Below are 115,343 nucleotides of genomic sequence, written 5' to 3'. Positions count from 1 at the left end.
ATTCGATACGGCGGAAAACCATTTCGAGAAAAATAGTCTGCGGGCATATCCAGCCACAAAATATTCTTCCGAAAACAACAGTAAATAATATTATAAATACAACGCCGACAAGCATTGAAATTACGAAGAGGTAAAAATCCTGAGGCCAAAAAGGGAATCCAAAAATATTAAAACGACGTTCCAAGATATTGAACATCATAAACTGATTCCCATTAACCTTAATAAAAGGATTTATGAATAAAATTGCCAGCAAAACATAGCTGACAATTTTCCTATAATCATAAAATTTACCAGACGGTTTTTTAGGAAATATAAATTTTCGTTTACCACCTTCATCTATCGTTCCAATGGTATCTCTAAAAGCTTCGTCTGGTAAATTTGACATGATATTCTAATTATTTTTTAACTTCTGTGGTATCTTTTGTTGTTGCTGCAGCGGCATCGGTTTTAGGAGCACTATCGTCTACCCAAACTTCTCCTTCTGCTTCTTTTGGATCTTTTGGATTACTTCCTTGTAAAGACAGAATGTAACTAGCAACTTTTTGTATTTCTTTTGGTTTAAGAGTTCCTTTCCAAGCAATCATCCCTTTTCCATCTCTACCTCCATTTGTAATGGTGTGGAATAAATTTTTGATTCCTCCTCCTAAAATCCATCTATCGTCTGTAAGGTTTGGTCCAATCTGTCCTCCAGCATCGGCACGGTGACATGCCGCACAATTGGTTGTAAAGATTTCTTTTCCTGCCGCTAAACTTGGTGCATCAGTTAATAAAACAACTGTTTTTTCGTCCATCAAATCTGGGGCAGTTTTCATATATTCTTCAACATCTATTTTTGCCTGCGCCATTTCTTTTTTCAATTCCATTTCCTGATCATCAGCTCCTAAAACATCGTAACGAACCACATAAATTACTCCAAAAATGATGCAGATGTAGAATAAATATACCCACCATGGCGGTAAATTATTATCTAGCTCTTTGATTCCGTCATAATCATGATCCATTAATAAATCAGCTTCTTTTTCAATTGGCTCTGTTTTGGTCAATTTATGCATTAGGTTTTTAAACCAAGCACTTTCTTTGAAGCTTAAACTTTCTTCAAGTTCTTTTTGTGCTTTTTCTTCAGGCGATAATAATTGATACATTACTCGATTAACAGCACTAAGTGTAATCTCGATGGCAATCAGAATAAACAAAAAGACAAATAAAAAGAGTGATACCATTGGATATTTTACAAAAGCCGGCTTATCGCCTGAATCTATAAAATATTCCATCAAAGCAAATACGATGAAGAAAATCAACGGTACTCTAACATATACTGGGAAAAACTTTTTCATTTTTATCTATCTTTTGTAATTACACTAAGTCCTTCATCTAAAGGTATATTACTCATTTCTTGAATTTTTTCTTTTTTATAAGAGAACACCCAAACGCCTAATCCTACAAAGAAGAAGAAGAAAATCAAGAGGGAAATAATCGGGTATAATTCAACACCCGATATTGTTTCCATATTGTGTTTTATTTGTTCAAACATAATGCTGTTATTTAGTTTCTTTTACTTTAATATCAGTACCAAGTCTTTGAATATAAGCGATTAAAGCGACGATTTCTCTTTCGTTCATCGGAGTGAATTTCTCGCCTTTTGCTTCAGCTTTTTTACGGCTATCTTCGTAACTCTTAACGAAATCAGGATCGCTTTCTAAGTTTTTCTCTATCTTAACAGCCTGCTCTCTTAAAGTTTTCTGTGCATTTGCAACTTCTTCTGGAGTATATGGCACTCCTAAAGAAATCATTGCTTGCATTTTCTTCTGTGTCAATGAAATGTCCATTGGTTTGTTATCGAACAACCATTTGTAACCTGGCATAATTGATCCAGCAGATGTACTTTGCGGATTCCACATGTGGTTAAAGTGCCAGTTGTCATTGTACTTACCACCTACTCTCAATAAATCTGGTCCTGTACGTTTAGATCCCCATAAGAATGGATGGTCGTAAACAAACTCACCTGCTTTTGACTGAACTCCGTAACGTTCCACCTCGCTTCTGAAAGGACGAACTGATTGTGAGTGACATCCAACGCAACCTTCTCTGATGTATAAGTCACGTCCTTCAAGTTCTAACGGTGTATATGGTTTTACGCTTGAAATTGTCGGAATATTTGATTTTACCATAATTGTTGGCACAATCTGAATAATACCTCCAATTAAAATTGCGATTGTAGCCAGAATAGTTAACTGAATTGGTTTTCTTTCTAACCATGAGTGGAATTTCTCTCCGCTCAATCTGCTGCTTTTTATTGTTTGCAAAGCTGGAGCCTGAGCCAATTCATCTTCAATTGTATTACCAGCTTTTACTGTCATAATGATATTATAAACCAATGTCAGCATCCCCACTAGATATAAAGTACCACCAATAGCTCTCATCCAATACATTGGCATAATAGCAGTTACCGTTTCAAGGAAGTTTCCATAAGTTAAAGTACCATCTGGATTAAATTGTTTCCACATTGATGCTTGTTGGAAACCTGCCACATATAATGGAATTGTGTATACAATAATACCTAAAGTACCAATCCAGAAATGGAAGTTTGCTAATTTCTTAGAGAATAACTCCGATTTTGTCATTCTTGGAATCAACCAATAGATAATACCAAACGACATAAAACCATTCCAAGCTAAAGCTCCTACGTGTACGTGTGCGACGATCCAATCAGTATAGTGCGCAATAGCATTTACATTTTTTAAAGACAACATCGGACCTTCGAAAGTTGCCATACCATAACCAGTAATGGCTACGACGAAGAATTTTAAAACCGGTTCTTCACGAACTTTATCCCAAGCTCCTCGCAATGTAAGAAGACCATTGATCATACCTCCCCAAGATGGAGCGATTAACATAACTGAGAATGCAACTCCTAAATTCTGAGCCCAGTTTGGCAGTGCAGAATATAATAAGTGATGTGGTCCAGCCCAGATATAGATAAATATTAAAGACCAAAAGTGAATAATAGATAATCTATATGAGTAAACTGGTCTATTTGCAATTTTTGGAACGAAGTAATACATTAATCCCAAGAACGGAGTAGTAAGGAAAAATGCCACCGCATTGTGCCCATACCACCATTGTACAAGCGCATCCTGAACACCAGCATACACAGAGTAGCTTTTTAAACCTGAAACCGGAATTTCAATGTTGTTAAATATATGCAGTACAGCTACCGTCACAAATGTTGCGATATAGAACCAAATAGCTACATATAAGTGACGCTCCCTGCGTTTTATCATTGTACCAATCATGTTAATTCCCATTACAACCCAAATCAAAGCGATTGCAATATCAATTGGCCACTCTAACTCCGCATATTCTTTAGAAGAAGTATAACCTAGAGGAAGTGTAATTGCGGCAGCTACAATAATTAACTGCCATCCCCAGAAGTGAAGATTACTAAGAAAATCACTAAACATTCTGGCTTTTAGCAATCTTTGCAGCGAGTAATACATACCGGCAAAAAAGGCATTACCCACAAAGGCAAAAATAACTGCATTGGTGTGTAACGGTCTTAATCGGCCGTAACTCAGCCACGAAATCCCATCTGTCATGTTGGGAAAAAGGTACATTACCGCCAAGGTAAGTCCCACTAACATACCCACAACACCAAAGAGTATTGTGGCGTAAATGAATTTTTTTACAATTTTGTTGTCGTAATAAAACTGTTCCATTTCCATAATTATACTTGTTTTTCTTCGATTGGTGAATTATTATTTTGGGAATTAATTTTGGTTTCGTCATCAAAAAGAATTCTGACTGAAGGCGTATAATCATCATCATACTGTCCAGATTTAACAGCTACGATAAAGGCAATGAAGAAACAGATTGCCACAAAAATACTTACTGAAATTAATAGATAAATAACACTCATACCTTAGATTTATATTAACAAAATTACTTCGTTAAGGGCGCATAAAATATGATAATTATCATAAACAAAAAGATATGTTAAATTTATAAAAAATATCTTATAATATAATTTATAATGATTATAAATTTCTGTTACTGAAATAGTTAGACATCAACGTAACAAAACTTACAATTGTAATCGTGCTCAATGGCATAATGATAGCCGCAACTAGCGGAAGCAGATTTCCCGTAACTGCAAAAGCAAGCCCAACAACGTTGTACAGCAATGATAGCCCAAAACTCATTTTTATGATTAAAATAGCTTTATGAGAAAGCTTTAAAAAGTAATTGAGATGTGAAAATTCTGATGCATCTAAAATTGCATCGCAGGCAGGCGAAAAGACATTTACGTTTTCTGAAATTGAAATCCCTACATTACTTTGAGCCAATGCTCCAGCATCATTCAATCCATCGCCAACCATCATTACATTTTGCCCTTTTTCCTGAAGTTTCTTTATGTACTCAAGTTTTTGCTCAGGTTTTTGATTGAATATCAATTCACTACCTTTTGGCAGAATGGCTTCCAGATTTGATCTTTCGCCATCATTGTCACCAGAAAGCACTTTTATTTTGTAATCTTTGCTCAGGTTTGCAAAAAGCTTTTCTAAACCTTCACGATATTGGTTTTGGAAAGTATATTTTCCGAAATATATCTCCCCTATTTTAATGTGTAATGCTGTTTTTTCTATTTCCGAACCATCTGCAACTATATCATTTACAAATTGCCCTGAACCAATTTTTATTTCCTTTCCGCCAATTATTGCTAGAATTCCTTTTCCTGTAATTTCTTGAAACTCTTCTACAACAATGCGTTTAGCTTCTGGCAGAAAATCGTAAAGCATTCGGCTTAATGGATGGTTTGAACCTCGCAATACATTTTTAATCAATACAATATCTGAATCTGAAATAGAATTTCCTTCATACATTATATTCGACTTTTTGTTAGTTGTAATAGTTCCTGTTTTATCAAAAACTATTGTATCAACTTTGGCAAGCTGTTCGATTACAACAGCATTTTTCAAATAAAATTTCTTTTTACCTAAAATTCGCAATATGTTTCCAAAAGTAAACGGGGCGGTGAGAGCCAGTGCACACGGGCAAGCTACGATCAATACCGCTGTAAAAACATTAAAAGCAGTATTAGCATCTTTAAAAATCCAATAACCAAAACCAGCAAATGCAATGAGCAATAATATGGGGGTAAAATATCGACTTATTGCATCTGTTATGGTCTTATGCTTCTGGTCTACTTTTTTCTGAAAAATCTCGTTGCTCCATAATTGGGTTAAATAACTTTGAGAAACAGAGTGCAAAACTTCCATTTCGATTACTTTACCAATCTGTTTTCCTCCCGCAAAGACTTTATCTCCAGATTTTTTAGTAATTGGGACTGCTTCTCCTGTAACAAAGCTATAGTCAATTTCGGCGCTTTCGCTAATTAAAATTCCGTCAACAGGAATAAGTTCTTGATTTCTTATTAATAATCGGTCTCCTTTTAGAACATCATAAATCGCTACATTATCTTCAGAAGCATCTTTACTTATTTTGGTAACCGCAATTGGGAAATAGGATTTAAAATCTCTTTCGAAACTTAAAAAACTATAGGTTTTAATTTGAAACATTTTGCCAAGAAGCATAAAAAATATCAAACTGGCCAAACTGTCAAAAAAACCTGGACCGTGATCCATCAGCATATCATAAGTACTGCGAATAAACATCACGATGATTCCTAAAGCAATCGGAATATCAATATTGAGCATTCTTGTTTTAATACTGTGATAGGCAGAAACATAATATCCGCTTGCCGAGTATAAAAAAGTTGGCAGTGCTAGAAGAAAAATCAGTAATCTGAAAAATGGTTTGTAACTATCGAGCCAGAACTCTTTCATTTCGAAATATTCTGGAAATGAAAGCAGCATGATATTTCCGAAACAGAAAAATGCAACACCCAATTTATAGGTTAAACTTCTGTCGATTTTTGCTTTTGCTGATCCATAATTTTCTAAACTAATATAAGGTTCATAACCTATAGAACTTAGGAGATAAACTATTTCTTTTAACGAAACTACATCTGAATTAAAGGTAATTCTAACTTTCTTTTCGTGAAAATTAACTTGAGAAGTGCTAATTCCTTGCTGAAGACGATTTAGGTTTTCTAAAATCCAGATGCAAGAACTGCAATGGATATGCGGAATATTTAACGAAACAATCGAAGTGTTGCCTTCTTGAAACTCTAAAACTTTTGCTAGAATAGTTTCATTTTCTAAAAAATCATATTTTCCTTTGATGTCTTGCGGTGTGGCTCCTGGAGACTTTTCAAAATCGTAATACGATGTTAGGTCGTTGATGCTGAAAATTTCGTAAACTGTTTTACAGCCAGTGCAACAAAACTTTTTATCATCAAAATCAATTTCTTCATTTTGTTCAATAGTTAAACCACAATGAAAACAACTTTGCTCCCTCATAAACTTGTTTTTATTTGCCACAAATTTCCAATTAAAGCACAATTATTAAGATGATAATTGTCATGTTATTTTGAAATTGGATTCCTAAATTTATAAAATAAAAAGCTCAAAAAAGAACTAACCCTAATTTATAATAAATTTACCTTCTAAAGGTGGTTAAAACCCTCAAATATCCTTATTTTTGCAGCAAACAAATATTGTCATGAATAAATGTGATCAATGCATTGTACGCCAGTTAAGCTCATTAAAAGCCCTTAACAAAGAAGAAGTTATTAAGTTAGCTAGCAGCAAAACGACTTACAAAATTAAAAAAGGTGAAGCTCTTTTTGAAGAAGGTGAAGTAACAAATGGTGTTTTCTGCGTAAAAGACGGTGTTGGAAAACTTTCAAAACTGAGCGCAAACGGAAAAGACCAAATTGTTAAATTGGTAAAATCTGGTGAACTTCTTGGACAGCGTTCTATGATTAGCAATGAGCCTGCAAATTTGACTGCAAAAGCGATTGCCGACATGGAAGTTTGTTTTATTCCTAAAGCTGAAATCATCAATTTCTTTAATAATAACAATCAGTTTTCTTTAAATATGATGCAATCTGTCTGCGAAGATTTAAAGGAATCTGAAAACGAAAAAATTGCCTTAGTTCAAAAAACAGTTAAACAGAGACTTGCCGAAACTTTACTGCACCTACATGATGAATTTGGCGAAGATACCGACAAAACACTAAGAGTGCAGCTAACAAGAGAAGAACTTGCGGGTATCATTGGTACTGCAACAGAAAGCTGTATTCGTTTATTATCTGATTTTAATAAATTAGGATTAATAGAGTTAGTTGGTAAAAAAATTATGCTTAAAGATGTTCGTGCTTTAAAGAAATTGGCCGACAACTAAAGTTTTTTAGCCTCGTTCCAAAAGACATCCATTTCTGTTAGTGTCATATCCATTAATGGTTTCCCTAATTCGTTTGCTTTACTTTCTAGGTATTGAAAACGTTTAATGAATTTTTTATTGGTTCTTTCTAAAGCATCTTCTGGGTTTACATTTAAGAATCTTGCGTAATTAATCATAGAAAACAAAACGTCTCCAAACTCGTCTTCAATTTTATCTTGATTTCCAGTTTTTACTTCGTCTTGCAATTCCTGCAATTCTTCTTGCACTTTATCCCAAACCTGATGAGGTTCTTCCCAGTCAAACCCTACTCCTTTCACTTTATCCTGAATTCGGCTTGCTTTGACCATTGCTGGAAGACTTCTTGGAACGCCTTCTAAAACAGATTTCTTACCTTCTTTAAGCTTTAGCTTTTCCCAATTTTGTTTTACTTCTTCCTCATTTTCCACCTTTACATCTCCATAAATATGAGGATGGCGATGAATCAATTTATCACAGATTTCATTACAAACATCAGCAATGTCAAAATCATTGGTTTCACTGCCTATTTTGGCATAGAAAACAATATGAAGCAACAAATCACCCAATTCTTTTTTAACTTCATTTAAATCATTATCCAAAATAGCATCTCCTAACTCATACGTTTCTTCGATTGTTAAATGTCTTAATGTCTGAAGAGTTTGTTTTTTATCCCACGGACATTGCTCACGAAGTTCATCCATGATATTCAATAGTCTCTCAAATGCTTTTAACTGATTTTCTCTGCTCATTTTGAACTTTCTTTTGATTTAAACTCGATTCTGTAAAATTAAAAAATCCTGTCAAGAAAACATCTTAACAGGATTATATATGTTTAAAGAAAAACGACTATTCTTCTTTTTTAGCTTTTGCTTTTTTAGCCGCCGGAGCTTTCTTAGGTTTCTCAGCAGCAACTGGAGCTTCTTCTTTTGGTTCTTCAGCTGCAGGAGCTAAATCTGTAACTAGTCCTTTTGCTTGAAGTGTATTATACCAGCTTAATACTTTTTTAATGTCTGATGGATAAACTCTTTCTTCGTCATAATCAGGAAGAATTTGTTTAAAATAAGCAGACAAAGTAGCATTATCTTCCTTATGAGAGATAGCTTGTCCTTTGTTTTCTTTAACGGCAATCTGCTGCATTACTTCAGTTAACGGTTTTTCGCCTTCATAAGTATAAATCGAAATTTCAGACAATAAACTTACATTGCTTTTTAGATTTACAGTAATCTTCTTCCCATCAATTAATGATTCCGCCACAAAACCTGTACGAGTTTGTACTTTTAATTCGTATAAACCTGGTTTTCCTGAAATGGCTAAAATTTTCGTTAAATTCATTTTTATTAAAATTAGTATTAAGAATTTTATTTATTTTTTGCTTCTAAGTATTTAGAAAACTTATCTTGCTTTTTTAGCTGCGTAAAATTTCATTCTATATTCCTGAGACGTTTTTCCCTCAGTAATATTTTTCAATTTCTTTTGGATTAAACGTTTTTTTAGAGATGAGATTTTATCTGTAAACAAGATTCCTTCAATATGGTCGTATTCATGCTGGATAACTCTTGCAATTAACCCGTCAAACACTTCCGTTTTCATTACAAAATCTTCTTCACAATATTCGATTGTAACAGTTGGTTTTCTGTAAACGTCTTCACGCACATCAGGAATACTCAAACAGCCTTCATTAAACCCCCACTCTTCTCCTTCTTCTTTAACGATTTTAGCATTGATAAAAGTCTTCTTGAAACCTTTTAAATCTTTTTGTTCCTCTGAAGGAAGATCCTCATCATCACTAAAAGGCGTTGTATCTATCACAAACAAACGAATTGGCAGTCCAACCTGCGGTGCCGCAAGTCCAACTCCATACGCATTATACATCGTCTCGTACATATTTGCGATCGTCTCTTTTAGGTTTGGATATTCTGGTGTAATATCCTGCCCTACTTTTCTTAAAACAGGATCACCGTATCCTACAATTGGTAAAATCATTTGTTTTTATTTATGTTTTAATGTGCTGCAAAAACAGAATTAAAGTTCTGATATTTCAGCTGGCAAAAATAGTAAAAAATAGTCAATGAATAATTCTAATACTGCATTATATCATATTTTTTGCAAGCCATTAAAAATCTCATCTATAATTATGCCAAAATCACTCCTACAATTCTTACCTTTGTTAGTAAACCTCTTTTTATGATTGACCGAATTTCGAAATTTACTAACAGCACTTCCTTTCTAAATGCCTCTAAAGTAACTATTGCTTCTGTTGTTCCTGTTTTAGTTTTAAATTTTCTTGGTCATTTTGAAATCGGATTTACAATTGCGCTTGGTGCATTTTACACTTATCCCAGCGACATTCCGAGTTCTCTCAGCCATAAAATAAAAGGGTTAATTGCCGCTTCTTTTATTGTTTCTGGAGTTAATCTTTTGGTAAATCTCGTTTATCCGTTTCCTTTACTTTTTTATATCTTTTTAGGATTTCTGCTTTTTTTATGTTCCATGATTTCGGTTTACGGACAGCGAGCTACCTTAATTTCTTTCTCAGCTTTATTATCGATTTCCTTATCTTTTGGACATTTGCACGAAGGTTGGGAAGCTTTTGAATATTCAGGCTTTATCTTTATTGGAGGAATACTGTATTTAATAGTATCTCTTGTTTTTCATTTTGTACAGCCTTATAAATATGTAGAATTACAAATTGCCGAAGGAATAAAACTCACAGCCAAATATCTTAAATTAAGAGGCGATTTATGGAGTCCAGAAGCCAACAGGAAAGCAATTATAGAAAAGCAGCTGGCTGTACAGGTAGAGTTAAATCTTATTCACGAAGATTTAAGGAAAATGCTCATCGGAAACCAGAATACCTCTGGAACTACGAGCCAGAATAGAAAAATGCTTTTGGTTTTTATTACTTTGGTCGAGATTCAAGAATTAGCGTTATATACGTCTTTCGACCACAGTAAACTTCATGAAAAATTTGCCAAACATCCAGATGTTTTAAGAACCTATCAAAATGTAGCATATAAATTAGCTTCTACCTTAAAAAAGCTTTCAAAAAATGTGAACCATATTAGTACTTATGTTGACAAACATGATTTGAAAAATGAATTGGATGCTCTTGAATTTGCCATTTTTGATTACGAAAAGACATTAGGAAAAGAAGAAGCGGCAGAAGGCGTTTTAATGCTGACCAATATGCTGAAATATGCAAAAAATCAGGTTGGAAAAATTAAAACGATCCAGCGTGCGCTTTCTTTGGCAATGCAGTCATATAAATTGAAAGACAAAGACAAAGAGCTTGAAAAGTTTTTAACTCCTCAGTATTACCCGCTTCGAACTTTAATTGAAAACTTAAGTTATTCTTCGTCAATTTTCAGACATTCTATACGATTGACCATTACGATTTTGATCGGTTTTTTTCTTGGACAAGCGCTGCCGTTTCAAAACGTATATTGGATTCTCCTTACCATTGTAGTCATCATGCGTCCTGGTTATGGTTTGACTAAAGAGCGATCTTACAACAGAATGTTCGGTACTGTTTTAGGAGGTATTATAGCTTTCGGAATTGTATCTGTCATTCAGAATCATGTTGCGTTGAGTATTTTCTCTATTGTATGTATGCTACTCGGAATTTCATTTACCCAAATCAATTACAAGATTAGTGCAACATTTGTTACAATGTACGTCGTATTTATCTACGGAATTCTAACTCCAGACATTAATGAAGTAATTCAATACAGAATATTAGATACGCTAGCAGGAGCAACTTTAGCTTTTATTGCCAATCATTTTTTGTGGCCAGCATGGGAATTTATCAATACACCTATTCATATAGAAAATACGATTCGTGCCAACAGGAATTATTTAAAAGAAATTGCAGATTTTTACAATAAAAAAGGAGAGGTTCCAACTTCATACAAATTAGCCAGAAAAAATGCATTTGTCGAAATAGGAAATTTAATGACTTCCTTTCAGCGTATGATGCAAGAACCTAAATCGAAGCAAAAAACAATGCCTTTGGTAAATAAATTGGTGGTTTTAAATCACTCTCTATTATCTGCTTTGGCGTCACTTTCAACTTATATTCAGTCACATCAAACTACTTCAGCATCTGATTCTTTCAATTATATTATTAAAACAATTCTAGCCAATTTAGATCACTCTATTTCTGTTTTAAGAAACGAAGTTGTGGTACAAGATACTTTTTTCGAAAAAGAAGATGTGACTTTGCAATTTGAAGAATTAAAACGCAGACATTTTACACGTTTGGCAGAAGATGACGATTTGGATAAAGAAACGCGTCAAGCCAAAATGCAGGAAGCACAAATGGTAATTGAGCAATTAATCTGGATGAGCAATCTTGCAGAAAAAATTCTAAAAAACACAACTGACTTAAAAGCAACAAATCCAGATTAATTCATCTGGATTTGTTTTTTTTTATTGAAATATGAAAAGCTTAATTTAATTTTAAAACTTCTGCTGTTTGTTTTCTAAGCTGTTCTAAAAGTTCTGGCTTGTCGTTTAAAGTCTGTCCATAAGATGGAATCATTGTTTTCAATTTCACTTGCCATTCTGGTGTTTTAATTTGGTGAGTAAAACATCTGCTTATCAAATCAATCATGATTGCTACAGCTGTAGAAGCTCCTGGAGAAGCTCCTAATAAAACTGCTAAAGTTCCATCGTGTGTATTAATAACTTCTGTACCAAATTCTAAAACCCCACCTTCTTTTTCATCTTTTTTGATTACCTGAACACGCTGACCAGCTTTTTCTAATTTCCAGTCTTTTGAGCGTGCTGTTGGAAGATATTCGCGTAAAGCTTTCATTCTGTCTTTTGGGGACTGACGAACCTGCTCTATCAAATATTTCGTTAATGGAATATTATGATATCCTGCAGCTAACATCGGAATTAAGTTGTTACGTTTAATAGATAGAGGCAAATCTAAATAAGAACCATTTTTAAGGAAACGAGTTGAGAATCCTGCGAATGGCCCAAAAAGAAGCGCTTTTTCACCATCAATTACACGAGTATCGATGTGAGGAACAGACATTGGAGGAGCTCCAACACTTGCTTTTCCATATACTTTTGCTTGGTGTTTCGCAATTACTTCTGGGTTTGTACATTTTAGCCATTGGCCGCTTACAGGAAAACCTCCATATCCATATCCTTCTGGAACATTTGCCTTTTCCAATAAAGGAAGAGAACCTCCTCCTGCACCAATAAATACAAATTTAGTATACGCTTTACGAGTATTTCCCGTTGACAAATCTTTAATTTTAATTCTCCAAGATTTGTCTTCACGCTGTTTTAGTTTTTTAACTTCATGATTGAAGAATAAAGAAACACCGTCTAGTTTCTCTAAGTAATTGAACATACTTCTTGTTAAAGCACCAAAATTAACATCGGTACCAATTTCCATATGTGTTGCTGCTAATTTTTCGTCAGCACTTCTGCCTTCCATTACCAATGGCATCCATTTTTGAAGCTGTTCAAAATCGGTACTAAAAGTCATGTCTGCAAAGATTGGATTGCTCTGAAGCGCTTCGAATCTCTTTTTTAAATAATTTACGTTTTTATCTCCCCACACAAAACTCATATGAGGCACGCTTTTAATAAAATTATCCGGAGACGGCACTTTGTTTTGTTGTACCAAGTAAGACCAAAACTGGCGAGAAATCTCGAATGATTCTGCAATGCTTATTGCTTTTTTAGGATCTATGCTTCCGTCTGCCTTTTCTGGAGTATAATTTAGTTCACAAAAAGCAGAGTGTCCCGTTCCTGCATTATTCCAAGCATCAGAGCTTTCTGCTGCAGCAACATCTAATCTTTCGTAAATTTCAATTTTTATATCTGGTTGTAATTCTTTCAAAATTACTCCAAGAGTGGCACTCATTATTCCAGCGCCAATGAGTACTACATCACTATTTGAACGTATGGTTTCGTCAGGCATAACAGTATTTTTATTTAAAGTGCAAAGGTACTTTTTTAATTGCAAAAAAAAACTAATTTTTAGATGATAAAAGTTAGGATTTTCTAAAAACCATTAAATTATAAATAAAAAATACGACGAACAGCGCTATTTTTTTGCGGAAAGATAATCTTGAAGCAGAATTGTGGCAGAAATTTCGTCTATTAAACCTTTGTTCTGACGCTGCTTTTTACTTAAACCGCTGTCGATCATGGTTTGAAATGCCATTTTTGAAGTAAAACGCTCATCAACACGAATCACTTTCATGTCTGGAAATATGTTCGAAAAATGAGTCACAAAACCATTAATTACAGAAGCGCTTTCAGATGGCTCTCCGTTCATTTGTTTGGGTTCGCCAATCAAAACCGCTTCGACTTTTTCTTTAGCAAAATAATCTTTTAAAAAGTCAACTAAAGTGTGTGTAGGAATTGTTGTTAAGCCCGAAGCAATAATCTGCATTTCGTCTGTAACTGCAATTCCTGTGCGTTTTTGTCCGTAATCTATTGAAAGGATTCTTGGCATGTTTTAAACTTTTTAGCAAATTTAGTCTAAAATATTTTTCTAATTTTCCATTTCACTCAAAATAAACTTCTTCAAGACTATTTTCAATAAAAAAATCCGTCCTGAAAACTCAAGACGGACTTTTATCCAAATATTCAAACCTAAAAAATAACTCAATTTATCTTCCGAACAAACGGCTGAAAAAACCTCTGTGTTCTTCTTCCTCTCCTGCATCCTCTTCTTCAGAATAATTAGCAAACTTAGATTGTGACTTTTCATGTTCGTAAATCAGCTCCTTAATATATTCAACGTAAGTTCTCTTTTTCTCTTCTAAGAATCCGATCAAATACTTTTCGCTAAATTCTACTCCGCTTGCTGCTTCGATCTGCAATAACTTTTTATACAAAGGTTCAATATGCATCGCAATTACTTCTTGCGGTACAGCTTGTCTTCTTCCGAAATAATTTACAATAACGTCGTTTTCGTCGCGGGCAATTTCAAAATCTGTAATTACCCAATAGTATCTTCCAGACTTTGCAAGGTTTTTTACAATAGCATGAAAGTTTTTCCCGTTTTTAAGATTTTCCCAAAGCACTTTAAAAATTACTTTTGGCATATCTGGGTGACGTATGATATTATGAGGCTGTCCCATTAACTCATAGTCTTCGTAACCGCAAACATCTACAAATACTTCGTTGGCATATTCAATAATACCGTATGCATTTGTTTTACTCATAATAACCTGAGTTTTATCCCAGCTTACTTCTTTGTCTATAATTACTCTGTTTTGAAGGTGATTTTCTTGATTCATATTTTACTGCTTATATGATTATTTATGGAATGGAATGTTGATCAACACTGCGAAATTAAAGCGAAGAAAAAGTACAAATCCTGACTTTTGTCATATTTTGATATAAAAAAAACTTTTAGTGGTTATAGTATTAGTCAAAAACACATATAGCTTTTAGCGTTTCTACAAATAAGAAACAAAAAGTTAAATTTGTAACACTTTCAGGCGGTTTTGCTTTTTTGCATTTCTACAAATACGTTATCTTTGCCAAAAAATTAAACGTATGAATTCTTTACAGACTATAATCGAACAAGCTTGGGAAAATAGAGCTTTATTGCAAGAAACTACAACTACAGATGCCATTAGAGAAGTGATCGAATTGGTAGACGCAGGAAAATTACGTGTTGCTGAACCAGTTGGTGACAAATGGCAGGTAAACGAATGGGTTAAGAAAGCAGTTGTAATGTATTTCCCGATTCAGAAAATGGAAACATGGGAATCTGGTATATTCGAGTACCACGATAAAATGTTGCTGAAAAGAAATTATGCTGAAAAAGGAATCCGCGTGGTACCAAATGCTGTTGCTCGTTATGGTGCTTACATCTCTAGCGGTGTAATCTTAATGCCAAGTTACGTAAACATTGGTGCTTATGTTGACGAAGGAACGATGGTTGATACTTGGGCAACTGTAGGAAGCTGTGCTCAAATTGGTAAAAATGTTCACTTAAGTGGTGGTGTTGGTATTGGTGGTGTTCTAGAGCCGTTGCAAGCTGCTCCGGTTATTATCGAAGACGGTGCTTTTATCGGATCTCGTTGTATTGTTGTTGAAGGTGTTCATGTTGGTAAAGAAGCAGTTCTTGGAGCTAACGTATGCTTAACAGCGTCTACTAAAATTATTGATGTTACGGGTGATGAGCCAGTTGAAATGAAAGGTTTCGTTCCTGCTCGTTCTGTGGTTATTCCTGGAAGTTATACTAAGAAATTTGCTGCAGGAGAATACCAAGTTCCTTGTGCGTTAATTATTGGAACTCGTAAACCTTCTACAGATTTGAAAACTTCTTTAAACAATGCGCTTCGTGAGTACGATGTTGCTGTTTAATTAATATAAAAAATCTTGATATAAGGGCGGTATTTACTGCCCTTTTTTTATATACACTCGGAAACAACAAAACAAAAATTAAACAAAATTTTAACAATTATTTAAAAATAAGAAAATTATTCTAGATTTGCATTTTTTTTTAAACCAACCAAAAACAAGAAGACGATTTATTTAAATGCTTTTTAATGAAAAATTACACATCCAGTTTAAAACTATTTCTTTATAGATATTTCATAATTTTTTTAATCTACCAAATTTGTAATATCCTCTTTTATATATTAAATTCTAAATACTTTGATCAAATAACCTTTCAAAATGTTTTAGGAAGCATTTTGTTTGATCTCTCAGCTATTTCATACATAACTTTTATTTTCTTAATAGCGCATGCAATTCCTGGAAACTTTAAGTATCGCCAGAACTATCAAACAACATTAAAAATTTCATTCTTTTTAGTCAATCTTCTGTTCATTGCAGCGAATCTAATTGATATTATATATTTCCGATTTACAGGAAGAAGAAGCACTTATAGCATGATTACTGCTAAAGGAATGGAAAAAGAAGCTTTAGGCTTACTCTTTTCTTTTATCAAAGAATTTTGGTATATCCCATTATTATTTATTATTCTTAGTATTCTTTTTTGGAAATCAATACCAAATTTTAAAAGCAAAAACGAAATCAAAAGTTTTACCAAAGAAAAGTTCCTAAAAGAATCTTTTTGTTTTCTAACCTCAGTTTTTCTATTACTAATTGTTGGTCGTGGAGGATTTCAGAAAAAACCTCTCAGAATTGTGGATGCTGCTAATTATAGTTCTCTCAATAATGCCCCGCTCATTTTAAATACTCCTTTTTGCATATTAAAAACAATTTCACAAAAGGAAGACATCGAAAAGGTTAATTATTTTGATAAAAAAAATCTTGATTCTATCTACAAACCCATTTTGTCTTTCAAAAATACGGGAACTGTAAATAAAAAAAATGTCGTAATAATCATCCTCGAAAGTTTTGGAAATGAAAATGTTAGCAAAAAACAAACTCCCTTTTTAGATTCTTTGATTACAAAATCTTATTATTTTAAAAATGGATTTGCAAACGGAAAAGTTTCTATTGATGCCGTTCCATCAATTATTTCGAGCATACCTAGTTTGATGAACAACTCTTTTATTATTTCTAGTTATTCTTTAAACAAAACGAATAGTTTACCTAAAATTCTTAAAAAAGAAGGATATACAACTTCATTTTTTCATGGCGCTTTTAACGGAAGCCAGAATTTTGATCAATATGCAAAAGCTGCAGGATTTGAAAAATATTATGGAAAAGATGAATATGTGGGACCTGAAGCTTTTGATGGAAAATGGGGAATTTATGATGAAGAATTTTTACAGTTTTTTGCTGGAAAATTATCTAGTTTTAAAGAACCTTTCTTTAGTACTATTTTCACTATTTCTTCTCATAATCCGTATAAGATACCAGAACGATACAAAAATAAATTCCCTAAAGGAACAACAGTCATTCAGGAAAGTATTGCATACACTGATTACTCTCTGAAACTATTTTTCAAAAATGCTAAAAAACAAAAATGGTATAACAATACATTGTTTGTAATTTCTGCTGATCATACTTCTTCTAGCGGAGAGTCAGAAATAGACAAAACCTCAATTGGAAAATTTCATATTCCAATTTTATTCTTTGATCCAGGCAATCCACAGTTTTCTGGTGTCAACAATCGAAACTTCCAACAGATAGATATTATGCCTAGCATAATAGAATATTTAGGCATAAACACTGATTTGATTTGTTTTGGAAAAAGCTTCAAGAGCAGTCAGAATTTTGCTGTATTCTATTTACAAGGAATTTACCATTGTGTTCAAGACGACTATTATATAGCCTTTGCAAACAACCAAGTTATTGGATTGTATAATTGGAAAAAAGATCCTTTATTAAAAAACAATTTACAATCTCAAAATACTTTTAAAGCATTAGAAATTTCAAATTTCTTAAAAGCTTACATTCAAAACTTTAATGAAAGAGTAGTTGAAAATAAACTTAGCCTCTAATTATCTTTTTGCTTTTTGAAGTTTTATAAGTTTAGCATATTTCATATAAGAGAAAAAAGCCTGAATCATTGCGATTGATAATCCGTCAAGACCATTGAAGATTCCTCTTTTAAAGAAATAACAACGAATAAAAGCTACAGTACCATTAAGAACAGGTTTGAAAGCATTAATTCTTTTCCCCTGATCAAATAATTGCTGTGCATGCCAACCAGAATATTGATTCTTTTTAGCAATAATCTGATCAAAAGAATCCCATCCGTAGTGGAGAATATGTACAGCAACTTTTTTCTCATTTTGAGCAACAATCTTCTGATGTACTTTAGAATCGGAAGGATGAGCTGTTTGTTTATTAAAAAAACGAACTTTATGATCTGGGTACCATCCAGAGAAATCAATTAGTTTATCTGCTAAAAAGTTTTTTACCCTAAAACTCAATGCATCATAATTTCCTTCTAGATACTTTTTATTTAGAATAAATTCCTCAGCATCCTTATCCAAAAATTCATCTGCATCAAGATTTAAAATCCAGTCATTTTTACAAAAAGGAAGTCCGTGAGTACGCTGTGGACCATCTCCTAAAAATATCTGCTGAATAACCTGTGCTCCCTTTTCTTTAGCTATTTCTACCGTACGATCTTTACTGAAAGAGTCTACAATAATAACTTCGTCGCAAACTTTAAATAAGGCATCTATACATTTTCCAATGTTTTTTTCTTCATTGAAAGTAATAACCAAACCGCTAATTCCCATTGTTCATTTTAATTTGTTGAGCACAAAAATATAACTTTTTAATTTAGTTTAATCTTATTAATACCATCACTTGTACACTTCATAAAATAGTTTGTACTTTAGCCTTCTAATTGAACAAAAAAAATAAATGAGAATATTAGTCATTCAACAAAAAAGAATTGGAGACGTCTTAACGAGCACAATTATCTGTAACAACCTTAAAGCCAAGTTTCCAGATTCTACAATTGACTACATGTGTTATCCTAATTCGATCGATGTTCTTTTAGAAAATCCGAATATCGATAACATTATTCCGATGACTAATAAAATTCGAAAATCAACTTTTGAGTTCATTAAATTCATTTTTGAAATTCGAAGAAAAAAATATGATGCTGTAATAGACGTATACAGTAAATTAGGTACAAGCTTAATCACATTTTTCTCTGGCGCAAAATATAAAGTTTCTTATCATAAATGGTATTCTAAGATTTTTTACAATTACAGCTATGAGCGTTTCGATGCCATAAAATCAGAATTTGGTTTGGCAATTGAAAACAGATTATTGTTGCTTAAACCTTTCTTTTCTGAAAAAATAACAAATGTAAAACCAAAGATCTTTTTAAAAGAATCTGAGATTATTGAAGCAAAAAATCTTCTAAAAAGCTACAATATAGATTCTGATAAGCCATTGATCATGTTTGGTATTTTAGGAAGTGAACATTACAAAACCTATCCGCTTGACGGAATGGCAAAAATTATTGATTTTACAGTAGCCAAAACAAATGCAACTATTCTCTTTAATTATATTCCAAACCAAAAAGAGCAGGCTTTAGAAGTATATAATCATTGTTCTGAAGAAACAAAAAAGCATATCATTTTTGATTTGTATGCTACCGATTTACGCCTTTTTTTAGCAATCCTTTCTCAATGCGAAATGCTGATAGGAAATGAAGGGGGTGCTGTAAATATGGCAAAAGCACTTGAGATTCCAACCTTCTCCATCTTCACTCCGTCTGTCAGAAAAGAAACTTGGCAGCTGTTTGAAAACGAAGCAAAAAATGCTTCTATTCATTTGAAAGACTTAAAACCCGAGATCTACGAAAAGCATACTGAGCAATACATCAAAGAACATACTTTTGAATATTATGCTGAATATCCGTTGGAATTAATGCTTCAAAAACTTGATACTTATTTTCAAGAATATAAAAATTGAGAAAAGTAAAAGAAATCTCCAATGAATAGTGAAAAGCAAAAATTATCTATCCTGATTATTACGCTTAATGAAGAACAGCATATAAAATCGCTTCTTGAAGATCTTGATTTTGCTGATGAAATAATTGTTGTAGATTCCTATAGCACCGACAAAACAATCGGCATAATTGAGTCTTTTACGAATGTAAAATTAATCCAGAATCATTTTGTAAATTATACATCTCAGCGAAATTTTGCCTTAGACCAAGCCAAAAATCAATGGGTTTTATTTATTGATGCTGATGAAAGGCTAACACCAGAATTGAAATCTGAAATTATTGCTACATTTAATTCTAAAAAAAAAGCAAGCGCCTATTTTATCTACCGAATTTTTATGTTCGAAGATAGTAGACTGAATTTCAGCGGTTGGCAGACCGATAAAATTTTCAGACTTTTTGACAAATCAAAATGCAGATATAATGAGGAAAGGACCGTTCATGAGAAATTAATTGTAAAGGGACCAATTGCTTCCTTAAAAAACAAAATCATACATTTTTCTTACTCTTCTTATGAAGATTACAAAGCAAAAATGCGTAATTATGGAATTCTTAAAGCCAATGAAAAATTCTCAAAAGGAATAAGACCTTACTTTTCAATGCTTTTCCTCCATCCTTTGTACACTTTTTTATATCAATTTATAATGCGTTTTGGTTTTTTGGATGGCAGAAAGGGTATAATTGTATGTTATCTGAATGCTTACAGCGTTTACATTCGGTACAAGGAATTAAGAAGAATTACTTCTTCCAGAATTTAAGTTTCTTTTTCAAGCGCTTTTTTCGGTAGAACTTCTCTTGAAAATCTGAGGTATATTTCCATAAAGTAACGAAAATCTTTTCTTCAGGTTGGTTATAATACTTAGCATATTCATTGCTCATTGTTGCAACCATTTCTTCTAAAGGTGTCAAACGGCAAAGGTTTTTCATACGCATTTCAAAAGACATCGAATTATGAAACTCCATTCTATTTAAATCTACTAGAAAGAAATCATAATTCCCGCTAGCATTCTTTTTTATTAAAGTATTTCCTGGAGAGTGATCTAAAAATTCAATTCCTTTTTCGTGAAGATCAAAACTAAATTTAGTAAACTGTCTCAAGATGTTTTCGCGGTCTGGGAAATCAGGAATTTCTACAAGTTCTCTATAAGTTAAATCAACATTGAGGTGCTCACTTACGTAATAACTGTCTTTTAACCCTAAAATACTAAAATTTTCAAGAAAAGCAATTGGCTCAGGAGTTCCTATTCCTTTTTGTAATAATATAGTAGCATACTCAAACGATCTCATTGCTTTCGATTTCCTAAAATACCGATAGGCAACCTTATTAATTAAATTTGGAACTTTAAATGATTTTATATTGATTGCCTTTCCATTTAAGTCAAACAATTTTATTTTGTTACGATCTCCATTTCCAAAAAGTTCACCTTTAACATTAAACATTTTGATTGTCTTAAGTATTGACTCAGTACTATTTTCGAAAATTGGATTTACTTTAAAATTCATCAGCTTCTTTTTATAAACAACAAAAATACATATACGATCTAAGACTTCAAATTATTATTGTATTTTCGTAAAAAAAAGAAAAAAATGTCATTTAAGATTTTCCTGGAAACACATAACATAATTAATAGAGCAGCTGGCTTAGGAACATTCAATTATGAATTAGTAAAAGGTTTATCTACTTTAGATTTTAAAAACTGTGAATTGACTCTAAACTCGTCAAATCCTGATATCTTGAGAAAAGAATTTAAAGACAAATTTAAATATCATAAATACAACAGTCTTTCTAGACATTCTTTGTTTAGAATTCGAAAAAAATATGATTTATGGCATTCTGTAAATCAAAACACCAAAGTTGAGCCTTTTTATTGCAACAAATATCTATTAACTGTACATGATGTCCACTTTGTAGACGAAATTTCTGCAGACCCTAATCATAGAGTAAACAAATTATTTAAGGCTAAGCTAGAAAAATCGACGGCAATAACTTATATATCAGAATTTGCAAAAGCTGAAACTCACAGACACTTCAATGTTCCAAATATTCCTGAGTATGTAATTTATAATGGAAATCCAATTTCTACAATATTAGATACTTCAAAATATATTACAGACATACCTCTTGACAAACCTTTTTTCTACACTATTGGAGACTTTATAGAAAGAAAAAATTATGAGTCAATTATAAATATGATGAAACTAATAAAAGACTTTAATTTGATTATTTCTGGAAACAACAATAAAAAATATGGAGAAGAAATAAAAAAATTGATTGCAGATAATGGCTTAACAAAGCAGGTATTTTTAACTGGGAAAATAAGTGATGAAGGAAAACAATTTTTCATGAAAAATTGTACTGCATTTCTTTTTCCATCTATCAGAGAAGGTTTTGGACTTCCATCAATTGAAGCAATGACTTTTGGAAAACCTACATTTTTATCAAACAAAACTTCTCTTCCAGAGATTGGAGGTAATGCTTCTATCTATTGGGATAACTTTGATCCTGAGTATATGAAAACTATTTTATTTGATGGACTTCATGAGTATGAAACCAATAAAGTTGAAAGAGAAGCTATCATAAAAAAACGAGCAGCCGACTTTGATTGGAAAAGAACAGCTGCCGATTATTTTGATGTATATACTAAAATTTTATATTAGTCTCTTTTAAAATAAAAATTTAAACCACTGCCCAAAATTCTTCATCGAAATAAATAATTTAGAGAGTGTAAGTTTTTTTTCTTCCTGAATAAATTTTTTGATTTCGATAATATTTTTAGTTGGAAAAAAATCTAGCCTTTTCCATCGTTCTGGTTCTATATAATAGAAATTTCTAAACTCTTTAAAGTTGTTTTCATTTACTTTAATCCATTTGTTTAAGAAATCTTTATTTGTTTCTTTATTGTGTCCCCAATTTTCAAATTTAAATCTCAATTCTTCTTCGGTTCTCGATAATGATTCGTGCAAAACAAGATTATTAGTATAAATAACCTGTCCTTTTATCCTTCTACCATTAACGTACTCAGGATTATTTGTCGCAAAAATGGCTTTAGTAGGTTTATCAACATACAAAATGCCATTTGGAGTATATTTATATAAAATAACCCAAAATGCTGCAATTTGAATTGGCTTTTTTAATGGTTCTTTAATGTAAGAATCATACTTTCTAAGATCAGATATAAACTTCTTAAAATCTACAAAATACTCGTCGCAATCAATTTGGATAAGCCAGTTACCTATACCCATTTTTTGAGAAAGAAGTTTTCGCTCCCTGATCTCACACTGCATTGTTGTGAATCCAGGAACATAAAAATCATCTTCATATATAACTATTTTTTTATTGACATCAAAAACCTGAAGCCAATCAAAAAAGGAATCATCAATATTAAAATATTCACCATTCCACGTTCTTCTTTTTTTATCAATTGCCAAAAAAATTGTATCAGCATCATTATATGTTGTTGGCAAAGAATTTTTTAGTAATTCATAATCATATGAAACTAAATAACCTACTTGTATTTTACCTATCATCAAAGTCAATATAAAACTTGTTGCAAGTTACTATTTAATATCTATTTTTGTCAAAAATTGACAAGAATAATATGATTCAAAAATCATACCTGTATTTTTTTTAATTTGGATTCGCTTCTGATTTAAAAACTAGATATTTATCAAAAAATTATCCTAAAAAACGCCTTATCATGAAAATTTGTTTAATCAGTTTTGATTTCTTTAATTTTGACCACAATATTATTCTTGAATTAAAAAAAAGAAATATAGAAGCTGAACATATCGATATTTCTAAATTTAAATACAAATACACTTCAATTTTCGATAGAATATCAAATTTTTTTAATAAAAAAGTTCTTAAAAAAAACAAGAAAATAATTGAAATGGAAAAAGACGCACTTAGCCGTCTTCATAACTTAGGGCATCAGGATATCATTTTAGCAATACGTCCTGATTGCTTATCAAAAGAAACTCATTTAGAAATAAAAAAATATACCGATAAATACATTGCATATATATATGACAGCTGTCAAAGATTCCCAGTTGATCACTTGCTAGATGGTATATTTGATAAAATCTTTTCGTTTGATTTTACAGATGTTAAAAAATATAATTTCACGTTTATATCAAATTATATTTATAACGAAAAAAAAGAACTGAATGCACCAAACATCAATGAAAACATTTTTATAATTGTATCTATTGATGAACGTTTTGATTTTTTGAATAATCTTGCCAATTATTTATCAATGAACAACATTAAATTTAAATTTATTGCAATAGGAAAAAGGGCGCCAAAAAATATTAACAGCAATATAATCTTTCAGCGCAAAAAACTTTTTGCAAAAGATCTTAAGGATGATTTAGAAAATTCTAAAATATTTCTTGACCTAATAAGACATAATCATAACGGATTAAGTTTTAGAATATTTGAAGCCTTAGCCATGCAAAGAAAAATTATTACAACTAATCACACTATAAGCCAGTACGATTTTTACAACCCAAACAATATTTTAATTCTCGATGAAAACAAACCTATAGCAATTAACCCAGATTTTTTCAACACTCCTTATGAACCGCTCAATGATGATGTTTATTACAAATACACCATTGAGAATTGGGTAAAAACAGTTTTTAACATTTAGTCTTATTCTATTAAACTAAGAATTTTCTTTTCAATTGAATTGATAGAAAACGGCTCAATTATTTTTTGAGAATCAGCACTAACTTTTTCCCACATTTCTTTATTCGTGTATAACAAGATTATATTATTGACTATTTCCTGACTCGAATTTCCAACTAAAACATTTTTATTTTCCCCAAAGTCGAAGCCTTCTGCTCCAATACTTGTAGTCACGAGCGGTAAGCCAAATTCTAAACTCTGCCCTATTTTACCTTTTATTCCTGCACCATAACGAAGAGGAGCAGCAAATATTCGTGAATTTAAAAAATACGGAGAGACATCTTCAACGTAACCAACAATCTTAAAATTTTCAGAATTTAATTTTAATATTGATTCGGGAGGATTGCTTCCTATAATTGAAATTGAAATTTCTGGATTTACTTTCCATACCAATGGCATTATTTCTTCTGCAAGATAATTTACAGCGTCTACATTTGGCTTATGGTCAAAACCTCCAATAAACAATAGATCTTTACGGTTTTCAAAAGAAATAGGATTTTCATTTTCAAAATATTGATGAATATTTCCAATGCTTATTACTTTAGAATCTTCATCATAAAATTCTTTTAAAGCATCTTTTTCAGTATCTGAAATCACGATTATCTTATCTGCATTTTTACAATTTTCAAGCTCTATCTTCAAAAACTTATCTGCTTTTTTTATCGCATCTAAATCACCAGTAAGTTCAAATTCTCTCTTAAATCTGAGATAGTGAAAATCCACCATATCAAAAAACACTTTTGCAGCAGGTTTGTTCTTTTTAATAATTGAATAATATTTCGCAAAAATCTCTGGTCTATGCAGCCACACAGAATCAGTAAAAGGAAGAACCTGTTTTATAAATTCACTCTTTGTAATTAATTTCCCATTTTTATCAACTGCAGGTTCATAAACCACCACACCCAAATTTCTAAAATATTCTACATAATCGCTTGTAAAACGATATTCTTTAAAATCTCCAAGCAAAAAAACACCAATGTTATTTTTAAGAAGTAGCTTTATAATTTCAGTTAATCTACGTGAGCCTGAATCCTTATTATATTCAGGTATTTTGGTATCAATTATAATAACGTTCTTGTTATATTCTAAATTATTGGCAAAGTCGATTACCTTTTTTTGTTTTTTAAGCTTTTTAGCCAACGATTTTAATCTAAAAAATAACTTAATTGATTTAAACATTTTCTGTGAATTGTGTTTTGAATTTAATATTACTGTTGGAAAAAAATAGTATCAAGAACTTCGTATGTTCTTTTAGTATCAAAATTATTTTCGAAAAACCTTTTGGCTTCTAAATGGTGTTTATTGTAAAACTCAGAATCATTTAACAACCTTTGAATATAAGCTGAAAATAACAATGGATCATTTGAAGTAAGACATCCATTATTTGTTTTATTGATCAAACCATCAACACCTCTTTCTGTACAAACCACGGGTAATCCATGAGATAAGGATTCTATTACTTTTATTTTTACCCCTGTTCCTGACAACATCGGACAAATAGTAATGCGTGTTTTTTTATAAACTTCGTTTAAATCTTTTACCAAAAGTAAATTTTCGACATTTTGTAATTTAGGAATGTGTTTATTAATCTTACCAACGACAGTGATTCTAATGTCTAATGGCAAAAGAGGATAAACTTTCTTAAAAAACCAGTCTGCCGATTTTACATTATGAAAATTTTCGCTAGCTACATATACTATATCAATAGTCTTTTCTGTATTTAATGAAATTTCAGTCTTTGGCAAACTATGAGCCACCAAGTGCACAGGTATTTTTAGGAACTGCGAAAAAAGATATTTTTCCTCATTCGAAATTACCCAGACACAATCGAATTTTTTCATCAAATCAATTTCTTTTTTAAAATATCTATCAAGAGAAAATTTTTTATTATCCTGAAATTGAGACGTTAAAAAGTCGTGAGTATCTACAATCCATTTTGTTTTATTTCCGTTTAATTCCATATTAAAAAGTGATGACCAATAGACATATGAAATTATAACAATATCATAGTCTCCATCATTAATTATCTTTAAGAACTGATCTTTATGTCCGAATTTCGTACGATCAAAATCCTTAAATCTACTGTTTAATTTCTTAGGGAAAGAATAATCCAAATAATAGCGAATAATATTTTCGCTCTTTTTTTTCTTTTTCAAAAGATAACCATTTTGAATTAATTTTTCTTTTTTCAACTCTTTAATAGAATCTTCTGTAAAGACATCTGAATGCTCTCCCACAAAATCAAGATGAATACTTCGGTCTTTAAAATAATTTAGAAGAGATAAAGCCCTTGAATTATTTCCCTGACTATAAGAGAGAGGATTTTCAGGGTAGAAATATAAAATTTTCATTTGAAGGTCTTATTTTAAAACCCAAAAATAGTTTATTTTTGACATTTTAAAACAGCAGTTTAAGGACAATATGACAGATATAGTTATTTTAATAAAAACATATAAAAAAGATTACAAAGCTTACACCAAACTAATACGCTCTATATCCGAATTTAATATTGATGATATTCCTGTTTATGTAGCAATCAATGATGAGGATTATGATTTTTTTAAAGCTGAAAATCAAAACAGTAGTTTGAATCTTTTAAAGGATTCTGATATATATAACTGCCCGATAAAAGATGCTTGGAGATATCAACAGGTCATAAAAAGTAAGTTTTATCTCTTAAATGTCTGCAAAAATTATCTTTGTATTGATTCTGACAGCGAGTTTATAACCCCTTTTCGAAAAAGTGATTTTCTTTTTGATGAAAACACACCTTATACAATTATTCACGAATCGAAGTCATTTTTGGAAATGATTAATAATATAGAATTAGATTCTGATACTGTCTTCTTTAAGAGCGCCCTACAGACCACTAGAAAGTTAATTGGTAACAAACATACCAAAATTTGGGATTATGGCCCATCTCCTTATTTATGGTCCTGTTTGGTATGGAAAGATTTTAATGAAAATTTTCTTTCTTCAAAAAATATGACGTTTGAAGATTTTATGAATCAAATTGACTTGGAAACACCACCATCTGAAACAGTCATTTACGGAGAATATCTTTTAAAAACTAATCTGATTCCAATTTATCCAATTGAGGGTTTCTTTAAAGTATATCACTTTAAAAAACAATTTTCTATTGAAAGACGATTCCATAATATCGAAAAACTAAAAAAAGTATACTTAGGCGTCATTTTCCAAAGTAATTGGGACAACAAAAGTATAGTAATCAAATATTTAAAACGAAAAATCAGAAAAGTCAAACTGATATATTCAAAAATTAAAAATCTTTTTGTTTCAGATAAAAACTAAAACAGAATTCAATACAACAAATCATGAACGAAGAAATAATCAATGCTTACGAAGTTATAAAAGAAGGAGGAATCATACTCTACCCTACTGATACCGTTTGGGGAATTGGCTGCGATGCGACAAATGCAGAAGCCGTTGCTAAAATCTATAAATTAAAACAGCGAGCAGAAACTCAAAGCATGATTGTTTTAATGAATAGCGAAAAAATGATGTACAACGTTTTTAAAGACATTCCTGAAGTTGCATGGCAAATTATGGATTTATCTGAAAAACCAACTACTTTAATTTTAGATGACGCTAGAAACGTTGCTCCAAATATCATAGCTGCCGACAAATCTCTTGGAGTTAGATTGGTAAAAGAGCCTTTCTGCTACAAATTGATGGAAAGAATGAAAAAACCTTTGGTTTCTACTTCGGCTAATATTTCAGGACAACCAACACCGCAAAGTTTCAAAGACATTAGTCCTGAAATCATTAATGGCGTAGATTATGTTGTAAAATTAAACCAAGACAAAATCAACGGAAAATCTTCAACCATTATCAAATTAACCAAAGATTCTCAGGTAAAAGTAATTCGCAAATAGTTTTTTTGTTTCAAGTTTCAGGTTTCAGGTTCTTGAAAAACTTTGAGTACAATTTTTATCGAAAAGTTCACAAAGAAAGATTTATTAAGAATTAAAAAAGTTCGCAAAGTTTTATCAAAATAAACTTTGCGAACTTTTTTAATTTTAATGTTCTAAAAAAATCTTCGCGCTCTTTGCGAAATTCTTAGCGCGTTTCGCGGTTAAAAAAAAAACTTAGAATCTCAGAACCTTAGCATCTTAGCAACTTAGACAGTTTTCAAACTCTCAATAAGCCAATCGATATCTTCTTTGGTATTATAATGACTAAATGAAATTCGGAGATTTGGTAATTTTAAATCAGTCTCCGAAAGCATTTCGTTTAAAACATGTGAAGGCTTTATACTTCCAGACTGACAAGCACTTCCTCTAGAAACCGCAATTCCTTTCATATCTAAACTAAAAAGCAACATCGAAGTTTTATCTGACGAAAACGGTAAAATGATATTGATGATGTTATAAAAATCATCCTTTTTTCCGTTGATTCTAAAATCTGGGAAATGAATTTCTAACTGCTCAATCAGATATTTTTTTATACTTGAAATATAAGCTCTTTCTTCATCTAATTTTTCATAAGAAATAGACAAAGCTTTTGCCATTCCAGCTATCTGATGCACGGCTTCAGTTCCGGCACGAAGGCCTTTTTCTTGTTCTCCTCCAAATAGCAATGGCTGCAAACCAGAATTTTTTCGGATAAAAGCAAAACCAATTCCCTTTGGGCCATGAAACTTATGCGCACTAGCCAAAATAAAATCAACAGGAGTCTTTTGCAGATCGATTTCTGTCTTCCCTACTGACTGAACCGTATCTGAATGAAACAATGCATTGTATTGCTTGCAAATCAAGCCAACGCGATCTAAATCTAAAATAGCTCCCGTTTCGTTATTAACATGCATTAAACTGACTATCGTCTTTTTTTCACCAGACAATAAATTTGATAAATGTGTTAGATCTAAACTTCCGTCTGCATTGACATTAACGTAATCTACCTGAATATTATATTCTTCTTGAAGCGCCCAAACGGTATGCAAAACCGCATGGTGTTCTATCTTTGAAGTAATGATTCTTTCTACTTTCAAATCTTCAACAGCAGAACGCAAAATCCAGTTGTCGGCTTCGGTTCCTCCAGAAGTAAAAATGATTTCTTGAGCAGTGCAATTTAAATGCTTCGCAATACTCTTTCTTGAAAGTTCTAATATTGTTTTACCGTTTCGTCCAAAACTATGTGTAGACGATGGATTTCCGTAATCCTCAAGCATTATTTTCGTCATTTCCTGAATTACTTCAGGACGCATTGCTGTTGTTGAGGCATTATCTAGATATACTTTTTTCATTACTGCAAAGTTAACAAATATCAATTGTCAAATCTTAAATATCATTTGGCATTTTTTTCACTATTTTTGACACAAATAAATTTTACGATGAAAAAATATGCCGCCCTCCTATTATTTGCTCTATTCTTAAACGGATGCGATGATGGAGATTTGACCGTAGATGAAATAGACTTTGCTGATATTGAAACATCTCAAGCCTGTGACCCTACAACTAACACCTTGATTTACAAATTAAAACCTCAGGAGGCCCTTTTACTTCAAATGCCAGAAGGAGCAATTATTAACGACAACGGAACTAAAACATACACAATAGATTCACAAGGCAATGGACCATATCGAGTAGTTTATAGAGCATATGATGGGACTGTTGCAAAAGAAAACATTTGCGGTACAATTCCTCCAACCAATCCAAAAGTAACCGAAGAATGGCTTGGAATTGAAGGAGTAATAGAAATAGCAACTAAACAAATAGATCCAGAGAACACTAATGAAGACGGAGGAACCCGAATTACAGGTTATGAACACACGATTATTTTTAGAAATATAACATTTCAAAAACCAGCTGGAAAGCAAACAGAACCTGAGTTTATATTTGGAAAATATATCACTAATGTAACACCAGCCAATCTTACTTTCAAAACCAATCCAAATGGTACGGCGTATGAATGTGATGAAGTCGCCAGAGTTTACAATTACAACAATACTTTTTATCTGTCAATTGATGACATCGATCCTGCATTGTTTGAAAATGCCGTTACCCCAAGTGGTCAGCCTCGTACAAGTTTAATAACATCAACGCAGAACAAAGTGTTTTACAAAACTGCAAAAGAAGGAACTGGGTCTATAACGCCAGCTTTTGTTTGTTCAAAAATACAACCATCAGCGCCTGCAATTGAAGAAACATGGACAGGCCAACTTGGCAAGCCAAATGAAAGCGGAATTATCGAAGTAACCACTACTGTAGTCGGACAGCAAGTTTTTGAACACACAATTGTGCTTAAAAATGTAATTTTACAAAAGGGAAACAGCAGCTTTAAATTGGGAAATAGTTTTGTTCTAGGAAAAATTACAAGATCAGCTACAAACTAAAAAAATAGATTTCTGAAAAGAAATCACCAGAAATAATTCTTACAAAGAAACGTCTGTTTTTTGAGATGATTTTACAACTAAATCGAATCAAAAAACAGACGTTTTTTTATGCTTTAAAACGAAGTATTTTGCGTTTAAAAAGCTCCTTTATTTATTATTTTGCCTAATATAAACTTCTGTCGCTCCAAGACCATATTTTTGATAATTGGCATCTTGAAAATCAATTCCGTCATAACGGCCTAATAAAAAATCAAGTTCCGCTTTCAAAATTCCTTCGCCAACACCATGAATAAAAACGATTTTTGGAATGCGGTTTCTTATTGCAAATTCGATATGCCTTTTTGCCGTTTCGGTCTGTAATGTCAAAATATCATAATTTGACATTCCGCGTTTATTAGGAACCAATTTTTCAATGTGCAAATCAAATTCAGGAACGCCAACATCACGTTTATCTTTCTTTTCTTTTACAAAACTTCTCGGTTTTGGCTCTGTTTTCTCTTTTGAAACTTCATCTAAATTAATTCTTTTAATAGAATTCATTAAATCACTGGTTTCTTGAATTTTAATTAGTTCGTTGACTAAAAATGTCATCAAAAATCCATCTTCGGTTTCAATCAAAACTTCGTTGTTTTTAACCGACACTACCGTTCCGTTTATGGCTTCATCGAGTACTGAAACCTTATCTCCTTTTGCCAGCATCTTACTCCTCTTTATCGTTATTTTTACTTGGCGTTTTTGCACTCAATTGCATCATTCCGAACATGAAAACTACAATCGCAGCAATCATGATATAGATGTTTTTTTCTTCAGAAACCTGCTCGTATAACGCAACCGAAATTGCAAGAATCATTATTATAATTTTAAAAGTTTTCATCCTTTCTTTATTTTAAGATTTCAAAAATATAAAACTTTCAAATAGTACTTCTATACTACTCTAAACGTTTGTCATATTTTTTTAGTAAAATTGCAAAAAAGATATGCCATGAGTTTAGAGAAATATATGATCCCTTGTATGTTCAAAACTGTGTTTGGTTATGACTGTTTGGGGTGTGGATTTCAGAGATCTCTATTCTTACTTTTTCAAGGCGATTTTTTAGCTGCTTTTAAAATGTATCCCGCAATTTATACCTGCCTGTTACTCTTCATTTTTATAGCATTTCATTTTTTAGATAAGTCAAGAAATTACAAAAAACTAATCTGGAAAATGGCAATCATAAATCTATTTTTTATGCTTGGCGGTTATTATCTGAAGCACTTTTATTTTTAGATTTTAGATTTTCTAAAGGTCTCTTTGCTCCTTTTAGAATTTGGGATTTAAAAATTGGAATTTTAACAGCTTTTATTTCTTAATCTGATTCAAAATATCATTCATCATTTCGATTTGCACTTTTTGAATTTCGATTAATTCTTGTTGCTGATGCATAATTAAATGATCAATTTTATCATGAATTAATCTAATCTCCAATTCCGATTTCAGATTGATCATATAATCTTTCTTAGCTCGATTGCGGTCTTTTTCTTCCTGACGATTTTGACTCATCATAATGACAGGCGCCTGCAAAGCTGCCACACATGACAAGATTAAGTTTAAGAGAATAAACGGATACGGATCAAATCCTTTGTTTAAAAAGATAAAAACATTTGCACCAATCCAAACTGAAATAAAAATTACGAACGAAATTATAAAAGTCCAGCTTCCTCCAAAATCAGCTACTTTATCAGCCACCTTCTGCCCTAAGTTTCTGACCTCTTCTTCATCTTCCACAATACTTACAATAGACTTATCTTCTTTCAATGAAGAAATAACATTCTTCTCCATTGCAGAAAGTGCTCCTATTTCAGTCGATAGATAATTTGAAATATATTTTTGACGGTAAACATTTAATTCATTTATAGAAATACAGTCTTCAGTGCTAAAATCAGGATATTCTTTTTTAATTAATCCTAAAATCGGATCGTGAATCGCTCTTCCGTATATTTTCTCATTTTCAGGAAAAGAAATCCCAGAAATGTCACTTTTAAATGTTTGGCTGTTTTTCATTTTTAGTATATTTTAAAAGCTAATTTACGCAATAAACTTCTTAAGAATTGCATAAAAAAGAACAGTTTACAATTGGTTTTTTATCACAAATCAAACTTCACAAACAAAATTTCTTTCGTTAAATCGTGATTTTATTTCCAAAAAACGCCTTACTTTTAACGTTCCAAAATTATTCATTCATTTTTACCATTGTGACAAAAGACAATATCATACAAAATATAAGAGCTTTAAAGAGCCACTCACACATAAATTACGGCATTAAAACCAAGACTGAAGACTTTACAGAAAAGCTTTTTTATACGCTATTTGATTCAAATGCAGCTTTGGACGAAAGTATCGATGAATTAGAGTTTCGCTTTAAGGAAATCGCGGTTTTGGCGTGCAAAAAACCTCAAAATTTATGCGAATCTATTTGGGATCGCTTTTTAGAAAAACTTCCTGGGGTTTTGGAAAAGCTAAATCAAGATGCGGAATATATTCTTGAGAACGATCCCGCTTCAAACAGCATTGACGAAGTATACTTAGGCTATCCTGGATTCTATGCCATCGCTATTTACAGATTAAGCCACGAATTATACCACCTCGATTTATTGCTTTTTTCACGATTAATGAGCGAATATGCACATAGAATTACAGGTACAGATATTCATGCCGGAGCTGATATTGCATCGCCATTTTTTATCGATCACGCGACGGGAATTGTAATCGGCGAAACAACTGTTATTAAAAAACATGTAAAAATCTATCAGGGTGTTACGCTTGGCGCTTTAAGCGTAAGTAAAGAAATGAAAAATGCGAAAAGACATCCAACTGTTGAAGCAAATGTCTGCATTTATGCCAATGCAACAATTCTGGGCGGAGAAACTGTAATTGGAAAAAATAGTATTGTTGGAGGAAATGCTTGGGTTACAAAATCGATTCCTGAAAATTCTATCGTAACCAACACGACTACAACTGAAGTTAAAATAAAAGAGAAAAAATAAAATGAATTCACATAAATTATTAAACCTAATTGGCAATACTCCTCTAATGGAAACAGTCAATCTAGTTAAAAATAAAAATGTAAAGCTTTTGCTAAAACTAGAAGGAAATAATCCGGGAGGAAGCGTAAAAGATAGAGCCGCATACAATATGATTGCTTCAGCATTAGAAAGAGGCGACATCAAAAAGGGAGATAAATTGATTGAAGCAACCAGCGGAAATACTGGAATTGCTTTGGCGATGATTGCACAATTGTTTGGCATCGAAATAGAATTGGTTTTACCAGAAGATTCAACCAAAGAACGCACTCAGACCATGCGTGCGTATGGCGCTACGGTTATTCTTACGCCTGCTAGTGAAGGAATTATAGGTTCTAGAGATTATGCCGATAAAAAAGTGGCACAAGGCGGCTATTTGATGTTGAATCAGTTTGCAAATGATGACAACTGGAAAGCCCATTACAAGACAACAGGTCCCGAAATATGGAATGATACTGACGGAACTGTAACGCATTTTGTTTCGGCTATGGGAACAACTGGAACCATTATTGGAACTTCGACTTATTTGAAAGAAAAGAATCCAAATGTTCAAATTATTGGTGCACAACCTAGCGATGGTTCTCAGATTCCTGGAATCCGTAAATGGCCGCAAGAATATCTTCCAAAAATATTTGATGCTTCTAAAGTAGATACCGTTGTCGATGTAAGTGAAGAAGAAGCACGCGCCATGACCAAAAGATTGGCTCTTGAAGAAGGTGTTTTTGCAGGAATGAGCAGCGGAGGCTCTGTTGCCGTTGCCTTAAAAATAGCCGAACAACTAGAATCTGGAGTCGTAGTTGCCGTAATCTGCGATCGTGGCGATCGTTATTTATCTTCTGATTTATTTGATTAAAAAAAGATGCTAAGTTGCTAAGACTCTAAGCTTCTAAGTCAAAAAACAATAAAAACTTTGTCACTTAAAGCCTTAACAGCTTAGAAACTTAAGAGAAAAAAAACTTAGCATCTCAGCAACTCAGAACCTTAGAATCTAAAAAAAATGAACTACAGAAAACTAGGAAAAACAAACTTTAATATCTCTGAAATTTCGCTTGGAACTTGGCAGGTTGGCGGAAAATGGGGATCGGGTTTTGATGATAAAACTGCCGACGAACTTTTGAATACGGCTATTGACAATGGCGTAAACTTTATTGACACTGCCGATGTATACGAAAACGGATTAAGTGAAACTGCCGTTGGAAGAGTCGCTCGTTCACGTTCTGAACGAATTTTTGTTGCCACAAAATGCGGACGCCAGATAAATCCGCATGTTAATGAAGGATATACTCCAAAAGTGCTTCAAAAATTTATTGAAGACAGTTTAAAAAGAACTGGTTTAGAAACGCTTGATTTAATTCAGTTGCACTGCCCTCCTACAGAAGTTTATTATCGTCCAGAAATATTTGAGCTTTTTGACCGATTAAAAGATCAGGGAAAAATTCTTAATCTTGGAGTAAGTGTTGAAAAAGTTGAAGAAGCTTTAAAAGCAATTGAATATTCTAATGTAACTACGGTTCAGATTATCTTCAATCTGTTTCGCCAACGACCTTCTGAATTATTTTTCTCAGAAGCCAAAAAGAAAGACATTGGAATCATCGCAAGAGTTCCGTTGGCAAGCGGACTTTTAACGGGTAAATTTGATTCAAAAACTACTTTTGAACCTCAGGATCATCGCAATTTTAATCGTAACGGAGAAGCGTTTGATAAAGGCGAAACTTTCTCAGGAATTGATTATGAATTAGGATTAAAGGCTGTTGATGAATTAAAAGCTTTATTTCCTGAATCTAAAAATCTAGCAGCAATTGCCCTTCAATGGATTTTGAGTTTTGACGAAGTAAGCTGCATTATTCCAGGCGCATCAAAAACAGAACATGTTTTATCCAATTTATCGGTTTATGATGCTCCTAAATTAACTTCTGAGCAGATTACAGCGATGAACAAAATTTACAGCGATTTGATCAAACCTTCGGTGCATCAACTTTGGTAGTAAACCCAAAGAAAAATAAAAAAGGGTTATTAAGTTTTCTAAATCTTAATAGCCCTTTCGTATTTTAAACATCAAATTCAATTCTAAACTCAGCGCCTTTATTCTTCCCTTCGCTCGATGCCGTTAATCTTCCTTTATTTCTTTCAATGATCTTTTTGCACAAATAAAGTCCGATTCCTGTAGAACCTTCACTTGCGGTTCCAAGTCGGCTCATTTTGGTGAATTTTTTAAACAATTCTTCAATCTGATTCTTATCAAAGCCAATTCCTCTATCTCTAACCGTGATAATCAATTTTGAATTTTCTAAAAAGATTCTCGCTTTTATTTCACTTTCAAAATAAGAAAACTTGATCGCGTTGCTGATCAGATTCACCAAAACCTGAATCAAAAGCCCTTCATCTATTTTCAGTTTAGCTTCTGGACATTCTATTGCTAAATCTAGCCTTATATTTTTATCCAGTAATCGCTGTTCTACTTGTTCATTAATAAAAGGGCGAATATTAGAAAATGAAATGGTCTTAGCTTCTTGGTTTACTTTTGCAACATCATCTTGTTCTTTTAGCAGATTGATGAAATTTTCGATGTATCTAAATTGAAGATCAGTCGATTCGCAAATCAATTCAGCCATATTTTTAACCGATTCTGAAGGATTTTCGCTTATAATCAATTGAGCCAAACCTTGCGGATTTCCAGCAAAATTTCTCAAATCGTGCGAAAGCATATAAATTAAATCCTGTTTTTCATTAATAAAATTTTCGGCTTCATTAATAGATTCTTGAATGTTGCACAAAAGCAGTCCCGCTTCATCAGTGTATTCTGTTGGCAGAGCAGACAATATCCTTGAACTTCTATAATCATCTAATGCTTTTGATGCTGTTGCGATCGGTTTTATCAGTTTGTTTAAAACCAAAAGCGTTATTGCTGTAGCCAACAATGTCATTATTAAAGAAAAGATAAGAATCGATGCTGGCGAAATAGTATGCTCAAAAAATAGAACAAAAAATAAAATCCCAATCAGTGGAATATGGATACCGATAAAAGCGACAAATAGGAATTTAAAAGCATAACTTTTTTTAAGAAAGCTGATTTGTGAGAGTTTATGATACAACTTCATAACAAAGATGAGGATAAGTGTAGGTTAATTGGGGTTTCTACTGGAATTTTTACTAAAACAAAATTAACTTTTATAGCCAATTAAACTAATATTTTGAAGAATTTCTAAATTTTTTCAAAAATTAAATTTGTAAAAGTTTTCAAAGGCTTATTTTTGCGCTATGGGAAGAAAAAATACAGACAAAGTTGTCTTTCATCAAATTCAAGTTCTTGATGCTGGTGCAAAAGGGGTTTCAGTAGCCAAAGCACCTGACGGAAAAGTAATCTTTATTCCGAATGTGGTACCTGGAGATGTTGTAGACGTACAGACATTAAAAAAAAGAAAGGCTTATTACGAAGGTAAAGCTGTAAAATTTCACGAATTATCTGAATACAGAGTAGATCCAATCTGCGAACATTTTGGAGTATGCGGCGGTTGCAAATGGCAGAATATGAAATACAGCCAACAGCTTGCTTTTAAACAAAATGAAGTTAAAAATCACTTGCAAAGAATAGGAAAAATTGAACTTCCGGAATTTGAAGATATTTTAGGTTCTGAAAAACAGTTTTTCTATAGAAATAAAATGGAATTTTCTTTTTCAAACAGCCGTTGGCTTACAGAAAAAGAAATTGGAAGTACTGAAGATTTAGGAAACAGAAACGCTTTAGGATTTCATATTCCGAAAATGTGGGATAAAATCTTGGACATTAACAAATGTCATCTACAAGAAGATCCTTCAAATGCTATTCGCAACGAAATTAGGGCTTTTGCAAACGAACATAATTTAGCGTTTTTTAATCCGAGAGAACATTCTGGATTATTACGAACTGTCATGATTCGTACGGTTTCAACTGGCGAAATTATGGTTTTAATTCAGTTCTTTGAAGATGACAAAGAAAACAGAGAATTAATCCTAAACCATTTGTACGAGAAGTTTCCACAAATCACTTCATTGCAATATGTCGTAAACGGAAAACAAAACGATACTATTTACGATCAGGATGTCATTCTTTACAAAGGAAGAGATTACATCTTAGAAGAAATGGAAGGTTTAAAATTCAGCATTAATGCTAAATCTTTCTACCAAACCAATTCTGATCAAGCATACGAATTATACAAAATAACAAGAGATTTTGCTGGTCTTACAGGAAACGAAACTGTTTATGACCTATATACTGGAACAGGGACAATTGCCCAATTCGTTTCTAAAAAAGCAAAAAAAGTAATCGGAGTAGAAAGTGTTCCAGAAGCTATTATTGATGCTAAAGCCAATGCAGAACGCAATAATATTACAAATTGTGAGTTTTTTGTTGGTGACATGAAAGTAGTCTTCAATGAAGCTTTTATTGCACAGCACGGTAAACCAGATGTTATTATTACAGATCCGCCTCGAGACGGAATGCATAAAGATGTTGTGGAGCAAATTTTAAAAATTGCACCAAAAAGAGTAGTTTATGTAAGTTGTAATTCTGCAACTCAAGCACGTGACTTAGCTTTAATGGATGAAAAATATAAAGTGACGCGCGTGAGACCTGTAGATATGTTTCCGCAGACACATCATGTTGAAAATGTTGTACTTTTAGAACTTCGATAAAAAATAGATGAAAAAACTAATTTCTCTTTTACTGCTCTTTACTTTTGGCTTATCCAGCTGTGAGAAAGATGATATTTGCGATGCCAATACACCAACTACACCTAGATTGGTGATTACATTTTTTGATATTGCCAATCCGACAAAAACTAGAAATGTGAGTAACTTAAAAGTTATTGGTGACGGAATGGAACAGGGAATTGTTTTTAATGAAAGTCTCGCCGTTGATGATCCGTTGAGATATGTAACCAGCGGAAGTAGTGTCATGATTCCTTTAAAAATAAATGACAACACAACAACCTTCAAGTTTATTTATAACTCTTTAAGTGAAACGCCTACAACGATCAATACTGATGTTATAAAATTCAATTATACGACACAAAATGTGTATGTATCTAGAGCTTGTGGATTTAAAACCATTTTTCAGTTAACAAACGTTGCCCCTTTTGTACATACTGATCCAGACGGAGATACTTTTTGGATGACCGAAGTTGATTTAGAAAACCCTAACATTGAATTTGAAAATGAAACACACATTAAAGTTTATTTTTAGTCTTTCATTATTGTTTTCAATGTTTTTAGGTTTTGCTCAGGATGTGCCTGAAATTTCTAAAAATAAAGACACAATAGTGGCTAAAAAGCCTCAAACAGAAAAAACTGTAAAAACGGTAAAACCAGAAATTCAGGAAGCTCCAAAAGATAGCGTTGTAAAAACTGATCGCTACGGACTTCGTGTTGGTGTTGACTTGTACAAACTAACTCGCGGACTTTACGATAAAGATTACAAAGGAATTGAATTTGTAGGAGACTGGCGTTTGACAAAAAAATATTATATAGCCGCAGAATTAGGATACGAAGACAAAACTACAGAAGACGACCGATTGACTTCTTCTGCTAACGGAACTTATATTAAAGCAGGTTTTGATTATAACTTTTATCAAAACTGGCTGGATATGGAAAACCTGATTACGATAGGAATGCGTGGTGGTTTCAGTACTTTTAGCCAAGAACTAATTAATTACAAAATTTACAATTCGAATCCATATTGGGGTGAACTACCTCCGATAAACGAGGGTCAGAAATACAGCGGACTTATGGCAACTTGGATCGAAGTTGCAATGGGATTAAAAGCACAGGTTTTTAGAAACGTATTTGTTGGTTTTGGTGTTCAGCTGAAACTTCTGGCTACAAACAAAGAACCAAATAATTTTGAAAACCTTTACATTCCAGGATTCAACAGAACTTACGATGGAAGTTTTGGAATCGGTTTCAACTATACCGTTTCTTACTTTATTCCGATTTACAAGAAAAAGATAATGGCTTCTGAAACTGCAAAAAAAGAAGAGCCTAAGAAGAAATAGTTTTTTTTTTAGACGCTAAGATTCTAAGATACTAAGGTTCTAAGATTAAAAAAAAGGGGAAAATTCAAATTGAATTTTCCCCTTTTTTTTATGATGTTTAGAAACTAAGCAACTTAGAACCTTAGTAGCTTAGCAACTCGAAACTATGTTAATTGAAAATTAATTGCTGCTTGTGTGTGTATTAAAGTTGTGTCAAAAATCGGAACATTTAAGTCTCCTTCTTTTATGACTAGCGGAATTTCAGTACACCCTAAAATGATCCCCTCTGCTCCGTTTTTTATCAATTCATTTGCTATTTCTAGATAACGTTTTTTTGTCTCTTCTGTTGCAAGTCCTCTTCCTAATTCTTCAAAAATCGTATAATGAATGAAATCTTTGACTTCTTCGCTTACTGGAATTATTGTTTCAATTCCTTTGTCAGCAAGTTTGTCTTTAAAGAAATCCAATTCCATAGTAAATTTCGTTCCCAAAAGACCTACTTTCTTCAGCTGTTTTTTCTGAATTTCAATTGCTGTTTCTTCAGCAATATGAATAAGAGGAATATCAATAGCATTTTGCAGTCTATCTGCAATTAAATGCATGGTATTGGCACATAAAAGAATAGCTTCTGCCCCGCCCGATTTTAAAACTTCTGCAGCTTTCAAAAGCATACTAAAAGTCGAATCCCAATCGTTGGCATCGTTATTCTTTTTAATATCGGCATAATTAAAAGAGTAAATCAAACACTCAGAGAAATTCAATCCGCCGAGTTTTTCATTAATCCCTTTATTAATTAAAGTATAATAATCTGATGTAGAAACCCAGCTGATTCCGCCGATAAGTCCAATTTTCTTCATATATTTTGATTATTCGATTTCTTTGATTCCTTTTATAAAAAGCCATTTCATAAAAAGCTTTTCGCCGTCTTTGGTTCTCACAGCTTGAAATTTAGGACCAATAATAGTTCCAATTACAAATGCCGTCATCGGAATCCAAATTCCAGTCAGTCCTGTATAAGCAGCAATCAAATATCTAAATGCAAGAAATAGAATTGCAAAAGCTGCTAATTGGTATAAAAAAGCTCGTAGTTGTAGTTTTGACATGTTTTTTTAGAGTTGCTAAGGTTCTGAGATGCTAAGATGCTAAGTTTTTCTTCTTGCAACTTATATTCTTAGAAACTTAAAATTTATTTTAAATTATATTTTTTTCATTTCACTAAAATTCTTAGCATCTCAGAATCTTAGTATCTTAGAAACTTATGACTGAAATTTCGTTCTCTTACTTCCTTCGTACATTTCGTATTTCACCAAACGCGCTTCAAGACTTCCGTTGAAAAGTTTGATTTTTCTTGACGGTTTTAATCCTACAAATTTTAAAGCTTCAAGATTTGCCGTGATAAACCAAGCATTTGTTCCAGGATAATTTTTCTTCAAAGTGTCTCCAATATTAGCATAGAATCTTTCCATATGAATATCTAAACGCTCATCGTAAGGCGGATTGAAAACGATATGAAGTTTTCCTTCTGTTTCTTTTTCCGTCTCAAAGAAATTTTCTTCGTAAACCTTAATATAATCTTCTAAATTGGCATTTCTGATATTGTCTTTGGCTTTGTTTACAGCACTTGGTGCTTTATCAAAACCTTTAATCGTATAATGAAACTCGCGTGTTTTTTTCATCAAACTATCCACAATTGTATCAAACAAATCATTATCCCAATCTTTCCATTTTTCAAAAGCGAACTCTTTTCTGTTGATGTTTGCTGGAATATTGCAGGCAATCATAGCCGCTTCAGCCAAGAAAGTTCCAGAACCGCACATTGGATCAAGGAAATGGCTTTGCCCTTCCCATCCAGACAATAAAAGAATTCCAGCTGCTAAAACCTCATTAATTGGCGCAATATTCGTAGCTGTTCTATAACCACGCTGATGAAGAGAAGCCCCTGACGTATCTAAAGCTACAGAAACCTGATCTTTATCGATATGTATATTAATGCGTAAATCTGGATATTGCTTGTCTATGCTTGGCCTTTGCCCTGTTCTTTCTCTAAACTGGTCTACAATTGCATCTTTACATTTCTGAGAAACAAATTCAGAATGATTGAAATACGTAGAATGCACAGTGGTATCAATCACAAAAGTCTGATTCGCATTTAAATATTTTGACCAGTTTAAACCCGAAATACCTTTGTATAAAGCCTGCTCATTATTTGCTCTAAAAGAATAAATTGGTTTAAGGACTTTAAGAGCCGTACGCAAAGAAAGATTGGCTTTGTACATAAAACCTTTATCTCCTTTAAAGCTCACCATTCTCACTCCTTTTTCAACATCTTGAGCTCCAAGTGTGCGCAATTCTTTTTCTAATATTTCTTCAAAGCCAAAAAAACATTTGGCAATCATTTTAAAATTTTCTTCCATTTCTTTTTCAATTAAAAAAAGCCAATCGCTATAACATTTTATTATACTGGTATAAATACGTATCGAAGCGAAATAGTTATTTTTCGGCAAAAATACACTAAATTTGCCGGACTTTGAATTAATTGAAATAGAATAAATGTCTCAAGAACATAACGCATCAACCCCAAACCAAGAAGACGATAATCAAAACTGGTATTCTTCATGGTTTGATACGCCATATTATCACATTCTATATAAGGATCGTAATTATCGTGAAGCTCAGATTTTCATGGACAATTTAACGCATTACCTTAATTTGCCTGAGAAAGCAAAAGTATTGGATTTAGCGTGCGGAAAAGGCCGTCATTCTATTTATTTAAATCAACTTGGCTATGATGTTTTAGGAGCAGATTTGTCTGAAAACAGTATTGCCGAGGCCAGCAAAAACAGCAACGAAACACTGCATTTTAAAGTGCACGATATGCGCGAGCCGTTTGAAGAAAAGTTCGACGCTATTTTTAACCTTTTCACTAGTTTTGGCTATTTCGAAAGCGACGATGATAATCTAACAACCTTAAAGGCAATTAAGGAAAGTCTGTCTGAATATGGTTTTGCTGTTATCGATTTCATGAACGTGGCAAACGTTATTGAAAATCTTGTGCCTGAAGAAGTAAAAACGGTTGACGAAATTGATTTTCACATCAAAAGATATGTTGAAGACGGACATATTTTCAAAGAAATTGATTTTGAAGACAAAGGCAGAAAATATCATTTTACAGAAAAAGTAAAAGCACTAACTTTGAAAGACTTTCAGGATTTAATGGACGAAGCTGGAATTTTCCTTCTGGACATTTTTGGAGACTATAAACTCAAAAAATTCCATAAAACTGAAAGCGAAAGATTAATCATGATTTTTAAATAAATTGGTTAATCATTTAATTGTTTAACCGTTTAATCGGCAAAGAAAACAATTAAACGATTAAGCGAATCAACGGTTAAACAAATATAAATGAACTATTTATTACCTTTATTTTCTGTACTTTTAGGATATAGCGCGGCTTTGTTTATAAAACCCGAAAACAAAACCAATTTAAAATTGCTGCTGGCTTTTAGCGGTTCTTTTTTATTGTCATTGACCGTAATGCACCTTCTTCCTGAAGTTTACGAATCGCATAATCATAATATCGGAATCTTCATAATGGTCGGAATTTTATTCCAGATCGTACTCGAATTTTTCTCAAAAGGAGCAGAACACGGACACGTTCACGGACATGCAAAAATGTCTCAAATTCCGTGGCTGTTGTTTGCCAGTCTTTGCATTCATGCCTTTTTAGAAGGCTTTCCAGTAAGCCATCACCACGGTTTGGCTGTCGGAATTGCCATTCATCACCTTCCAATCGCTGTAATCTTAACGACATTTTTCATTAATGCCGATTTAAACAAAAAAGCCATTTTTGCGTTCATGCTTACATTTGCTATCATGACACCGCTAGGAACAGTAGCTTCTGAATATTTGCCTTTTTTGAGTAAATATTACACCGAAATAACAGCAATCGTAATTGGTATTTTATTTCACATTTCATCAACGATTATTTTTGAAAGCAGTGAAGGGCATAAATTCAACATTGCCAAAGTTTCGATGATTGTTCTCGGAATTTTATTGGCATTCTTTTTATAATGTGTCAATTAGGAAATGTGTCAATTAGAAAATTATCATTATCTAATTGGCACATTTTTTTAATTATCTAATTTAGTTAGCCCTCTTCTTCTCGTCCTGATTTCCGAAAGCGCGTTCCTTAACATTAATCTTTTTATTTCCAAAATTGTAAATCACAGACAAACGCACAAAATGATTGCTTTCATTTTGGCTATAAACCTGTTTCACACCATTTACAACCGAAGTGAAATCTTTTAAATAAGAAGTATTAAAAATATCATTGGCTAAAAAGGCAATTTGAAGCGTTTTATTCAACAAATCTTGTTTGAAACCAATATCAAAACTTGAAACATAACCAATCTCATACAAACCGCTTTTAAAAGGTGAACTATAATTGAAATCAATTTGAAGTTTCGTGTTTTTTCCTAAAACAAATGTATTATTTGTCGTGAAATCAATCTGTAAACTATTTGATGGCGTTGCATTTAAGCCGTTTATAAACTTCGTTTCAGACCCCAAAAAGTACAATGTATTTTCGCTTTGCCACCAGTCTGCAAAAGTTGCCGAATAAGTTTCGCCAACACCGTAATTCAAGCCATTATAATAATTCTCACGCGTTACGATTTGCGTATTTGTTTCTGGGTTTGAGGTAAAAACAATTCCATATCCGTTTGTAATGGCATTTACAAAAACACTTGTTCTTAAAACTTCTTTATAAGAATGCGACAATTCAAAATTATCACTAAATGAAGGCTTTAAAAACGGATTTCCCTCAGAATAACTGTTACTATTAATATAAACCCTAAAAGGATTCAGCAAATCAAAACGAGGTCTATTGATTCTTTTCCCATAATTCAAACTAAAACTATTATTCTCGTTTTTCTTGTACGAAGCATAAAAAGTTGGAAACAGCTTCAAATAATTATTTGTATTCTCCTGATTCAGCGTTTCAGAAAACCCGTTAGTCTGGGTATTTTCAAGTCGCAAACCCATTTGAAGATTCCACTTTTCGTTTATTTTTTTATCTCCATTAATGTAAACCGCCTGATTATTTTCAGTGTATTTAAATCGATTTGATTGACTCGGATCTAATTCTGGAGTTCCTGTAGCAGTATTGTAAAAAACGACATCGCTTATGCTATTGGTAAAGCTCATTTTTGCTCCATAAGATAAATTAAACGATGGCAAAGGATGCTCCATATCTGCCTTAAAACTCCAATTGTCAATATCCTGATTTGAAATATTTCTCCCTGACTGATTTACATCAATAAATATCATATCCGGCGTATAATTATTAGCAACAAAATTTCGGTCGAAATTAGAACTGAAATCAAAATAATCCACATCAAAAGATAGTTTTCTTTTTGAATCCAATTTTGTAATCAAATGCGCGTTGTAGGTTTGATTTCTTGAAACTTTATCGGTATAACTATCATTTAGCGTCACATTATCCAATTGGTTTTGATGATTATAATTATCAATTCTAATATCCGATTTAAAATCTGGATTATTTCTGTCGTTTAAATATTGAAAACCAATTGTCGTACGCTCTGAAAGATCATAATCTAAAGCTAGTTTTCCCGAAAGATTTTCTGTTTTTACTTTTGTTGTACTGTACATGTGCGATAATCCGTCAGGAAAATACATTTTTAAATCGTCTGTTGCGTTCAAATAACCTGTTTTACCATTAATGCTGGCAGAAAATCTAAACTTATTTTTATTATAGAAAAAGTTGTCTCTCAAAGTCCCAATCCCATATTTATTCTGATCGTAAGAAACCGTCGTAGTATTTTTCCAAGAATCGCGAACTCCTTTTTTCATGATAATATTAATCAAACCTCCAGTTCCTTCTGCATCATATTTAGCAGGCGGATTACTAATGATTTCAATATTTTTAATATCAGCAGACGAAATAGATTTCAAATAATTATTCAATTCCTCTCCTGTCAACTCAATTATTCTGCCATCAATCATAACAGGAGAAGTTCCTTTTCCTAATATCGTAATGGCATCATTTTTTACCACAACTCCCGGTGCAGTATTAATGGCTCCCAAAGCGTCTCCACCAACCGTTGTAACGTTATTTTCCAGATTGTAAATCAGACGATCTGTTTTCTGCTCGACAGTTTTCTTCTTATTCTGAACTACAACTTCTACCAAATGTGTTGCACTTTCTTTTAAAATAATTATTCCTAAATCAGTATCCTTTTCAATAATGGTTTCTTTTTCATATTCTTCAAATCCCAAAAGACTAATCTCTATTTTATAAGTTCCTTTTTTAAGATTTATTTCAAAAGAACCATCTTGTTTGGTTGTAGTTCCATCAATAATTTTTCCTTCTGAATTTGATACTGAAATATCTGCCCATTCCAATGGCATTTTTTCGCTGGCTATTTTTCCTTTTAACTTAAGTGATTGTGCTAAACAAAATAAAGGAAATACTAAAAAGATAAGAAGGTTTACTTTTTTCATGGTTTCTAATTTTAACTTGTTCGATTAATTTGAAGCAAAGTTGCCTTAGAAAATCTGCCTATGCGACCGACAAAAAAAAGTCGAACCAATTTCTATTTCTAAAACTGGTTCGACTTTAATTAGCTTGAAGTACGACTTTTTACAAAGCGCTTATTTTTAACTATTTCTGTATGCTGTAGGCGTCAAATTTGTATATTTTTTGAATGAAGTATTAAAAGAAGATTTCGAATTAAAACCCACTTCATACAATATTTCCAACACTGTAACCTGGTTTTTCGATTGATCTTTCAGAATATGCATCGCTTTTTGAATGCGGTATTCATTCACAAAATCAAAAAAATGCTGGTCCATATGATGATTAATTAAAACAGATAAATCTCTAACAGGCATATTAATTTGATTTGCCAATTCTTGAATCGTAAGCGATGGATCAAGAAACGGCTCTTTATCTACCATGTATTGTTTTAGTGCCGATATCTGAGTATTAATCAGATCGTTTTGCTCACTGCTAGTTTCTGTTTTTTCTTCAACCTCAGGCAGAATATCTTTGGTTAATTTCAGTTTAGAATTTACTCCTCTAAAAAGCTCTGGATGTTTTAAAGCTTTCATTATAAACCAACAAGTTATAAATAAAGCAATAGTTCCAACAAGCACATTTGCCCATAAAAAAACTTCTCTAAAACCGCTATATCGAAGTACATTTTTTAATGCGACAATAGAATGCGCCACTAGAAATACGCAAGTCATTTGAAAAAGCCATTTATAAGTCGAAATACCTGTATTGGCATAATTCTCCAAATAGATTTCTTTATACTTCTTCAAAATCAGAAAAACGCTTACGATATAAAAACCATACTGCAATTCGATTAAAATCTGAATAAAATAGATTTCAGACATTTCATTTAATGTGCCAATGAAACTTCCATTCACAATGCTTAAATATATTCTAGGTATAAAAATTAAATTGACTATTACAAAAGGAAGCAGATGAATTAAATGTTTCCATTTCAATTTAAAATCAGAATAACAAACGGCTAATACATAAAGATAAAACGATGGCATTCCCAACAGACAGAAAGTTGCTCTGAAAATTTCTAAATTTCGGTGATCTTCTGTATACAAGTACATAAAGAAACCGCTAAGATCTATAGCCGAAAAAATAAAAAACAAAGCAAAAATGCGGTTTGACAGTTTATTTTCTGTTTTAACAGTCAGTAAAAAAAAGGCCATTAATAAGGAAACAAAAACAGAAATTCGAGCAATTCCCTGTAATAAATCTAATTTGTCCATTTATCTTTTATGAATATTAAACAAATATAATATTTTAGTTTATGTAACAAAGCCTTATTAAAACCGTCTTTATGCAGAAAACTAGAAGAAAAAAATTGATTTTAAATCTCTGAGACTTTGCAAGATTGATATAAAATATATTAATTTTGACGAGTCTAAATAACGATAAAATGACATTTACGAAAACTACTGAACAAGCCTCAAAATATGAACATTTAGAGAAGATGTCTGTTCATGAACTGTTATCTAATATAAACCAAGAAGACAAAACTGTGCCTTATGCAGTCGAGAAAGCTTTGCCGCAAATAGAAGCTTTGATCCCGCAAATTGTTGCAAAGTTAAAGCTAGGCGGCAGATTGTTTTATATTGGAGCAGGAACTTCTGGTCGACTTGGTGTTGTTGACGCTTCTGAATGTCCGCCCACTTTTGGCGTTCCTTTTGATTTAGTAAATGGCATTATTGCTGGCGGTGATACAGCCATAAGACGTGCTGTAGAAAACGCCGAAGACAGTACAACAAATGCTTGGATCGATCTTCAAAATCACAACATCAATTCAAACGATGTGGTTATTGGAATCGCTGCGTCTGGAACTACTCCTTATGTTATTAGCGGTTTAGAATCATGTAATAAAAACAATATTGTAACGGGATGTATTACTTGTAATGCAGGAAGTCCACTGGCTTTAACAGCACAATTCCCTATTGAAGTTGTTGTTGGCCCGGAATTCGTTACGGGAAGCTCTAGAATGAAAGCTGGAACTGCACAGAAATTGGTTTTAAATATGATTTCTACCGCATCAATGATTCAGCTTGGAAAAGTGAGAGGAAACAAAATGGTTGACATGCAATTAAGCAATATCAAACTTGTTGATCGAGGCGTTAAGATGATTATGGACGAGATTTCGGTTTCGTATGATGAAGCTTCTGAATTATTAAAAAAATACGGCAGCGTGAGAAATGCTGTAGATAATTATAAAAAGTAAAAAGTATTTTGCTTTGCAGTTTATTTTAACCGCAATCCCGATAGCTAACGGGAGCTAAGATTTACGCAAGGTTCGCAAGTTTTTTCAAAGCTTTGCGAACCTTGCATTTTATTAAAGTTTCTAATGTAAAAAAACTTTGCGAACTTTGCGGTTAAACACAAGTCAAACAACTTGAAACTAAAAACATGGCTACAAACAAAGAATTACTAAAAAAAGGAGTGAAATATTTATCAGGCGCTCTGCCTCTTATGTTTCTTGGCCCAACATTGATTTATAATGCTTTTCAGAATCAAAGTAACAATTGGCATTATCTTGTTTTAGGAATCGGAATTGTAGCTTGCCTTTCTTCTATGCTTTTAATCTTTTTAGGGTTGAAAATCATTATGAAAGGTATTTTTAATGACTAAATAAGCAATCAACAAACCTAACAGGTTTTGAAAACCTGTTAGGTTTAATATTTATAAAACATGGAAAGTCTAATTCACATTCAGAAAACATTTGAGAAAGTTGTTTACATCGATAAGAAAATAAATAATCGCGAGTTTGAAGATTGTGTGTTTAAAAATTGTGACTTTTCCAGCAGTAATTTTGGTTCTAATACTTTTTTAGACTGCGAATTTATTGACTGCAATTTATCTATGACCAGTTTAGCAGGAACGAGTTTAAAGAATGTCACTTTTAAAAACTGCAAACTTCTCGGAATCGCTTTTAACGAATGTGATGATTTTTTATTTCAGGTATATTTTGAAGATTGTACTTTAGATTATGCCTTATTTTCTAATAAAAAAATGCCTAAAACCAAATTTATTAATTCTTCTGTACGCGAAGTGACTTTTATCGGAACCAATTTAACCAATTCTGTTTTTGACAATTGCAACCTTGACGGCGCTATTTTTAACGAAACGCAATTGGCGGGAGTTAATTTTAAAACGGCTTACAATTATAAAATTGATCCTGAATTTAATCCAATGAAAAAAGCTCAGTTTTCTACTGAAGGAATTGTTGGATTATTGGATAAATATGACATTAAAATCGTTTGATTATGAATGCAGATCAATCTTACCTAGAAAGTGTCAAAAAGCAATTTTTATATTATAAAATGCTTGGAGAAAAAGCCATTGATCAACTTGAGCCATCACAGCTTTTTGTTTCTTTTAATGACGATACTAATAGCATTGCTACAATCGTAAAACATATTTCTGGCAATATGCTTTCGCGATGGACAGATTTTCTAACTTCTGATGGTGAAAAAGAATGGCGAAACCGTGACTCTGAATTTGAAAACGACTTGCAATCTAAGGAAGAAGTTCTGGAAGTTTGGAACAAAGGCTGGACTTGCTTCGAAAACGCTCTAGAAAGTTTAAACCCCGAACAGCTTTCAGATATCATTTACATCAGAAATGAAGGCCATACTGTTATTGAAGCCATTAATCGCCAATTGGCACATTATCCTTATCATGTCGGACAGATTGTTTTTTATGCCAAACAATTGAAAAACAGCGAATGGAATAGTTTATCAATTCCGAAGAACAAATCGGGAAATTATAATGCTGAAAAGTTTGCCAAAGAAAAAGAAATCAAGAACTTTACCGATGATGAATTAAAGAGATTGAAATAATTTATCTTTCTAAATATGAAATCAAAAGATAACGAAACGCATCAATTTTTACCAAGCGGAGAATGGGAAGGATTTTATTGCTATTCTAATTCGTCTGCGCAACATAAAATGTCTATTGAATTGAGTTTTTCAAATTCAATTATTACGGGTTCTGGAATTGATGATGTTGACTCTTTTCGATGGAATGGTTCTTATAATTTGGAACATTTTAAACTTAAAATGGTAAAAACTTATCCAACACATATTATTAATTATGCTGGAGATATAGACGAAAACGGCATTTGGGGTGTTTGGGATAATCCTGAAGACTTGAGTTTTTTTTCTGATTTTTCGCCAAACGTTCTTCAACAAATTAAAGCTATGACAAAAGGAGGTTTTCATATCTGGCCAAAAGCAAACAAAAGCGAATCTAAAGAGGAAGTCAGAGAAGAAGTCAAAGAATCTAAAAAACTGAAAGAGTTTTATATTCAAAAAGTTTAAATTATATACAAGTGTTTCTTGTTATCCTAATGCCCTAGCCCCGATTGCAATGGAAATCCTTTTTATTTTTTCTTTAAAAATAAAAAGATTGAAATGGAAAGCGGGATTAGCTCCTAAAAAAACAACTTAATTAAAATGAAAAAAATACTATTCTTATTTCCGGTACTTGCTTTAGTATCTTGTTATAATACAGAACACAATTGCAAGGATTTTAAAACTGGAAAATTCAAATTTGAAACAGAAGTCAACGGCGTTAAAAAAACAACTTATTTTGAACGCAAAGACGATATTGAAATCGAAACTTTTGAAGGAAAAACAGATACGGCAACCATTCGCTGGGTAAGTGACTGCGAATATGTGCTACAGAAAAAGCATCCAAAAAATATGGCTGAAGAAAAAGCTATCAGCATGAAGATTTTAACGACTTCTAAAGATTCTTATACTTTTGAGTTTGGTCTGGTTGGTTCTGAAGAAAAACAGCGAGGTACAGTTTATAAAGTAGATTAAAAGAATTAAGCTTTTTTGCCACAAAGGCACAAAGACTCCAAGGATTTATTTCTTTGCGACTTTGTGCCTTTGTGGCAAATTATTATAACGTGTTTCTTTTACATTTCTATTTTAAATAGTACATTAGAACTTTAATCCAACCAAATGAAAAATACCATTTCACAAAGAGTTGCAGACTTTTTAAAAGGATATCCGCCGTTTAATTTTTTGCATCAGAGAGATTTAGAAAAACTGTCTGAGCAGATTTCTATTATATATAAAGAAAAAGATGCTGTAATTTTTGCCGAAAATGACAAAACGCACGACTCATTTTATGTAGTTCATAAAGGTGCTGTCGCTCTGAAAAAAAGCACTAAAAATACGGTTTTGGACATGTGCGATGAAGGCGATATTTTTGGACTTCGTCCGCTTTTAGCGCAGGAAAACTATATTATGGAAGCGGTAGCGCACGAAGAAAGCATTTTGTACGCTATTCCGATTGCCGTTTTTAAACCTTATGCGCTAGAAAATAGAAATGTTGGCAATTTCTTGATTGAGAGTTATGCTTCTAATACGCGAAATCCGTATTCGGATATTCATAAAGATAAATTATATGGTGACGATCAGCTGAATGAAAATCTGCATTCCAGCAATCATTCCTTCGATTTAGCGCCCATCAAATATTCGAAAAAAATAGTTACCTGCAGTCCGTCAACGACAGTTAAGGATGTTGCTAAAATTATGAATAAGAAAAAAGTCGGTGCTATTTTGATTGTTGATGAAATGCTTCCGATTGGCATTTTGACCGATAAAGATCTTCGAAACAAAATAGTTACAGGCGATTTTCCGATAACGACAACTGCCGAAACGATAATGACAAAACCGGTAATTACGTATCCTAAAAAAATGACGGTTACTGAGGCGCAAATGGCAATGATGAAAAGTAATATCAGTCATTTGTGTTTAACAAAAGATGGAACTGTAAATACCAAAGCGGTCGGAATTTTATCGAAACACGACGTGATGGTAGCGCTCGGAAATAATCCAGCGGTTTTGATAAAAGCGTTGAAACGTACCAAAAAGATTAAAGAGATAAAACCAATTCGTAACCGAATTATGCAATTGCTTCAAGGTTATTTGGATCAAAACATTCCAATGACTTTGATTACCAAAATCATTACCGAATTGAATGAAGCCTGCACTACTCGAGTTATCGAAATTTGTTTAGAAAAAATGAGCAGCCCACCACCTGTAAAATTTGCTTGGTTAGCACTTGGAAGTCAAGGACGTGGTGAACAAATGCTTCACACCGATCAGGATAATGCGATTGTGTACGAAAATGTGAATGAAGTTTTTAGAGATGAAACTAAAATCTATTTCTTAAAATTTGCCGGACTTGTAAATAAAGGTCTTTTTGAAATTGGTTACGATTACTGTCCTGCCGATATGATGGCTTCAAGTCCAAAATGGTGCATGAGTTTGGATGAATGGAAAGCTCAAGTGCATCATTGGATTACAAATCCTGGAAAGAATGAAGTTTTACTTTCGTTTATTTTCTTCGATTACAGTAAAACTTATGGAGATGCCGAAACTGTAAATCAATTATCAGATTATATTTTTGAAACCATAAAAGCCAATCCAATTTTTTATATGCATTTGGTGAGTGGTGCTTTGCAAAGCCCTTCTCCTACAGGTTTCTTTAGACAATTTCTGGTTGAACAAGACGGCGCAAACAAAGATAACTTTGACATTAAACGAAGAGCTTTAATGCCTTTAACCGACGCAGCGCGTGTTTTAATTTTATCGCATTCTGTAAAAGGAATCAGTAATACGGCAGAGCGTTTTGAGAAACTGGCTGAACTGGAACCAAATAACAGAGAATTATATTTATCGTGTTCTTATTCGTTTAAAGCTTTACTGAAATTCAGAACCAAACAAGGATTACTGCATCATGATTCTGGTCAGTTTATCGAATTGGAATCTTTAACCAAAATGGAAAAAATTAAACTGAAACGTACTTTTAAAACGATTAAAGAACTTCAGGAACTTATTTCAGTACGTTTTAATATCTCAAATCTGGTATAATAATGAGCTTATTCAATTTTTGGAAGAAAGAAGAAAATAATCCATTCGATGAAAATATTACCATCGAAGAAACTCGTTTTGTAGTTTTAGATACCGAAACTACTGGATTTGATTATGACAATGATCGCATTTTATGCATCGGTGCATTAATTCTTCAAAACGGAATTATTAATGTTCAGGATAGTTTTGAAGTTTATTTGGAACAAGATCATTATGATAAATCGACCGCTCAGATTCATGGTATTTTAAAAGATCTACTTGTCAAACGTCCTACCGAATTAGAAGCTTTACAGCAGTTTTTAGACTTTTTAGGAGATTCTATAATTATTGCGCATCATACCATTTTTGATGTTACGATGATTAATAGAGCTTTAGAACGAAACGGACTTCCGCAATTACAAAACAAAACTTTAGATACAGCTTATTTATACAAAAAGACTTTAATTCAATCACATTTATTTGAGCGAAAAGACCATTATACCTTAGATGATTTAGCCGATAAATTTGACATTTCAAAAAAAGACCGTCATACTGCTTTGGGCGATGCTTATATTACTGCGATAGCTTTTCTTAAGATTGTTAAAAAACTGAAAGAGAAGAAAGCAACCAATCTAAATCAGCTCTTTAAATAATTTTATGATTTTTTTAGGAGTCTTAAATTTACATTCGAAACTTTCAATTTACCATTTCATAATACAAGACTTACATTTATTAGCATTAAGAAAAAATTAACATAACGTGTACTTTGTTTTAGAGAGATAGCTTTGCCTTAATCAAAAAAATAAAAAACACTTTATGAAAGCTAACTTTTTAAAATCAATTACCTTGCTTGGACTTGCTGGTCTTTCTGCAATAAGCTGTCAAAATGATGACAAAGATTCAAAAAACGATGTAAACGCAAGTATCGATTTTACTTCACATTCAAAAGTACCTCCTTTTGTGTATGCTCAAACAGGTTTTGAAAACTTAAAAATCAGTACTTTAATTACAAGTGCGGATGTACTTCCAAATTCACCTTCTTTTGTTTACGGAGCGCAGCCAGACGGAGCTGGATTAATGAAAGATCCAAATGGTGATGGATACATTATGATTACTAATCACGAAATTATTCAATCTGTATCAAGAGTATATTTAGATAAAACTTTCAAACCTGTAAAAGGAGATTATATCGTTGATGGTGTTGGAGGTCTTACTCGTTTATGTTCTGCTACTCTAGCAACTCCAGAAATCCATGGGTTCGGACCAATCTTTTTAACTGCCGGAGAAAGCGGTCAAGAGAGTATGGTTCATGGAATTAATCCTCTTGGATTGTCTACTGATAAAGCAAGAACTGACAGAGTGTTGCCAGCTTTAGGAAAAGCAAGTATGGAAAACGCTGTTCCGCTTCCAAAAGAAGCTTATCCTGGAAAAACAGTTATTCTTATTGGTGAAGATCAATCATATTCAACTTCTCACGTAAGTGCTGGTCAGCTGATTATGTATGTAAGCACAGTTGGGGATTTGTCTAACGGAAAATTATACGCTTTAAAAAGAACTGACGGAAATCAGGTTGAAACTACTATGACTTTAAACAATTCATATCCAGTTGAATTTGTTGAAATTCCGAATGCTAAAAACTTAACTGGTGCTGTAATCAATACAACGGTTAATGACTTAAAAGCAATTCGTTTTTCAAGAGTTGAAGACGTAGATTACAGAAAAGGAAGCGCAAGCAACAACAGAGAAATCTACTTTACTGCAACTGGTCAGGCAACAAATAATGCTCCTGTTGAAGGATATACAATGTGGGGAAGAGTTTATAAAGTAAAATTAGACGCAACAAACCCATTAAAAGGAACTTTAGAATTGGCTGTGGAAGGTGATAGCACTCCTGGAACAGGAATCATTAATCCAGATAACTTATGTGTAACTGAAAACTACGTTTACATTCAGGAAGATGGCGACAGCTATTATGCAGATGCAAAACACGATTCATATATCTGGCAGTACAATATTGCTACAAAACAAAATAAACCGTGGTTAAACATGAACCACAAGAGAACAGATACGGCTTGGAACACACTTTACAACCAAACTGGCGAAATGAGATTTGGAAGCTGGGAATTTGGAGCTATGCAAGACATTTCAGATATAATTGGCGTACCAGATACTTTCACGGTAAATATTCACCCTCATACTTGGCAAAGTGATGCATTTAAAAATGCTGACGGTTCAGGAACTCAAACTAACAAAGAGGGAGGACAAACTGTAATTATTAGAAACGTACAACGCTAATAATTTCTGCCGAAATCTTATTGACAACCCTTATTTTTCGATAAGGGTTGTTTCTATTACAACACCATTATGAAATTAAAACATCTTACTTTTCTATTCCTACTGCTTTCTTTTTTCTTTTCATGCAAAGAAAGCGAAGCATCAAAACCAACGGTTAAACAAGAATTACTCGTCGATTTAAGTAAACTTAGTAATGAAATTACTCAATTTCAAAAGTTTGTAAAAAGTAATTCTTCGCAGAAAGAAATTGTAGAACAATTTAAAAAGTCACGTTTGGCATACAAAAAAGTCGAATGGGCGATTGAATATTTCATTCCTGAAACCGCCAGATTTATGAATGGTCCTGCTCTTGACGAAATGGAACTAGAAGAAAACCGATCTTTTGAACCACATGGTTTTCAGGTTATGGAAGAAATGATTTATCCTGAATACAATCTTGAAAGCAAAGAAGATTTGACGAGAGAATTGAATATTTTTCAATCCAATATCAAACAGCTCAAAAGCACTTTTGAAGTGATTACTACTAGCGATGATTACGTTTTGGATGCTATGCAGCAGAATGTTTTTAGAGTTATTGCTTTAGGAATCACTGGTTTTGATAGTCCGATTTTGCAGTCTTCAATTCCAGAAGCTGGCCAAAGTTTAATTTCAATTCCAGAAACACTTGAAAAGATTGATACTGATAACAAATCGGTATCCGAATTAAGAGAGTTAACAAAAAACGCACAAAAATACTGCTCTGAAAATAATAATTTCAATGCTTTCAATCGTGCCGTTTTTATAACTGAATATTTGAATCCGATTTCGAAAAAACTGAAAACTTTTCAGAAAGAAGAAAACATTAAAAATGTAAAGAAAAGCAGTCCGCTAAAACCAACAATTGAAACTTTATTTGACAAAGACGCTTTTGATGTAAATGCCTTTGTGCTTTCTAAAGAATATAATTTTACTAAAGAAAAAGCGGTTTTAGGCGAAAAATTGTTTTATGATACAAGTCTTTCAAAAAATAATGACCGAAGCTGTGCAACTTGCCATAATCCAAAAAAAGCTTTTACAGATGGTTTAAAAACTAATATTTCATTAACGGGAATGAATTTACCACGAAACACTCCTACTCTAACCTACGCTTCTCTGCAAAATGCTCAATTTTGGGATATGCGTCAGTTGGATTTAGAAAAGCAGAGTGTAGATGTGATTCAGAATAAAGATGAGATGCATGGTTCGATGGAAAATATTCACGCTAAAATTCAACTTGATAAAGAATATGTAAAGCTATTCAAAAAAGCTTATCCAAAAAATTCAAAACCAGAAGCTTGGCAGATTCAAAATGCTATTGCGAGTTATATACGTTCTTTAAATGCTTTTGATTCGAGATTTGATGAATACATGAGAGGAAATAAAAACGTCCTGAACAATGAGGAAATCGAAGGAATGAACCTTTTTATGGGAAAAGCAAAATGTGCAACTTGCCATTTTACTCCTTTATTTAACGGAACAGTTCCACCAAGTTATTCCAAAACTGAACACGAAGTTATCGGAACTCCAAATGAGCCTTCAGGAAAATCTTTAAGCCCAGATAAAGGCCGTTATATATACAATAAAATGCCTCAATTGGTTGGTGCTTTTAAAACGCCTACAGTAAGAAATGCAACTGTAACTGCTCCTTACATGCACAACGGAGTTTTTAAAACGCTAGAAGAAGTGGTTTCTTTCTACAATAAAGGAGGCGGAATTGGTTTAGGGTACGAAGTAGAAAACCAAACGCTTCCTTTTGACAAACTGAATTTAACGGTAAAAGAAGAAAAAGCTCTTGTTGCTTTTATGAAAACGCTTACGGACAAAAAATACCAGTAAAACCAAAATAAAACCTCAATTCAACAAAAACGCCGAAAATTAATTTTTTCGGCGTTTTTTATATTCTTTTAGAACTATTCTTTAGAAAAATCACTTTCGTTTTTATACAAGTATATTCTATAGTTATTTAAATTTCTTTTACTAAATGTTCCTAGAGAATCTGGTTCTCTAACTACTGTTTTAGAAGCATATCCTTCCTTTTTCAAAAATAATGTACAAACTGAATTTGATTCAATATCTAATTCAAAATGCCCTAGATTATCAGTTAAGCTATTAACACCATTAACATTGACTTTCACATCTTGAATTGGTTTATTTGTATCGTAATCGTATACATAACCAGAAAATTGATTGCTTGTACAACTTGATAACAATAATGCTATAAAAAGGAACTTACTTTTCATCTCACCTTCAAATTACCTAAAATTATTATTGTTTTTGTATTTATATGTATACTCCGTTGCTTTTTTATCGCCAGGCAGATTGTACCTCAACAGTATTTCATAATTGCCATAACGCATAAATAAATAATTACTATTTAAAAAACGTTTTGCGATAGATTCTACATTTCTATCTCCATTTATATAAGCATTGATAATCTGATTATTTAAATCTACCCAATCCTGTTTGTAAAGCAAAGGCATATTGTATTTATATGGAAAATTAGTTTTTGTCCATGATTGATTTACATTATTTTCAATGCTGCTTGTATAGTATGCATTTAATGGAATTGCTTTTATTGGAATTACACCGAGTTCATCTGTATCTCTATTGTTTATAGAAAAATGATTATTTAAAGGATAATCTTTATACAAATACGGATAAATATCAATATTATAATACTCATCACTAAGCTTAGATTGAGCAACAATTATTGGCTTATAATCACTATAATTTACGCCTTCTAACTCAACTACATCAAATGCTTCTTGACTTGAAATCGTATTGGTCAAATAGATAACATCTGAATACAAAACTCCAAAATTATAGCTTTGAGTGTTTATAGCATTCATTTTAGAAATAAAGGTTTTATACTTACTTGTATTAAATGAATAGCATAAACGATCTATAACACCATCAGTTTTTGACAGCATATCAGCTTGATTTTCTTTTATTTGAATATCATTACCATCATCGCTGATAGTATTTGTCTTTTCTGTAGCTGTACTGTTTTTAGATAAAGCTTGTTTTAAATTACTTACTATAGAAATGTTGTATTTCTTTTCTTGTTTGATATCTGGCAAATCATAATAAATTTCATTTGAATTAGTATTGTAATTAAAAACCGTAGTTTTTAGGTTAGTGGTACCATCTTCACTAAATTTTACTTTTGTCTCCCAATTAGAATCTTCAAATAAATAATCTTGACCTCGTTTAAGCTGAATATATCCCTTTGGATATTCGTCTTCTAGGAAATATTTCTGATCTACTACAGGATATGAATATTTGATATTATTTAGTGGTATATAATTAGGCGCACCTCCAGTTGTAAATAGCCTTTCCTCATATTCAGTAGCGATTTTACCATCAACTTTTATAGGCTGGAAAACACCGTTTATCATTTTTTGAAAGCTAACCTCTACTTGAACTTTAAGTTCTTTGTTTGGTGGCAAAATATCCGTAGATACAAAATTTACTCTGTCTTTCATTGAGCTCCATTCAAAAGTTCCTGGTATTTCGATAGCTGCATCAAATACTTTAAACTTTTCTAAAATTACCTTATAAGTAACGTCTCCCGTATCTTCAGGAATCACAAAAGCTTCATTTACTTTCATAGAAAATGCAGCCTGCGGTATAGCAAAAACATCAACATCGGATGAATTTTGTTTTGGAGTTACATCAGTTATCAGTTTAATTCCGCCTAAAGGAGATCCATTTTCAAATTGGCATTCTTCGCCAATTTCTAATTTAAATCGGAATTTACCTTTGATTAATCCTCCTAAAACGTTCATGTTACCGCCAACATAACCACGCATCCAAACTGGATTTGGCAGTTTTGCCTGCAATAAAACAGCGGCGCCTCCAGAAATTATAGGCACTTTTAATTTTATAAAAGCTAGTTTTATTCTAACTCCTAATTCTCCTTGCAGATAAGCATAAGATTGTCCATTAGCGTACCATCCATTTATACCGACAGTTTTTCCTGTATTAGAACATCTTGCTTCCTGATAATCTTTAAGCATAATGTCGAAACCCATTCCTGCCTGAAAACGAGCATAAAAAAGCAAGAAACTTAAATCTCCAGTATCAAAATCCAGATTAGCTCCAAACGCTAGCCCTCCTCCGTTTGCTAATGCATTTTCGTCGCGCATGTAATCTAATTCCTTAGCATCAACACCTAAAATTCTTGCAACAGCAGGCGGTGGCGGCGGACTTCCCGGAAGTAATGTCCCTGCCATAAAATAGCTCGTAGTTTTTAAATACATTCCCGCCACTCCAATTTTTACACCACATCTGTCATCAGGAGTTCCCATGTACATATACCAATCTTTTGGATCTTTATGAAAAACACCCCAGACAGCTCTTCCTCCTGGTCCAGTCCCAGAAAGGAAATTTCCTGGTGTATTAATATAAACATCCGTCGTTGCGTGCATTGAATTGTTTTGAAAATCGAATTCTATCGCTGCAGCCATCCTTATGCCTACATCAGCAGATAAATTTCCAGGGATGGCTTCTTTTGCTGCTGGAATATATTTACTAGCAAAAGAACCTGTAAGATTATTTTCTGTAATTCCTAAGAAACTTTTTTTCGAAGTGACATCTGAAGTTACTTTTTGCATCAAACCGCTAATTTTTTTTACACCTGGAATCTCTGCCATAACATTTGCTTTTCCAAAAATAGCTAGCCTGTTAATTCCGCCTTTTGAGTTAAACGCCATCTCAAATCCTGCTTCACCATCGCATATAGCTTCTGAGCCAATAGAAAAATAAATTAGGGCTTTAAGTCCTAAGCTTATTTTTTCATCTGGAGTATAAGTAAGTCCTGAAAGTGAAAAATCTGATATTTTCAAATCCTGATTTCTTCTCATTTTATAATAAGCTCCTCCACCAAAACCATTTATCATAAATGGCGATGGCACAGAGGGCCATTGAACCGCAGAATCAAAATACCAGTATCTAAAAGTAGAACGTCCAAAAATAGCTTTTGCCTGTACATTTACCACTTCAGCAACATCTACCATCAAATCTGCATTAAATCCGTTACCATATAATGGGTCATTTTCCATTAGAATAAGACCTCCTTTAATTTTCAATCCGCTAAACTGACAATCAATATTTATGGCTGATAAATCAAGACCTGCATAACGGCTTTTTTGCCTGTATCCATCATCATACATCTTGCCTAATATTCCGATTCGGGCAGTTGCACCTGCTCCAATACTTTCCATCAAATTAATTCCTAAGTCAAAATCAATTCGAGAATTGTCTCCATTAATAGCAACATTTATATTCCCTATAGAAACAGGAAAGTTATTAAAGCCTACAGTACCGTTATACCCCATATTACGCACAGAAATAATTGGAGAAACTGTCTGCAGCTGTAAATTTTCAAAGGTTATTCCTTTAAAATCAACTGTATGTTTTCCTTCCACCTCTTTATCGTCTGTTGCACTTTTATTTGTTCCAAATGAAATGCTTCCATTCAAATTTGCTTTTGGCAGAAATCTTCCATTTACTAATTTTAACTCAACAGAACTATTAGGCAATAATAAAGCTTTGGCTTTCCAGATATCAAAAGATAAAGAATCTTTGGTTACAACTGTTAATTGCTGTTCTGCCATTGAAATAAAACCATTGTAAAGCAAACCTTTTTTAACTGTTTGATTTTTTGAATTAGCCCCTGATTCTGGTTTAGTTATCGGCAGAAGTATTTCACCGTTTAAATTTGCTTTTACAAAAGTATTGGCGGCAATAGTAACATCAATATGATCCAATGAATATGCCCATGATTTTTCCTGACTTGTTATTCCTTTCTCAAGTGGAAAAATATTATCTGCATGAAAAGTTCCCGAAACTCCGTATTTATCTATAATTAGATTTTGAGCTCCCACAACCAGCCTTTTATTGGCCGAGGCTGTATCTGTTGTCTGAAATTCTTTAGGAAGGCCAACTTCAAAAGCTTGAATATAAACTCCTTTCCATGCTTCCTGACTAGGTACTAAAAGAGCATTTTTAAAATAATAATCAGGAAAGACTACTGTCGGATCATTTTTTAAATCACTTAGATCTAATACAGCATTGCTTACCTCAAATGTAAAATTTCCGTCAAAATCTTTCCCGTTTCGTTTATCCTTTAAAACAAAAGGCTGTAAACTTACTTTCACTAAAATATCATTCCAATCACTAGCGGTAAAACTAAACTCACCTCTAACTCGATTTGGAATCTGTACTGTTTTACCATTATAATATGTCTTTGATATTGTTGTTTTTGCTTCATCAACCGTTTTTGTAAAAGGATCAATTGGTAATATTAAATCTCTTGCAAACTCAACAGCTCCAGAAACTCTCATTTCTTTAAACCCATCACAATCTATTGTTACATAGGTCAAATCATTTACACTTCCTGTCTGCATATCAAAACCACCGTATAAAGATAACTGCCACTTGTTATCACTAAACGGAATATCAACATTACCCAATAATACTAATTTGGCCTCGCCAATAATTCCTCCCTGATGAGAAAGTTTTACATTATCTGCCCCGAAAAACAATTGCATAGGTTGTCCATTTTTATCCTTTTGCGGAATATCAACCTTACAAAATACTGTCAACATGGTATATTCAGAAGAAAAAACAGCTTTTGTTATTCCAATAGAATATTGAACATTATTTACTGTATTTCGAATACCTATGGGTAATTCTACTAAATCTTGATTTGAAAATTTATCTACCCATCGATCAGCTGCTTCAATTTTTTCAATTGAACTAGCCGCAACATTTAACTCATTAGGAGCTATAACATCTTGCCCATAAGCACAAATAATCGTAAACAAAATAAATAGACAGCATAAATGTCTTTTATAAAAATTTTTCATGGCGAATACTTTATTTTAAATTGAATCTGTATTTCAATTTTATCTCTTACTTATATATTAAAAACTGTAACCATAATTAAAATTCAACATCATATCATTGTTTGAAGTTTTATTTGTAGAAGTTCTAAACATCGATATCAACCCTAATGCAAAATTATGTTTTTGCAACAGTGTGTAATTATTATTGAATTTTAAGCCAAAGACCGAACTAGAGTTTACATCACTTTGAGTATTGTTATACAAAAGCCCGAAATTGGAGTTTAACTTTTCTTTCAAAAGTTTTTTGGATATTGCAATAGATGCTCCGACAGAAGAATTATCAAACACCCCTACCTGATTATTGGTATAATTTATTGAGCTGTTTAAAGCGGCTTTGACATCTTGAAAATTTATAGTATGCATCAAGTTATAATTCTGTACTGTACTCGTCTGCCCTTTTCGTATAATTCCTCCTTGTTCATTTGCTTGTCCAGCTATGCTATAATTGAAATTCATGTTTTGATTTTTGTGATGCCCAAAAGAATAAGTGAAATTTAAGTTTGCATTTTGTGATAACTGTCTATAATTTAAAGTATCTGCTGCCACAACATTTGGATTATTTATTAACTCAAATTGATCCAACTTTTTATTGGTATATGTAGAAAAATTAGAATAGCTTCCTGTGAAATTAAGCTGATCTGTAATTTTATAATTCATATTTACTGCCCCAACAATCCGTTTACTGCTCTGTTTTTTATTCTGTGCTAAATCATCTCTCTGATATCCTAAACTTGCTGAAACAATTATATTATCTCTATAAAAAGGCCTTGAAAATCGCAATGCTATATTTTCTAAATCATTGTTAAAATACATTGCCCCTAACGTATTGTAGTTGGGATCTATACGCTCGTATGTAAGACCTACTCTAGTCTTTTGAATATTATAATCAAAATTGGCATTGAAAGCATTTAAGTAACTCGTATTTTCTTTGGCTGAAAAAATCCTGTCTCGATAGCTTCTTCTAGGCGACCTTTCTCCTAAAGTATTATCTGTTAAGACGGATAATGCATATTCTACATTAAAAGTTAAATCTTTAATTAGAGAAGTATTGAATGTAAAACTGTTAACCCAATTTTCTTTTGGCGCAACACCTTTATCATTATCAATAAATGACAGTGAATTTTCATTGTCTTTTGCATAAAAGCCAATCCAGCCAATTTTATATCTCTCTTTTTCAAAACCTATTTTAGTTCCGTAACCAAATCGTTCATAAACTGGAACACCGCCTATGGCATCAGCTTCTGAAACAGCTTTTAACAACTGGCCGCCCATCAAACTTATTTTAAAAGGACTTCTTGGCGTCAATTCGATTCCAGCACCTCTAAAAGGGAAACCATTTAAAGTATAGGGTGAAAAAGTCATATTTACATTTCCTATATATGCTTTTATCCATTTGTACTTTGGCATGATGCAAATTCGGTTAAAATCAAACGGAGCTGTGTATCCTAAATTATTTCCCTGATTGGTAATGCTATAAAATATAGGCAAATTAAAATTGAATGCACTAACGTTTAAATTTCCTGAAAGTAAATAGGTAAAAGGATCACGTGAATTTTGCTGGTTCGAACTATAGAATACCTTATTAGCATTTATACCTCCCGTAACTTTAAAATTTGGCTTATAAAAATTTTCTAAATCAACCTGCTGAGAATAAGTGTTTTTAGTAAATAAAAACAATAAAACAATTACAAGTTTTAACCAACAATTCAAATTATATAGTCTCATTAATTAATCTTCTTTATTGTTTTTGCACTTTGATGTCACATAAAACATATGAGCTCGTTCCATTCTTTACCATTTCTTTTATCTTAATTGCTCCTTTTCTGCCATCTTGTGTTTTAAATAAAATTATTCTTGGGTAAATAAAACCAAATTGCTGCTCTCCCGATGCGCTGTAACTTATACCCAAAGATTTTAGAGGATTGTCATTTACCATAGAATCAAAGTCTATTTCTGTAAAATTTAAACCGCAATTGCATAAATTTTGAGAATTGACGAAAATGGTACTCTGTGCATTTTTTAATGATGAAAACCCATAATTATTGACTTTATCTGGCGAAATGAATTTGTTGTAAGTCAAATTGCTGTTTAATCCCTGAAATACAATATCAATCAAAGCACTGTTTTTATCGTTGATTTCATTTGCTTTGTATACCTGTCTGGTTGCGGTAGAAAACATAGCTCCTATATTGTTGTTATTGTGAGCGGTATTTATCCCTAGTTTAACATCTTTAATAATGCGTAGATTACTATCAGGAAAAACCGTGATTGTTGACTTAAAAATCTGCATGTTTTTATCATTTGAAGCTTCAAGAGTAATTTCATGAAGGCCGATACTTGTAAAAACTACTGTTGGATTTTCTTCAGTTGATACCGAGGGATTTCCTCCTTCAAAAGTCCATTTGTATTTGGAAGCGCTAATAGATTTATTGATAAAATTGATTGTTACAGGAGTCTCGTAATCGTCATTTTCAAACTTTGGCTCATATAAAAACTGACTCACCAGATAAGGTGCAACGTGGATAACTTTAGTCACTTTTTCTTCTTCAACACCATTTGACACAGTCAAAGTAATTGCATGCTCTCCTGGAGTAGTAAAGACAATATTTGGAGGTGTTTTACCTGAAAAATCGGCTGGAAATCCATCTTGAAAATCCCATTTAAAAGTAAGTTCTTCACCATGCGTATTATTTGTGATAACTACCTCAACTGGCGAATAATTACTTTTTACAATTTCTGACGCAAAATCAATATTGATTCCGTCTCTAATTATAACTGTTTTACTGATTTCTTTACTTTCACCATCAGCATTTGAAGCTTTGAGTTTTATTACATAAGTTCCTTGCTTTTCGTACAGAATTTCACCCGGATTCTTTAAGTTTGAGGTACTTGGATTTCCTCCTTCAAATGTCCATTCATAAGTATCTGCAACTGTAATTTTATTATCGATTTTAATAATTACGGGTATAGATTCTTTAGCATTAACATATGAAGTTGTAAAATCACCTTCTACAGCTATAGATGTTTCCTGATAGCAAGAAGTTATGATACTAAAAAGGAGGAAGAGTAAAACTTTTTTCATAATATTATTTTAAGACCACTACAGTTTTCCGTCTGTGGCGGTCATTATTTGCTTATTTGTTGCAGATATTTTTGTAATCTTCTAAGAGCTTGATTAAGCCTTCAAGTGTTTTAAAATCGTAATTCTCAAATACAATTGAATCACATTTTAGATATTCGGCAATGTTCTTTTTCAATTTGCTATCTCCTATTTTAGTTGTATAAAGACCTTTTTCTTGAGTTGGTATTTTTAATATAAGCTCATTTAAATAATTTGGGTAAGCCAAAATCATACAGCCATCAATTTCATATAAAATTTTATAAAAAGCTGAAGCATCAGCGTTCAATGCTTTTAATCCTGATGAAATAAGATTTCCTCCTTTACATGCCAGTCCAATAAAACATTCTTTGCTTTCATCAACACAAAAACGAACTCCTGATTTTGATTGATATACTTCAAAATCACCAGTAGTTTTATAAAGTCTTTGGCCTGGAACAAAGGAATTATTTGAGTTTTTAGAATTTGGAATTTCTTCAAATTCTATTTTAAAAACACCTGATATTTTTTGTCCTTTTTCATTTATTACGAATCCTTCCTTATTATAAATATTAATTGAATTTGATTTAGCGGTTTCATACTTTTCTAAATTCAATTTAGCCTGCTCTTTTCTTTTCTCTTCTTCAAAATAAATTCCTTGATGCTGCAGTGTATAACCATTTCCAACTAAAACTCTCACAATATTCATAGCAGTAATGTCTTTACTCATTTTATAACCTATAGGATTTCCACTGTTATCAAAAGCTGCCTTAAATATTTTGCTGTCCAAAGTGACTAATTCTTGATTTAGAAATTTATTGTACCCAGAAATCATCCCAGCTTTTGCATACCATGTTGCTATTAGATAATTATCCAAATCCAACACTTCATACATTAGCTCACCATTTTTTGCTGGTGACGTAACTTTTATATAACCAATTCTTTTATCAAGCGCATCTGGGTTTTGTTCTTTTATACTATAAATAGTTCCTCCATCATCTATACTTAATTGATAAGTATCTGCAATTTTACTGGCTTCGTCTTTAGTATTTTGGGTACCAATTCTTTTAGCAGAAATTCCTGCCGATTCGCTATTTAAGAATTTTTCGATTTCTTCCTTATTCAAACCATCAACAGTAAAATAATTTCGATCGAAAAGTTCATAAATTATGCTTCTATCATAATTGAAAGCACTGAATTTTCTACTCTTATTCTTGAATTCAAGTTCGTTGAACTTTCCAGTAGTTTGGTCCTTAATTTCTATCCATGGCAGTGTCATAGAAGGCTCATTTGGAACAGTTTTTATTTCTGCAGTTATTGCAAAACTCTTATCTAGATTGTAAATAGTAAAAATTGGTTTCTTTCCTTCTAAATATCCTACTGTTTTTTCATCAAGTTTTATTTCTCCCTTATCAATTTTGATTTTTTGAGCATTATTAGTTATATAAAAAAGTAAAATTAATATGGTTAAAAAATTATTTTTCATGTGTAAATACTTTATTTTAGTTAATATAATTCATAATGATGTAAGTCCGTAATTACTGAGTAATACGGAAATTTAATTTTAATAAAATGTGGTATTGTTTAGTTCTTTTGAAACTCTACATGTTTCTAATAATATTTTCTATAATTTTTTAACAGGTATAGGGGAAAAAAGCCAAGTGCTATTGGTAAAAAAATTGATAAAAAATAATCCGTAAACCCCAATATAAAAACCTCTATTAATATTAAAACGAAATAAGCAAAAACAGGTATAGTAACATAGTGTTTTTTTTCATTACCCTTATCAAAATAAATGATAAAAGATGAAAAAAATAAGGTTGTATAAAAAAAGAGATCCAAAATAAATACTATTGCTTTGGCTCTGCCATCGCAGTCTTTTAAGTGTAAATTTGCAAAAAATAATATCATAAAAAGACCAGATATGTAATTATATATGAGTAAAAACTTGGCCTTATATGAAAGCCAAATCAAAAAAACTCTAAAAATTAGAAAAAATATTTGAAAAACGGAATTTGACATAATTAATTTTTATAAAGAATACTTGTTTTAATCTAAATCAATTTCAAATTGATTTATTTTTTTGATAATAACCACCCATAAAACAAACTGCAATACCAAAAAAATTCCAGCACTAACTAAATTAAAATGTACGCTACCACTATTTGTTTCATAGTAATAACATGTCTGTGTGTATTCAACTAAAACTCCATTTATATTATGCCAATGGGTTGTTGTTGTTTTTGCAAAAATTTCTATTATGTAAAAAATTAAATGTAGAAGATTCAAGCCACTAAAAACTAAATATGAAACAATTTTATTATGTCTAATTTCATATATATTAAACAAAAAAACTGGCAAACTCAAAAGAAGATAAAAACAACAAACTATTAATACAAATGGAGATGAATCAATCATACTAATAAAAATCACAGAAAAAAGATATAATAAAAATAAGTTTTTCAGCAAAAACAAATTAAATCCAAGTCGATTACTATCCATAATTATTTTTTTAAATTAATTTCAAATGCCGAAGTTCTAAAAAATCCAGTTTTAACATTATATTTTACATTCATGTCTTTTATTGGATTTACAACTATATTCTTATAAATTCCGTCCTTAGATATATATAATTTTGCTTTTTCTACAACATCAAGCGCAGTTTGATAATAATCAGTGTTTTTCACCGCATCATATGATGCTGCAATACGATTAGGATTAGAATATAAGACAGGGATATAAAACTTCGTCTTTTGCTTTTTTTTCGCAATTTCGTAATCTATAAGCCCTTTTAAAGAACATTTGTTGGATACTGCAAAAGTTGTCATTTTTTCAAATATTTTAGTATCAAAATTTGCCCCATTTAAATTATACTTTGCAGATAATAACCATGCTAAATTTTTCACATAATCTAAGTACCATTTTGGTCTAAGATATATCTTATCAGGAAATGAACCATCTGAAAACGCATGATCTTTTGTTATCCCAAGAATGTTCTTTTCTCCTCCATACATTATATACTTATCTGTGTAGTTAACTAAATAAATATCATTTAAAACCTCTTTTAAAGTTTTACCTTTAAAAACTTCTCTTTGTTTTGTATAACTAGTGAAAAATCCCATTCCATACTTTTTTAAATAATAATTAAAAAATAAAATCCAAGGCTCTACCTTATCCTTTAATCTTATACTTCCTTGACCTTTCCATGATTTAATTGCTAATTTTTCATTTTCCGGATTTTCATATAAATTATATTCGCCTAAATTTTCAGGCTTTATATTATCCAACTTTGTATGTGCATAAGTATCTCCAAAGCGATGTAGAAGTTCCCCTAATTTAGAAATATTTTCCTTTGGTGTATAAATAAATTGTATTGCTGTTAAAAATTCTTCCGTGCCATGAAATCCACCTGTTAAACTATGTATAGTTTCCTGATATTCTGCATCACTCCAAGTTTCGTCCAATTCAAAACTTGTCTCACTATGAACATCAGTATCTGGTCCTTCTGTTGCTTCAGCTAATTCTTTCGCTTTAGCTGGATTCATTCCTAACATTAAAGAAACTAAATAAACAGTAGAATAATGCCCATCCGTTTCATACTCACCACTACTCTGACTCTGAAACATATACAACCTAAATGCAGGATCATTAATCTGCTTCCAGTCGTGATGATTCAAAACAGTTCCTGCACTGTAATCCATTAACAAATCAGTGCTTTTTTCAGCTGTTTTGTAAACTTCAAAAGGATGTTCTAATTTAAAAATTCCGTGACCGAGTTCATGTGCTGGCGTTTTGGATAATGCGGTTTCTGAATTAAACACATAACCAAACTGTCCATTCAAACGCATATACCCCTGCTGTCCTGTACTTGATGCTTTATTGGTTATAAAAAGTACATAACTCGATTCTGTTGATCGATACAAGCTGTTAATTTCCTGCTGTTGCGCACTATATATAGACGTTGTTGTGTTTTTCTCTGTCTGTATGATATTTCCAGAAACTACGCTTTGAATGTTTAAAACAGGTTCTTTCGTAAAATTAATCTTTACTCCCACTTTATCATAAATCTTTTGCGTATTTGTAATAACCTCATCAAGTTTGCTTTGTGAGGTATCATCTGTAGGAACCAAAGCAACATTCACTTCTTTTGGAGAAATATGAACCAGTACAAATGCTCCTATAACTTTCCATTTATCGCCCTGCTTTATAGTCGCAAGAATTTGTTCTTCTGCATAATTTAAACTTCCTCTTACAGTTAAAGTAAATATTTTGTCATTTCTTACAGCATCCACTTTAGCACCGCTTTCCGTTTTAAAAACAATATCGTCTAGATTAATCTCAGAATCTGTAGCTGTAACTACTGCCAAAACGGTATCAGTATCACCATTCAAAACAGCTTTATATGGCAGGAAGTTTTTTCCAGCCTGTTTATATGTTTTTTGCAGTGAAGGTGTTGCATTGTCAGGCATTATATCAAATGCATATTTACTGCCATTCGCAGAAAAAGCAATTGTAATTCCTTGAGCTGTAAAAGCAGTAGCTTGTCCATTTTTGTCAACACCATCTGTATTCTCTTGTGTCGGTTTTCCTCCTTCAGCAGCAACAATACCTTCATTACTTCCATTTCCATCTTTATCTACATAATAGATTTTTCCTGTGCTGTCTGTAATCACAGTATCTTTCCCTCCCGGAATAGTTACCTGCTCTCCATTTTTACCATTTACAATAATGTCCCCGTTTGCATTGATAACCATTTTATAAATCTCAAATGTAATTTCTTCTTTTATCTTTCCGCTTTGTCCTTCACCAGTAAAATCTTCTACATCAACTACATTTTTCCAATCTGGATTATAACTTGTCTCAACAACTCCACTGATTAGCTGATAGTCTGTATTGACGACTATATTATTAAACTCAACCGCAATTTTAGTATCGGCCAAATAAGGAACAATAATATACCCTCTGCCCGAATATGGACTGTTCTCTCCTTTTAACTCTAAAATTGTAACAGAGAAATCGCCAGCTGTAAAGGTTTCACTTTGTATAAGATTGGTAAGCGGTTTTTGATTCTGGATATTAATCTTTGGAATAATTCCGCAGTTATAAGCTGAAACTCCACTAATCTGTGTGGGCGTCGTAAACGTACTGATTCCTGAATAGGTAAAAGACTGAATTCCTTCTGAAGCAGAATCACAGCTTGAACCAACTCTAAACTGATACGTTACGCCAGGTTCCAAATTGGTAATTAAACTCTGAGTGTTTAAACTATTTGTCGAAAACCATTGTGCATTCCGGACATCCTGTTTTTTGTACTGCAATTGATATTTGGTATGTTCAGGAAGTCCTTGCCAGGTAATTTTAACACTATGTGGTCCCTGTGCTTCGCTTAATAAAAAAGTCGGAGCCGCACAAGATGCAGTATATTTAAAAGAGTAAATCTCGCTATATCCGTCATTTTTGAATATCGCATTTTCAGATAATCCTGTTGTAGAAATTGCACGGACACGCCAAGCATAACGCATTCCTGGAGTCAAGGTAGGCATGCTTAAATTGTACAGCATGGCAGTGCTAAAAAGGGTTTCTTCATATAAAACGGGAGCCATCTGAAAGGCAATTTGCGGATCAAGAGAAGGGTCTAAAAGCTGTTTCAGCTCAAACTTATACGAGATATTCGTTGCATTGATTTGGCGTGGTGTCCAGGTAAAGATAATATTTGGAAAATCGCTTGCCGCTATCTGCTCATTCTTCTGAGGCGTATTCAACAGAGGAGGATCGTTTAATATCAGGTATAAGCTGGCGCAGCTTTTCTGAGATATTTTCTGATTGGTAATGTAATCATACATTTCAAAACAAAAGCTGTACATTCCTTCTGGCAGTCCCAATGAATATTGCGAAGCTGTAATTCCTTGCAAGTTTTCCAGTCTGAAAAGAGAAGCGATATCAGTATTGGTCAGAGTCTGAAGTTCTCCTCCGTTTATATAAATCGGTTTCTGTCCCTGCACATAATCGCTGCTCTGTATATTGAGGCCATTTCCTTGAATGTAAAGCTTTAAGCGAACCTGCTTATTATTAATGGAAAGATCTGTGGGGTTAATTAGCAACTGCATTTTGGTATCCATGCTGGCGGCATAATCTGAGATTTTTATGCTGTACGGACTTTTAAAAATAGGCGTTAGCTGAACTGGATATAATTGTGCGTGGCCATTTAAACTAAAAAACAGTACAACAATTAATGAATAGAAATTATGGAAAAGTTTTTTCATTTTAATAAATGATAATTTTTTTGACGAGTGTCTGCTGTTCGGTTTCCAGTACTAAAATGTACATTCCAGATTGTAGTGCTGTATTAAAATCAATTTCATAGCTTTTCTTTCCTGAATCTTTTTTCTGAAGTGTATATTGCCCTAAAGTTGAAAATAGTCTTAAATTTACGGTACTGTTATTCTCTAAATTTATAATCGCTTTAAAGTTCCCATCGTTTGGATTTGGGGTTACAATAAAATTTTTAATAAACTTAGAAGTGCTTTCTGAATTGGGCAATGTGCTTCTCTTCTCTACCAAAATATCTTTATCAAACAAAGCATAACATTCCCCTTGAGTCTGTTTCAAACCAATTGTATAAATTCCAGTTTTGCTAAATTGAAGGGTAATATATTTTTCTTTCTGGTCTATTATTTTAACCCCACTAGGCACAAGCCATTCAGTACTTTCACCAAAAGGATCACTAGTGTTTACAAGAATAACCTCTTCATCTAAGTAAGCCTGAGAACTCAATAAGAATTCAGAACTTATTAAATCCTGACTTCTTTTTAATATAATATCATCTTCTCCAACACAGCCCAAACTTGAAGTTACTTTTACATGATAGGTTCCACCTTTTGTTAAATTTACTTTAGGTTCATTTGAAGTAAATCCGTTTGTTGAAGTCCAAATATATTGTGCCTTTTCATCAGCAATTGAAGCATCCAAATACAAGCTTTGATCTCCACATAAGGTTCTATTTCCTCCTAAATCAACTACAATAGGATCGGGATTTTTTAGCGTAAATCTTTTTTTATACACACAACAATCAGGACATACGATAGTCACCTCATAATTTCCTGCTGTAAGATTATCTAGATTCTGCGTTGTTGCGCCTGTATTCCATAAAAAGCTGTATGGCAAGTTTCCTCCCGTAACATTGAGATGTATTGAACCATCGCTGCCTTTATAACAGGTAGGATTTTTGATTTCTTCTGTAGTAAATATTCCTTTAGGATCACCCACAAAAATATTTCCTTGGACAATACATCCTTTTGCATCAGTTACCAATACAAAATAATTGTTTGTGGTAATATTTTCTATCCTAGCAGTTGTATCTCCATTTGTCCACTCATAAGTGTATGGTGGAGTTCCTCCAGAAACATGAGCTTCTGCCCAGCCATCATCACCATTATTGCAGCTTGCATTTAATTTTGTAAATGTTAAGCTTAATTTTTCAGGCTGAGGCATATATTGAATTACATCAATCTCTTTTGCTAGAGCGTTATTTACATAAGTTCCAAGTCTGATTCCATTTGCATCTTCTATATTAAGCGCATAAGTTCCTTCCGAAATATTTTCAATTGCCTCACTTTTATTCTCCAAAATTTCGAAAGAACCATCGACTTGTTTTTTCTTCCAAGTATAATAATATGGTAATCCATTGTTTTGGTTCTCTTGCAATTGAATTCCTCCTTTAACATGTGCCATTAAAATTCCGTCCTGAGATTCATCTCTTTGATTATCCTGCGGATTATTATCTGTTTCATTTCCAAATTCATTATTTACGTTACAAGAAATAGCGCGAACTATTTCGAAAGTAACTTCAAGCGGATCTGGATCATCCAGAGTAACAACAGAAGTAGAAATATTACAACTGGTTTTATTTATTGCATTATCATAATTGGCATCATGAACATTTAATATATAAGTTTCTTCTGGTACTCCATTTAACGAAATGGTAAAAACCCCATTATTAAAATTGGTAATTGCTTTTTGTAAAACTCCCTTGCTGTTCTTCCATTCATACCAATAACTATTATTAGAGAATATAGTTCCTCCTTTAATTTCTACAGTGATTTTTCCGTTTGTAGCCTTGAAAAAACTTGGATTAAGAATTTCTGTATATTTAACTGTTAAGGGTTCTGCTGGCTCTAATATTGTAACACTTTCTTGCGTGGTACATCCTTTTGCATCAGTAACAAAAATCCAGTATTCTCCAGCTTTTAAAACTGTATTTTTATCAGTTTCTACGTCATTAGACCAATTGAACTCATAAGGAGGAGTTCCTCCAGACACTTGTGCTTGCGCCCAACCATCATTTCCTCCACTACAAAAAACATTTCCATGTTTAATAACCACAGATAATTTTGGAGGTTCTTGCAAAAACTGAGTTGCGTCAATTTCCTGAGTTAAAACATTATTAACATAAGTTCCTAACATGATTCCATTTCGATCTTTTACATTTAAAGCGTAATTTCCGTGAGAAAGATTCGAAGCCGTCGGACCTACAACATCTGTTAGTGTTTTCCATGAGCCATCAGGTTGTTGTTTTTTCCAATAGAAATAATAGGGCAATCCATTATTGGCAGAAATAGCTAAAGGTGTTCCGCCTGTAACGTGAGCTGTTACAATACCATCCTGAGATTCATCGCGTTGTCCATCTTTTGGATTTAGATCTGTACTATCGCCAAATTCATTAGTCGAATTGCAAGAAATTCCGCGGGTAATTTCAAGTACAACTTTTAGAGGATCAGGCTCGTTTAGTGTTACTTTTGATTCTATTACCGAACAATTGATAATTTGATTGGTCCCTTCATTGTAATTTTTATCCTTTATGGTTAAAAAATAATCATCAGCAGGAACTCCATCTATTGTTATGGTATAAAAACCATCCTTTACTTCTGCTACTGCAGCTTGTATCTGCCCTTTTGAATTTTTCCATTCATAACTATAAGATTGATCACTATAAGGTGTGCCGCCTACTATTTTTGCTATAATACGCCCATTAGTTGCTCTTGAAAATGTGGGAGATATAACATCAATATATTCAATTGCTATCGCTGATTGAGGTTCTGTTATCACTACACTTCCTTTAGTAAAACATCCCTTACTATCTGTCACTTCAACAAAATATTCTCCAGCTGTTAATTGAGAAATTTCATTATTATTGACAATTCCGCTTTTTACATTATACCACGTACATGTATATGGAGCCATTCCACCCGTAATATTTACTTTTGCCCAACCATTATTTCCTTCATAGCAAGAAACATTTACAGATTCAAATGACAGATTCAATTTTATTGGCTCTACCAATTCTTTAGTTGCAGGTACTTCTAATACTAAATTTGCTGTATCATAGGTTCCTTGCATTATTCCATTAGCATCTACAACATTCAATGAATAATTTCCCGCACTAAGATTTTGAATTGTACTTGATTTTTCTCCATTTAATACATTCCATACATTTGTAGTTTTATTGAATTTAGACCAAACATATTGGTACGGTTGTGTACCACCAACAACAGATGCACTTAAAATTCCATCTGAGAATTTATCCATGTCAGAATCTACATTCTCAGTATTACAAGAAATTGATTGTGTTTCTGATAATGTTATTACAATTGGCTCTGGCTGAGTTAAAACTTGTGACGATTCAATAATAGAGCAATTCTCTTTGTTTGCAGCAACATTGTAATTTTTATCAGTTACTGTTAACTTATATTCGCCAGCAGGAACATTATTTAATGAAATATTATACGTGTTATCTGCTGAATTATATTGCGCTGTGGTACTAAATTCTTCACCTGTGCTTTTTATCCATTTATAATTATATGATTTGTCGTCTTTTATAGTACCTCCGCTTACTGAAGCAGTAATTTGACCATTATAACTGCCAAAAAAAGTTGGATTCTTTTTATAGGTATAGTTAACGGTTAATGGCAATTGAGGCTGAGTAATCATCTTCTCGATTACTTTATCTTCCCCAAGCTGAATTTCACCATTTACAGAAGTTTGAATTTTTGCGACACAGCCATTCATGTCTTTTACTTTTACCCTATAAGTTCCCGGTGCTAAACCTGTAATAGTATAAGGAGCATTATTAGGAAAAGGTACCCAGTTATTCCCATCGTCCAGTGAGTAATAATCAGAACCTAGCTTATCTCGGGTTCCTCCGGTTGGTGTAATTTCGATTGTTCCATTTTGTGCATTATTACATAAAATATCACTACTTATTATACTAAAATCAAGAGGCCATGGTTTTTCAATTTCAAAAGTTAAAGGTTTAGCAATTGTAGAAGAATAAATTGGTGCTCCATCGTAAAAGCCATTCAATTGAAGATTATATTTTCCTGGTGTTAAATTTAATATTTCAAATGAATTATTGCCATTAAAAACTATATCTAAATAATTCTGAAGTTCGTCCCCTTTATTTTTATTTGTTAAAGTAATGTTTAATTTTTCCTTATCAGATAAAGGTCTATCAAATTTAACTTCAAGAGAACTATTTCCACTATCGTAGCACTCTGCATTTGAAACTTTGAGAGATGTAACATTAGGTGCAGATTTTAGATAAGTAAATGAAATAACATTTGAATTGGAACTTTGGTATTCTCTTATTAATTCGGGAGTGAAAATTTCATTATAATATTCATCATATTTTTTTGGACATGCAATTCTACATTGGAAAAATTGATTAAAAGGTAGTTTATTACAATTCTTAGTACATTCTTCGACTTTGTGATATGCCCCTCGATATGCAATACCCATAGCCTGCTTTTCTCCAGCGTTGCAATCCATATTCACCCAAATATAAACTGTTTTTCCAAGATCATTTTCTGTCAAAAAGTCCTCCCCTTTAATATTTAGTATAGCTTTATTATTAAATGCAGTTGGAATATATTTTTCGGCTCCGTTTCCAACTTTGTATTTCCAATTATAACTATTTGAATCTAAATTATCTGGTAATTCAATTTTTATGTTTTCTGAATTTCCTAAATATAATGGCTCTGGAGACCCGTTAATTTTAACATAAGGCTTCGAAGTTACACTTAGGTATAAGAGATTACTACCTGCATCAGCTTGATAAGATGAGAAGCATTTATTATCAATTTTTATTTGGTCATAGTTCTTATTTGGACCTCCATCACAATTCCCTGCCCAATTTTCCCATCTAACAATTTTATAAAACTCCAAATTCACTATAGGGTTATTCTTTGTAAATGTTTCCTCATAATCAATATCAGAATAAAGTATTCTGCCATCAAAAATAAAAAATGTACTTCCATCTAAACGAGTGGCTTTAATATGCCTTAATCCATCACTGTCTCCACATCCATTGCTGTCTCTATTTTGATATCCAGAAATGTTTAATTTATAATTTGATTCGCCATTTAAGTTTATTTGCCCAAACCCAAATCCCGATACCAACAAAAAAAACAATAAATAAATCTTCTTCATACACCTAATAAACAATGGTTATAACTTCCTCTTTTGCAGGATTGTTACTCAGCAAACTTGGAATTAAGTGATACTCATATTCCATATTTATCTTTAAATTTTTATCTTCAAGAGTAAAAACATCTCCTTTAAGTTCTCTCCATAAAGTTGGATGGCCACCTTTGACATTTTTGTAAATACTCAAACCAGTTATCTTGTCTCTGCTTTTATTATAATCCCAAGTGAGAGTTATCTTTTTATTTGCCCGATCTGGTGTTCCCTGCAAAAAAGAAATAATTTTAATAGGGGTAAAATCTAAAACCTGTACAGTTATTACAGAATGATCTAATGTCGACCAAAGATTACTCTTGTCTTTGGCCAGAATAGCATATTGGTATGTTTTCTTATTCTCTACTCTATCATCTGTAAATTCCTGAATAGTATCGTTTATTTGTTTAATCTCCAGCCATTTTTCCTGTCCCTTTTCTCTTCTTCTCAAACTATATCCAACTACATCTTCACTATAACTTCGAATCCATTTTAGATTAACCTTTCCATCCTTATTATCATAATCTTTAAAAATTGGGGCAGCTGGAGGAATTTTATCCGGTTTTTCTAAAACTAAAATATCCGATGGTTCAGAAATATTATAGCGCATATCTTCGGCTGCAATTCTATAATAGGCTTTTCTATTAGTCATTTTAAGACTTATACTATCTATATATTGATTTTCTATGTATGATTTGTGGTAAATATCTACGAATTCTTCATTTGCCGTATTTGCTCGCAAAATTCTATATCCACGTAAATCTTTTTCTGTATTAACTTTCCATTTTAATTTTACCGTTCCAAGACTATCAATTACACCTTCAAGTCCAATTGGTTTTGCTGGAGGAATTGAATCAACAGGCTGTACCAGCATACTTTGAGAAGTTAACCGTTGATTATTTTTGCCAACTACTGATACAGTAAAATAATTAGACGGATATAGATTTTCTTTGTAGATGAGTTTTCTTTCAGATGGAGAAATTATTTTAGAAACAACTCTATAAGGACCTTTATCATTATCAGCTAAATTGATTTCGTATCCCTGAATAAAACTTTCTGATGCTACAGGATAATCCCATTCCAGATTTACCTCATTCGAATTAATGATATTATAGTTTATTAATCTAGCAGAGGTAACTACTGCAGATACACCTTTGACTGTAATTGGTTTTGTCATTTCTCCCTTTTCTCCAAAAGAGTTAATACCATATAATCTGTAGTGATATGTTTTATCATTCGCACTAAGTGTATCTATATAATACATGTTTTTTGATGGATGATCGTCTTTATCGCTTAGATTTACAAGTGCAGTATTTGATATAGGCTCATAATTGATCCCATCAGAAGATTTTTCAACCATAAAAGAAGTATAAATTCTTTTAAAGGTTTCGTAGTCCCAAGAAAGCATGACTTTTTTATCATCTGGTATTGCAATAAAATCAGTTGGTGCTGGTAAAGCTGTATAATCTTTTAGACCAATAACATATGATGATTCTTTTACTTTTGGAGTTTCAAATACACTTACTTGATAGGCATATACTTCATTCTTTTTTACATTGCTGTCTACAAATCCCCAGCCTGCTTTTACAGCACTATCAAAACTCATATCGGCAGCATATAATGCAAATGTATAACGCTGATCAAGCTCATCGGCCATATTTACAATTTTTGATAATTCGCCTTCTTTGGATCCTGCCACTTCAAAACTTTCGCCATATATAGACTGCGCAATAACAGCTGCATTATTATCTCTTTGCACAAAGTCCAGCCAGGAATCTAACGGCTCTGGCAATAAAGGTTTTAGAGTAAGAAGCATTTTTTCAGGTTTAGATAACACATTGCCGTCACGTAAAACAGTAGTTCTGGTAACTATAAACCCTTTCTTATTTGCTTTCCGCCATTCAATAGGAGAATTAACTGCCCAGCGAAGTAATATTTTATCTTGTTGTGCTCGAGCATTAATTAAAACAACTGGATTTTTAACTTGAGAATATGACAATGTCACAAATAACACTAAGAAAAGAAGAAATCTATTTTTTAACATCCTTTGAAATGCATTTTAAACAAAAAAGCAAATACCTTAACTCAATGATAAGATATTTGCTTTTTTATTTATACTAATATTCGTACTCAACAGTTTCTGTTTCAAATGAATCTCCGTTTGGAAATTTTGTTACTCTCTCTGTCGGATAGCCATTCGCATCATATTTATAGGTATACGTAGTTATATCTATATGAATATTATCTCCAGATCCTGAAGTATAAGTTCTCTGAGTAATATTATTATTAGCTGATTCATCATCTAATAATAAATTCCAACCAACAATGTTTTTAAGAGGGCTATTTTTAGCATCATACTCGTAAACTTCTACTGAGGTAAAATTAGAAGATGATCTTTCTGCTTTAATTAAATTTCCATCTCTGAATGTTAATGTTCCTGTTTGCCCATATTTTTCTTCAATTCCTGTTTCGATATTTACCTTAAATTGTTCATAAGAAACCGTCCCATCATTGTTATGAGTATATTTAGTCTTATGATTATATAAATCATCATATTTTTCAACGTAACTTGTCATCAACCCATTTGTATAACCATATACAATAGAGCCGTCTGGTAATCCGTCCACATCAAACTCCTCAATTTTCGCTATTTGATTTCCTATATAAGTAAATTTTCTTTGTGAACCATCTTCTTCGGTCATACTAACAACTTTATTGCCATTATATTGAACGGTTCTTATAATTGGACTTCCATTTTCGAATTCAGTTATTTTTTTAACTAAAATAGAAGATGCAGAATCTGATGAATCATCTTTTGAACAAGAAGCAAATACAAATGCAACAGCACTTAATAAACATAAAATTTTTTTCATGATTTTGATTTTAAATTAATTAGCTAATTTAGAGATCAAAATATGACAAATGCTCCAGTAAAAGTTTAAATTATAACAAAATAAGACTTATTAATTTTTGTTAAAAATGTTTATTTTTTAGCATAAAAAAACGCTAAGATTAATTTCTTAGCGTTTTTCATTTCTATTCTAAAACCAAACCTATTTGGCCATCATCATCTAATTCTGTTTCAACAGGATCATCTTCTGGAATTTCTGGTTTTTCTGGTACTTCTTCAACTGGTTCTTCATAAGGCAAAGGTTCTAATAGATTTACTTGTCTTAATTTGTCCGTTGTCAATTGATTTCCAAGAGCTTTGAAACCTTTTACGGCTATAAAGTCTTCTACATCAATATGCAAATCGTCTTTTTGAACACCTTTTACTTTAGCAAAAACCAATTGAGCTACTGGACGATAGTCTGTAGAAACGATTTCTAACTGCGAATTTGGGTGATCTGTAATAAAGCTTTCTTCTTTTCCTTCATTTTCAACCAAGAAACGCTTCAAGAAATAACGCTCTTTTTCTCCATCATAGTAAATCGCAGAAATCGGTTTTTTAGGTTTCCATTTCTCCAAAACAATCATATCTTCATCAAAATGCGTAGATAACTCTGGAATTATTACTTTTAATTTTCCTGACTGGCTAATTACTAATATTTTATCTGTCGGCTTAAACTCTCCTAACAATTCCCCTCTTGCATCAACATTTAAGCGTTTTACAGTATCATCAAACCAAACTTTTCTTGGCAATAAAGTCGAAATCCCTTTTTCTTTTAATTCGATTTTCTTGATTGGATATTTGGTCACTAAGTTTCCTTTAGAGCCACGTCCTTTGATTGCTAATTTTGCAAAATCAATATCGAATTTCAGTTTCTTAATCGTTCCAACTTGACGCAGTAAAATAGTTACAACCTCAGCTTCCCCATTTGGATTATGCGAAAAATAAACCACCTGAGAACCGTTTGTTCCATTTGTCAAATCGTACGCTTTATCACGCGTTACTCCAGTAACATTAAAACGTTTTATATACGAAGGACCAGATTTTCCATCACGATACATCATATTATAAATGGTGCGTTTATCGTTTTTATCAAAAACGGCAGCGTGTATAATGTCTTTTCCGATAAAGGTTTTAGCATCTACTTTTGTAATCATCATGGTTCCGTCTCGCAAAAACACGATAACATCATCAATATCAGAACAGTCGCCTACGTATTCATCTTTCTTTAAACTAGTTCCTACGAAACCTTCTTCGCGGTTTACATATAGTTTTGTGTTTCTTAAAACAACTTTTGTAGCTTCAACATTATCAAATACGCGAAGTTCTGTTTTACGCTCTCGTCCTTTTCCGTATTTCTCTTTCAGTTTGGTAAAATAGGCAATGGCAAAATCGGTAAGATGTTCCAAATTGTATTCTACCTCTTTCATTTCCTCTTCTAATCTAGAAATTAATTCATCTGCTTTATCAGAGTCGAAACGTGTGATACGAATCATTGGAATTTGAGTCAAACGCTGTAAATCATCATCGTTGATTTCTCTAACAAATGATTTTTTGAAAGGCTCAAAACGGTCGTATAAATATTTGTAAAGTGATTCTCTATCTCCGTATAATTTGAAGTCAATATACATTTCTTCACGAATGAAGATTTTTTCCAAAGTAGAGAAATGCCACTTATTTTTTAATTCTTCTAATTGAATTTCAAGCTCTTGTTTTAGCAAATCAACCGTTCTTTCGGTTGAAATTTTCAACATTTCAGAAACTCCAATAAACAATGGTTTATTATCTTCAATCACACATCCTAAAGGTGCAATAGAAGTTTCACAGGCCGTAAATGCAAATAAAGCATCGATCGTTTTATCTGGCGAAACACCAGGGAAAAGATGAATCAGAATCTCTACATCGGCAGCCGTGTTATCTTCAATTTTCTTGATTTTGATTTTACCTTTTTCATTGGCTTTCAAAATACTATCAATCAAACTCGATGTATTGGTAGAAAACGGAATCTGCGTAATGACCAAGGTGTTTTTGTCTAATTGCGAAATTTTAGCACGAACACGCACACGTCCGCCACGCATTCCGTCGTTGTAATTCGAAACGTCAGCAACACCGGCTGTTGCAAAATCTGGATAAAGCGTAAACGATTTCCCCTTTAAGATTTTAATCGAAGCGTCAATTAATTCGTTAAAGTTATGAGGAAGTACTTTTGTAGAAAGTCCAACCGCAATACCTTCTGCTCCTTGTGCTAAAAGCAATGGGAATTTTACAGGAAGATTAATTGGTTCAGCTTTTCGACCATCATAAGATAGTCCCCATTCTGTAATTTTTGGAGAATATAAAACCTCCAAAGCAAATTTAGATAATCGTGCCTCAATATAACGGGGTGCTGCTGCCCCATCGCCAGTTAAGATATTTCCCCAGTTTCCTTGACAGTCAATCAATAAATCTTTTTGACCGATCTGTACCATTGCGTCACCAATACTCGCATCTCCATGTGGGTGATACTGCATGGTGTGACCAACAACATTGGCAACTTTATTATAACGACCATCATCCAGCTCTTTTAACGAGTGCATAATACGACGCTGAACAGGTTTGAATCCGTCCTCGATAGCAGGAACTGCACGTTCCAAAATTACGTACGAAGCATAATCCAAGAACCAGTCTTTATACATTCCCGTTACTTTAGTAATAACGTCTTCGCCTTCTTCTTCTTGATTTTCGTAAAAATGTGCTCCTTCAAAATGTTTTCCTTCTCCATCAATCACATCATCATCTCCATCTTGAATGTTATCTTGATTTTCATCTTGATTATTCTCGTCGTCGTTTGGAATTATGTTATCGTCTTCTTCGTCTTTCATATATTTTGTTCAGTATAACTACTAAAAATTCTTCTATAATTCTTTTCTTTTTAAGCCTCCTCAAGCTCATCAATCTCCACCTTCAAATTCTTGATAATAAAATCTTGTCTGTCTGGCGTATTTTTCCCCATGTAGAAAGACAATAACTGCTCGATTGAAGTATGCTTATCCATCATAACCGGATCAAGGCGAATCGTATCTCCAATAAAGTTCTTGAACTCATCTGGCGAAATCTCTCCCAAACCTTTAAATCGGGTGATTTCGGGTTTTGGTTTTAATTTTTCAATCGCATCTTTTCTTTCTTCTTCAGAATAACAATAAATCGTTTCTTTTTTATTTCTAACCCTGAAAAGCGGTGTCTGTAAAATATACAAATGCCCTTCTTTGATTAATTCAGGGAAAAACTGTAAAAAGAAAGTAATCAACAATAAACGAATGTGCATTCCGTCGACATCGGCATCGGTTGCGATTACGATGTTGTTGTAACGCAGTTTTTCTAATCCATCTTCGATATCTAATGCAGCTTGCAATAAATTGAATTCTTCGTTTTCATATACAATTTTTTTAGACATTCCATATGAATTCAAAGGTTTACCACGCAAACTGAAAACCGCTTGTGTATTTACGTCACGTGACTTTGTAATTGACCCAGAAGCCGAATCTCCCTCGGTAATAAAAAGCGTACTTTCTAAGTTTCTTGGGTTTTTGGTATCTGGAAGATGCGCACGACAATCTCTTAATTTTTTATTGTGAAGATTGGCTTTTTTAGCACGATCTGTCGCCAGTTTTCTAATTCCTGACAATTCTTTTCTTTCGCGTTCTGCCTGAAGAATTTTACGCAATAAAGCTTCAGCTGTCGGCGGATTTTTATGCAGGTAATTATCGAGTTTCGTTTTGATGAAATCGTTAACGAATGTACGAACAGAAACCGCTGGCGATCCATCATCAGAACCCATATCGGTAGAACCTAGTTTTGTTTTGGTCTGAGACTCAAAAACCGGTTCCATTACTTTAATACTAATCGCACTTACAATCGATTTTCGAACATCTGATGCCTCAAAATTCTTATTGTAAAACTCACGAATCGTTTTTACAACTGCCTCACGGTAAGCCGCTAAGTGCGTTCCTCCTTGTGTTGTGTTCTGACCGTTTACGAAAGAGTGATATTCTTCGCTATATTGGGTTTTACTGTGGGTCAATGCAACCTCAATATCGTGGTCTTTCAAATGGATAATTGGATATTCTAAATCTTCTTCACTGATAGTCTCTTCCAACAAATCGCGAAGTCCGTTTTCTGAATAGTATTTTTCTCCATTGAAAATAATCGTCAAACCATTGTTTAGATAACAATAGTTTTTAACCATTTTCACTACATATTCTAAACGGAATTTAAAGTTTTTGAAAATCGTTTCGTCTGGCGTAAAAGTTACTTTTGTCCCTTTACGTTTTGTCGTATCGATTATTTCTTCTTCTAAAACTAAATTTCCAGCTGAAAACTCTGCTCCTTTTTGTTTATCATCACGAACAGATTCTACACGGAAATAAGTCGAAAGTGCATTTACTGCTTTTGTTCCGACTCCATTCAAACCTACTGATTTCTGGAAAGCTTTTGTATCGTACTTTCCTCCCGTATTCATCTTCGAAACTACATCGACCACTTTCCCTAACGGAATTCCACGTCCGTAATCACGAACCGTAACCGTTTTGTCTTTGATACTTACTTCAATAGTTTTTCCAGAGCCCATTACGAACTCATCGATACAGTTGTCTAAAACCTCTTTTAGAAGAATGTAAATACCATCATCCGGCGCAGATCCGTCTCCAAGTTTTCCGATATACATCCCGGGACGCATACGGATATGTTCTTTCCAATCAAGCGAACGAATATTATCTTCGGTATATTGATTTTGCTCTAGCATATATGATTTTAGGATTTTTTGCTAATGTACCATTTCTTAACAAAAAATGAAAGCGTATTTCTTTTTTGTTATGAATAATAACAGTTTAAAATCTATCTAAGTTGATTTTAAAATAAAATGGGTGTCAAAATTATAAAAAACTGCTTTTTCAGCAAAAAAAATACTATTTGATTCCGAGTACTTCTTTTGCCAAAGCAATCATTTCGGGCGTTCCCGTATTTTTGTTCTTTTCGTCAGAAAGCTTTACTACACCTTGCCAATGTACATTATCAGGTTTTGTATCCGTTAATTTTATAACCATATTCATGGCTGGAAGTCCTACGTCGTTGGTGAAATTTGTTCCAATTCCAAACGACATTTTTATTTTATCCTGACAGAAATCGGCAATCTTTTTTACTTTGTCGTAATTGAGCGAATCTGAAAAAACGATAACTTTTGATTTCGGATCAATTCCCATTTTGTTATAATGAGAAATTACTTTCTGAGCAAACTCAATCGGATCGCCACTGTCATGTCGAACGCCGTCAAAAAGTTTGGAATATTTTTTATCAAACTGATTGAAAAATATTTCTGTAGTATACGTATCGGTTAAAGCGATTCCAAGATCACCTCCATAGACTTTTGTCCAGTTTTCAAGACTTGTAAAATTTGCCACCTGAAAACCATATTGCGCCGCATGAAACATAAACCATTCGTGAGCGTGTGTGCCTAAAGGTCTTCGATTATTGACCATTGCAAAATGCACATTACTTGTACCAATAAAACTCTGTCCTCCATACGTTTGCAAAGTCTCATTCACAAGACTCTGCACATCATAAGAGTGACGGCGTCTTGTTCCAAATTCTAAAATAGAAACGCCAAGTCTATTGTAATTCTCTATTTTTTCTTTCGTAAGACTTTTTACAGCTTCATCATTTAAACGAATTAAATGATTGGATTTATAAAAAAGTTCTGAAATCAAAGCCATTAACGGCACTTCCCACAAAATAGTTCTGTACCAATACCCTTCAACGGTAACTTTTATTTCTGAACCTTCCTGACTAATCTGAACTTCAGACGGATCAAAACTATAGCCTTGCAGAAAATCTAAATAAGTTGGGTCAAGATAAGGACAATAATGTGCTAAATAACTTTTCTCTTCTTTTGTTAGACGAAGATCTGCCATTGCATCAACAGAATTTCGAAGTAATTCTGCAAATCCCTCAGGAAAAATATGTTTTCCACGGTTTATAAAACCATACCGAACTTTTGCTTTTGGAAAAAGTTTAATTACAGCATGCTGCATTGTAAATTTGTAGAAATCATTGTCTAAGATTGATTTCAGAAAAGTTGTTTCCATAGCATTCAAATTCGGATCATTCTTGCTAAGATACGTCAATTTCAGAAAAGATGGAAATTACTGGATTCTTAGCTCATTATTTTTAAACTATTTTAAAAGAAACGACACTATTTCCATCTACAAAAACAGTAATATAATCACCTATGTTACTATCTATTGGAATCTGAAATTCTAAACCTCCTCGCTTCTCTTTCGAATTTTGAACTTTAACCGCTTTATTATATTTATTCAAATAAAAAACCTGATTCGATTTTGAAAGATTTTTGATTTCTACTGTAATCTTATCGCCATTTCGCGCTTCAATTATCCCAGAATCTGGCGATTTAATTTTATAATCTTTTTCGATTGTAGTATTATAAATCAAAGGTCCATTAAGAAAATCTTCTTTACTTAACCTATTTCCCAAATAGGAACCTGAATCTGGAAAATGCTTCGCAAAGAAATAATCTGGATCTGTATCAAAATAAGCCGGATTAAAATCATTGACCATTCTTCCTTTACTGCCATCGTAATAGCCTTGCCCCCATGTCACATCTAAAAGACGCCATTTTTTATCAATCAAGACCATATTCCAAGCATGATTGGATGAAGTGGTTTTTCGACCAATATCTCGCACTGAAATTTTAGAATCGCCACGAATGATTTCACATTTAATTCCCATTGCAGTAGCTAAATGCTGGTACAAAGCCGTAAAACCTTCACAAACTGCTTTTTTAGATTTAAAAGCTTTCTGAATCAGATTATCATTCAGCTGTTTTATTTTTCGTTGTTTTTCAGCTTCAGAAGAATAGCTGAAACCTTGAACTCTTGGCGGATTCAAATAGGCATTATAATCGTATCTTATATTGAAGGCAATCCAGCTGTAAATAGCACGTGCGCGATCATAATCCGAATCAAAATCTTTTTCGATTCTGTCGGCTAATTTTTCGGTGCTATCAAAGCTTTTTGGGTATTTTGCAACTATTTTATCAACTTCACTAATCTTTTGAGCAAAAGTAAAATTGATGAAAATACTATTTAATAAAAGGAAAATAAGGGCAATCTTTTTTTGTGGCATTTAAAAATTTGATTTAATAATATCTTTCAGTTCTTGATCTAATTCAGGATTAGAGATTTTATTTTCTTGTAAATCAAAATTCGAGCCAAACGCTGGTAATGAGAAACTTCCTTTAATTTCTGCACCATAACGCGGGAAAAGATTCTGCGCAATTCCTAAAACAGATGCACCTCCTCGACCTCCTGGTGAAGTTGCCAATAATAACATTGGTTTGTGCTGAAAAACGTCTTTTTCGATTCGAGAACTCCAATCGAAAACATTTTTGAAAGCAACAGAATAATTTCCGTTGTTTTCTGCCATCGAAACCACTAGAATATCAGCTTCTTTAAGTTTATTCAAGAATGCTTGCGCTACTTCATGCTGACCGATTTCTTTTTCAAGATCTACGCTGAAAACTGGCATTGCAAAATCATTAAGATCTAAAACCTCAACATCTGCATTTTCAAATAAACTAGATGCATAAGTTGCTAAATGTTTGTTGATTGACTGCTTGCTGTTACTTCCTCCAAAAGCTACTATTTTCATATTTGCGGTATTTGTTTTTTTTTAAACCATATAAGTAATATAAGAAAATTTAAGTTTGACATCTTTAATTTAAAGACAAAGCTTTTTAAATGAACTTATATCACTTATATGGTTCAATAATTAATTTTCTATTTCAAATATCTCTTTTTGTATTTCTACAGAATAATCATTTGGTGAAATACTTCCGCCGAAAGCTTTCGCATAGACTTTAGTAAATTCTGCTCCAAAATATAAAATAATAGCCGAATAATATACCCAAACCAAAATTATAATTACAGAACCCGCTGCACCGTAAACGCTTGCAACGGTTGAATTTCCTAAGTATACTCCAATTGCAAATTTACCTATCATAAATAAAATCGCAGTACTTGATGCTCCAATGAAAGCATCTTTCCATTTGATGATTCCGTCAGGTAAAGTTCGGAATATAATGGCAAAAAGCAATGTTATGCTGGCAAAAACAATTACCAAATTAACCACATAAAAAAAGTAAACTGTTGTGTCTGGAAAATAGAGTTTTAAACGAGCATTTAAAAGATCCAGAGTAGCATTGACCATTAAACTGACTAGCATTAAAAATCCAACAGAAACGATCATAGAAAAAGACATCAATCTGTTTTGAATGAACTTTTTCAAACCTTTATTTGGTTTTGCACGAAGTCCCCATATATAATTAATCGAACTCTGAATTTCGGCAAAAACTCCTGATGCACCAATTAAAAGCATCACAACCCCAAAAACGGTTACAAAGACATTACTGTCTGATAGTTGAACATTTTTGATTGCCTCCTGAATCTGTACAGCAGCATTATTTCCAACCAATCGATTTATCTGACCATATAACTGACCTGTGACTGCCTCTTCCCCAAAAAAGAATCCACAAATCGTAATTATAATAATCAATAAAGGAGGCAAAGCAAAAATGGTATAATAAGATAATGCTGCGCTTAACTTTATAGCGTTGTCATCATTGAATTCTAAAAATGTTGTTTTTAATAAATACCAGGTTTTTGAAAAGATATTATGATTTTTCATTTGCTGATCTTTTGATATTCACCCAAATTTAAGCAATAATGAAATTTCGGCTCTTTTGTGATTTTATGGGAATTTTATATTTTTCCCATCTACCAATATGCAATTCCTAACGGAATACTACTTTTCAAGATCCATGATTTGAATTAACCATATTAGATTCTTAAGAAAATAATCTCGTAGAGATTTAATATTGGTAACTTAAAAAAAACGACACTCTAATTGTCCCGTAGGGACTTAACATCAAAAAATTATTTATAGTGACAAAAAATCCCTTTATCATAAACTGTCCATAAACTTGCTTTTTGATTCGCTGCTTTTAAAGCATTATTTGCCCAAGTATTGCATGTATAAAAAAGGCTGTAACTTCCTTTGGCTTCATAAAAAGCATCTTTTTTTCCGTAGCTGTGACCTTCAATCCATTGTGGACGAATCGGATCGCTAAAACTATTAGAAATATAATTGACCAAGTTTTGATAATTTTCTTTTGACACCAAAATACGTTTGCAGTCATCTCCTTCTCTTAATTGTTTAAAAAACGTTGCATGCACTGCAGAAGAACTAATTCCAAATGCGGCTTTAAAAGCTGTACTTGCTTTTAAATCTGACCATTCTGGAGTTTCTAAATAAAAGCCTTTATCTCCCCAACCAAATGCGATATAATTCATCAACGAATCCTTTGATTGAGTTTGATTGAATTGAATTTCGTTTCTCCAATCTTTTATTTCATTTTTTACAGGAACTACAATATCAGTATGCACTCCGTTTGAAAGAATGTAAATCGGAATTGCGTCTCGTTCTTCGACTTTTGCGATATCTGAATTGACTGTAATTTTAGAAATAATCAAAACAGAAGAAATATAAAGGGCAAGAAAACTGAAAATTCCGAAAAGCGTCCAGCCTAGAATTTTGAATGACTTTTTTAGCATTTTGATTGGTTGATTTTAGATTAGTAATTGGTTATTTTTTCTATAACCAATTTTTGAGCCAAAAATTTTTCAGTTGCTAAAATGGACCGCGGATTTTATTGATTCGCTTTCGCGAAAGCGCGGATTTAAACGGATTTTAATTTTCAATTTTGTCATCCTGAGCGGAGTCGAAGGACATGCAAGTAGCTCTACAATCTAAATCGCTAATCTTTGCGCGGGCTTCGACTCCGCTCAGCCTGAAATTCCAAAACTTAAGTACTAGACATAAAAAAAAACTGCTGAATCTCTCCAGCAGTTTTAGTCTTTATTAATTCCAAAACTTAAGTACTAGACATAAAAAAAAACTGCTGAATCTCTCCAGCAGTTTTAGTCTTTATTCATTGTTCTTTACTCTTTCTTCTAAAAAAAAAATTAAACGTTAAAACGGAAATGCATTACATCACCATCCTTTACAATATATTCTTTTCCTTCCACTCTGAATTTTCCAGCTTCTTTTGCTTTTGCCTCAGAACCATAATGAACGTAATCGTCATATGAAATTACCTCTGCACGGATAAATCCTTTTTCAAAATCAGTGTGAATAACACCCGCTGCTTGTGGTGCAGTTGCTCCAATTGGAATAGTCCAAGCACGAACTTCTTTTACACCAGCTGTAAAGTAAGTCTGCTGTTTTAATAATTTGTAAGCTGCACGAATTAAAACTGATGCTCCTGGCTCTTCTAATCCCATGTCTTCAAGAAACACCTGACGCTCTTCGTAGCTTTCTAATTCTGTAATATCAGCTTCTGCTCCTACTGAAAGTACAATTACTTCAGCATCTTCATCTTTTACTAATTCACGAACCTGATCCACATATTTATTTCCGTTTACTGCAGAACTTTCATCAACATTACAAACGTATAAAACTGGTTTTGCAGTTATCAATTGAAAACTTTCCAATAAAACTTCTTCGTCATTATTTTGAGGAACAATTGTTCTAGCAGATTTCGCTTGCAAAAGAGCTTCTCTAATTCTGTTTAGCAAAGCTTCTTCTGCCTGAGCTTCTTTATTTCCTGTTTTTGCAGCACGTTTTACTTTCTCCAAACGTTTTTCGATTGTTTCTAAATCTTTTAACTGCAATTCGATATCAATCGTTTCTTTGTCACGAATTGGATTTACGTTTCCATCAACGTGCACAATGTTATCATTGTCAAAACAACGTAAAACGTGAATAATAGCATTACACTCTCTAATGTTTCCTAAAAACTGGTTTCCAAGACCTTCACCTTTACTTGCACCTTTTACTAAACCTGCAATATCTACAATATCTACAGTTGCCATTTGTACACGCTCTGGTTTTACTAGTTCTTCTAGTTTGTTGATTCTTGGATCTGGAACGTTTACAACACCAATATTTGGTTCGATTGTACAAAACGGAAAGTTTGCACTCTGCGCTTTTGCATTAGATAAACAATTAAATAATGTTGATTTTCCAACATTTGGTAATCCTACAATTCCTGCTTTCATCTGTTTGTTTCTATTTATTTTGTTCGGTCTTCTATTCTAGACCTCAAACACTAAACATTGTTTTTTAGTGCGTTATGATTTTATCTGATTTTCTGATTTCTGCCAAAATGATATTTTTTGGCATTAAAATTTTGCAAATATAAGATTTAATAGCTCTTGCGCGAAGTAAAAATGTTCAATAATATAATTTTAGACATATGCAATGAAATTTTTAAACATTTTATTAATATTTTGTTAAAAAAGATTACTTTTATAAAACTGATCAACAAAAAACAAACCAAAAAACCACTTACCATGAAAAAGATTGCATTATTGTTATTTCTGCTGAATTCAGCATTTCTCGTTGCACAAAAAGAGGTCTCGGGTATTGTAAAAGATAAGACCGGTGCACCACTGCCAGGTGTAAACATTGTCGAAAAAGGGACTTCAAATGGTGTTTCTACTGATTTTGAGGGTAGTTTTAGAATAAAAGTAAAAGAAGGTGCAACTTTAGTTTTTAGTTATGTAGGATTTACGACAGTTGAAAAAGCAGCTTCAGGAGATAAAATAAGTATTACATTAAGCGAAAACGACGGTCAGGTCTTAAATGACGTTGTAGTCGTTGGTTCTAGAAATGCAAAAAGAACCGTTGTAAACTCGGCCGTTCCTATTGATGTAATCAATGTAAAAGATGTTACGACGCAAAGCGGAAAAATCGAAATTAATCAGTTGTTACAATATGTAGCGCCTTCATTTAATGCCAATAAACAATCGGGATCTGATGGCGCTGACCACGTCGATCCGGCTTCTTTGAGAGGTATGGGACCAGATCAGACTTTGGTTTTAATTAACGGAAAAAGAAGACATCAATCTTCTTTAATCAATTTATTTGGAACTCGCGGACGTGGAAACACAGGAACAGATTTGAATGCTATCCCTGCTTCTTCAATCAAAAGAATTGAGATTTTGAGAGACGGTGCAGCAGCACAATACGGTTCTGACGCTATTGCTGGAGTTATTAATATTGTAACTAATGATAGCGTTGATCAATTTACTGGTTCTGTAACTTATGGCGCCTTTAATACTCATGCGAAAGGTGATTTCCCAGAAGGAACTGCCAATACAAAAAATTATAGATTAGACCAGCACGGCAATGGAAATTCATTTGGAAAAAATCAAGATTTTGATGGCGGATCAGTTCAAATAGGAGCCAATTATGGAACAAAGATTGGAACTAAAGGTGGTTATGTAAATGTAACAGGAGAATTTTTGAATAAAAATAAAACATTAAGACCTGGTTTTGACTTCAGAAAAGGATTTGGAGAAGCCGAAATCCAAGGTGTAAATTTATTTGTGAATCTTGCTATTCCAATAGCTGACAAAACTGAGTTTTATGCTTTTGGAGGAAGCAATTTTAGAGATACTGATGCTTATGCTTTTACCAGAAATGACGGAGAAAGAGTTGTTGAATCTGTGTATCCAGGCGGATATACCCCAAGAATTACATCAAAAATCAATGACAACTCAATCGCAGCAGGAATAAGAACCGAATCTGGCGGAGGCTGGAAATGGGATTTTAGCAATACTCTCGGAAAAAACAAATTTCATTACGATATAAAAGGAACTATAAATGCATCACTTGAAGAAAAATCCCCACACGAGTTTGATGCAGGAGGCCACAGCCTACTTCAAAATACTACAAATTTAGATGTTTCTAAAAACTATGAAGACATTTTAGAAGGTTTAAATATTGCTTTTGGAACAGAATTCAGAGTAGAGCAATTTGAAATTTTTGCTGGCGAAGAAGGTTCATACGCTACTTATGACACAAACGGAAAACCTATTACAGATCCAACAACCCAAAGCGCTCCAATCGACCCGATATCTGGAGAGCCAAGACCGGGAGGCTCTCAAGGTTTCCCAGGATACAGTCCTTTGAACGAAGTCAATAAAAGCCGTACCAATTTCTCATTATATACTGATGCCGAATTAGATATTACAAAAGCATTAATGGTTAGTGGCGCTGTTCGTTTTGAAAATTATAGCGACTTCGGAAGTACTCTAAACGGTAAATTAGCTTCAAGGCTTAAAATTAATGATTACTTAAATTTAAGAGGTTCTGTAAGCACAGGCTTCCGTGCACCATCTTTAGCTCAAATTTACTATAATTTGCGTTTTACCAATTTTAGTTCAGCTGGAGCGACAGAAGTATTATTGGCCTCAAATGATAGTGAAGTAACTAGAGCTTTTGGAATTCAAAAATTAAACGAAGAAAAGGCAATAAATGCCTCATTAGGGTTTACTGCTAGCTATGGCGATTTCACAGCAACTGTTGATGGTTATTTAATTAATGTAAAAGACAGAATCGTACTAACAGGTTATTTTGATGCATCTGCTTTGCCAGGAAATATAGATAAGGCTCAGTTTTTTGTGAATGGAGTAGATACAAAAACGAAAGGTTTGGATATTGTGTTAGCATGGAAAAAAACAATAAATGAGAACCATTTTAGCGCAACTCTTGTTGGAAATATCAATGATATGAAAATTGACAAAGTAAAAAATGGAACCTTAGACGAAAAAACATTTTTTGGAGAACGTGATAAAGCATTTTTATTGGCTTCAGCTCCTCCGAACAAATTTGGACTTAACCTAAATTATGGAAGAAAATGGTTTGATGCAGGACTTGCCTTTACGAGATTCAGCGACGTAAAACTTTTAGATTATCAAATGGATGAAGATCCAGAGGACTACAGAACTTCTCCAGATGAAACTGACGAACAAGTTTTTGCAAACCAAAAGAAAGCGGCAACTGACACTTACGGAGCAAAAATTGTAACTGATTTAACTTTAGGTTTTAAACTTTCCAAATCAACTAAAATTAGCATTGGAGCAAATAACTTATTTAACATTTATCCTGATCAACAAGATGACTGGGTTGAAGCTGGAGGTTATTGGGATGCCGTACAAATGGGTTTCAGCGGAGCTTATTACTATGCTAGACTTGGATTTAATTTTTAAGAAGGGCTTCGACTCCGCTCAGCCTGACAATTGAATGAGTTTTTTTGTCTTCCTGAGCGGAGTCGAAGGACACGAAAGAAACTCTACAAAGTATATCACAAATCATAATGGCTTCGACTTTGCTCAGCCTATCAAAACAAAAAAATCCTGAACATAATATTCAGGATTTTTCATTTCTATTTATAATTACAATTTAAACTCCAAAGAGGCAATGATTGCTTTTTCTTCATCGGTTGCTGTAAATCCCGAAATGTCCCAGTAATTCGTCAGAATTTTGTTTTTCTTATTAAAAAGTGATTTTTCTTTAAAGACATCACTTTCGTTGTAAGTGAAATTCTGTTTATTGAAACCTGTTGTTACAAAACTATTTCTTACTTGAATATTTTTAGTTTTATCTTTTAAAACAACATTGTAACCAATCTCTTCATTTGAACTCAATACATAATAATCGGTTCCATCCCATCTATAATTTACTTTAACAAACGATTTTGTGATGTTTTTTTCACCTTCTTTTGTTTTCTCTTCCACTTTATCAAGAGTTGCAGGTGTAACAGAAATAGTAAATTCTACAATAATCTTTTTTAAAGGATCATAAATGATTTCAAAATTATCAATTGCTTCTTTGGCTTTATCCAACGGAACAACTGACATTACATAATAATCTTTGTTTTTAGAATGTCCTTTGGTTGTAAAATCATACTCCTTTTTTGCTTTAGAATCCAACAAAGGCTCTAAGTATTTAAAACTCAAATAATTCCCCATTATATCATTCAAGTTATACCCTTTCAAATCAGCACTTACATCTGCTTCTAATAATCCGTAGGAACGATTTTGTTCAACCAGTAAAGTGGTTGCATTATTATTTTTATCAAATTGAAAATTCACCAATCCATCATTATAATACGTATACTGATTGTCGAGCATAAAAAACTCTCTTACATATACTTTCTGCCTATGAGAGATACTAATTTTCTTTGTAGAATTGTTAACCAATTTCCGCAGTATTTTTTCTGGAGATTCCTTAGACAAAACCACTTCATCCAATTTATTGTTTTTACTCTTTAAATAAACAACAAATTTTTGATCTCCATTTAAAGAAGTCCAGCGCACAGTCAAATCTTCGTAATTAGTTTCAGAAACCTGAACATTAGATCCGCCTGTCAGCATAAAAGTAACTTTTCCTTCTTCATTGCTCAATAAAATCTGTTGGGTTTTCATTATTTTAACCGTAGCATTTTGTATTGGCTCCAAAGTTTCTATATCCTTAACAATAATAGAATACTCCTCCTTTTGTGCAAAAACGCTTACGCAATTGAGCAAAACAACAAATAAAAGTAGCAATCTCTTCATAGGCATTGTTATTTTTTCAACTAAAGTATTATTTTTCTAACAATTAAGCAATAGCCTAAAAATAAAACATTCACTATCAAGAAACTGACTTTTTAAAATACCTGAAATCAGGGTAAAAAAAAATCCCGAGATATAAGCCTCGGGATTGTATTTATAGGATGTATGAAACATTTATTCAGCATGCAAAAATGCTTGTCTTTGCAATAAAGTTTCTTCGTCTTCCACATGATTATCATCAGGTACACAACAGTCAACCGGACAAACAGCAGCACACTGCGGTTCATCATGAAAACCTTTACATTCTGTACATTTTCCTGGTACTATATAATAGATTTCGTCAGAAATTGGAGTCTGCGCATCATCAGCGTCAACTTCAGTTCCGTCAGGTAAAACTATTTTTCCAGAAAGACTAGTTCCGTCTTTATATCTCCAATCATCTGCTCCTTCATATATTGCTGTATTTGGGCACTCTGGTTCGCAAGCCCCACAATTGATGCATTCGTCAGTTATAATAATTGCCATCTTTTTTAGTCTTAAAGTTTAAAAGTCACAAAGTATAAAGCCATAAAATTTGTCATAAAGTTTGAAAGTATTTAAAGTAAAAATATTAAAGTCTTTTCAACTTAGGACTTTCGACTTTCCACTTTTGTCTTTCGACTTAATTATGCTTATTTTTGTGCAAAATTACAATCAAAACAATTCATAAACAAACATTATGACATTAGAAACAAAAAAAAGTGTTTTTGTTGAATTAGGAAAATTTTTAAGTCAGTTTTCTGAAGATGCTTCTTCACAAAAATCTGACGTTTTATATAATGATATCTTTTTTGAAGATTTCGAAAATCTAATTCGTCTTTCACAATCTCATAATGGATGGTATACTCCTGAACAAGTATATTTCTCTATACAATCTTGGGCCGAAGCGCTAACAAAAGAAAACATTGACAAATGGCTTTCTGCTTATTACTTCGACTCCGCTCAGGATGATAAAAATGGAAAAACTGTTGCTTTAATTTTAGCTGGAAACATTCCATTGGTTGGTTTTCATGATTTCTTATCAGTATTAATCACGGGAAATAAAGCTTTAATCAAAACTTCGTCAAATGATCAGCATTTATTGCCTTTTTTGGCTAAATATTTAATTGCTGTTGATGAAAATCTAAAAGACCGCATCACTTTTGTAGAAGGAAAACTAGAAAACTTCGATGCTGTAATTGCCACTGGAAGCAACAATACTTCTCGTTATTTCGAGTATTATTTTAAAGATAAACCATCAATTATTCGCAAAAACAGAAATTCGGCAGCGATTTTAACTGGAAAAGAAACCAATGAAGATTTAGAAGCTCTTGGCGAAGATATTTTTAGATATTTTGGTTTAGGATGCCGAAATGTTTCTAAACTTTATGTACCGAAAGGTTATTCTTTTGATGCTTTTTTTCAGGCAATCTTCAAATATCAAGACGTTATTCACTATGAAAAATACGCCAATAATTATGATTATAATAAAGCTGTATTTTTGATGAGTAATTTTAAATTATTAGATAATGGATTTCTGACTTTAAAAGAAGATTCCAGTTACGCATCACCAATTTCAAGTGTTTTCTATGAATACTACGAAAACCTTGAAGAATTAGAAAAACGACTTCAGGATGACACAGATCAAATTCAATGCATTGTCAGCAATAATTTAACCCAAAACAGCATTGCATTTGGCGAGACGCAAAAACCTCAATTGTGGGATTACGCAGACAATGTCGATACTATAACGTTTTTGTTAACAACAAAGTAATAAATTGTTTAATTATTTCGAATATTTTAACGCTTTTTCGGCTCTTATTACCGAAATTTGCGTCTTTAAAATTTTCGACTATTAACAACAACCATGAAAAAACACAACTACAGCGCAGGACCAAGTATTTTACCTCAGGAAGTTTTTGAGAAGGCATCAAAAGCAATTTTAAATTTTAATGATTCAGGATTATCTATCCTTGAAATCTCGCACCGAAGCAAAGATTTCGTTGCGGTTATGGAGGAAGCTCGTTCCCTTGCTTTAGAATTATTAGGACTTCAAGGAAAAGGTTATCAGGCTTTATTTTTACAAGGTGGTGCCAGCACAGCATTCTTAATGGCTCCATATAACTTAATGAAAGAAAACGGAAAAGCTGCTTATTTAGATTCAGGAACGTGGGCAACTGCGGCAATCAAAGAAGCTAAACTTTTCGGTGAAACTGTTGTCGTAGCTTCTTCAAAAGAAGACAATTATACTTATGTTCCAAAAGGTTACGAAATTCCAGCTGATGCTGATTATTTCCACTGCACAAGTAACAATACCATCTTTGGAACTCAAATGAAAGAATTCCCAACAACAAATGTTCCTGTTGTATGCGATATGAGTTCTGATATTTTTTCACGCGAATTAGATTTTTCTAAATTCGATTTAATCTATGCTGGAGCTCAAAAAAATATGGGGCCTGCTGGAACTACATTAGTAGTGGTTAAAGAAGAAATCTTAGGCAAAAACGGAAGAACAATTCCTAGCATGCTAGATTACGCTAAACACATTAAAGGAGAAAGCATGTACAATACTCCACCTGTATTTGCTGTTTATGTTTCTCTTTTAACATTACAATGGATTAAAGAAAAAGGCGGAATTGCTGCTGTCGAAAAATTAAACAATGCTAAAGCTGAATTGCTTTACGCTGAAATCGACAGAAACCCATTATTTAAAGGTGCAGCTAAAGTAGAAGATCGTTCAAACATGAACGTAACTTTCTTATTGAACAATCCTGAACATACTGAAACTTTTGATGCTTTATGGAAAGCTGCAAACATTTCTGGATTGCCAGGACACCGTTCTGTTGGTGGTTACAGAGCTTCTATCTACAACGCTATGCCAATTGAAAGCGTGCAAGTTTTAGTTGACGTAATGAAAGCATTAGAAACTAAAGTTTAGTTTTCAGTCGCAGTTACAGTTTACAGTACAAAAAAAAGAAAAAACGAAAATTGGCTGATCGATTAAACAATTAAACGATTAACCAAATAAACAATAAACACAACAATGAAAGTATTAGCAAATGACGGAATTTCTAAAAGCGGAATTCTAGCCTTAGAAAAAGGCGGTTTTGAAGTTATCACTACAAAAGTAGCTCAAGAACAAGTAGCTAACTATATAAATGAAAACAATATCGACGTAATTTTAGTTCGTAGCGCAACTAAAGTTCGTAAAGATATTATCGATGCTTGTCCTGGAATCAAAATCATCGGTCGTGGTGGTGTTGGTATGGATAATATCGACGTGGATTACGCAAAAAGCAAAGGAATCCATGTAATTAATACTCCTGCTTCATCTTCTGAGTCTGTTGCAGAATTAGTATTCGGACACTTATTTTCTGGAGTACGTTTTTTACATGATTCTAACAGAAATATGCCTCTTGAAGGTGACTCAAACTTTGACGGCTTGAAAAAAGCTTACGCTAACGGAACTGAATTAAGAGGAAAAACTCTAGGTATAGTTGGTATCGGCCGTATCGGACAAGCTACAGCAAAAATGGCTTTAGGTCTTGGAATGAAAGTTATCGCTGCAGATAGTTTTATTCCTGAAGTAGACGTAAAAGTTGAGTTTTTTGACGGACAGTCAATCACAACTAAAATTGTTTCTCAATCTTTAGAGTCTTTATTTAAAGAAGCAGATTTCATCACATTACACGTTCCTGCTCAAGATGGCTACATCATTGGAGAAAAAGAACTTGCAATCATGAAAGATGGTGTTGGAATTGTAAACTGTGCTCGCGGTGGTGTTATTGATGAAGTTGCTCTTGTAAAAGCTTTAGATTCAGGAAAAGTTGCTTTTGCTGGTTTAGACGTTTTCGAAAGCGAGCCAAAACCAGAAATGGCAATCTTAATGCACTCTAAAATCTCTTTAACTCCTCATATTGGAGCTGCTACAGGAGAAGCACAGGATAGAATTGGTACAGAATTAGCATCACAAATTATTACTTTGTTAAGCTAATTAACTATAATCAAATTACTTAGAAAGGGATTTATTAACACTGTTTAATAAATCCCTTTCTTTTTTTGTTTAAATTTGATTGATAATCTAAACCCTAAATATCATGTTTGAACAATTAACCCAATTAGTACAGCAATACGGAGGCGATGCTGTGGTAAACAATAACGCTGTTCCAAATGAACATAATGACGCCGTAATAAGCGAAACAAGCAGTTCTATTTTTGAAGGATTAAAAAAGATTGTTTCTGAGGGAAACACAGATCAGATCGCCGGATTATTTAATGGAAACTCTCCAATAGACAGTTCAAATCCTGTTGTTCAACAAATCCAACAGCAATTGAGCGGAAATCTTGGAGAAAAATTTGGTTTGAGTAGTGCAGATTCAAATGGAGTTGCTTCCAATTTAATTCCGCAGATATTAGGCTCTTTAGTCAATAAAGCAAAAGATCCAAACGATAGCAGTTTTCAAATTTCAGATATTATAAATTCTATTTCTGGAAACAGCGGACAAGCTTCTGGAATAATGGATACGATTTCTAAATACGGAATGCAATTTGGACTTGACCAAAACAACGACGGAAAAGTTGATGTTGCAGATGTATTAGTAGTTACCAAAAGTAAAGGAGGAATCGCTGGTTTTATTGGAAAACTTTTTGGAAGTAAATAGTTAAATACTAAGACTCTAAGTTTCTGAGCTCCTGAGATATTAAGTACTAAGGCTGTTTGCTCTGCAAACAGCTTTTTTATTTATTACATTCAGCATCTCGAAAGAAAACTCAGAAACTCAAAAACTTAGAAACTCAGAATCTTATCACCTTGTTAAAACTCTTCTTCTTTTCGCAATTAATCCGTAAATTTAAACTATGAAAAAAGGCATTTCTATATTAATTGTTTTATTTACCATTATTGCGTGTTCTACAGCTTCTAAGAATATTTCTAGCACCGATGTTGCTGCAAACAAAAAGGGGGGTGATACTGTCAGAATTGCAAATGATTCATTAGAATACGAAGTCATTATTATCGATAATGGATTCACAAACTGGCTCGCCTCTCGCGCCTATCCGCGAAACTATCACTCCTTGCAATATCTCGAAAACAAAAATTATCTATATGTAACAGAATGGAACAATCGTGTCTTACAGCCACAGCGCTACAATCCTAATTTGTACGAAATGTCTATTGACTACCGCCCAGACATTCATTATGGCTACGAAGTAAATTATTTAATTTACAATTACATGATTTATTTCCAAAATACTTACAAACAAAAGCTTTGGGGTAACGTTCCTTCAAGATAATATACTATATTTGTAATCATTACAAATAGCAATGAACAGATTAAAAAAACGCTGGGGAATCACCTCAAATTTACAAGCCATAATTATATTTATCGTTTTTGCCATCACAGGATCGGCATCTGCTTGGCTGTCTAAACCTTTCTGCGTTTGGCTGGGAATTACCAAAGAAGATTTTGGAGGCTGGTTTACACTTATCCGTCTTATTATTATCTTCCCAATTTATCAGATTTTATTGGTTGCTATAGGAACTGTTTTTGGGCAATTTAAATTCTTTTGGAACTTCGAAAAGAAAATGCTTAAAAACATGGGACTTGGATTTTTATTTAAAGATTAAACCGCCGTTTTTCTTCCCTGAAAAAAATAAGTATAAATCCATGTCAAAGTAAAAGATGGAATAATATCTGTAAAAGGAATAATTTCTTCTAGAAAAGTCAAAACTCCGGCAACCTTCCCTACTCTTCCTTTATACATTCTCGCCATAATTACGCCTGCAATAGGCGCCCAGATTACATCAGAGAACTCACCCAAAAACGGAATCGAGAAAGAAATCATACCAATTCCATCCAAAACCAATCCGATGATTAATTTTGACATTCTATTATCTTGTGCGACTTCTAAATCTTGCATAACACATTCATTTTTAAGTTAATCGAAATTAAAAATAATTCTCTAAAGTAATCTTACTTATTTATTAAATTTAATTTCCAACATTCCCATATCAATTTACGTACCGATTTTAGATTTTAGATTTTAGATTTTAGATTTTAGATTTTAGATTTTAGATTTTAGATTTTAGATTTTAGATTTTAGATTTTAGATTTTAGATTTTAGATTTTAGATTTTAGATTTTAGATTTTAGATTTTAGATTTTAGATTTTAGATTTTAGATTTTAGATTTTAGATTTTAGATTTTAGATTTTCCAAAATCGCTTCGCTCTTTTGGAATTTGGAATTTAAAAAATATTGGGATTTGATTATAATGATAATCTTCGTTTCTTTGTAAAAACAGTTTCATTACATGATACACGCAAAAAACATACATAAATTCTACGACAAACTTGAAGTTCTAAAAGGAGTCGATCTACATATCAAAAAAGGTGAAATTGTTTCTATTGTTGGTGCTTCGGGCGCTGGTAAAACGACATTATTGCAGATTTTAGGGACTTTAGACAAACCAGACCATAATCCAGATTCATCTCTGACTATTAACGGCAAAAACGTTTTAGAGCTTCAAAATATAAAAAACGAAAGTTCGAATCAAGAAAAAGCTTTTAAAATCATTACTTGGTTGGGAGCACTTTATTTTGTTTTATTGGCAGTATTTGTATTGTTTTTTAGAAGTAAAGTAGAAAACGATATATTCGGTTATGGCACATGGGCAGTAATCCTCACACCAACTTTACTATTATTATTTTACTATAATCGCTACTTCAAAAAGAAAAGCAGACAAGACAAAGTTTTATCCGACTTTAGAAACCTAAATCTCGGATTCATTTTTCAATTTCACCAACTTTTGCCTGAATTTACAGCCTTAGAAAACGTTTGTATTCCGGCTCACATTGCAGGCAAAAAAACAGCCGAAACAGAAGAAGAAGCAAAAAAACTCCTTACTTATCTCAGACTTTCACATAGAATCAACCACAAACCTAACGAACTTTCGGGCGGTGAACAGCAGCGTGTTGCCGTTGCAAGAGCTTTAATCAATAAACCCGATGTAATTTTCGCAGATGAGCCTTCAGGAAATCTGGACACACATTCTGCAGAAAACTTACACCAACTGTTTTTTCAACTTCGAGACGAATTCGGACAAACTTTTGTTATTGTAACCCACAACGAAGAATTGGCAAACATGGCTGACAGAAAATTAGTTATGGTTGATGGACAGATTAGCAATTAAAATAATCAGGAGCTATTTCCTGCTGTCCGCTATATCTTTTCCTGGCTAAAGAAGCCAGAAAAAGGATGCCGCTCCCATCAGGGCTAGGGCACTCAAATACATAAGAAGATTTCATTTCAACATGAACCAAAAAGAACTCAAAGAATTTCTAGACGAAAAAGTCATTCAATATAACAATCAGGATTTTATAGAAAGCGATCCTGTTCAGATTCCGCATCTCTTTACCCAAAAAGAAGATATTGAAATTGCTGGTTTTCTTAGCGCATCAATTGCTTGGGGAAACCGTAAAATGATCATTAAGAATTCTCATAAAATGATGGAATTAATGGGTAACACGCCTTACGATTTCGTCATGTCACATTCTGATGAAGATTTGGCAAGACTGGAAACATTTGTACATAGAACTTTCAACGGAAATGATTTTGCAGGTTTTATAAAAGGCTTAAAACATATCTACCAAAACCACAACGGTTTAGAAAATGTCTTTGCTAAAAATCAAGAAAAAGACAGTTTGCAGAAAAGCATCAGCGAATTCAAAAAGATATTCTTCGAAACAGATCATTTAGCTCGAACTCAGAAACACATTTCAGATCCATTAAACAATTCAGCGGCGAAGAGAATCAACATGTATTTGAGATGGATGGTGCGACAAGATGCAAAAGGAGTCGATTTAGGAATCTGGAAAAGCATTTCTCCTGCTGTTTTATCTTGTCCGCTTGATGTTCATTCTGGAAATGTAGCGCGCAAACTCGGCATTCTTTCGCGTAAGCAAAATGATGCCAAAGCTTTATTAGAATTAGATACAAAATTAAGAGAAATGGATGCTCAAGATCCTGTAAAATATGATTTTGCTTTGTTTGGATTGGGTGTTTTTGAAGGTTTCTAAATTGTTAAACTGGTAATTATTTTTTTAATTGCTCTAAATGCAAGTAATCCCAATCAGAAAATATATTTTTCCCTGAATCTACTTTCAAGCCCTCTGCTTTATAAAATTCATTTATTAAATCGTAATCAATTATTAGAGATTCATCATCCAATTTTGTGTTTTTAAGCAATTCGATATCCGAACCAGAAACCCCAAAATTATCTGCCACATAGTTGGATTTTGTTGTTCTCACATTGTTTTCAATAATAACTTCATAACGATACTTTTCATAATAAGACAACTCCAATTTCCCATTTTTAAATTTCGCTAACCGACCTTGACCGCTAGTAGTCTGATAGTAGGCAAGCAAAATCTCAGTATTCAGATTTTTTGAAATTAATTTCAAAATTTCATCAAAAAAGTACACCCCAACCTGAAAATCAAACTCAACTTCAACCCAATCCTCACTATCGATTTTTGAAACTACTATTGTTAGATTATCACCATCAAAAGAATTTTCATCGTGTGGCACATTATAAAACCATGGTTTTCTAGTATCAAACCATTTTTCTCTGCCAATTCGCATATATTTCTTTAGTTCTCTTGCTACAGTTTGAACATCATTACATTTAATATTGGTTTGCGAATATGTTGCCATCTTGTTTAATCTATTATCTTTCTTTTTCTTATTTTTTCAAAAATATTAAAAAAATCGCCAGATCATTTTAACACAGTAGATACTTTTAAACAAGAATAAAAAACATTTTAAAAACTGAAAATCAAACAATTAACCAAACAAAATCTTAGAAGATTCGAAAAATCTTGTGCTCTAACCATCATTTTAACGTACATTTGCACAAAATTTAAAGCAAATGAGCACTTTCGAAAAATTTAATCTTCCAAAATCATTACAAAAAGCAGTTGACGAATTAGGATTTGTTACGCCTACTCCTATTCAGGAAAAATCTTTTTCTGTAATCATGTCTGGACGTGATATGATGGGAATTGCACAAACCGGAACAGGTAAAACATTTGCCTATTTATTGCCTCTTTTAAAACTTTACAAATTTACTCATACCAATACGCCAAAGATTGTAATTCTAGTTCCAACACGCGAACTAGTAGTTCAGGTAGTTGAAGAAATAGAAAAACTGACTACATACATGTCGGTTAAAACTCTTGGAATTTATGGAGGTGTAAACATCAATACACAAAAAAAAGCCGTTTACGAAGGTGTTGACATTCTTGTTGGAACGCCTGGACGTACAATGGACTTAGCGCTAGATGCTGTAGTTCGTTTTGACGAAACACAAAAACTGGTTATCGACGAGTTTGACGAAATGCTGAATTTAGGTTTCAGACCACAGCTGACTTCGCTTTTTGCGATGATGAAAACTAAACGTCAAAATATTTTGTTCTCGGCAACGATGACAGACGAAGTTGATGATCTTTTAAATGATTATTTTGATTTTCCTGAAGAAGTAACATTAGCACCATCAGGAACTCCACTTGAAAAAATTACTCAGATCACTTATAATGTTCCGAATTTCAATACCAAAGTAAATCTGCTGAAACATTTATTGGAAACCGATGAAAGCATGAGTCGTATTCTAGTTTTCGTAAACAACAAAAAGATTTCAGATATGCTTTTCAATCGCATTGACGAGCTTTTTGATGGACAATTTGGCGTAATTCACTCCAACAAATCTCAAAATTACCGTTTGAGTACAATGGCTGAATTCCAAGAAGGAAATCTTCGCGGTTTAATTACAACCGACGTTATGGCGAGAGGTTTGGATATTTCTAACATTACACACGTAATTAACTTTGAACTTCCGGAAGAGCCAGAATTGTACATGCACAGAATTGGTCGTACAGGTCGTGCAGACGCAACGGGAACAGCAATCAGTTTTGTTACTCCAAGAGAAGAAGAATTCAAAATTGAAACGGAACTTTTAATGGATCAGGAACTTGAAATCGCTGATTTCCCTGAAGAAGTTGAAATCTCAGAAAAGCTTATTGAAGCTGAAAAAGATAAACTGCCAAGAAAGTTTTTAATGAAAAAACCAAAACTAGAAGGTGATGGCGCTTTTCACGAAAAATCTAAAAAGAACCAAAAAGTCAATCTTGGTGGTCCTTCAAAAACAAAAAAGAAAACTCACGGTTCTGTCAACAGAAATATGTTGAAGACAAGAAACGAGAAGAAGAAGAAAAAATAAGTGTTTTTTTAGATGCTAAGCAACTAAGATGCTAAGGTTCTAAGTTTTTTTTCTATAAAATATGAAAAGGGTAAAGATTTTAAATAAATCTTTACCCTTTTTTAATCTTAGAAGCTTAGCGTCTCAGAACCTTAGCAACTTTTCTCTATATTTTCGTAAACAACAATCCCACTGGCGAACACAACTGTATTCTTCTGCCAGTATCTACAATCTTTCCTGTTGCGATATCTCTTTTAAAAATAACTATATCATTAGTATATTGATGGCCTACTAAAAGGTAATTTCCTGTTGGATCAATTGCAAAATCACGTGGACCTTTTCCTAATGTGCTTTGCTGTTCTACTAATTCCAGACTTCCTGTTTTAGAGATTTTGTAAACCGAAATAGCATTTGCATCAACACGGTCTGAAACGTATAAAAAATTTCCATCAGGTGAAATTTTGATTGCAGCTGCACCCGTTCCGCCTTTAAAGTCTTTTGGAAGAATGCTTGTTTCAGCAACTACTTTTAAACTTCCAGTTTTATCCCAGCTTAGTGTTGTTAAAGTTCCATCCAATTCCTGAACTAAATACACAAATTTTCCGTCTTTACTGAAAGTTAAGTGTCTTGGTCCGCTTCCCGGTTTTACATCAACACTACCTTTTAAAGTCAGAATTTCATTTTTTGAAGTTGGGTTGTATTTATAAATAAACACTTTATCCAAACCTAAATCATTTGACAAAACAAACTTTTTGTCTGGAGAAAACATAACCATGTGCACATGCGCTTTTTCCTGACGCGCCGCATTTGGCCCTTTTCCTTCATGCTGAATAAGCTGTTGTTTTTCTGTAATGCTTCCATCTGGATTTTTCTTAAAAACAACAATGCTTCCGCCAGAATAATTGGCAGCAATTACATTTTTATCATCATTAATTAAATGGCAAGGATCTGCTCCAAAAGAATCATTTTTATTTAAAAGATTGATTTTGCCCGTTTGCGAATCATATGAAAAAGAACTTACTGTACTTTGTGTTCCATTTTCGTTTACAGCATAAATAAATTTATTATCTGCAGAAACCGATAAATAACTCGGACTAACAACATTTTCCGAAGAACTCTTTAGTTTATAATCGCCTGTAGAAGCATCAAATTCATATACATAGATTCCGTTGCTTTGGCAAGTATTGGTGTAAGTTCCAACCAGTAAGTTAAATTTATTTTGAGCTTTAACCGTGGTTAATGATAAAGCTGAAAATAACACTAGATATATTTTTTTCATAGTTTGTTTTTTTGAATTAGCTAAAATAAGCAATAATATTTGTTCAAAATAAATTCTTTATCACAAAGAATTTACAAAAGTTTCATTTTTTGGTATTTTTTAAAACCCTATAAGTTATATAAGTCTGACTTTCGACTTTACTTATAATCTCTTACATGAACTTATATGGTTTAATAAATTTTTAATTCGTATTTTTGACCAGCATCTTCGCGAAAAACAAAACGTAGTGAAGTAAATCGAAGCCAGAATGCATTTTAAACATCCCGAAATTCTATACTTTCTGTTTTTATTGATCGTTCCAATTTTGGTTCACTTATTTCAATTAAGACGATTTAAAACTTCCTATTTTACCAATGTACGCTTCTTAAAAGAACTTGCTATTCAGACTCGTAAGAGTTCTAAAATCAAAAAACGTCTTTTATTAGCTACTCGTCTATTATTGCTTGCTTGCGCCATTATTGCCTTTGCACAACCTTTTTTTGAAGCAGCCGACAGTAAGAACGCTTCAAACGAGATGTATATTGTACTGGATAATTCTTTCAGTATGCAAGCAAAAGGCAAAAAAGGAGAATTATTAAAAAGAGCGGTTCAGGAACTGCTTGAAAAAACTCCAGAAAACACTCAGTTTTCATTATTAACCAACACCGAGAATTTTTGGAACACAGATATAAAATCTTCTAAAAGCGCTTTGCAAAACCTAAAATATAGCGCTTCTTCTTTTGATCTTTCTGCAATTTCAGCCAAAATAAAAGCGCATAAATCGGCTCATAAAAAAGATATTGTCATTATTACTGATGCTGTCGGTTTAAAGGAAAAAGACATTCAAAATATAGATTTCGAAGAAAAACCATACTTTATTGTTCCAGAAGCGGAGCAAAAAAACAATGTTTCTATTGACAGCGTTTACATCAATCAGACCTTGGAAAATTTCTATGAAATTGGCATTGATTTATCGGCTTATGGCGAAGATTTTAAACCAGTTTCAACAGCGCTTTATAATCAAAATAAACTGATTGCCAAAACTATCGTCAATTTTGACGCTAAAAAAAAGAAAATCAATTTTACTATCCCGAAAGAAGCTTTTCACGGATATGTAGCAATTGAAGACAATGGATTGACTTATGATAACAAATTGTTTTTCAGCATTTCTAAAAACAAAAAAACAAACGTTATCAGCATCGGTGAACCTGAAAAAAGCAATTTCTTATCGAGAATTTATACTTCAGCAGAATTTAATTACAACAATTATCCAATCGGTTCTTTAGATTATAATAGTTTAGAAAAACAAAATACTATTATTTTAAATGAACTGGTTGATATTCCGCAAGCATTACAAACCACTTTAAAGGCTTTTGTTTCTAAAGGAGGAAATTTAGTTGTGATTCCATCTGAAAAAACTTCTCTTTCGAGTTTAAACGCTTTATTGGGTAATTTTGGAAAAATTCAATTTGGAAATTTGGAAACGAATCCTAAATTGATCACTAAAATTAATTTTGACCATCCGTTATTTTCTGGCGTTTTTGAAAACAAAATAACCAATTTTCAATATCCGAAAGTAAACAGTTCGTTTGCCGTTTCGAGTTCGTATCCAGCTGTTCTTTCGTTTGAAGACCAAACTGCTTTTGTAACAGCCGTTCAAAGTCAGGTTTCTGGGATAACGGTTTTTACAGCGCCAATAAATAGTGCAAATTCCAATTTCCAGCAATCACCTTTAATTGTTCCGTTATTTTATAAAATTGCGCAAAACAATCAGAAAACTGGCGTGAATGCTTTGACAATTGGAAATAATCAGCCTTATTTTGTTGATGTTTTATTGACTAAAGATGCTATTTTGGAAGTAAAAGGAACAGAAGATTCGTTTATTCCTGTTCAGCAGATTTTAAATAATAAAGTCAAATTAACCTTTAATGATTTTCCTGAAACAGCTGGAAATTACAGTGTTTTTGACAAAAAAGAATGGGTAGAAAATATCAGTTTCAATTACAAAAGAACCGAAAGCGATTTAAGCCAAGTAAACACCAATGTGGTTTCTGATTTTAAAACTGCCGATACCATTTCAACTATTTTTAACACACTACAAACTGAGCGAACTGACAGCCAAATTTGGAAATGGTTTGTTATCTTTGCACTGTTATTTTTAGCATTAGAAATGGCAATTATAAAATTTGTGAAATAGAATTTGCGCTTCTTTTAAAGGCATTTTACTTTTTACAAAAATCATTTTACGACAAAAAAATATCTACATATGAAACTCATCATCAAAAGCGCCAAAATTATCGACTCAAAAAGTCCGTTTCACAACCAGACCGTTGATCTTTTAATTGCAGATGGTTTAATAGAAAAAATAGGCGTTTCGCTTCCAAACGATGACGCAGAAGTGGTACGATTTGAAAATCTTCATGTTTCTCAAGGCTGGTTTGACAGCAGTGTCTCGCTAGGTGAGCCAGGTTACGAAGACAGAGAAACTATCGCAAACGGATTAAACGTTGCTGCAAAAAGTGGTTTTACTGCAATCGCATTACAGCCAAATTCATTGCCAATAATTGACAATCAATCTCAGGTAAATTTTGTAAAAAATAAAGCAAATGGTTTTGCTACAGAAATTTTTCCAATAGGCGCTTTGACTAAAGCCAGCGAAGGAAAAGATATGGCAGAACTTTTTGACATGAAAAATTCAGGAGCAATTGCTTTTGGAGATTACAATAAAAGCATCGACAACGCTAACATTCTGAAAATTGCTTTGCAATATGTACAAGATTTTGACGGATTGGTAATCGCCTATTCACAAGATCCAAACATTAAAGGAAATGGTGTTGTAAACGAAGGAATTGTTTCTACAAGATTAGGCTTAAAAGGAATTCCAAATTTGGCGGAAGAACTTCAAATCTCGAGAAATTTATTTTTATTGGAATATACAGGCGGAAAACTCCATATTCCGACCATTTCTACTGCGAAATCGGTTGAATTAATTAGAGAAGCTAAAGCAAAAGGTTTACACGTAACTTGCAGCGCATCTGTACATCATTTGGTTTTAACGGATGAAAAACTGGATGGTTTCGATACTCGTTTTAAAGTAACGCCGCCACTGCGTACTGAGGTTGACAGACAAGCTTTGCTTAATGGCGTTGCTGATGGAACTATCGACATGATTACTTCAGATCACAATCCGATTGATATTGAATTCAAAAAAATGGAATTTGATACTGCCAAAAATGGGACAATTGGTTTAGAAAGTGCTTTTGGGGCTTTATTAACGGTTTTACCAGCAGAAACAATCGTAAAAAAATTAACTGCTGCAAGAAATGTTTTTGGCCTCGAAGATCTTACAATCAAAGAAGGCGCAAAAGCAAACCTAACTTTGTTTACAACGGAAGGGAAATCAACTTTTACAAAGGAAAACATCCTTTCAAAATCAAAAAATTCTGCTTTCTTAGGAACTGAACTTAAAGGTTCTGTTTACGGAATTTTCAATCAAAATCAATTAGTTACAAAATAATAAAATGAATAATTCAGTCGAAGAAGGAAAACCAATTGCTATAACTAGCTATATTCTAATTATTGGTGTTTTAATCGCCATGAGCATGAATTCTGAGAACAAAAATAGTTTTGCTTCTTTTCATATCCGCCAATCTTTAGGATTATCTTTAACCTTTATTTCTTTGGGTGCAATCATTAGTAATTTCGATAGTTTCTTCATTACTTTCCCAATGTGGATTTGTATTTCAATCCTGTGGACTTTTGGTATTTTTAATGCTATTCAAGGGCAAATGAGACCAATTCCTTTAGTTGGAAATTTATTTCAGAAATGGTTTAAAAAAATTGGTTAATTTTTAAATTTCCAATTTTTAAGTACCAAATTCCAAACTAAAAACGCCAAAACTTTGTCAAAGTCAAGAACTGGAAACCGCGACTGAGACTAAAAATTTACAATTCACAACTTACAATTCACAATTAAAAAATGAATCTATCTTTAGAATATAAAATAAGAGAACCAAAAGTAATTTTAGACAAAAATCCGTTATTGCTTTTATTGCACGGATACGGCAGCAACGAAGCCGATTTATTCTCTTTTGCTTCTGAACTTCCAGATAATTATTACATCATTTCTGCAAGAGCACCTTACGATTTACAATATGGCGCTTATGCTTGGTATGCCATCAACTTTGATGCAGATCAAAATAAATTTTCAGACAACGAACAAGCAAAAACTTCAAGAGATTTAATTGCAAAGTTTATTGATGAATTAGTAGCAAATTACCCAATTGATGCCAACAATGTTACTTTAATCGGATTCAGTCAAGGATCAATTTTAAGTTATGCAACAGCACTTTCTTATCCAGAAAAAATTCAGCGAGTTGTGGCAATGAGCGGTTATTTTAACGAAGAAATCATCAAAGAAGGTTTTGAAAATAATGATTTCAAAAACTTAAAATTTTTCGCTTCACACGGAACTGTCGATCAAGTTATTCCTATTGAATGGGCAAGAAAAACACCTGCCGCTTTAGAAAAATTAAATATTCCTCTTACTTACAGAGAATACCCTGTTGGACATGGAGTTGCACCTCAGAATTTCTTTGATTTTAAGAATTGGCTGCTTAGTTAGTTTTCAGTCGCAGTTCTCAGTCGCAGTTTACACTAAATCCTTTATAAAATGAGCATTTCAAAACTTATTAATCCTGCATTAATTTTAATTGATATCCAGAAAGGTTTTCACGATGTTGCCTATTGGGGTGGCGACCGTAATAATGTTACAGCAGAAGAAAAAGCTGGCAAACTTCTGGAAATTTGGAGAAGTAAAAATCTGCCTATTTTTCACGTGCAGCATTGTTCTTCAAATCCAAATTCAATTTTAAACGAAACGAATCCAGGAAATGAATTTCAAGATGTGGTAAAACCTCTTGAAGGAGAAATCATTATTAAAAAGAATGTAAACAGCGCTTTTATCGGTACGAATTTAAAAGAGCTTATTGATGCTGCTAAAATCACTAATCTGGTAATTGTTGGTTTAACTACAGACCATTGCGTTTCTACTACAACAAGAATGGCCGGAAATTTCGGTTACAACGTTTATCTGATTTCTGACGCAACAGCAACTTTCAATAAAAAAGGCATAAACGGAGAAAATTTCTCTGCCGAAATAATACATCAGACTGCTTTAGCAAGTTTAGATGAAGAATTTGCTCAAGTCGTAGATTCTGAGTTCATTAAAGAAATTGTTTAGTATTCAGTCGCAGTCTCAGTTTCAATCTAACTATAAAAAAACTTTGTCAAAGTTCTAACTGAAAACTGAGACTGTGACTGTAAACTTTATTCTCCCGTATAAAGAATCTTCCCTGCTTTTTTCAGAACATATCCTTTCCACGGAATCAACTGCCAATCGCCGTTAGCCCAAGAATCACCTTCTGATTTTCTTTCTAAAATGATGGATTCTTTTTGAGTATCTAAGAAAAGTTCTGCTTTATTTCCGTCAAAAATCACATACGAAACTGTAGAATACGTTTTTCCATCTTCAGCATGATTTAGTCTTGTGCTGTTTTCAAAAACTCTGATGCATTCTTTTTTCAAAACTGACCAAGTATAGCCTGCTGAAGCTTTACATCCATGAGAATCGGAATCTCCTCCAACGACGACAGCTTCCTTTTTAGTTTCTTTTGGAGTTGCGCTTGTATTTTCTTGAGAAACTTTTTTTGCACAAGAAAATGCGCTTGCAATAATCAAAAACAAAAACATCTTTTTCATAATCCTATATTTATTTAAAGGTCAAAAAAAATAGGATTATAAAATCCTATTTTTGATATAACCAAGTTTGATTTACTTCAAAGGTAATATTATCGTCGTTATCAACAAAGTATTTTAACAAGACTTCTCCCCACAATTCACCATTACTGTAATCTGCAATAATCCAACGGTGGTTTAAGATTTTTACTTTATTGATGATAAATTTGTTTGGCCCAATCTGATCTTGTCCCGTGTAAGGATTCCCTTTTGGATTTGAATTAAAGTCCAGTAACTTTTCAGTTACAACTGGAATCAATTTTTCATATAAAATCACTTTTCCTCCAGAGGCACTGTTATCAAAGTAATTTTGCGCATTTTCGTTGTGCTCTAAAGAAAAATAATCTGCTTCTGCCAATTTATTTTTCATCAAACTGATGCTATCTCTTAGTTTCTTAGTTGTTTTATCATATCGCTCTTGTCCAAATTTTACTTCTCCACTATAAAATGAATACGTAAAAACATTCATCAAAATGGCAAGAATAAAAAGATAAAGCATTAAAGATTTTTTCATTGTGTGGTATAATTAAATTGTAATTTCTAAATTGTCGTAAGCCAAGAAAACATTTTCAGGAAGCTGTTTCTGCACTTCTTCATGAAAGCCTAAAACATGGCTGATATGCGTTAAATAAGCTCTTTCGGGTTTAACTAAATTAATAAAGTCAAGTGCTTCTTGAAGATTAAAATGAGTATCGTGAGGTTCAACTCGTAATGCATTTACAACTAGAACTTTTATTCCTTTCAGCTTCTCAACTTCAGCTTGTTCAATGGTTTTTACATCGGTTAAGTAAGCAAAATCTTCGATTCTGTACCCAAAAACCTGTAAATCGCCATGCATAGCGTTTATCGGAATTGCTATTTTATCTCCAACAGCAAAAGGCGCATTATTCTGCACTTCGATTGTTTTTACGCTTGGAGCACCTGGATATTTATTTACAGTTTCAAAAACATAATCAAAACGACGTCTCAGATTATCCAAAACGCGTTTATGCCCGTAAATCGGAATTTCTCCTTGTCTGAAATTAAACGGACGAATATCGTCTAAACCAGCAGTGTGATCAGAATGTTCGTGGGTAAAAAGAATTGCGTCAAGTTTTCGGCATCCGCATGAAAGCATTTGCTGTCTGAAATCAGGACCGCAATCTATCACATACGAATGCTCGTCCCATGTTATCCAAATGGATACACGAAGCCTTTTATCCTTAGCGTCAGTGCTTTTACAAACTGGATGATCGATTCCGATAATTGGAATGCCTTGAGAAGTGCCAGTACCTAAAAAATAAACCTTCAATTGAACTTAATTTTTTTACAAAAATAGATTATTTCTCTTTCATTAGACTGCTAATTTACTAACTTTGTAACAAATCTATTTAAAACAAAATGGGTACAGAAATAAAACTCAAAGGTGACAAGGTCATCGAACAGATTCCTTCTATAAAAGACAAAGCGTTACGCATTAATTTAAACGAAAATATTTACGGAACATTTGCTGAGATTGGCGCTGGACAAGAGACAGTTAGACACTTTTTCAGATCGGGAGGTTCGTCGGGAACTATTGCAAAAGCCATGTCTGCCTATGATAAAGATTTCAGTGACGCCGTTTATGGAGCTGAAAGCGACGGAAGATATGTTACCGAAGAGCGATTAAAAAAAATGCTTACCCATGAAGGACAAATCATCGAAGAGCGTTTAAGCCGAGAAAAACACCCAACAAAACTTTTTTTCAGTTACGCTAATACAGTAGCCACAATAGATTTTGCTAAACAATTTAAAGGTCACGGATGGGTTGGAATTCGATACCAAATCGAACCAGACGAAGCTTACAACGAAATCATCCTTCACATTCGTTTTAAAGAGACCGACGCAAGATTACAGCAAGAAACACTTGGAATTTTAGGGGTTAACTTAATTTACGGTGCTTTTTACAAATACAACGATCCAAAACGATTACTTCGTTACTTATACGATCACTTAGATAAAGATCAATTAGAGATCGACACCATTAACTTTTCTGGACCGCGTTTTGCCGATGTTGACAATCGTCTGATGAGTTTGCAATTGGTTAAAAACGGAATGACTGATGCCGTAATGTTTAATCCAGAAGGGAAAAACATTCTGCCGGCAGCTATCTTATACAAGAAAAACCTTTTAGCTTTAAGAGGAAGTTTCCGTCCTGTTACGAAAGTAAACATGGATATGTATGAGAAATCATTAAAAATGTTCCTTGAAGAGAATAAGGTTGAAAAAAACAATACGCTTGTTATTTTTGAAATCACACTTTCGAATTTACGTTCTGATGGTGAAATTGACGAACGCGACTTTATGGACAGAGCTGAATTGCTTTGTTCGCTTGGACAAACGGTTATGATTTCGAATTTCCAAGAATATTATAAAGTGGTAGAATACTTCGCCAATTATACCAAAGCCCGTATGGGATTGGCAATGGGTGTAAACAACCTTGTCGATATTTTTGACGAGAAATATTATCGCCACTTAAGCGGAGGAATCTTAGAAGCTTTTGGAAAAT

At 32.8% G+C, this 115,343-nt stretch carries 98 protein-coding genes and 2 pseudogenes (2 of these 100 running past the window's edge); 47 read left to right on the top strand and 53 right to left on the bottom strand.

From position 1 onward, the window contains the following. From ccoG to ACNRYB_RS12500, 6 genes are all read right to left on the bottom strand, one after another. Window positions 1–385 carry the beginning of a cytochrome c oxidase accessory protein CcoG gene (gene ccoG, locus ACNRYB_RS12525; RefSeq protein WP_473727436.1) on the bottom strand. The gene continues 1,034 nt to the left of window position 1, outside the view, so 385 of the gene's 1,419 nt are visible here — the first part of the coding sequence; the start codon lies at window positions 383–385; the stop codon falls past the left edge of the window. Between the two features lie 10 nt (window positions 386–395). Beyond that, window positions 396–1,334 carry a cbb3-type cytochrome c oxidase N-terminal domain-containing protein gene (locus ACNRYB_RS12520; protein ID WP_129748693.1) on the bottom strand — a complete coding sequence of 313 codons (939 nt, stop codon included), beginning with the start codon at window positions 1,332–1,334 and terminating at the stop codon, window positions 396–398. Between the two features lie 2 nt (window positions 1,335–1,336). Then, window positions 1,337–1,531, bottom strand: a complete 195-nt coding sequence (locus ACNRYB_RS12515; protein ID WP_129748692.1) for a CcoQ/FixQ family Cbb3-type cytochrome c oxidase assembly chaperone — start codon at window positions 1,529–1,531, stop codon at window positions 1,337–1,339. 7 nt (window positions 1,532–1,538) lie between these two features. After that, a complete protein-coding gene (gene ccoN, locus ACNRYB_RS12510; protein ID WP_129748691.1) occupies window positions 1,539–3,722 on the bottom strand; it encodes a cytochrome-c oxidase, cbb3-type subunit I in 2,184 nt (727 codons plus the stop codon). Window positions 3,723–3,724: 2 nt separating this feature from the next. Next, window positions 3,725–3,916 (bottom strand): cbb3-type cytochrome oxidase assembly protein CcoS, encoded by a 192-nt coding sequence (gene ccoS, locus ACNRYB_RS12505; protein WP_008462657.1) that lies wholly within the window; start codon window positions 3,914–3,916, stop codon window positions 3,725–3,727. 118 nt (window positions 3,917–4,034) lie between these two features. Beyond that, window positions 4,035–6,419: a heavy metal translocating P-type ATPase gene (locus tag ACNRYB_RS12500; RefSeq protein WP_473727435.1), complete on the bottom strand. Its 2,385-nt coding sequence runs from the start codon at window positions 6,417–6,419 to the stop codon at window positions 4,035–4,037. Between the two features lie 202 nt (window positions 6,420–6,621). Between ACNRYB_RS12500 and ACNRYB_RS12495 the strand changes: the two genes are divergently transcribed. Then, on the top strand, window positions 6,622–7,305 hold the full coding sequence (locus tag ACNRYB_RS12495) for a Crp/Fnr family transcriptional regulator (RefSeq protein ID WP_129748689.1): 684 nt from the start codon (window positions 6,622–6,624) through the stop codon (window positions 7,303–7,305). Here the strand turns inward: ACNRYB_RS12495 and mazG are convergent. The 3 genes from mazG to def form a co-directional block, all read right to left on the bottom strand. Continuing rightward, complete coding sequence (gene mazG / locus ACNRYB_RS12490; RefSeq protein WP_129748688.1) at window positions 7,302–8,072, bottom strand: nucleoside triphosphate pyrophosphohydrolase; 771 nt, start codon at window positions 8,070–8,072, stop codon at window positions 7,302–7,304. The genes ACNRYB_RS12495 and mazG overlap by 4 nt on opposite strands. A 97-nt stretch (window positions 8,073–8,169) precedes the next feature. Further along, complete coding sequence (locus ACNRYB_RS12485) at window positions 8,170–8,655, bottom strand: DUF5606 family protein (RefSeq protein WP_008462651.1); 486 nt, start codon at window positions 8,653–8,655, stop codon at window positions 8,170–8,172. 60 nt (window positions 8,656–8,715) lie between these two features. After that, window positions 8,716–9,306: a peptide deformylase gene (gene def, locus ACNRYB_RS12480; protein WP_066032212.1), complete on the bottom strand. Its 591-nt coding sequence runs from the start codon at window positions 9,304–9,306 to the stop codon at window positions 8,716–8,718. 201 nt (window positions 9,307–9,507) lie between these two features. On the opposite strand from def, the gene ACNRYB_RS12475 reads away from it, so the two are divergent. Then, entirely contained in the window at window positions 9,508–11,730 is a 2,223-nt protein-coding gene (locus ACNRYB_RS12475) for an FUSC family protein (RefSeq protein WP_473727434.1), read from the top strand. A gap of 40 nt (window positions 11,731–11,770) precedes the next feature. Here the strand turns inward: ACNRYB_RS12475 and ACNRYB_RS12470 are convergent, their stop codons facing one another. The 3 genes from ACNRYB_RS12470 to ACNRYB_RS12460 all read right to left on the bottom strand — a co-directional run bounded on the left by ACNRYB_RS12470 (window position 11,771) and on the right by ACNRYB_RS12460 (window position 14,594). Next, window positions 11,771–13,264 (bottom strand): malate:quinone oxidoreductase, encoded by a 1,494-nt coding sequence (locus ACNRYB_RS12470; protein WP_129748686.1) that lies wholly within the window; start codon window positions 13,262–13,264, stop codon window positions 11,771–11,773. Window positions 13,265–13,390: 126 nt separating this feature from the next. Then, window positions 13,391–13,804 carry a Holliday junction resolvase RuvX gene (gene ruvX / locus ACNRYB_RS12465; RefSeq protein WP_343705859.1) on the bottom strand — a complete coding sequence of 138 codons (414 nt, stop codon included), beginning with the start codon at window positions 13,802–13,804 and terminating at the stop codon, window positions 13,391–13,393. A gap of 157 nt (window positions 13,805–13,961) precedes the next feature. Then, window positions 13,962–14,594, bottom strand: a complete 633-nt coding sequence (locus ACNRYB_RS12460) for a PAS domain-containing protein (protein ID WP_008462642.1) — start codon at window positions 14,592–14,594, stop codon at window positions 13,962–13,964. Window positions 14,595–14,856: 262 nt separating this feature from the next. On the opposite strand from ACNRYB_RS12460, the gene ACNRYB_RS12455 reads away from it, so the two are divergent. Both ACNRYB_RS12455 and ACNRYB_RS12450 read left to right on the top strand, forming a co-directional pair. After that, a complete protein-coding gene (locus ACNRYB_RS12455; protein WP_184164520.1) occupies window positions 14,857–15,672 on the top strand; it encodes a 2,3,4,5-tetrahydropyridine-2,6-dicarboxylate N-succinyltransferase in 816 nt (271 codons plus the stop codon). Between the two features lie 185 nt (window positions 15,673–15,857). Beyond that, on the top strand, window positions 15,858–17,726 hold the full coding sequence (locus tag ACNRYB_RS12450; protein WP_473727433.1) for an LTA synthase family protein: 1,869 nt from the start codon (window positions 15,858–15,860) through the stop codon (window positions 17,724–17,726). Here the strand turns inward: ACNRYB_RS12450 and ACNRYB_RS12445 are convergent, their stop codons facing one another. Next, window positions 17,727–18,476: a glycosyltransferase family 2 protein gene (locus tag ACNRYB_RS12445; protein WP_473727432.1), complete on the bottom strand. Its 750-nt coding sequence runs from the start codon at window positions 18,474–18,476 to the stop codon at window positions 17,727–17,729. A gap of 127 nt (window positions 18,477–18,603) precedes the next feature. Here ACNRYB_RS12445 and ACNRYB_RS12440 point away from each other — a divergent pair, with 127 nt between their 5' ends. Both ACNRYB_RS12440 and ACNRYB_RS12435 read left to right on the top strand, forming a co-directional pair. Next, window positions 18,604–19,668 carry a glycosyltransferase family 9 protein gene (locus ACNRYB_RS12440; RefSeq protein ID WP_129748682.1) on the top strand — a complete coding sequence of 355 codons (1,065 nt, stop codon included), beginning with the start codon at window positions 18,604–18,606 and terminating at the stop codon, window positions 19,666–19,668. Window positions 19,669–19,689: 21 nt separating this feature from the next. Then, window positions 19,690–20,460 carry a glycosyltransferase family 2 protein gene (locus tag ACNRYB_RS12435; RefSeq protein ID WP_473727431.1) on the top strand — a complete coding sequence of 257 codons (771 nt, stop codon included), beginning with the start codon at window positions 19,690–19,692 and terminating at the stop codon, window positions 20,458–20,460. Here the strand turns inward: ACNRYB_RS12435 and ACNRYB_RS12430 are convergent. Beyond that, entirely contained in the window at window positions 20,441–21,205 is a 765-nt protein-coding gene (locus ACNRYB_RS12430) for a Kdo domain containing protein (protein ID WP_473727430.1), read from the bottom strand. The two genes, ACNRYB_RS12435 and ACNRYB_RS12430, sit on opposite strands and share 20 nt — an antisense overlap. Before the next feature lie 84 nt (window positions 21,206–21,289). Here ACNRYB_RS12430 and ACNRYB_RS12425 point away from each other — a divergent pair, with 84 nt between their 5' ends. Then, window positions 21,290–22,360 (top strand): glycosyltransferase family 4 protein, encoded by a 1,071-nt coding sequence (locus tag ACNRYB_RS12425; RefSeq protein WP_473727429.1) that lies wholly within the window; start codon window positions 21,290–21,292, stop codon window positions 22,358–22,360. Between the two features lie 6 nt (window positions 22,361–22,366). Here ACNRYB_RS12425 and ACNRYB_RS12420 read toward each other — a convergent pair whose 3' ends face one another. Further along, complete coding sequence (locus tag ACNRYB_RS12420) at window positions 22,367–23,230, bottom strand: hypothetical protein (RefSeq protein ID WP_129748678.1); 864 nt, start codon at window positions 23,228–23,230, stop codon at window positions 22,367–22,369. A gap of 170 nt (window positions 23,231–23,400) precedes the next feature. On the opposite strand from ACNRYB_RS12420, the gene ACNRYB_RS12415 reads away from it, so the two are divergent. Continuing rightward, window positions 23,401–24,354: a WaaS/CpsH family glycosyltransferase gene (locus ACNRYB_RS12415; RefSeq protein WP_473727428.1), complete on the top strand. Its 954-nt coding sequence runs from the start codon at window positions 23,401–23,403 to the stop codon at window positions 24,352–24,354. A 2-nt stretch (window positions 24,355–24,356) separates the two neighbouring features. Here ACNRYB_RS12415 and ACNRYB_RS12410 read toward each other — a convergent pair whose 3' ends face one another. Both ACNRYB_RS12410 and ACNRYB_RS12405 read right to left on the bottom strand, forming a co-directional pair. Then, window positions 24,357–25,532 (bottom strand): glycosyltransferase family 4 protein, encoded by a 1,176-nt coding sequence (locus ACNRYB_RS12410; RefSeq protein ID WP_473727427.1) that lies wholly within the window; start codon window positions 25,530–25,532, stop codon window positions 24,357–24,359. 68 nt (window positions 25,533–25,600) lie between these two features. Continuing rightward, on the bottom strand, window positions 25,601–26,743 hold the full coding sequence (locus ACNRYB_RS12405; RefSeq protein WP_473727426.1) for a glycosyltransferase: 1,143 nt from the start codon (window positions 26,741–26,743) through the stop codon (window positions 25,601–25,603). Between the two features lie 70 nt (window positions 26,744–26,813). On the opposite strand from ACNRYB_RS12405, the gene ACNRYB_RS12400 reads away from it, so the two are divergent. After that, complete coding sequence (locus ACNRYB_RS12400) at window positions 26,814–27,704, top strand: hypothetical protein (RefSeq protein ID WP_129748674.1); 891 nt, start codon at window positions 26,814–26,816, stop codon at window positions 27,702–27,704. A gap of 23 nt (window positions 27,705–27,727) precedes the next feature. After that, complete coding sequence (locus tag ACNRYB_RS12395; protein WP_129748673.1) at window positions 27,728–28,288, top strand: L-threonylcarbamoyladenylate synthase; 561 nt, start codon at window positions 27,728–27,730, stop codon at window positions 28,286–28,288. A 245-nt stretch (window positions 28,289–28,533) separates the two neighbouring features. Here ACNRYB_RS12395 and ACNRYB_RS12390 read toward each other — a convergent pair whose 3' ends face one another. Then, complete coding sequence (locus ACNRYB_RS12390; protein ID WP_129748672.1) at window positions 28,534–29,658, bottom strand: cysteine desulfurase family protein; 1,125 nt, start codon at window positions 29,656–29,658, stop codon at window positions 28,534–28,536. Window positions 29,659–29,745: 87 nt separating this feature from the next. Between ACNRYB_RS12390 and ACNRYB_RS12385 the strand changes: the two genes are divergently transcribed. After that, window positions 29,746–30,747: a hypothetical protein gene (locus tag ACNRYB_RS12385; protein WP_129748671.1), complete on the top strand. Its 1,002-nt coding sequence runs from the start codon at window positions 29,746–29,748 to the stop codon at window positions 30,745–30,747. 147 nt (window positions 30,748–30,894) lie between these two features. On the opposite strand, the gene ACNRYB_RS12380 is transcribed toward ACNRYB_RS12385, so the two are convergent. Continuing rightward, window positions 30,895–31,446 carry a Smr/MutS family protein gene (locus tag ACNRYB_RS12380; protein ID WP_473727425.1) on the bottom strand — a complete coding sequence of 184 codons (552 nt, stop codon included), beginning with the start codon at window positions 31,444–31,446 and terminating at the stop codon, window positions 30,895–30,897. Between the two features lies 1 nt (window position 31,447). Next, window positions 31,448–31,621: a hypothetical protein gene (locus tag ACNRYB_RS12375; RefSeq protein ID WP_008462622.1), complete on the bottom strand. Its 174-nt coding sequence runs from the start codon at window positions 31,619–31,621 to the stop codon at window positions 31,448–31,450. A 108-nt stretch (window positions 31,622–31,729) separates the two neighbouring features. On the opposite strand from ACNRYB_RS12375, the gene ACNRYB_RS12370 reads away from it, so the two are divergent. Beyond that, the gene (locus ACNRYB_RS12370; protein WP_129748669.1) at window positions 31,730–32,014 is read left to right on the top strand and encodes a DUF2752 domain-containing protein; all 285 of its coding nucleotides are present in this window, start codon (window positions 31,730–31,732) and stop codon (window positions 32,012–32,014) included. A 72-nt stretch (window positions 32,015–32,086) separates the two neighbouring features. Here the strand turns inward: ACNRYB_RS12370 and ACNRYB_RS12365 are convergent, their stop codons facing one another. Next, window positions 32,087–32,788: a DUF1003 domain-containing protein gene (locus tag ACNRYB_RS12365; protein ID WP_129748668.1), complete on the bottom strand. Its 702-nt coding sequence runs from the start codon at window positions 32,786–32,788 to the stop codon at window positions 32,087–32,089. Window positions 32,789–32,979: 191 nt separating this feature from the next. Here ACNRYB_RS12365 and epsC point away from each other — a divergent pair, with 191 nt between their 5' ends. The 3 genes from epsC to ACNRYB_RS12350 all read left to right on the top strand — a co-directional run bounded on the left by epsC (window position 32,980) and on the right by ACNRYB_RS12350 (window position 35,791). Beyond that, window positions 32,980–33,771 carry a serine O-acetyltransferase EpsC gene (epsC, locus tag ACNRYB_RS12360; protein ID WP_129748706.1) on the top strand — a complete coding sequence of 264 codons (792 nt, stop codon included), beginning with the start codon at window positions 32,980–32,982 and terminating at the stop codon, window positions 33,769–33,771. Window position 33,772: 1 nt separating this feature from the next. After that, window positions 33,773–34,660, top strand: a complete 888-nt coding sequence (gene cysM, locus ACNRYB_RS12355) for a cysteine synthase CysM (protein ID WP_129748667.1) — start codon at window positions 33,773–33,775, stop codon at window positions 34,658–34,660. 144 nt (window positions 34,661–34,804) lie between these two features. Then, entirely contained in the window at window positions 34,805–35,791 is a 987-nt protein-coding gene (locus tag ACNRYB_RS12350; protein ID WP_473727424.1) for an aldo/keto reductase, read from the top strand. Between the two features lie 64 nt (window positions 35,792–35,855). Here ACNRYB_RS12350 and ACNRYB_RS12345 read toward each other — a convergent pair whose 3' ends face one another. Further along, window positions 35,856–36,731 carry a sensor histidine kinase gene (locus tag ACNRYB_RS12345; RefSeq protein WP_473727423.1) on the bottom strand — a complete coding sequence of 292 codons (876 nt, stop codon included), beginning with the start codon at window positions 36,729–36,731 and terminating at the stop codon, window positions 35,856–35,858. A gap of 334 nt (window positions 36,732–37,065) precedes the next feature. Here ACNRYB_RS12345 and rlmD point away from each other — a divergent pair, with 334 nt between their 5' ends. From rlmD to ACNRYB_RS12330, 3 genes are read left to right on the top strand one after another with little or no spacing between them, the layout of a single operon-like run. Next, window positions 37,066–38,478, top strand: coding sequence for a 23S rRNA (uracil(1939)-C(5))-methyltransferase RlmD (gene rlmD / locus ACNRYB_RS12340; RefSeq protein ID WP_473727422.1), 1,413 nt, complete (start codon window positions 37,066–37,068; stop codon window positions 38,476–38,478). Window positions 38,479–38,485: 7 nt separating this feature from the next. After that, complete coding sequence (locus tag ACNRYB_RS12335) at window positions 38,486–39,028, top strand: DUF6452 family protein (protein WP_129748663.1); 543 nt, start codon at window positions 38,486–38,488, stop codon at window positions 39,026–39,028. Further along, on the top strand, window positions 39,000–39,836 hold the full coding sequence (locus ACNRYB_RS12330; protein ID WP_473727421.1) for a DUF6048 family protein: 837 nt from the start codon (window positions 39,000–39,002) through the stop codon (window positions 39,834–39,836). The genes ACNRYB_RS12335 and ACNRYB_RS12330 overlap by 29 nt, the downstream gene beginning before the upstream one ends. A gap of 143 nt (window positions 39,837–39,979) precedes the next feature. Here the strand turns inward: ACNRYB_RS12330 and ACNRYB_RS12325 are convergent, their stop codons facing one another. The 3 genes from ACNRYB_RS12325 to ACNRYB_RS12315 form a co-directional block, all read right to left on the bottom strand. Further along, complete coding sequence (locus ACNRYB_RS12325; RefSeq protein ID WP_473727420.1) at window positions 39,980–40,672, bottom strand: aspartate/glutamate racemase family protein; 693 nt, start codon at window positions 40,670–40,672, stop codon at window positions 39,980–39,982. A gap of 9 nt (window positions 40,673–40,681) precedes the next feature. Further along, window positions 40,682–40,918 carry a hypothetical protein gene (locus ACNRYB_RS12320; protein ID WP_111366710.1) on the bottom strand — a complete coding sequence of 79 codons (237 nt, stop codon included), beginning with the start codon at window positions 40,916–40,918 and terminating at the stop codon, window positions 40,682–40,684. A gap of 153 nt (window positions 40,919–41,071) precedes the next feature. Next, window positions 41,072–42,229 carry a THUMP domain-containing class I SAM-dependent RNA methyltransferase gene (locus ACNRYB_RS12315; protein ID WP_473727419.1) on the bottom strand — a complete coding sequence of 386 codons (1,158 nt, stop codon included), beginning with the start codon at window positions 42,227–42,229 and terminating at the stop codon, window positions 41,072–41,074. 136 nt (window positions 42,230–42,365) lie between these two features. Between ACNRYB_RS12315 and ACNRYB_RS12310 the strand changes: the two genes are divergently transcribed. Next, window positions 42,366–43,130, top strand: coding sequence for a class I SAM-dependent methyltransferase (locus tag ACNRYB_RS12310; protein WP_129748659.1), 765 nt, complete (start codon window positions 42,366–42,368; stop codon window positions 43,128–43,130). Between the two features lie 87 nt (window positions 43,131–43,217). Further along, complete coding sequence (locus ACNRYB_RS12305; RefSeq protein WP_129748658.1) at window positions 43,218–43,886, top strand: ZIP family metal transporter; 669 nt, start codon at window positions 43,218–43,220, stop codon at window positions 43,884–43,886. A 72-nt stretch (window positions 43,887–43,958) separates the two neighbouring features. On the opposite strand, the gene ACNRYB_RS12300 is transcribed toward ACNRYB_RS12305, so the two are convergent. Both ACNRYB_RS12300 and ACNRYB_RS12295 read right to left on the bottom strand, forming a co-directional pair. After that, entirely contained in the window at window positions 43,959–46,337 is a 2,379-nt protein-coding gene (locus tag ACNRYB_RS12300) for a TonB-dependent receptor domain-containing protein (RefSeq protein WP_473727418.1), read from the bottom strand. A 156-nt stretch (window positions 46,338–46,493) separates the two neighbouring features. Continuing rightward, complete coding sequence (locus tag ACNRYB_RS12295; RefSeq protein ID WP_473727417.1) at window positions 46,494–47,627, bottom strand: helix-turn-helix domain-containing protein; 1,134 nt, start codon at window positions 47,625–47,627, stop codon at window positions 46,494–46,496. Between the two features lie 170 nt (window positions 47,628–47,797). Between ACNRYB_RS12295 and murQ the strand changes: the two genes are divergently transcribed. The 10 genes from murQ to ACNRYB_RS12245 all read left to right on the top strand — a co-directional run bounded on the left by murQ (window position 47,798) and on the right by ACNRYB_RS12245 (window position 57,407). Beyond that, window positions 47,798–48,610, top strand: coding sequence for an N-acetylmuramic acid 6-phosphate etherase (murQ, locus tag ACNRYB_RS12290; protein ID WP_473727416.1), 813 nt, complete (start codon window positions 47,798–47,800; stop codon window positions 48,608–48,610). 185 nt (window positions 48,611–48,795) lie between these two features. Beyond that, complete coding sequence (locus tag ACNRYB_RS12285) at window positions 48,796–49,017, top strand: DUF6095 family protein (RefSeq protein WP_308854552.1); 222 nt, start codon at window positions 48,796–48,798, stop codon at window positions 49,015–49,017. 60 nt (window positions 49,018–49,077) lie between these two features. Then, window positions 49,078–49,650, top strand: a complete 573-nt coding sequence (locus tag ACNRYB_RS12280) for a pentapeptide repeat-containing protein (RefSeq protein WP_473727415.1) — start codon at window positions 49,078–49,080, stop codon at window positions 49,648–49,650. 2 nt (window positions 49,651–49,652) lie between these two features. Further along, the gene (locus ACNRYB_RS12275; protein ID WP_473727414.1) at window positions 49,653–50,228 is read left to right on the top strand and encodes a DUF1572 family protein; all 576 of its coding nucleotides are present in this window, start codon (window positions 49,653–49,655) and stop codon (window positions 50,226–50,228) included. A 15-nt stretch (window positions 50,229–50,243) separates the two neighbouring features. After that, entirely contained in the window at window positions 50,244–50,708 is a 465-nt protein-coding gene (locus tag ACNRYB_RS12270; RefSeq protein ID WP_129748650.1) for a hypothetical protein, read from the top strand. A gap of 135 nt (window positions 50,709–50,843) precedes the next feature. Beyond that, entirely contained in the window at window positions 50,844–51,215 is a 372-nt protein-coding gene (locus ACNRYB_RS12265) for a DNA topoisomerase IV (RefSeq protein ID WP_473727413.1), read from the top strand. Between the two features lie 144 nt (window positions 51,216–51,359). Further along, window positions 51,360–53,279 (top strand): DUF294 nucleotidyltransferase-like domain-containing protein, encoded by a 1,920-nt coding sequence (locus tag ACNRYB_RS12260; RefSeq protein ID WP_473727412.1) that lies wholly within the window; start codon window positions 51,360–51,362, stop codon window positions 53,277–53,279. Between the two features lie 2 nt (window positions 53,280–53,281). Beyond that, the gene (locus ACNRYB_RS12255) at window positions 53,282–53,911 is read left to right on the top strand and encodes a 3'-5' exonuclease (RefSeq protein ID WP_129748647.1); all 630 of its coding nucleotides are present in this window, start codon (window positions 53,282–53,284) and stop codon (window positions 53,909–53,911) included. 163 nt (window positions 53,912–54,074) lie between these two features. Continuing rightward, on the top strand, window positions 54,075–55,553 hold the full coding sequence (locus tag ACNRYB_RS12250) for a PhoX family protein (protein WP_129748646.1): 1,479 nt from the start codon (window positions 54,075–54,077) through the stop codon (window positions 55,551–55,553). A gap of 69 nt (window positions 55,554–55,622) precedes the next feature. Then, complete coding sequence (locus ACNRYB_RS12245) at window positions 55,623–57,407, top strand: cytochrome-c peroxidase (RefSeq protein ID WP_473727411.1); 1,785 nt, start codon at window positions 55,623–55,625, stop codon at window positions 57,405–57,407. Between the two features lie 74 nt (window positions 57,408–57,481). Here the strand turns inward: ACNRYB_RS12245 and ACNRYB_RS12240 are convergent, their stop codons facing one another. The 18 genes from ACNRYB_RS12240 to ychF form a co-directional block, all read right to left on the bottom strand. Next, entirely contained in the window at window positions 57,482–57,811 is a 330-nt protein-coding gene (locus ACNRYB_RS12240; RefSeq protein WP_473727410.1) for a hypothetical protein, read from the bottom strand. A 12-nt stretch (window positions 57,812–57,823) separates the two neighbouring features. Then, window positions 57,824–62,443: a hypothetical protein gene (locus ACNRYB_RS12235; protein ID WP_473727409.1), complete on the bottom strand. Its 4,620-nt coding sequence runs from the start codon at window positions 62,441–62,443 to the stop codon at window positions 57,824–57,826. 57 nt (window positions 62,444–62,500) lie between these two features. Next, window positions 62,501–64,207 (bottom strand): hypothetical protein, encoded by a 1,707-nt coding sequence (locus tag ACNRYB_RS12230; RefSeq protein WP_473727408.1) that lies wholly within the window; start codon window positions 64,205–64,207, stop codon window positions 62,501–62,503. A 13-nt stretch (window positions 64,208–64,220) separates the two neighbouring features. Beyond that, on the bottom strand, window positions 64,221–65,564 hold the full coding sequence (locus tag ACNRYB_RS12225; protein ID WP_473727407.1) for a PKD domain-containing protein: 1,344 nt from the start codon (window positions 65,562–65,564) through the stop codon (window positions 64,221–64,223). Window positions 65,565–65,616: 52 nt separating this feature from the next. After that, complete coding sequence (locus ACNRYB_RS12220; RefSeq protein WP_473727406.1) at window positions 65,617–67,065, bottom strand: hypothetical protein; 1,449 nt, start codon at window positions 67,063–67,065, stop codon at window positions 65,617–65,619. Between the two features lie 563 nt (window positions 67,066–67,628). Continuing rightward, window positions 67,629–68,081: a hypothetical protein gene (locus ACNRYB_RS12215; protein ID WP_473727405.1), complete on the bottom strand. Its 453-nt coding sequence runs from the start codon at window positions 68,079–68,081 to the stop codon at window positions 67,629–67,631. Window positions 68,082–68,083: 2 nt separating this feature from the next. Beyond that, window positions 68,084–71,842: a fibronectin type III domain-containing protein gene (locus ACNRYB_RS12210; protein ID WP_473727404.1), complete on the bottom strand. Its 3,759-nt coding sequence runs from the start codon at window positions 71,840–71,842 to the stop codon at window positions 68,084–68,086. 1 nt (window position 71,843) lies between these two features. After that, window positions 71,844–77,063, bottom strand: a complete 5,220-nt coding sequence (locus ACNRYB_RS12205; protein ID WP_473730229.1) for a T9SS type A sorting domain-containing protein — start codon at window positions 77,061–77,063, stop codon at window positions 71,844–71,846. Window positions 77,064–77,067: 4 nt separating this feature from the next. Beyond that, window positions 77,068–79,134, bottom strand: a complete 2,067-nt coding sequence (locus tag ACNRYB_RS12200) for a fibronectin type III domain-containing protein (protein WP_473730228.1) — start codon at window positions 79,132–79,134, stop codon at window positions 77,068–77,070. A gap of 73 nt (window positions 79,135–79,207) precedes the next feature. After that, window positions 79,208–79,963, bottom strand: coding sequence for a hypothetical protein (locus ACNRYB_RS12195; RefSeq protein WP_343705810.1), 756 nt, complete (start codon window positions 79,961–79,963; stop codon window positions 79,208–79,210). 163 nt (window positions 79,964–80,126) lie between these two features. Continuing rightward, complete coding sequence (locus ACNRYB_RS12190) at window positions 80,127–82,841, bottom strand: DNA gyrase/topoisomerase IV subunit A (RefSeq protein WP_473730227.1); 2,715 nt, start codon at window positions 82,839–82,841, stop codon at window positions 80,127–80,129. Window positions 82,842–82,891: 50 nt separating this feature from the next. Beyond that, window positions 82,892–84,760, bottom strand: a complete 1,869-nt coding sequence (locus ACNRYB_RS12185) for a DNA topoisomerase IV subunit B (protein WP_473730226.1) — start codon at window positions 84,758–84,760, stop codon at window positions 82,892–82,894. 163 nt (window positions 84,761–84,923) lie between these two features. Beyond that, window positions 84,924–86,099 carry a nicotinate phosphoribosyltransferase gene (gene pncB / locus ACNRYB_RS12180; protein ID WP_473730225.1) on the bottom strand — a complete coding sequence of 392 codons (1,176 nt, stop codon included), beginning with the start codon at window positions 86,097–86,099 and terminating at the stop codon, window positions 84,924–84,926. 82 nt (window positions 86,100–86,181) lie between these two features. Further along, a complete protein-coding gene (locus ACNRYB_RS12175) occupies window positions 86,182–87,156 on the bottom strand; it encodes a transglutaminase domain-containing protein (RefSeq protein WP_473730224.1) in 975 nt (324 codons plus the stop codon). After that, window positions 87,157–87,681 (bottom strand): NADPH-dependent FMN reductase, encoded by a 525-nt coding sequence (locus tag ACNRYB_RS12170; RefSeq protein WP_008462574.1) that lies wholly within the window; start codon window positions 87,679–87,681, stop codon window positions 87,157–87,159. Between the two features lie 120 nt (window positions 87,682–87,801). Next, the gene (locus tag ACNRYB_RS12165) at window positions 87,802–88,716 is read right to left on the bottom strand and encodes a YihY/virulence factor BrkB family protein (protein ID WP_129748638.1); all 915 of its coding nucleotides are present in this window, start codon (window positions 88,714–88,716) and stop codon (window positions 87,802–87,804) included. A 248-nt stretch (window positions 88,717–88,964) separates the two neighbouring features. Next, window positions 88,965–89,642, bottom strand: coding sequence for a TIGR02117 family protein (locus tag ACNRYB_RS12160; RefSeq protein WP_473730223.1), 678 nt, complete (start codon window positions 89,640–89,642; stop codon window positions 88,965–88,967). A 411-nt stretch (window positions 89,643–90,053) separates the two neighbouring features. Further along, window positions 90,054–91,148, bottom strand: coding sequence for a redox-regulated ATPase YchF (gene ychF / locus ACNRYB_RS12155; RefSeq protein WP_091130460.1), 1,095 nt, complete (start codon window positions 91,146–91,148; stop codon window positions 90,054–90,056). A gap of 294 nt (window positions 91,149–91,442) precedes the next feature. Here ychF and ACNRYB_RS12150 point away from each other — a divergent pair, with 294 nt between their 5' ends. Then, window positions 91,443–94,145: a TonB-dependent receptor gene (locus ACNRYB_RS12150; RefSeq protein ID WP_473730222.1), complete on the top strand. Its 2,703-nt coding sequence runs from the start codon at window positions 91,443–91,445 to the stop codon at window positions 94,143–94,145. A gap of 186 nt (window positions 94,146–94,331) precedes the next feature. Here the strand turns inward: ACNRYB_RS12150 and ACNRYB_RS12145 are convergent, their stop codons facing one another. Further along, window positions 94,332–95,495, bottom strand: coding sequence for a hypothetical protein (locus tag ACNRYB_RS12145; protein ID WP_473730221.1), 1,164 nt, complete (start codon window positions 95,493–95,495; stop codon window positions 94,332–94,334). 171 nt (window positions 95,496–95,666) lie between these two features. After that, a complete protein-coding gene (locus tag ACNRYB_RS12140) occupies window positions 95,667–96,017 on the bottom strand; it encodes a 4Fe-4S dicluster domain-containing protein (RefSeq protein WP_008462559.1) in 351 nt (116 codons plus the stop codon). Between the two features lie 193 nt (window positions 96,018–96,210). Between ACNRYB_RS12140 and ACNRYB_RS12135 the strand changes: the two genes are divergently transcribed. The 6 genes from ACNRYB_RS12135 to ACNRYB_RS12110 all read left to right on the top strand — a co-directional run bounded on the left by ACNRYB_RS12135 (window position 96,211) and on the right by ACNRYB_RS12110 (window position 101,136). Next, window positions 96,211–97,284, top strand: a complete 1,074-nt coding sequence (locus tag ACNRYB_RS12135; protein WP_473730220.1) for an acyl-CoA reductase — start codon at window positions 96,211–96,213, stop codon at window positions 97,282–97,284. 93 nt (window positions 97,285–97,377) lie between these two features. Next, window positions 97,378–98,448: a 3-phosphoserine/phosphohydroxythreonine transaminase gene (serC, locus tag ACNRYB_RS12130; protein ID WP_473730219.1), complete on the top strand. Its 1,071-nt coding sequence runs from the start codon at window positions 97,378–97,380 to the stop codon at window positions 98,446–98,448. A 105-nt stretch (window positions 98,449–98,553) separates the two neighbouring features. Continuing rightward, the gene (locus tag ACNRYB_RS12125; protein WP_129748633.1) at window positions 98,554–99,504 is read left to right on the top strand and encodes a D-2-hydroxyacid dehydrogenase; all 951 of its coding nucleotides are present in this window, start codon (window positions 98,554–98,556) and stop codon (window positions 99,502–99,504) included. Window positions 99,505–99,607: 103 nt separating this feature from the next. Continuing rightward, the gene (locus ACNRYB_RS12120) at window positions 99,608–100,171 is read left to right on the top strand and encodes a DUF937 domain-containing protein (protein ID WP_129748632.1); all 564 of its coding nucleotides are present in this window, start codon (window positions 99,608–99,610) and stop codon (window positions 100,169–100,171) included. A gap of 196 nt (window positions 100,172–100,367) precedes the next feature. Next, on the top strand, window positions 100,368–100,802 hold the full coding sequence (locus tag ACNRYB_RS12115) for a DUF6146 family protein (protein ID WP_473730218.1): 435 nt from the start codon (window positions 100,368–100,370) through the stop codon (window positions 100,800–100,802). A 31-nt stretch (window positions 100,803–100,833) separates the two neighbouring features. Further along, window positions 100,834–101,136 (top strand): DUF6787 family protein, encoded by a 303-nt coding sequence (locus ACNRYB_RS12110; protein ID WP_129748630.1) that lies wholly within the window; start codon window positions 100,834–100,836, stop codon window positions 101,134–101,136. Here ACNRYB_RS12110 and ACNRYB_RS12105 read toward each other — a convergent pair. Next, window positions 101,133–101,429, bottom strand: coding sequence for a hypothetical protein (locus tag ACNRYB_RS12105; protein WP_473730217.1), 297 nt, complete (start codon window positions 101,427–101,429; stop codon window positions 101,133–101,135). The two genes, ACNRYB_RS12110 and ACNRYB_RS12105, sit on opposite strands and share 4 nt — an antisense overlap. A gap of 391 nt (window positions 101,430–101,820) precedes the next feature. Here ACNRYB_RS12105 and ACNRYB_RS12100 point away from each other — a divergent pair. The 3 genes and pseudogenes from ACNRYB_RS12100 to ACNRYB_RS12090 form a co-directional block, all read left to right on the top strand. After that, a pseudogene (locus tag ACNRYB_RS12100) lies at window positions 101,821–102,039 on the top strand (ATP-binding cassette domain-containing protein); the annotation flags it as partial. Between the two features lie 210 nt (window positions 102,040–102,249). Further along, window positions 102,250–102,699: pseudogene (locus ACNRYB_RS12095) on the top strand (ABC transporter ATP-binding protein); the annotation flags it as partial. A gap of 121 nt (window positions 102,700–102,820) precedes the next feature. After that, window positions 102,821–103,585 carry a TIGR02757 family protein gene (locus ACNRYB_RS12090; protein WP_473730216.1) on the top strand — a complete coding sequence of 255 codons (765 nt, stop codon included), beginning with the start codon at window positions 102,821–102,823 and terminating at the stop codon, window positions 103,583–103,585. A gap of 16 nt (window positions 103,586–103,601) precedes the next feature. On the opposite strand, the gene ACNRYB_RS12085 is transcribed toward ACNRYB_RS12090, so the two are convergent. Beyond that, window positions 103,602–104,222: a hypothetical protein gene (locus ACNRYB_RS12085; RefSeq protein WP_473730215.1), complete on the bottom strand. Its 621-nt coding sequence runs from the start codon at window positions 104,220–104,222 to the stop codon at window positions 103,602–103,604. Between the two features lie 214 nt (window positions 104,223–104,436). Here ACNRYB_RS12085 and ACNRYB_RS12080 point away from each other — a divergent pair, with 214 nt between their 5' ends. Then, window positions 104,437–105,783, top strand: coding sequence for a DEAD/DEAH box helicase (locus ACNRYB_RS12080; protein WP_473730214.1), 1,347 nt, complete (start codon window positions 104,437–104,439; stop codon window positions 105,781–105,783). A 145-nt stretch (window positions 105,784–105,928) separates the two neighbouring features. Here ACNRYB_RS12080 and ACNRYB_RS12075 read toward each other — a convergent pair whose 3' ends face one another. Beyond that, window positions 105,929–107,041 (bottom strand): lactonase family protein, encoded by a 1,113-nt coding sequence (locus ACNRYB_RS12075; protein WP_473730213.1) that lies wholly within the window; start codon window positions 107,039–107,041, stop codon window positions 105,929–105,931. A 247-nt stretch (window positions 107,042–107,288) separates the two neighbouring features. On the opposite strand from ACNRYB_RS12075, the gene ACNRYB_RS12070 reads away from it, so the two are divergent. The 5 genes from ACNRYB_RS12070 to ACNRYB_RS12050 all read left to right on the top strand — a co-directional run bounded on the left by ACNRYB_RS12070 (window position 107,289) and on the right by ACNRYB_RS12050 (window position 112,262). After that, window positions 107,289–109,217 carry a BatA domain-containing protein gene (locus tag ACNRYB_RS12070; RefSeq protein WP_473730212.1) on the top strand — a complete coding sequence of 643 codons (1,929 nt, stop codon included), beginning with the start codon at window positions 107,289–107,291 and terminating at the stop codon, window positions 109,215–109,217. Window positions 109,218–109,286: 69 nt separating this feature from the next. After that, the gene (locus ACNRYB_RS12065; protein WP_473730211.1) at window positions 109,287–110,537 is read left to right on the top strand and encodes a dihydroorotase; all 1,251 of its coding nucleotides are present in this window, start codon (window positions 109,287–109,289) and stop codon (window positions 110,535–110,537) included. Between the two features lie 4 nt (window positions 110,538–110,541). Further along, on the top strand, window positions 110,542–110,868 hold the full coding sequence (locus tag ACNRYB_RS12060) for a membrane protein (RefSeq protein WP_008462543.1): 327 nt from the start codon (window positions 110,542–110,544) through the stop codon (window positions 110,866–110,868). Between the two features lie 131 nt (window positions 110,869–110,999). Continuing rightward, a complete protein-coding gene (locus ACNRYB_RS12055) occupies window positions 111,000–111,644 on the top strand; it encodes an alpha/beta hydrolase (RefSeq protein WP_473730210.1) in 645 nt (214 codons plus the stop codon). Between the two features lie 48 nt (window positions 111,645–111,692). Further along, window positions 111,693–112,262, top strand: coding sequence for a cysteine hydrolase family protein (locus ACNRYB_RS12050; protein ID WP_473730209.1), 570 nt, complete (start codon window positions 111,693–111,695; stop codon window positions 112,260–112,262). An 86-nt stretch (window positions 112,263–112,348) separates the two neighbouring features. Here ACNRYB_RS12050 and ACNRYB_RS12045 read toward each other — a convergent pair whose 3' ends face one another. The 3 genes from ACNRYB_RS12045 to ACNRYB_RS12035 are packed head-to-tail and all read right to left on the bottom strand — an operon-like array spanning window position 112,349 to window position 114,107. Beyond that, window positions 112,349–112,780: a hypothetical protein gene (locus ACNRYB_RS12045; RefSeq protein ID WP_473730208.1), complete on the bottom strand. Its 432-nt coding sequence runs from the start codon at window positions 112,778–112,780 to the stop codon at window positions 112,349–112,351. 46 nt (window positions 112,781–112,826) lie between these two features. Next, on the bottom strand, window positions 112,827–113,330 hold the full coding sequence (locus ACNRYB_RS12040; RefSeq protein WP_035690590.1) for a hypothetical protein: 504 nt from the start codon (window positions 113,328–113,330) through the stop codon (window positions 112,827–112,829). A gap of 12 nt (window positions 113,331–113,342) precedes the next feature. After that, on the bottom strand, window positions 113,343–114,107 hold the full coding sequence (locus tag ACNRYB_RS12035) for an MBL fold metallo-hydrolase (RefSeq protein ID WP_473730207.1): 765 nt from the start codon (window positions 114,105–114,107) through the stop codon (window positions 113,343–113,345). An 89-nt stretch (window positions 114,108–114,196) separates the two neighbouring features. On the opposite strand from ACNRYB_RS12035, the gene ACNRYB_RS12030 reads away from it, so the two are divergent. Then, on the top strand, window positions 114,197–115,343 hold the 5' portion of the coding sequence (locus tag ACNRYB_RS12030) for a TonB-dependent receptor (RefSeq protein ID WP_008462537.1). 314 nt of this gene lie beyond the right edge of the window; only the first 1,147 of its 1,461 coding nucleotides appear in the window; its start codon is at window positions 114,197–114,199; the stop codon falls past the right edge of the window.

Source organism: Flavobacterium sp. CR10 (assembly GCF_055814415.1).
The sequence above is the reverse complement of the archived record's forward strand: the minus strand, read 5'-3'. Positions and strand labels throughout refer to the sequence as shown.

What these genes read in the sequence shown, in the direction of transcription:
- ACNRYB_RS12520 (WP_129748693.1), bottom strand. Translation starts at nt 1,334, where the DNA reads ATGAAAAAGTTTTTCCCAGTATATGTTAGAGTACCGTTGATTTTCTTC.
- ACNRYB_RS12515 (WP_129748692.1), bottom strand. Translation starts at nt 1,531, where the DNA reads ATGTTTGAACAAATAAAACACAATATGGAAACAATATCGGGTGTTGAA.
- ccoN (WP_129748691.1), bottom strand. Translation starts at nt 3,722, where the DNA reads ATGGAAATGGAACAGTTTTATTACGACAACAAAATTGTAAAAAAATTC.
- ccoS (WP_008462657.1), bottom strand. Translation starts at nt 3,916, where the DNA reads ATGAGTGTTATTTATCTATTAATTTCAGTAAGTATTTTTGTGGCAATC.
- ACNRYB_RS12500 (WP_473727435.1), bottom strand. Translation starts at nt 6,419, where the DNA reads ATGAGGGAGCAAAGTTGTTTTCATTGTGGTTTAACTATTGAACAAAAT.
- ACNRYB_RS12495 (WP_129748689.1), top strand. Translation starts at nt 6,622, where the DNA reads ATGAATAAATGTGATCAATGCATTGTACGCCAGTTAAGCTCATTAAAA.
- mazG (WP_129748688.1), bottom strand. Translation starts at nt 8,072, where the DNA reads ATGAGCAGAGAAAATCAGTTAAAAGCATTTGAGAGACTATTGAATATC.
- ACNRYB_RS12485 (WP_008462651.1), bottom strand. Translation starts at nt 8,655, where the DNA reads ATGAATTTAACGAAAATTTTAGCCATTTCAGGAAAACCAGGTTTATAC.
- def (WP_066032212.1), bottom strand. Translation starts at nt 9,306, where the DNA reads ATGATTTTACCAATTGTAGGATACGGTGATCCTGTTTTAAGAAAAGTA.
- ACNRYB_RS12475 (WP_473727434.1), top strand. Translation starts at nt 9,508, where the DNA reads ATGATTGACCGAATTTCGAAATTTACTAACAGCACTTCCTTTCTAAAT.
- ACNRYB_RS12470 (WP_129748686.1), bottom strand. Translation starts at nt 13,264, where the DNA reads ATGCCTGACGAAACCATACGTTCAAATAGTGATGTAGTACTCATTGGC.
- ruvX (WP_343705859.1), bottom strand. Translation starts at nt 13,804, where the DNA reads ATGCCAAGAATCCTTTCAATAGATTACGGACAAAAACGCACAGGAATT.
- ACNRYB_RS12460 (WP_008462642.1), bottom strand. Translation starts at nt 14,594, where the DNA reads ATGAATCAAGAAAATCACCTTCAAAACAGAGTAATTATAGACAAAGAA.
- ACNRYB_RS12455 (WP_184164520.1), top strand. Translation starts at nt 14,857, where the DNA reads ATGAATTCTTTACAGACTATAATCGAACAAGCTTGGGAAAATAGAGCT.
- ACNRYB_RS12450 (WP_473727433.1), top strand. Translation starts at nt 15,858, where the DNA reads ATGAAAAATTACACATCCAGTTTAAAACTATTTCTTTATAGATATTTC.
- ACNRYB_RS12445 (WP_473727432.1), bottom strand. Translation starts at nt 18,476, where the DNA reads ATGGGAATTAGCGGTTTGGTTATTACTTTCAATGAAGAAAAAAACATT.
- ACNRYB_RS12440 (WP_129748682.1), top strand. Translation starts at nt 18,604, where the DNA reads ATGAGAATATTAGTCATTCAACAAAAAAGAATTGGAGACGTCTTAACG.
- ACNRYB_RS12435 (WP_473727431.1), top strand. Translation starts at nt 19,690, where the DNA reads ATGAATAGTGAAAAGCAAAAATTATCTATCCTGATTATTACGCTTAAT.
- ACNRYB_RS12430 (WP_473727430.1), bottom strand. Translation starts at nt 21,205, where the DNA reads ATGAATTTTAAAGTAAATCCAATTTTCGAAAATAGTACTGAGTCAATA.
- ACNRYB_RS12425 (WP_473727429.1), top strand. Translation starts at nt 21,290, where the DNA reads ATGTCATTTAAGATTTTCCTGGAAACACATAACATAATTAATAGAGCA.
- ACNRYB_RS12420 (WP_129748678.1), bottom strand. Translation starts at nt 23,230, where the DNA reads ATGATAGGTAAAATACAAGTAGGTTATTTAGTTTCATATGATTATGAA.
- ACNRYB_RS12415 (WP_473727428.1), top strand. Translation starts at nt 23,401, where the DNA reads ATGAAAATTTGTTTAATCAGTTTTGATTTCTTTAATTTTGACCACAAT.
- ACNRYB_RS12405 (WP_473727426.1), bottom strand. Translation starts at nt 26,743, where the DNA reads ATGAAAATTTTATATTTCTACCCTGAAAATCCTCTCTCTTATAGTCAG.
- ACNRYB_RS12400 (WP_129748674.1), top strand. Translation starts at nt 26,814, where the DNA reads ATGACAGATATAGTTATTTTAATAAAAACATATAAAAAAGATTACAAA.
- ACNRYB_RS12395 (WP_129748673.1), top strand. Translation starts at nt 27,728, where the DNA reads ATGAACGAAGAAATAATCAATGCTTACGAAGTTATAAAAGAAGGAGGA.
- ACNRYB_RS12390 (WP_129748672.1), bottom strand. Translation starts at nt 29,658, where the DNA reads ATGAAAAAAGTATATCTAGATAATGCCTCAACAACAGCAATGCGTCCT.
- ACNRYB_RS12385 (WP_129748671.1), top strand. Translation starts at nt 29,746, where the DNA reads ATGAAAAAATATGCCGCCCTCCTATTATTTGCTCTATTCTTAAACGGA.
- ACNRYB_RS12380 (WP_473727425.1), bottom strand. Translation starts at nt 31,446, where the DNA reads ATGCTGGCAAAAGGAGATAAGGTTTCAGTACTCGATGAAGCCATAAAC.
- ACNRYB_RS12375 (WP_008462622.1), bottom strand. Translation starts at nt 31,621, where the DNA reads ATGAAAACTTTTAAAATTATAATAATGATTCTTGCAATTTCGGTTGCG.
- ACNRYB_RS12370 (WP_129748669.1), top strand. Translation starts at nt 31,730, where the DNA reads ATGAGTTTAGAGAAATATATGATCCCTTGTATGTTCAAAACTGTGTTT.
- ACNRYB_RS12365 (WP_129748668.1), bottom strand. Translation starts at nt 32,788, where the DNA reads ATGAAAAACAGCCAAACATTTAAAAGTGACATTTCTGGGATTTCTTTT.
- cysM (WP_129748667.1), top strand. Translation starts at nt 33,773, where the DNA reads ATGAATTCACATAAATTATTAAACCTAATTGGCAATACTCCTCTAATG.
- ACNRYB_RS12350 (WP_473727424.1), top strand. Translation starts at nt 34,805, where the DNA reads ATGAACTACAGAAAACTAGGAAAAACAAACTTTAATATCTCTGAAATT.
- ACNRYB_RS12345 (WP_473727423.1), bottom strand. Translation starts at nt 36,731, where the DNA reads ATGACATTGTTGGCTACAGCAATAACGCTTTTGGTTTTAAACAAACTG.
- rlmD (WP_473727422.1), top strand. Translation starts at nt 37,066, where the DNA reads ATGGGAAGAAAAAATACAGACAAAGTTGTCTTTCATCAAATTCAAGTT.
- ACNRYB_RS12335 (WP_129748663.1), top strand. Translation starts at nt 38,486, where the DNA reads ATGAAAAAACTAATTTCTCTTTTACTGCTCTTTACTTTTGGCTTATCC.
- ACNRYB_RS12330 (WP_473727421.1), top strand. Translation starts at nt 39,000, where the DNA reads ATGAAACACACATTAAAGTTTATTTTTAGTCTTTCATTATTGTTTTCA.
- ACNRYB_RS12325 (WP_473727420.1), bottom strand. Translation starts at nt 40,672, where the DNA reads ATGAAGAAAATTGGACTTATCGGCGGAATCAGCTGGGTTTCTACATCA.
- ACNRYB_RS12320 (WP_111366710.1), bottom strand. Translation starts at nt 40,918, where the DNA reads ATGTCAAAACTACAACTACGAGCTTTTTTATACCAATTAGCAGCTTTT.
- ACNRYB_RS12315 (WP_473727419.1), bottom strand. Translation starts at nt 42,229, where the DNA reads ATGGAAGAAAATTTTAAAATGATTGCCAAATGTTTTTTTGGCTTTGAA.
- ACNRYB_RS12310 (WP_129748659.1), top strand. Translation starts at nt 42,366, where the DNA reads ATGTCTCAAGAACATAACGCATCAACCCCAAACCAAGAAGACGATAAT.
- ACNRYB_RS12305 (WP_129748658.1), top strand. Translation starts at nt 43,218, where the DNA reads ATGAACTATTTATTACCTTTATTTTCTGTACTTTTAGGATATAGCGCG.
- ACNRYB_RS12300 (WP_473727418.1), bottom strand. Translation starts at nt 46,337, where the DNA reads ATGAAAAAAGTAAACCTTCTTATCTTTTTAGTATTTCCTTTATTTTGT.
- ACNRYB_RS12295 (WP_473727417.1), bottom strand. Translation starts at nt 47,627, where the DNA reads ATGGACAAATTAGATTTATTACAGGGAATTGCTCGAATTTCTGTTTTT.
- murQ (WP_473727416.1), top strand. Translation starts at nt 47,798, where the DNA reads ATGACATTTACGAAAACTACTGAACAAGCCTCAAAATATGAACATTTA.
- ACNRYB_RS12285 (WP_308854552.1), top strand. Translation starts at nt 48,796, where the DNA reads ATGGCTACAAACAAAGAATTACTAAAAAAAGGAGTGAAATATTTATCA.
- ACNRYB_RS12280 (WP_473727415.1), top strand. Translation starts at nt 49,078, where the DNA reads ATGGAAAGTCTAATTCACATTCAGAAAACATTTGAGAAAGTTGTTTAC.
- ACNRYB_RS12275 (WP_473727414.1), top strand. Translation starts at nt 49,653, where the DNA reads ATGAATGCAGATCAATCTTACCTAGAAAGTGTCAAAAAGCAATTTTTA.
- ACNRYB_RS12270 (WP_129748650.1), top strand. Translation starts at nt 50,244, where the DNA reads ATGAAATCAAAAGATAACGAAACGCATCAATTTTTACCAAGCGGAGAA.
- ACNRYB_RS12265 (WP_473727413.1), top strand. Translation starts at nt 50,844, where the DNA reads ATGAAAAAAATACTATTCTTATTTCCGGTACTTGCTTTAGTATCTTGT.
- ACNRYB_RS12260 (WP_473727412.1), top strand. Translation starts at nt 51,360, where the DNA reads ATGAAAAATACCATTTCACAAAGAGTTGCAGACTTTTTAAAAGGATAT.
- ACNRYB_RS12255 (WP_129748647.1), top strand. Translation starts at nt 53,282, where the DNA reads ATGAGCTTATTCAATTTTTGGAAGAAAGAAGAAAATAATCCATTCGAT.
- ACNRYB_RS12250 (WP_129748646.1), top strand. Translation starts at nt 54,075, where the DNA reads ATGAAAGCTAACTTTTTAAAATCAATTACCTTGCTTGGACTTGCTGGT.
- ACNRYB_RS12245 (WP_473727411.1), top strand. Translation starts at nt 55,623, where the DNA reads ATGAAATTAAAACATCTTACTTTTCTATTCCTACTGCTTTCTTTTTTC.
- ACNRYB_RS12240 (WP_473727410.1), bottom strand. Translation starts at nt 57,811, where the DNA reads ATGAAAAGTAAGTTCCTTTTTATAGCATTATTGTTATCAAGTTGTACA.
- ACNRYB_RS12235 (WP_473727409.1), bottom strand. Translation starts at nt 62,443, where the DNA reads ATGAAAAATTTTTATAAAAGACATTTATGCTGTCTATTTATTTTGTTT.
- ACNRYB_RS12230 (WP_473727408.1), bottom strand. Translation starts at nt 64,207, where the DNA reads ATGAGACTATATAATTTGAATTGTTGGTTAAAACTTGTAATTGTTTTA.
- ACNRYB_RS12225 (WP_473727407.1), bottom strand. Translation starts at nt 65,564, where the DNA reads ATGAAAAAAGTTTTACTCTTCCTCCTTTTTAGTATCATAACTTCTTGC.
- ACNRYB_RS12220 (WP_473727406.1), bottom strand. Translation starts at nt 67,065, where the DNA reads ATGAAAAATAATTTTTTAACCATATTAATTTTACTTTTTTATATAACT.
- ACNRYB_RS12215 (WP_473727405.1), bottom strand. Translation starts at nt 68,081, where the DNA reads ATGGATAGTAATCGACTTGGATTTAATTTGTTTTTGCTGAAAAACTTA.
- ACNRYB_RS12210 (WP_473727404.1), bottom strand. Translation starts at nt 71,842, where the DNA reads ATGAAAAAACTTTTCCATAATTTCTATTCATTAATTGTTGTACTGTTT.
- ACNRYB_RS12205 (WP_473730229.1), bottom strand. Translation starts at nt 77,063, where the DNA reads ATGAAGAAGATTTATTTATTGTTTTTTTTGTTGGTATCGGGATTTGGG.
- ACNRYB_RS12200 (WP_473730228.1), bottom strand. Translation starts at nt 79,134, where the DNA reads ATGTTAAAAAATAGATTTCTTCTTTTCTTAGTGTTATTTGTGACATTG.
- ACNRYB_RS12195 (WP_343705810.1), bottom strand. Translation starts at nt 79,963, where the DNA reads ATGAAAAAAATTTTATGTTTATTAAGTGCTGTTGCATTTGTATTTGCT.
- ACNRYB_RS12190 (WP_473730227.1), bottom strand. Translation starts at nt 82,841, where the DNA reads ATGAAAGACGAAGAAGACGATAACATAATTCCAAACGACGACGAGAAT.
- ACNRYB_RS12185 (WP_473730226.1), bottom strand. Translation starts at nt 84,760, where the DNA reads ATGCTAGAGCAAAATCAATATACCGAAGATAATATTCGTTCGCTTGAT.
- pncB (WP_473730225.1), bottom strand. Translation starts at nt 86,099, where the DNA reads ATGGAAACAACTTTTCTGAAATCAATCTTAGACAATGATTTCTACAAA.
- ACNRYB_RS12175 (WP_473730224.1), bottom strand. Translation starts at nt 87,156, where the DNA reads ATGCCACAAAAAAAGATTGCCCTTATTTTCCTTTTATTAAATAGTATT.
- ACNRYB_RS12170 (WP_008462574.1), bottom strand. Translation starts at nt 87,681, where the DNA reads ATGAAAATAGTAGCTTTTGGAGGAAGTAACAGCAAGCAGTCAATCAAC.
- ACNRYB_RS12165 (WP_129748638.1), bottom strand. Translation starts at nt 88,716, where the DNA reads ATGAAAAATCATAATATCTTTTCAAAAACCTGGTATTTATTAAAAACA.
- ACNRYB_RS12160 (WP_473730223.1), bottom strand. Translation starts at nt 89,642, where the DNA reads ATGCTAAAAAAGTCATTCAAAATTCTAGGCTGGACGCTTTTCGGAATT.
- ychF (WP_091130460.1), bottom strand. Translation starts at nt 91,148, where the DNA reads ATGAAAGCAGGAATTGTAGGATTACCAAATGTTGGAAAATCAACATTA.
- ACNRYB_RS12150 (WP_473730222.1), top strand. Translation starts at nt 91,443, where the DNA reads ATGAAAAAGATTGCATTATTGTTATTTCTGCTGAATTCAGCATTTCTC.
- ACNRYB_RS12145 (WP_473730221.1), bottom strand. Translation starts at nt 95,495, where the DNA reads ATGAAGAGATTGCTACTTTTATTTGTTGTTTTGCTCAATTGCGTAAGC.
- ACNRYB_RS12140 (WP_008462559.1), bottom strand. Translation starts at nt 96,017, where the DNA reads ATGGCAATTATTATAACTGACGAATGCATCAATTGTGGGGCTTGCGAA.
- ACNRYB_RS12135 (WP_473730220.1), top strand. Translation starts at nt 96,211, where the DNA reads ATGACATTAGAAACAAAAAAAAGTGTTTTTGTTGAATTAGGAAAATTT.
- serC (WP_473730219.1), top strand. Translation starts at nt 97,378, where the DNA reads ATGAAAAAACACAACTACAGCGCAGGACCAAGTATTTTACCTCAGGAA.
- ACNRYB_RS12125 (WP_129748633.1), top strand. Translation starts at nt 98,554, where the DNA reads ATGAAAGTATTAGCAAATGACGGAATTTCTAAAAGCGGAATTCTAGCC.
- ACNRYB_RS12120 (WP_129748632.1), top strand. Translation starts at nt 99,608, where the DNA reads ATGTTTGAACAATTAACCCAATTAGTACAGCAATACGGAGGCGATGCT.
- ACNRYB_RS12115 (WP_473730218.1), top strand. Translation starts at nt 100,368, where the DNA reads ATGAAAAAAGGCATTTCTATATTAATTGTTTTATTTACCATTATTGCG.
- ACNRYB_RS12110 (WP_129748630.1), top strand. Translation starts at nt 100,834, where the DNA reads ATGAACAGATTAAAAAAACGCTGGGGAATCACCTCAAATTTACAAGCC.
- ACNRYB_RS12105 (WP_473730217.1), bottom strand. Translation starts at nt 101,429, where the DNA reads ATGCAAGATTTAGAAGTCGCACAAGATAATAGAATGTCAAAATTAATC.
- ACNRYB_RS12090 (WP_473730216.1), top strand. Translation starts at nt 102,821, where the DNA reads ATGAACCAAAAAGAACTCAAAGAATTTCTAGACGAAAAAGTCATTCAA.
- ACNRYB_RS12085 (WP_473730215.1), bottom strand. Translation starts at nt 104,222, where the DNA reads ATGGCAACATATTCGCAAACCAATATTAAATGTAATGATGTTCAAACT.
- ACNRYB_RS12080 (WP_473730214.1), top strand. Translation starts at nt 104,437, where the DNA reads ATGAGCACTTTCGAAAAATTTAATCTTCCAAAATCATTACAAAAAGCA.
- ACNRYB_RS12075 (WP_473730213.1), bottom strand. Translation starts at nt 107,041, where the DNA reads ATGAAAAAAATATATCTAGTGTTATTTTCAGCTTTATCATTAACCACG.
- ACNRYB_RS12070 (WP_473730212.1), top strand. Translation starts at nt 107,289, where the DNA reads ATGCATTTTAAACATCCCGAAATTCTATACTTTCTGTTTTTATTGATC.
- ACNRYB_RS12065 (WP_473730211.1), top strand. Translation starts at nt 109,287, where the DNA reads ATGAAACTCATCATCAAAAGCGCCAAAATTATCGACTCAAAAAGTCCG.
- ACNRYB_RS12060 (WP_008462543.1), top strand. Translation starts at nt 110,542, where the DNA reads ATGAATAATTCAGTCGAAGAAGGAAAACCAATTGCTATAACTAGCTAT.
- ACNRYB_RS12055 (WP_473730210.1), top strand. Translation starts at nt 111,000, where the DNA reads ATGAATCTATCTTTAGAATATAAAATAAGAGAACCAAAAGTAATTTTA.
- ACNRYB_RS12050 (WP_473730209.1), top strand. Translation starts at nt 111,693, where the DNA reads ATGAGCATTTCAAAACTTATTAATCCTGCATTAATTTTAATTGATATC.
- ACNRYB_RS12045 (WP_473730208.1), bottom strand. Translation starts at nt 112,780, where the DNA reads ATGAAAAAGATGTTTTTGTTTTTGATTATTGCAAGCGCATTTTCTTGT.
- ACNRYB_RS12040 (WP_035690590.1), bottom strand. Translation starts at nt 113,330, where the DNA reads ATGAAAAAATCTTTAATGCTTTATCTTTTTATTCTTGCCATTTTGATG.